The organism is Gorillibacterium massiliense, from assembly GCF_000455485.1.
Lineage (GTDB): Bacteria > Bacillota > Bacilli > Paenibacillales > NBRC-103111 > Gorillibacterium > Gorillibacterium massiliense.
The window spans coordinates 1-107,280 of the sequence record NZ_CBQR020000063.1 but is presented as its reverse complement, the minus strand read 5'-3'; the positions used below and the strand labels follow the sequence as shown (position 1 = coordinate 107,280).

Annotated in this window: 112 protein-coding genes and 1 pseudogene; 31 read left to right on the top strand and 82 right to left on the bottom strand. The window is 52.0% G+C overall.

The window, feature by feature from the left end; genetic code table 11:
* On the top strand, positions 1-275 hold a 275-nt coding region (locus tag TJ79_RS07350), incomplete at its 5' end, for a topoisomerase C-terminal repeat-containing protein (protein ID WP_040949628.1).
* Positions 276-388: 113 nt separating this feature from the next.
* On the opposite strand, the gene TJ79_RS28650 is transcribed toward TJ79_RS07350, so the two are convergent.
* The 21 genes and pseudogenes from TJ79_RS28650 to TJ79_RS07245 all read right to left on the bottom strand — a co-directional run bounded on the left by TJ79_RS28650 (position 389) and on the right by TJ79_RS07245 (position 17,987).
* Positions 389-655 carry a YcxB family protein gene (locus TJ79_RS28650; protein WP_420319377.1) on the bottom strand — a complete coding sequence of 89 codons (267 nt, stop codon included), beginning with the start codon at positions 653-655 and terminating at the stop codon, positions 389-391.
* A 507-nt stretch (positions 656-1,162) separates the two neighbouring features.
* Positions 1,163-1,513 carry a hypothetical protein gene (locus TJ79_RS07340; protein ID WP_040949626.1) on the bottom strand — a complete coding sequence of 117 codons (351 nt, stop codon included), beginning with the start codon at positions 1,511-1,513 and terminating at the stop codon, positions 1,163-1,165.
* 42 nt (positions 1,514-1,555) lie between these two features.
* Positions 1,556-2,533, bottom strand: a complete 978-nt coding sequence (locus tag TJ79_RS07335) for a hypothetical protein (RefSeq protein ID WP_040949625.1) — start codon at positions 2,531-2,533, stop codon at positions 1,556-1,558.
* A gap of 118 nt (positions 2,534-2,651) precedes the next feature.
* Positions 2,652-2,972 (bottom strand): DUF7716 domain-containing protein, encoded by a 321-nt coding sequence (locus TJ79_RS07330; protein WP_052339367.1) that lies wholly within the window; start codon positions 2,970-2,972, stop codon positions 2,652-2,654.
* 90 nt (positions 2,973-3,062) lie between these two features.
* Positions 3,063-3,554 (bottom strand): SMI1/KNR4 family protein, encoded by a 492-nt coding sequence (locus TJ79_RS07325; protein ID WP_238322866.1) that lies wholly within the window; start codon positions 3,552-3,554, stop codon positions 3,063-3,065.
* A complete protein-coding gene (locus TJ79_RS07320) occupies positions 3,532-4,092 on the bottom strand; it encodes an SMI1/KNR4 family protein (RefSeq protein ID WP_420319376.1) in 561 nt (186 codons plus the stop codon). Before TJ79_RS07320 ends, TJ79_RS07325 begins: the two co-directional genes overlap by 23 nt.
* A gap of 97 nt (positions 4,093-4,189) precedes the next feature.
* Positions 4,190-4,651, bottom strand: a complete 462-nt coding sequence (locus tag TJ79_RS07315; RefSeq protein ID WP_040949622.1) for a DUF6630 family protein — start codon at positions 4,649-4,651, stop codon at positions 4,190-4,192.
* Positions 4,652-4,672: 21 nt separating this feature from the next.
* A complete protein-coding gene (locus TJ79_RS07310) occupies positions 4,673-5,650 on the bottom strand; it encodes a hypothetical protein (RefSeq protein ID WP_040949621.1) in 978 nt (325 codons plus the stop codon).
* A 118-nt stretch (positions 5,651-5,768) separates the two neighbouring features.
* Positions 5,769-5,990, bottom strand: a complete 222-nt coding sequence (locus TJ79_RS07305) for a hypothetical protein (protein WP_040949620.1) — start codon at positions 5,988-5,990, stop codon at positions 5,769-5,771.
* A complete protein-coding gene (locus TJ79_RS07300) occupies positions 5,987-6,340 on the bottom strand; it encodes an SMI1/KNR4 family protein (RefSeq protein ID WP_052339366.1) in 354 nt (117 codons plus the stop codon). Before TJ79_RS07300 ends, TJ79_RS07305 begins: the two co-directional genes overlap by 4 nt.
* 53 nt (positions 6,341-6,393) lie before the next feature.
* On the bottom strand, positions 6,394-6,846 hold the full coding sequence (locus TJ79_RS07295; protein WP_040949619.1) for a hypothetical protein: 453 nt from the start codon (positions 6,844-6,846) through the stop codon (positions 6,394-6,396).
* A gap of 57 nt (positions 6,847-6,903) precedes the next feature.
* Complete coding sequence (locus TJ79_RS07290) at positions 6,904-7,440, bottom strand: cupin domain-containing protein (RefSeq protein WP_052339365.1); 537 nt, start codon at positions 7,438-7,440, stop codon at positions 6,904-6,906.
* Positions 7,441-7,602: 162 nt separating this feature from the next.
* Entirely contained in the window at positions 7,603-8,748 is a 1,146-nt protein-coding gene (locus tag TJ79_RS07285; RefSeq protein WP_040949618.1) for a metallophosphoesterase, read from the bottom strand.
* Positions 8,749-8,925: 177 nt separating this feature from the next.
* A complete protein-coding gene (locus TJ79_RS07280) occupies positions 8,926-9,378 on the bottom strand; it encodes a chemotaxis protein CheX (RefSeq protein WP_040949617.1) in 453 nt (150 codons plus the stop codon).
* Between the two features lie 192 nt (positions 9,379-9,570).
* The gene (locus tag TJ79_RS07275; protein ID WP_040949616.1) at positions 9,571-11,217 is read right to left on the bottom strand and encodes a glycoside hydrolase family 3 protein; all 1,647 of its coding nucleotides are present in this window, start codon (positions 11,215-11,217) and stop codon (positions 9,571-9,573) included.
* On the bottom strand, positions 11,210-12,895 hold the full coding sequence (locus TJ79_RS07270; RefSeq protein ID WP_052339364.1) for a response regulator: 1,686 nt from the start codon (positions 12,893-12,895) through the stop codon (positions 11,210-11,212). The genes TJ79_RS07275 and TJ79_RS07270 overlap by 8 nt, the downstream gene beginning before the upstream one ends.
* 238 nt (positions 12,896-13,133) lie before the next feature.
* Entirely contained in the window at positions 13,134-14,015 is an 882-nt protein-coding gene (locus tag TJ79_RS07265) for an inositol monophosphatase family protein (RefSeq protein ID WP_238322864.1), read from the bottom strand.
* A 98-nt stretch (positions 14,016-14,113) separates the two neighbouring features.
* Positions 14,114-15,078, bottom strand: a pseudogene (gene uvsE / locus TJ79_RS07260) (UV DNA damage repair endonuclease UvsE).
* A gap of 166 nt (positions 15,079-15,244) precedes the next feature.
* Complete coding sequence (locus tag TJ79_RS07255; RefSeq protein ID WP_040949614.1) at positions 15,245-15,565, bottom strand: hypothetical protein; 321 nt, start codon at positions 15,563-15,565, stop codon at positions 15,245-15,247.
* Between the two features lie 116 nt (positions 15,566-15,681).
* A complete protein-coding gene (locus tag TJ79_RS07250) occupies positions 15,682-16,860 on the bottom strand; it encodes a D-alanine--D-alanine ligase (protein ID WP_040949613.1) in 1,179 nt (392 codons plus the stop codon).
* A gap of 74 nt (positions 16,861-16,934) precedes the next feature.
* A complete protein-coding gene (locus tag TJ79_RS07245) occupies positions 16,935-17,987 on the bottom strand; it encodes an amidase domain-containing protein (protein WP_040949612.1) in 1,053 nt (350 codons plus the stop codon).
* Positions 17,988-18,257: 270 nt separating this feature from the next.
* On the opposite strand from TJ79_RS07245, the gene acnA reads away from it, so the two are divergent.
* From acnA to TJ79_RS07225, 5 genes are all read left to right on the top strand, one after another.
* Positions 18,258-20,969, top strand: a complete 2,712-nt coding sequence (acnA, locus tag TJ79_RS07240; RefSeq protein WP_040949611.1) for an aconitate hydratase AcnA — start codon at positions 18,258-18,260, stop codon at positions 20,967-20,969.
* 178 nt (positions 20,970-21,147) lie between these two features.
* Positions 21,148-21,807: a response regulator transcription factor gene (locus TJ79_RS07235; protein ID WP_040949610.1), complete on the top strand. Its 660-nt coding sequence runs from the start codon at positions 21,148-21,150 to the stop codon at positions 21,805-21,807.
* Positions 21,804-22,616 carry a HAMP domain-containing protein gene (locus TJ79_RS28015; protein ID WP_238322862.1) on the top strand — a complete coding sequence of 271 codons (813 nt, stop codon included), beginning with the start codon at positions 21,804-21,806 and terminating at the stop codon, positions 22,614-22,616. Before TJ79_RS07235 ends, TJ79_RS28015 begins: the two co-directional genes overlap by 4 nt.
* 1 nt (position 22,617) lies before the next feature.
* Positions 22,618-23,214, top strand: a complete 597-nt coding sequence (locus TJ79_RS28010; RefSeq protein ID WP_238322860.1) for a sensor histidine kinase — start codon at positions 22,618-22,620, stop codon at positions 23,212-23,214.
* A 78-nt stretch (positions 23,215-23,292) separates the two neighbouring features.
* Positions 23,293-24,213 (top strand): hypothetical protein, encoded by a 921-nt coding sequence (locus tag TJ79_RS07225; RefSeq protein WP_052339363.1) that lies wholly within the window; start codon positions 23,293-23,295, stop codon positions 24,211-24,213.
* A gap of 92 nt (positions 24,214-24,305) precedes the next feature.
* Here the strand turns inward: TJ79_RS07225 and TJ79_RS07220 are convergent, their stop codons facing one another.
* On the bottom strand, positions 24,306-25,049 hold the full coding sequence (locus tag TJ79_RS07220; protein WP_040949609.1) for an IclR family transcriptional regulator: 744 nt from the start codon (positions 25,047-25,049) through the stop codon (positions 24,306-24,308).
* A gap of 203 nt (positions 25,050-25,252) precedes the next feature.
* On the opposite strand from TJ79_RS07220, the gene TJ79_RS07215 reads away from it, so the two are divergent.
* The gene (locus TJ79_RS07215) at positions 25,253-26,455 is read left to right on the top strand and encodes a Fe-Mn family superoxide dismutase (RefSeq protein ID WP_040949608.1); all 1,203 of its coding nucleotides are present in this window, start codon (positions 25,253-25,255) and stop codon (positions 26,453-26,455) included.
* 85 nt (positions 26,456-26,540) lie between these two features.
* Here TJ79_RS07215 and TJ79_RS07210 read toward each other — a convergent pair whose 3' ends face one another.
* Both TJ79_RS07210 and TJ79_RS07205 read right to left on the bottom strand, forming a co-directional pair.
* Positions 26,541-27,296 carry a hypothetical protein gene (locus tag TJ79_RS07210; protein WP_052339362.1) on the bottom strand — a complete coding sequence of 252 codons (756 nt, stop codon included), beginning with the start codon at positions 27,294-27,296 and terminating at the stop codon, positions 26,541-26,543.
* A complete protein-coding gene (locus tag TJ79_RS07205; protein WP_040949607.1) occupies positions 27,289-27,636 on the bottom strand; it encodes a PadR family transcriptional regulator in 348 nt (115 codons plus the stop codon). The genes TJ79_RS07210 and TJ79_RS07205 overlap by 8 nt, the downstream gene beginning before the upstream one ends.
* 178 nt (positions 27,637-27,814) lie before the next feature.
* Here TJ79_RS07205 and TJ79_RS07200 point away from each other — a divergent pair, with 178 nt between their 5' ends.
* Complete coding sequence (locus tag TJ79_RS07200; RefSeq protein ID WP_040949606.1) at positions 27,815-29,263, top strand: MFS transporter; 1,449 nt, start codon at positions 27,815-27,817, stop codon at positions 29,261-29,263.
* A gap of 103 nt (positions 29,264-29,366) precedes the next feature.
* On the opposite strand, the gene folE is transcribed toward TJ79_RS07200, so the two are convergent.
* The 9 genes from folE to TJ79_RS07155 all read right to left on the bottom strand — a co-directional run bounded on the left by folE (position 29,367) and on the right by TJ79_RS07155 (position 36,243).
* Complete coding sequence (gene folE / locus TJ79_RS07195; protein ID WP_040949605.1) at positions 29,367-29,957, bottom strand: GTP cyclohydrolase I FolE; 591 nt, start codon at positions 29,955-29,957, stop codon at positions 29,367-29,369.
* Positions 29,958-29,999: 42 nt separating this feature from the next.
* Positions 30,000-30,278, bottom strand: coding sequence for a YneF family protein (locus tag TJ79_RS07190; RefSeq protein WP_040949644.1), 279 nt, complete (start codon positions 30,276-30,278; stop codon positions 30,000-30,002).
* A gap of 151 nt (positions 30,279-30,429) precedes the next feature.
* Positions 30,430-31,701: an MFS transporter gene (locus TJ79_RS07185; protein WP_040949604.1), complete on the bottom strand. Its 1,272-nt coding sequence runs from the start codon at positions 31,699-31,701 to the stop codon at positions 30,430-30,432.
* A gap of 234 nt (positions 31,702-31,935) precedes the next feature.
* The gene (locus TJ79_RS07180) at positions 31,936-32,970 is read right to left on the bottom strand and encodes an HD-GYP domain-containing protein (protein ID WP_040949603.1); all 1,035 of its coding nucleotides are present in this window, start codon (positions 32,968-32,970) and stop codon (positions 31,936-31,938) included.
* A 4-nt stretch (positions 32,971-32,974) separates the two neighbouring features.
* Positions 32,975-33,496: a methylated-DNA--[protein]-cysteine S-methyltransferase gene (locus tag TJ79_RS07175; RefSeq protein WP_040949602.1), complete on the bottom strand. Its 522-nt coding sequence runs from the start codon at positions 33,494-33,496 to the stop codon at positions 32,975-32,977.
* Positions 33,497-33,501: 5 nt separating this feature from the next.
* Positions 33,502-34,689 (bottom strand): tRNA epoxyqueuosine(34) reductase QueG, encoded by a 1,188-nt coding sequence (queG, locus tag TJ79_RS07170; RefSeq protein ID WP_081756762.1) that lies wholly within the window; start codon positions 34,687-34,689, stop codon positions 33,502-33,504.
* 42 nt (positions 34,690-34,731) lie between these two features.
* Positions 34,732-35,178, bottom strand: a complete 447-nt coding sequence (gene rnhA, locus TJ79_RS07165) for a ribonuclease HI (protein WP_040949601.1) — start codon at positions 35,176-35,178, stop codon at positions 34,732-34,734.
* Entirely contained in the window at positions 35,175-35,729 is a 555-nt protein-coding gene (locus tag TJ79_RS07160) for a DUF402 domain-containing protein (protein ID WP_040949642.1), read from the bottom strand. The genes rnhA and TJ79_RS07160 overlap by 4 nt, the downstream gene beginning before the upstream one ends.
* 94 nt (positions 35,730-35,823) lie before the next feature.
* Positions 35,824-36,243, bottom strand: a complete 420-nt coding sequence (locus TJ79_RS07155; protein WP_040949600.1) for a GNAT family N-acetyltransferase — start codon at positions 36,241-36,243, stop codon at positions 35,824-35,826.
* A gap of 256 nt (positions 36,244-36,499) precedes the next feature.
* Between TJ79_RS07155 and TJ79_RS07150 the strand changes: the two genes are divergently transcribed.
* Together TJ79_RS07150 and TJ79_RS07145 are read left to right on the top strand one after the other, a co-directional pair.
* On the top strand, positions 36,500-37,303 hold the full coding sequence (locus tag TJ79_RS07150) for an alpha/beta fold hydrolase (RefSeq protein ID WP_040949599.1): 804 nt from the start codon (positions 36,500-36,502) through the stop codon (positions 37,301-37,303).
* 129 nt (positions 37,304-37,432) lie between these two features.
* Complete coding sequence (locus TJ79_RS07145) at positions 37,433-38,041, top strand: superoxide dismutase (RefSeq protein ID WP_040949598.1); 609 nt, start codon at positions 37,433-37,435, stop codon at positions 38,039-38,041.
* A gap of 109 nt (positions 38,042-38,150) precedes the next feature.
* On the opposite strand, the gene TJ79_RS07140 is transcribed toward TJ79_RS07145, so the two are convergent.
* The gene (locus TJ79_RS07140; RefSeq protein WP_052339361.1) at positions 38,151-38,864 is read right to left on the bottom strand and encodes a hypothetical protein; all 714 of its coding nucleotides are present in this window, start codon (positions 38,862-38,864) and stop codon (positions 38,151-38,153) included.
* A 111-nt stretch (positions 38,865-38,975) separates the two neighbouring features.
* Positions 38,976-40,103, bottom strand: a complete 1,128-nt coding sequence (gene mutY / locus TJ79_RS07135) for an A/G-specific adenine glycosylase (RefSeq protein ID WP_040949597.1) — start codon at positions 40,101-40,103, stop codon at positions 38,976-38,978.
* Between the two features lie 310 nt (positions 40,104-40,413).
* Between mutY and TJ79_RS07130 the strand changes: the two genes are divergently transcribed.
* Positions 40,414-40,872, top strand: a complete 459-nt coding sequence (locus TJ79_RS07130; protein WP_155987800.1) for a hypothetical protein — start codon at positions 40,414-40,416, stop codon at positions 40,870-40,872.
* 157 nt (positions 40,873-41,029) lie between these two features.
* Here the strand turns inward: TJ79_RS07130 and glpK are convergent, their stop codons facing one another.
* The 5 genes from glpK to TJ79_RS07105 all read right to left on the bottom strand — a co-directional run bounded on the left by glpK (position 41,030) and on the right by TJ79_RS07105 (position 44,813).
* Entirely contained in the window at positions 41,030-42,508 is a 1,479-nt protein-coding gene (glpK, locus tag TJ79_RS07125) for a glycerol kinase GlpK (RefSeq protein WP_040949595.1), read from the bottom strand.
* Positions 42,509-42,688: 180 nt separating this feature from the next.
* Positions 42,689-43,075 (bottom strand): holo-ACP synthase, encoded by a 387-nt coding sequence (gene acpS / locus TJ79_RS07120; protein WP_040949594.1) that lies wholly within the window; start codon positions 43,073-43,075, stop codon positions 42,689-42,691.
* A gap of 17 nt (positions 43,076-43,092) precedes the next feature.
* On the bottom strand, positions 43,093-43,347 hold the full coding sequence (locus TJ79_RS07115; protein ID WP_040949593.1) for a hypothetical protein: 255 nt from the start codon (positions 43,345-43,347) through the stop codon (positions 43,093-43,095).
* Between the two features lie 35 nt (positions 43,348-43,382).
* Positions 43,383-44,192 carry an ammonia-dependent NAD(+) synthetase gene (nadE, locus tag TJ79_RS07110; protein ID WP_040949592.1) on the bottom strand — a complete coding sequence of 270 codons (810 nt, stop codon included), beginning with the start codon at positions 44,190-44,192 and terminating at the stop codon, positions 43,383-43,385.
* 180 nt (positions 44,193-44,372) lie between these two features.
* The gene (locus TJ79_RS07105) at positions 44,373-44,813 is read right to left on the bottom strand and encodes a BrxA/BrxB family bacilliredoxin (protein WP_040949591.1); all 441 of its coding nucleotides are present in this window, start codon (positions 44,811-44,813) and stop codon (positions 44,373-44,375) included.
* Positions 44,814-45,002: 189 nt separating this feature from the next.
* Here TJ79_RS07105 and TJ79_RS25775 point away from each other — a divergent pair, with 189 nt between their 5' ends.
* The 3 genes from TJ79_RS25775 (at position 45,003) to TJ79_RS07095 (ending at position 47,583) form a co-directional block, all read left to right on the top strand.
* On the top strand, positions 45,003-45,440 hold the full coding sequence (locus tag TJ79_RS25775; RefSeq protein ID WP_052339360.1) for a diacylglycerol/lipid kinase family protein: 438 nt from the start codon (positions 45,003-45,005) through the stop codon (positions 45,438-45,440).
* Entirely contained in the window at positions 45,343-45,972 is a 630-nt protein-coding gene (locus TJ79_RS25770; RefSeq protein WP_238322859.1) for a diacylglycerol/lipid kinase family protein, read from the top strand. Before TJ79_RS25775 ends, TJ79_RS25770 begins: the two co-directional genes overlap by 98 nt.
* A 351-nt stretch (positions 45,973-46,323) precedes the next feature.
* Positions 46,324-47,583, top strand: coding sequence for a BaiN/RdsA family NAD(P)/FAD-dependent oxidoreductase (locus tag TJ79_RS07095; RefSeq protein WP_040949590.1), 1,260 nt, complete (start codon positions 46,324-46,326; stop codon positions 47,581-47,583).
* 82 nt (positions 47,584-47,665) lie between these two features.
* Here TJ79_RS07095 and TJ79_RS07090 read toward each other — a convergent pair whose 3' ends face one another.
* From TJ79_RS07090 to TJ79_RS07060, 7 genes are all read right to left on the bottom strand, one after another.
* Positions 47,666-48,010 (bottom strand): hypothetical protein, encoded by a 345-nt coding sequence (locus TJ79_RS07090; protein ID WP_040949589.1) that lies wholly within the window; start codon positions 48,008-48,010, stop codon positions 47,666-47,668.
* 108 nt (positions 48,011-48,118) lie between these two features.
* Entirely contained in the window at positions 48,119-48,553 is a 435-nt protein-coding gene (locus tag TJ79_RS07085) for an HIT family protein (RefSeq protein WP_040949588.1), read from the bottom strand.
* A 109-nt stretch (positions 48,554-48,662) separates the two neighbouring features.
* Positions 48,663-49,877, bottom strand: a complete 1,215-nt coding sequence (locus TJ79_RS07080; protein WP_040949587.1) for an ABC transporter permease — start codon at positions 49,875-49,877, stop codon at positions 48,663-48,665.
* Positions 49,874-50,602 carry an ABC transporter ATP-binding protein gene (locus TJ79_RS07075; RefSeq protein ID WP_040949586.1) on the bottom strand — a complete coding sequence of 243 codons (729 nt, stop codon included), beginning with the start codon at positions 50,600-50,602 and terminating at the stop codon, positions 49,874-49,876. The genes TJ79_RS07080 and TJ79_RS07075 overlap by 4 nt, the downstream gene beginning before the upstream one ends.
* 162 nt (positions 50,603-50,764) lie before the next feature.
* On the bottom strand, positions 50,765-51,439 hold the full coding sequence (locus tag TJ79_RS07070; RefSeq protein ID WP_052339358.1) for an HD-GYP domain-containing protein: 675 nt from the start codon (positions 51,437-51,439) through the stop codon (positions 50,765-50,767).
* A 142-nt stretch (positions 51,440-51,581) separates the two neighbouring features.
* A complete protein-coding gene (locus tag TJ79_RS25765; RefSeq protein WP_052339357.1) occupies positions 51,582-53,723 on the bottom strand; it encodes a LuxR C-terminal-related transcriptional regulator in 2,142 nt (713 codons plus the stop codon).
* Positions 53,724-53,859: 136 nt separating this feature from the next.
* On the bottom strand, positions 53,860-54,858 hold the full coding sequence (locus TJ79_RS07060) for an inorganic phosphate transporter (protein WP_238322858.1): 999 nt from the start codon (positions 54,856-54,858) through the stop codon (positions 53,860-53,862).
* A gap of 264 nt (positions 54,859-55,122) precedes the next feature.
* Here TJ79_RS07060 and TJ79_RS07055 point away from each other — a divergent pair, with 264 nt between their 5' ends.
* Both TJ79_RS07055 and TJ79_RS07050 read left to right on the top strand, forming a co-directional pair.
* Complete coding sequence (locus TJ79_RS07055; RefSeq protein WP_040949584.1) at positions 55,123-56,244, top strand: NAD(P)H-dependent flavin oxidoreductase; 1,122 nt, start codon at positions 55,123-55,125, stop codon at positions 56,242-56,244.
* A 161-nt stretch (positions 56,245-56,405) separates the two neighbouring features.
* The gene (locus TJ79_RS07050) at positions 56,406-57,005 is read left to right on the top strand and encodes a YueI family protein (protein ID WP_040949583.1); all 600 of its coding nucleotides are present in this window, start codon (positions 56,406-56,408) and stop codon (positions 57,003-57,005) included.
* 91 nt (positions 57,006-57,096) lie between these two features.
* Here TJ79_RS07050 and TJ79_RS07045 read toward each other — a convergent pair whose 3' ends face one another.
* From TJ79_RS07045 to TJ79_RS07020, 6 genes are all read right to left on the bottom strand, one after another.
* Entirely contained in the window at positions 57,097-57,708 is a 612-nt protein-coding gene (locus tag TJ79_RS07045; protein ID WP_052339356.1) for a thymidine kinase, read from the bottom strand.
* Positions 57,709-57,799: 91 nt separating this feature from the next.
* Positions 57,800-58,171 carry a spore germination protein GerPE gene (locus tag TJ79_RS07040; protein WP_040949582.1) on the bottom strand — a complete coding sequence of 124 codons (372 nt, stop codon included), beginning with the start codon at positions 58,169-58,171 and terminating at the stop codon, positions 57,800-57,802.
* Positions 58,172-58,176: 5 nt separating this feature from the next.
* Positions 58,177-58,353: a hypothetical protein gene (locus TJ79_RS07035; RefSeq protein WP_040949581.1), complete on the bottom strand. Its 177-nt coding sequence runs from the start codon at positions 58,351-58,353 to the stop codon at positions 58,177-58,179.
* Positions 58,354-58,377: 24 nt separating this feature from the next.
* Positions 58,378-59,055, bottom strand: coding sequence for a spore germination protein GerPC (gene gerPC, locus TJ79_RS07030; protein ID WP_040949580.1), 678 nt, complete (start codon positions 59,053-59,055; stop codon positions 58,378-58,380).
* A 109-nt stretch (positions 59,056-59,164) separates the two neighbouring features.
* Entirely contained in the window at positions 59,165-59,404 is a 240-nt protein-coding gene (locus TJ79_RS07025) for a spore germination protein GerPB (RefSeq protein ID WP_040949579.1), read from the bottom strand.
* Positions 59,401-59,628: a spore germination protein gene (locus TJ79_RS07020; protein ID WP_040949578.1), complete on the bottom strand. Its 228-nt coding sequence runs from the start codon at positions 59,626-59,628 to the stop codon at positions 59,401-59,403. Before TJ79_RS07020 ends, TJ79_RS07025 begins: the two co-directional genes overlap by 4 nt.
* 183 nt (positions 59,629-59,811) lie before the next feature.
* Between TJ79_RS07020 and TJ79_RS07015 the strand changes: the two genes are divergently transcribed.
* Positions 59,812-60,768, top strand: a complete 957-nt coding sequence (locus tag TJ79_RS07015; protein ID WP_052339369.1) for a cation diffusion facilitator family transporter — start codon at positions 59,812-59,814, stop codon at positions 60,766-60,768.
* Positions 60,769-61,099: 331 nt separating this feature from the next.
* On the opposite strand, the gene helD is transcribed toward TJ79_RS07015, so the two are convergent.
* From helD to TJ79_RS06990, 5 genes are all read right to left on the bottom strand, one after another.
* Positions 61,100-63,385, bottom strand: a complete 2,286-nt coding sequence (gene helD / locus TJ79_RS07010) for an RNA polymerase recycling motor HelD (RefSeq protein ID WP_040949577.1) — start codon at positions 63,383-63,385, stop codon at positions 61,100-61,102.
* Between the two features lie 71 nt (positions 63,386-63,456).
* Complete coding sequence (locus TJ79_RS07005; RefSeq protein WP_040949576.1) at positions 63,457-64,470, bottom strand: ABC transporter ATP-binding protein; 1,014 nt, start codon at positions 64,468-64,470, stop codon at positions 63,457-63,459.
* Positions 64,471-64,489: 19 nt separating this feature from the next.
* The gene (locus TJ79_RS07000) at positions 64,490-65,281 is read right to left on the bottom strand and encodes an ABC transporter permease (protein ID WP_040949575.1); all 792 of its coding nucleotides are present in this window, start codon (positions 65,279-65,281) and stop codon (positions 64,490-64,492) included.
* The gene (locus TJ79_RS06995; protein WP_040949574.1) at positions 65,278-66,054 is read right to left on the bottom strand and encodes an ABC transporter permease; all 777 of its coding nucleotides are present in this window, start codon (positions 66,052-66,054) and stop codon (positions 65,278-65,280) included. The genes TJ79_RS07000 and TJ79_RS06995 overlap by 4 nt, the downstream gene beginning before the upstream one ends.
* A gap of 299 nt (positions 66,055-66,353) precedes the next feature.
* The gene (locus tag TJ79_RS06990) at positions 66,354-67,262 is read right to left on the bottom strand and encodes an ArsR/SmtB family transcription factor (RefSeq protein ID WP_040949573.1); all 909 of its coding nucleotides are present in this window, start codon (positions 67,260-67,262) and stop codon (positions 66,354-66,356) included.
* A 163-nt stretch (positions 67,263-67,425) separates the two neighbouring features.
* On the opposite strand from TJ79_RS06990, the gene arfA reads away from it, so the two are divergent.
* Together arfA and TJ79_RS06980 are read left to right on the top strand one after the other, a co-directional pair.
* Entirely contained in the window at positions 67,426-68,937 is a 1,512-nt protein-coding gene (gene arfA, locus TJ79_RS06985; protein ID WP_420319375.1) for an arabinosylfuranosidase ArfA, read from the top strand.
* A 149-nt stretch (positions 68,938-69,086) separates the two neighbouring features.
* Positions 69,087-71,444, top strand: a complete 2,358-nt coding sequence (locus TJ79_RS06980; protein WP_040949571.1) for a PQQ-binding-like beta-propeller repeat protein — start codon at positions 69,087-69,089, stop codon at positions 71,442-71,444.
* Between the two features lie 53 nt (positions 71,445-71,497).
* Here the strand turns inward: TJ79_RS06980 and TJ79_RS25760 are convergent, their stop codons facing one another.
* On the bottom strand, positions 71,498-72,130 hold the full coding sequence (locus tag TJ79_RS25760; RefSeq protein ID WP_052339355.1) for a TetR/AcrR family transcriptional regulator: 633 nt from the start codon (positions 72,128-72,130) through the stop codon (positions 71,498-71,500).
* A gap of 30 nt (positions 72,131-72,160) precedes the next feature.
* Positions 72,161-73,276 carry an aminopeptidase gene (locus TJ79_RS06970; protein WP_040949570.1) on the bottom strand — a complete coding sequence of 372 codons (1,116 nt, stop codon included), beginning with the start codon at positions 73,274-73,276 and terminating at the stop codon, positions 72,161-72,163.
* 148 nt (positions 73,277-73,424) lie between these two features.
* Here TJ79_RS06970 and TJ79_RS06965 point away from each other — a divergent pair, with 148 nt between their 5' ends.
* Positions 73,425-73,754, top strand: coding sequence for a winged helix-turn-helix transcriptional regulator (locus tag TJ79_RS06965; RefSeq protein WP_040949635.1), 330 nt, complete (start codon positions 73,425-73,427; stop codon positions 73,752-73,754).
* Positions 73,755-73,849: 95 nt separating this feature from the next.
* On the opposite strand, the gene TJ79_RS06960 is transcribed toward TJ79_RS06965, so the two are convergent.
* The 13 genes from TJ79_RS06960 to TJ79_RS06905 form a co-directional block, all read right to left on the bottom strand.
* Complete coding sequence (locus tag TJ79_RS06960; protein WP_040949569.1) at positions 73,850-74,587, bottom strand: polymer-forming cytoskeletal protein; 738 nt, start codon at positions 74,585-74,587, stop codon at positions 73,850-73,852.
* 12 nt (positions 74,588-74,599) lie between these two features.
* Entirely contained in the window at positions 74,600-75,226 is a 627-nt protein-coding gene (locus TJ79_RS06955; RefSeq protein ID WP_040949568.1) for a YhbD family protein, read from the bottom strand.
* A gap of 277 nt (positions 75,227-75,503) precedes the next feature.
* On the bottom strand, positions 75,504-76,091 hold the full coding sequence (locus TJ79_RS06950; RefSeq protein WP_040949567.1) for a P-loop nucleotide/nucleoside kinase family protein: 588 nt from the start codon (positions 76,089-76,091) through the stop codon (positions 75,504-75,506).
* 223 nt (positions 76,092-76,314) lie between these two features.
* Positions 76,315-76,476, bottom strand: a complete 162-nt coding sequence (locus TJ79_RS26575; protein WP_081756761.1) for an anti-repressor SinI family protein — start codon at positions 76,474-76,476, stop codon at positions 76,315-76,317.
* 132 nt (positions 76,477-76,608) lie between these two features.
* Positions 76,609-77,073 (bottom strand): DUF420 domain-containing protein, encoded by a 465-nt coding sequence (locus TJ79_RS06945; protein ID WP_040949566.1) that lies wholly within the window; start codon positions 77,071-77,073, stop codon positions 76,609-76,611.
* 24 nt (positions 77,074-77,097) lie between these two features.
* Entirely contained in the window at positions 77,098-77,976 is an 879-nt protein-coding gene (locus TJ79_RS06940) for a cytochrome c oxidase assembly protein (protein ID WP_040949565.1), read from the bottom strand.
* A gap of 166 nt (positions 77,977-78,142) precedes the next feature.
* Positions 78,143-78,454: a cytochrome C oxidase subunit IV family protein gene (locus TJ79_RS06935; RefSeq protein ID WP_040949564.1), complete on the bottom strand. Its 312-nt coding sequence runs from the start codon at positions 78,452-78,454 to the stop codon at positions 78,143-78,145.
* A 3-nt stretch (positions 78,455-78,457) separates the two neighbouring features.
* A complete protein-coding gene (locus TJ79_RS06930; RefSeq protein WP_040949563.1) occupies positions 78,458-79,087 on the bottom strand; it encodes a cytochrome (ubi)quinol oxidase subunit III in 630 nt (209 codons plus the stop codon).
* Entirely contained in the window at positions 79,080-80,996 is a 1,917-nt protein-coding gene (ctaD, locus tag TJ79_RS06925; protein WP_040949562.1) for a cytochrome c oxidase subunit I, read from the bottom strand. Before ctaD ends, TJ79_RS06930 begins: the two co-directional genes overlap by 8 nt.
* Positions 80,997-81,029: 33 nt before the next feature.
* A complete protein-coding gene (coxB, locus tag TJ79_RS06920) occupies positions 81,030-82,049 on the bottom strand; it encodes a cytochrome c oxidase subunit II (protein ID WP_040949561.1) in 1,020 nt (339 codons plus the stop codon).
* Positions 82,050-82,334: 285 nt separating this feature from the next.
* The gene (locus TJ79_RS06915; RefSeq protein ID WP_040949560.1) at positions 82,335-83,777 is read right to left on the bottom strand and encodes a nicotinate phosphoribosyltransferase; all 1,443 of its coding nucleotides are present in this window, start codon (positions 83,775-83,777) and stop codon (positions 82,335-82,337) included.
* Positions 83,778-83,925: 148 nt separating this feature from the next.
* Positions 83,926-84,465, bottom strand: a complete 540-nt coding sequence (locus TJ79_RS06910; protein WP_040949559.1) for a cysteine hydrolase family protein — start codon at positions 84,463-84,465, stop codon at positions 83,926-83,928.
* Positions 84,462-85,274 carry an alpha/beta hydrolase gene (locus TJ79_RS06905; protein ID WP_040949558.1) on the bottom strand — a complete coding sequence of 271 codons (813 nt, stop codon included), beginning with the start codon at positions 85,272-85,274 and terminating at the stop codon, positions 84,462-84,464. The genes TJ79_RS06910 and TJ79_RS06905 overlap by 4 nt, the downstream gene beginning before the upstream one ends.
* A 389-nt stretch (positions 85,275-85,663) precedes the next feature.
* Here TJ79_RS06905 and TJ79_RS25755 point away from each other — a divergent pair, with 389 nt between their 5' ends.
* On the top strand, positions 85,664-86,323 hold the full coding sequence (locus TJ79_RS25755) for a TetR/AcrR family transcriptional regulator (protein WP_052339354.1): 660 nt from the start codon (positions 85,664-85,666) through the stop codon (positions 86,321-86,323).
* A 67-nt stretch (positions 86,324-86,390) separates the two neighbouring features.
* Here TJ79_RS25755 and TJ79_RS27530 read toward each other — a convergent pair whose 3' ends face one another.
* The 4 genes from TJ79_RS27530 to TJ79_RS06885 form a co-directional block, all read right to left on the bottom strand.
* Positions 86,391-86,510 carry a TetR-like C-terminal domain-containing protein gene (locus TJ79_RS27530; RefSeq protein WP_272944738.1) on the bottom strand — a complete coding sequence of 40 codons (120 nt, stop codon included), beginning with the start codon at positions 86,508-86,510 and terminating at the stop codon, positions 86,391-86,393.
* 87 nt (positions 86,511-86,597) lie between these two features.
* The gene (locus TJ79_RS06895; protein WP_040949557.1) at positions 86,598-86,786 is read right to left on the bottom strand and encodes a hypothetical protein; all 189 of its coding nucleotides are present in this window, start codon (positions 86,784-86,786) and stop codon (positions 86,598-86,600) included.
* 37 nt (positions 86,787-86,823) lie between these two features.
* On the bottom strand, positions 86,824-89,661 hold the full coding sequence (locus tag TJ79_RS06890) for a response regulator (protein WP_040949556.1): 2,838 nt from the start codon (positions 89,659-89,661) through the stop codon (positions 86,824-86,826).
* A gap of 171 nt (positions 89,662-89,832) precedes the next feature.
* Positions 89,833-90,942: a lactonase family protein gene (locus TJ79_RS06885; protein ID WP_040949555.1), complete on the bottom strand. Its 1,110-nt coding sequence runs from the start codon at positions 90,940-90,942 to the stop codon at positions 89,833-89,835.
* Between the two features lie 102 nt (positions 90,943-91,044).
* On the opposite strand from TJ79_RS06885, the gene TJ79_RS06880 reads away from it, so the two are divergent.
* Both TJ79_RS06880 and TJ79_RS06875 read left to right on the top strand, forming a co-directional pair.
* Positions 91,045-92,193, top strand: coding sequence for a conserved virulence factor C family protein (locus TJ79_RS06880; RefSeq protein WP_040949554.1), 1,149 nt, complete (start codon positions 91,045-91,047; stop codon positions 92,191-92,193).
* A 431-nt stretch (positions 92,194-92,624) separates the two neighbouring features.
* A complete protein-coding gene (locus TJ79_RS06875) occupies positions 92,625-92,810 on the top strand; it encodes a hypothetical protein (protein WP_040949553.1) in 186 nt (61 codons plus the stop codon).
* A gap of 1 nt (position 92,811) precedes the next feature.
* Here the strand turns inward: TJ79_RS06875 and TJ79_RS06870 are convergent, their stop codons facing one another.
* Positions 92,812-94,962, bottom strand: coding sequence for an alpha-galactosidase (locus tag TJ79_RS06870; RefSeq protein WP_040949552.1), 2,151 nt, complete (start codon positions 94,960-94,962; stop codon positions 92,812-92,814).
* A 336-nt stretch (positions 94,963-95,298) separates the two neighbouring features.
* Between TJ79_RS06870 and TJ79_RS25750 the strand changes: the two genes are divergently transcribed.
* Entirely contained in the window at positions 95,299-95,871 is a 573-nt protein-coding gene (locus TJ79_RS25750) for a copper resistance CopC family protein (RefSeq protein WP_052339353.1), read from the top strand.
* Entirely contained in the window at positions 95,868-96,962 is a 1,095-nt protein-coding gene (locus TJ79_RS06860; protein WP_052339352.1) for a copper resistance D family protein, read from the top strand. Before TJ79_RS25750 ends, TJ79_RS06860 begins: the two co-directional genes overlap by 4 nt.
* A gap of 38 nt (positions 96,963-97,000) precedes the next feature.
* Here the strand turns inward: TJ79_RS06860 and TJ79_RS06855 are convergent, their stop codons facing one another.
* Positions 97,001-97,612 carry a TetR/AcrR family transcriptional regulator gene (locus TJ79_RS06855; RefSeq protein ID WP_040949551.1) on the bottom strand — a complete coding sequence of 204 codons (612 nt, stop codon included), beginning with the start codon at positions 97,610-97,612 and terminating at the stop codon, positions 97,001-97,003.
* A 196-nt stretch (positions 97,613-97,808) separates the two neighbouring features.
* On the opposite strand from TJ79_RS06855, the gene TJ79_RS06850 reads away from it, so the two are divergent.
* Complete coding sequence (locus TJ79_RS06850; protein WP_052339351.1) at positions 97,809-98,978, top strand: YhgE/Pip domain-containing protein; 1,170 nt, start codon at positions 97,809-97,811, stop codon at positions 98,976-98,978.
* Between the two features lie 99 nt (positions 98,979-99,077).
* Here the strand turns inward: TJ79_RS06850 and TJ79_RS06845 are convergent, their stop codons facing one another.
* Positions 99,078-99,560 (bottom strand): DinB family protein, encoded by a 483-nt coding sequence (locus tag TJ79_RS06845; protein WP_040949550.1) that lies wholly within the window; start codon positions 99,558-99,560, stop codon positions 99,078-99,080.
* A 165-nt stretch (positions 99,561-99,725) separates the two neighbouring features.
* On the opposite strand from TJ79_RS06845, the gene TJ79_RS06840 reads away from it, so the two are divergent.
* Positions 99,726-100,277, top strand: a complete 552-nt coding sequence (locus tag TJ79_RS06840; protein ID WP_040949630.1) for a CGNR zinc finger domain-containing protein — start codon at positions 99,726-99,728, stop codon at positions 100,275-100,277.
* A 79-nt stretch (positions 100,278-100,356) separates the two neighbouring features.
* On the opposite strand, the gene TJ79_RS06835 is transcribed toward TJ79_RS06840, so the two are convergent.
* Positions 100,357-100,857: a DinB family protein gene (locus TJ79_RS06835; RefSeq protein ID WP_040949549.1), complete on the bottom strand. Its 501-nt coding sequence runs from the start codon at positions 100,855-100,857 to the stop codon at positions 100,357-100,359.
* A 294-nt stretch (positions 100,858-101,151) separates the two neighbouring features.
* Here TJ79_RS06835 and TJ79_RS06830 point away from each other — a divergent pair, with 294 nt between their 5' ends.
* The 3 genes from TJ79_RS06830 (at position 101,152) to TJ79_RS06820 (ending at position 105,060) form a co-directional block, all read left to right on the top strand.
* The gene (locus tag TJ79_RS06830) at positions 101,152-101,595 is read left to right on the top strand and encodes a MarR family winged helix-turn-helix transcriptional regulator (protein ID WP_040949548.1); all 444 of its coding nucleotides are present in this window, start codon (positions 101,152-101,154) and stop codon (positions 101,593-101,595) included.
* Positions 101,596-101,632: 37 nt separating this feature from the next.
* Complete coding sequence (locus tag TJ79_RS06825) at positions 101,633-103,069, top strand: DHA2 family efflux MFS transporter permease subunit (RefSeq protein WP_238322870.1); 1,437 nt, start codon at positions 101,633-101,635, stop codon at positions 103,067-103,069.
* 131 nt (positions 103,070-103,200) lie between these two features.
* Positions 103,201-105,060: a hypothetical protein gene (locus tag TJ79_RS06820; RefSeq protein ID WP_052339349.1), complete on the top strand. Its 1,860-nt coding sequence runs from the start codon at positions 103,201-103,203 to the stop codon at positions 105,058-105,060.
* Between the two features lie 10 nt (positions 105,061-105,070).
* On the opposite strand, the gene TJ79_RS06815 is transcribed toward TJ79_RS06820, so the two are convergent.
* Entirely contained in the window at positions 105,071-106,072 is a 1,002-nt protein-coding gene (locus tag TJ79_RS06815; protein WP_040949546.1) for an HD-GYP domain-containing protein, read from the bottom strand.
* Between the two features lie 445 nt (positions 106,073-106,517).
* Here TJ79_RS06815 and TJ79_RS06810 point away from each other — a divergent pair.
* Positions 106,518-107,280 (top strand): hypothetical protein (locus TJ79_RS06810; protein ID WP_040949545.1); only part of this gene is annotated, 763 nt, incomplete at its 3' end.

Below are 107,280 nucleotides of genomic sequence, written 5' to 3'. Positions count from 1 at the left end.
CAGCCGGCGTCGGCGCCTGCCCGCGCCCGGGCTGCGGCGGCCGCATCTTCATGGGCCGCAAGGGCTACGGCTGCAGCAACTACAAGACCGGCTGCGGCTTCGTGATTTGGAAAGAAAGCTTCGGTAAGGAGCTATCCGACAGCATGATCAAAGCCTTAATCGAAAAAGGCAAAACCGGCAAGTTGAAGTTCAAAAGCCAAACAGATGAACCTTTCGAGGCGAGGCTCGTGCTGAAAAACACCGTCACCGGCGCATTGGAGCTGGAACGAAACTAACCTTTCCCCAACTGTCCCCCTCTTCGCTTACACCAATAACGGCCCAACAGATAGCCGCAAAGGCTCCCTGCCGGGCCGTTTTATATTCCGGAAACCCTATTCCATTGTCTCTCTCATTTCGACATAAATTGAATGATCCCGATTACCACCAAAAAGATCAACAGATAGAAAAAAATAGAAGGCAGGACGTTCCTCTTTTGCTGTGGAACTTTCGAGACAACCAACCGGATCAAGGTGTCCCTATCTGCATTCGACATGGATGCCAGTGGAATCAAATGCGCGGAATTGGCCGATACGAACAGGGAGAGTCCGTTTTTTGTAATGACGTACTTTTTAATATCAGCCCAGTTTATTTTTTGATTGGTCGACGCGGACTCCATTCGAAAATCATCGTCGGTGAACCGGTAGGTCTTCTCTTCACTCACAAATTTATTGTTGCTTGTCTTCTTGGAATTAAGCAGCAAAGCGATTATGAAAAGCAAATAAAACAACACCAAAGCCCACGCCATAGGCGGAATCTCGGAAACATTGCCGATAGTGATACTGTATCCGACAAAGCAGAACGAGAGGAGAAACAGCAGAGTGAATATTCCAAAAACTCCTCTCTTATACAAAAAAGAGAACTGGTAATTCCTGATGTCCTTACTTGTTAATCGTACGACAACCGCTAGTTCATTGCTGCTCATCATACTTTCCCTCATCATTTCCTCGATATTTTTTTACAATAAGCCTTTCCACTTCTCGGCCACAGTAGCTTCGCCATAATAATAGTCAACACGATCCCTGGCTTGATACCTGGGATATAATGTTATCAGTTTATGGTGAACCTCCAAACCTATCCGACCATAATCGGCTTTGCCCATCATCACTACCTTAAATGCAGAAATTCAGTTCTCATCTTCACCGTACATCAAATCATCTAACCTTTTATTTTGTTTCTGTATTTCGCTAAACCTATTGAATCTATTCAGTAGATAGTCCATTGGAACCTCGCTATTCTTATCTACTTGGTCTTCAAAAAGCTTTAGTCGCGCTCCTAATTTATCTAGCTCGTCAATTAGCAGCTTCAACTTTTTATCCTCCGCTTCATCTCTGAATAAAATACACTTCATTATTGGAGTGCCAGCGTTAATGCTGCTTCTTATTTCAGAAAAGCTTTGGTTCGTATTTTTCTTTATTATGGGAAGGTATTTTATCAAATTATCGTCTTGCTCTACCAATACTAGTATTGTTGACATCCCATCACCATCCTTAAAACCTGTTTTCACAACTCGTACATATTATTGAAATAGCTCATCTTCATACTTATTCGGAGCATAGTCCGGATAATTTTTGCGATAAAAATTAACGATCTGCTCAAGATTAGGATCACTAACCGGATAAGGTTCGGGATCTTCAAACACCACATTCGCCTCCGGTGTATTCATCAATAACTCGTTAAATTGATTGGGAACTGGCAACCCTTGCTTTTTCCTAACATGAAGAAGGAACAATATTTCATAAGGATAAAATCCATACCTGTAATCGCCGAATTCAATAGATTTCCCTAGCTCCGAGGCCCGCTCAGAATGATAAATGATCATCTTGCTTATCAATGCTGCTATCTCTTCCTCATCCGGTGTTGTCCATCGTTCAAGGACTTCCCCATAAATATCAAGATCCTCAGGAATCAGATCGTTTTCGACTTCGCATTCCATAAATTCCTCACTGACAGTAACATAAACATCCTCATTGATTCCCAGAATGGTTTTATTTCTAAATCGCAGGTAGAGCTCCAGCAGGAACCAGGTATGCTTATTCCAATCATTCGCCGAAATAGAGGCCTCATCCAAATGATCAGCAATAAAGTCAAATAATACTCTTTCCTCCTTCTCCCACCCGTACATCGTGAAATGGATTAAGGTTGCGATGATCTCTTTAAATGTATAATCTACCATCATATCGGGATAACGAACCTTGTAAAGCTCCTGAGACACGCACTGATAAAACAAGGTGATTTGCATCTGTTTTAATCCGTCAATCCCCTGCCCTCCGTTGACCAACACATCTTCTTTCCATTTCGACAGGTAATAGGAGAAAATCGCTCCCAAATCTAGCAACAAGATATGATCCTTATCCACGTTATTCGATTCAACAATATCAATAATTTCACTTTTAATCTCTTCATATTCCATTTTGCTCTGTGCGAATATGGCTCCGTCGGCAAAGTTTTTATTGTATTTTTTATACGCCGTCGTTAGTTTATTGCGATTCAGCATTATTACCTCCATAAAAAATTAGTTTATTCCTTTGCTCCAATCCTTCTGCCCAAACTTCAAATGTGAAATTATTCACTATCATAAGCATTGTTTACACCAAAGTACAAAGACGATTCATTTATTTCATTACGATAAAAGCGTCATGATCATAGTAATATAAAAAGGCTTCCATTAATTCTTCATCTGTACATTTAACCTTTTGCAAAAAGGCATTTTTAACTATTCCTTTTATCGTTTGAATGTCTAACGCATACATTAAATTATTTTTCCTTGCAAATTCGGGTACTTCATCACTGTCATCCTCTACATCATCGGGATCAAGTATAGAACCTCTTGTATCTAAATCCCACGTCTCATCTTCAGGAAGAAATAATGCATCTGACCACTCGAATTGTTCAATATTATTCAGTATTTTTCTCAACGTAATAAGATTCTCCACTTTTTCTCCCCTCAGCCATAACGCACTCCCCTTTAGGAGAATGCTAAATTATGGTCTTAAAAGTCGTTTATTACAAATTTTTAGAAAATATTACTCCGCTTTATACAGTGATTGCAAGAATTCTGTAAAGCTAGCCGCTGTTAATCTAATTAGCTCCTTGATTAAGCCTTTGTCTTCTTCCAAATGGCTTAAATCACAAAAATACACCCTTCCTGTTTCTTCTCCGCTAACAGCTAAACAAATAATGTTATTTCTCGGGTCTCTACCTATAGGTAAAAAATTTGGTGGAACTACATTATTATGAGTGTATTTTTGATACGAACCTTCAAGATTATGCTCTTCTTTTTTGTTGAGTGGAAAAAAAAGCATGATCGAAGAAATTACCACCTTATCCAAAGTTTTAAATCTTCTCAAAACGCTTTTACCACCATTGCTAAATTTCAAAAAATCCTTATAGTCCTTGGGTAAGGCAAGGTGATTTTTTGTTTCAAAGGCGACTAATTCCTGTTCTGTAACCGGTTCAAATGAAAATTCAAATTCAGGATTCATATATTCACCACTATTCTGTAGAATATAACCCATCTAATAATTCTGTAAATGTACGACAAACAGGAATTATTGCCTCATCCCCAGTTTCCTCATGATCATAAAATATGATTTCAGGCGATAGGTTACTAGAGCGATAATCAAAGCATAATAAATTCCCAAAGGGATCCCTAGCAATAGGAACAAGTCCTTCAATTGAAGATTCCTCTGCAAAATCATAGAACATCATGATATTTAAATTCTTATTCGTAAAGCTTAATAAATTATTAAATACTCCCTGTTCGCCATCAACCATGTTGAAGCAATTTGGTTCTGGATAACCCCCATTATTCAACTTAACACACCTTTTGTAATCATCTGGAAATTTTATCCCGAAATTATTCTCAACTACGGTTATTATCGTTTCGTCATGTAGTTCCTCAGAAAAAGACCAACCTTTTATCCCCATATTGTCACCTCCAATATCTTCCCTTTTTTTATTGCCAGAGTCCTGATGATTTGTAACTAAATCCCACGTCTCATCTTCAGGAAGAAATAATGCATCTGACCACTCAAACTGTTCAATATTATTCAGTATTTTCTCTGGGTTCTATATCCTTCCTATCTTTTGTAAGATACCTTCATCCCTCAATAAAAGTCCACGATGGACCATACCCCAACAAAGTCTAATCTTACACCTCAGAATAGTACTTTATGCATCTTTCTCCGGGTGGTATTAACTCGTTATCAAGCAGTTCAGTTTCGAGTAATTTCGCTTTGTTCTCTAATTTGGAGATGAACAGTATGTAATAATCACCTACCGATGGGCAAGCGAATAAACCGTATCCCTTATGTGTTAATAGTTTGTTAGTTTCTCGGATCTTATCCGGTAGGAATTCATATTCATATTCCCCCAATCCTTCCAGTTCATCTTGTGATGCTAGTTCAATTTGACGCGCAAACTCATAATCTAAAATAAAGTTCACTATCTCATTGTCTTCCTCACCCTTGTAGTCCAGGGACAGAAATCTTCCGGTAGACAATCCATACTTCAGCAGACACTCATAAAGGTTTGGATTGTCACAATCCTCTAAAATGGCTTCTACATCGTCTCTGTCTTCAAATAGAACATCCACGATTCCTTCATTCAACATGCAAATGTCCTCCGTTATACGTTATTGAAAAAGTTCATCTCCGTACTGATTTGGGACATATTCAGGATAATTCTTGCGATAGAATTGATCGATGATCTCCATCAACGGGTCTCTCTCAGGATAAGATTCCGGATCCTCATGCACCATCCTGGCTTCCGGTGTATTCATCAGCAGTTCCTTAAAATGTTCTGGAACCGGCAACCCTTGCTTTTTCCTTACATGGATCAGAAACAATATTTCATACGGATAAAATCCATACCTGTAATCACCAAATTCAACGGAGTTTCCTAGTTCTAAAACCCGTTCAGAATGATAAATTATCATTTTATCTATCAATGCTGTGATCTCTTCCTCCTCTGAAGTTGACCAACGGTCCAGCACTTCTTCATAGATGTCCAGATCATCAGGTATTAGGTCGTTTTCGACCTCTCGTTCCATAAGCTCTTCACCTACAGCAATATACACGTCTTGGTTAGTTCCCAGAATCTTTTTATTTCGATATCGCAGATAGAGCTCCATGAGGAACCAAGTGTGCCTATTCGAATTATTGGCTGATATGGAATTCTCCCCTATGTGATCTGCAATAAAGTTATATAGAATACTCTCCTCTTTTTCCCATCCGTACATTGTGAAATGTACTAAGCTTGAGACTATGTCCTTAAAGGTATAGCTCACCATCATACGCGGATAACGAATTTTATAAAGATCTTGCGACATACACTGATAAAATAAGGAGATTTGCAGTTGCTTTAAACCGTCTATTGAATTGTTACCATTGATCAATACATCCTTTTTCCATATTAAATGGTAATGTGCGAAAATCGATCCTATCCTTATTAATAAGATGTGATCTTTCTCTTTTTCATTTGCTTCTATGATGTTTTCTATTACATTCTTCAATCCTTCGTATTTCGTTATACTATTTTCAAACATGCTCTCATCTTGAAAATTCTTGATATACTTTTTATAAGCCAGATCGATTTTTTTTTGATTTATCATGATTTCCTCTCCAACTGTTTGTTCCAACCTTTTAATTTCAATTCATCCTTTTAACTGACGGGTTAAAAGTGAGAAAAACATAACTGATTTGGATAAAGACCATCTGCAAGGTTAAATCTCATTCCTTGTCCTTCTTCTTACTTCTTCTTACTTTTTCTTTCTTTTTCTTTCTTTTTCTTTCTTTTTCTTTAGCTTCTAACTCTGCTCTTGCGGCTAACATATTAGCTATGAAGTCAGCATTCATTCTTTCTCTTACAATTTTCAATTCTACTTTTTGTTCTTCTTCTACCTGTTCAGCTTCAAAACTAATTATAAAATCAAGGAAACTCTCTGAAATCAAAAAAACATTATCCCAATAATCATCCAAACTAACATTTCTATATTTTTTTCATTTAACATTGCTCTAGCAGTCAATTCATTTTCATGATACCAAAAATAGATTTTCTCATTACGGCCATCCTTGACACCAATACAAATCAGATTTCCTTTACCATCATCCGCAATGGGTATTAAAGAACTAGGAATCCTGTCATAGTACTGTTTAATTTTATTTCCAATATCATCCATGCTCCCATCAAAACCAAAAAAAGAATCAAAAACATTAAAACCATTCTTATCTGTATAAGGCGATGCTTCTATTGATTTATAAATGATATCTTGTTCAAATTTTGAATCCCCATATTTAAGCACAAATTGTAGATCGCTGGAAATAAAATATTAGAAGCCAATGGCGGTAAAATTGATTATGATAAAGCTTTAAACTCATGTTTAAAATCCCCGTAAATTAATAACGCCTCTGCAAGTATTTCTCTTAATTCATTATAATTTCGAAAGATTGGTTTCTTTATTTTGTCATTCTCTTGAGCGTCCAACTGTTCTTTTATTATTCCCCACGTACCACCAATTAGAAGATTCGTATTCTTCCATGCTGACCAAATAAACTCCAATGCACCATATTTCAAGGAAATAGTAAATTGAAACTTATCTTCCGATACGATTTCAATCAATCTGAAAAATTTTTCTTTTTTATCGAAACGAAATGAATATCCTAATTGATTTAAAATTCCTAATACGAGATTAGCATCATAATTTTCAAAACTATCCTTGTAGTCAAATTGATATTTTTCAGATAAACCTTTATATCTTTTAATAAAATCGATATTCTTAAATACTTCTTTCACATTTGGCTCAAGCACAGTATCCCCCCAAAAAACTTAACTCTACTCCATGTCTTTGGCACGACAACCGTTAGTTCATTGCTGCTCATTCTTCTTCTCCCCGTCATGGCCCCGCGATAGTTTCAAAGCTTCCCATTTCTCGGCTACGGAAGCTTCGCCGTCATAATAGTCAACCCGATCGCCGCCCTGAAAAACATCATCCTGCGACGGCAAAATTTTGATCTTTCCGGAATCCGGATATTCGGCGACATCAAGTTCAGGAAGACTGGCCAAATCCAGATATACACACGGTTGATCCGTGTGATTGAACAGCTGGTGAGCGCCGGTCTGGCCCATCTCAAAAAAGACGACGTCTCCTTTCGCGATCTCCTTGACTCCTTCCGGTGTCCGCAGGAGGGAGCTGCCTTCCAGTATGACGAACATCTCCTCTGCGTTGCGGTGAAAATGATAAGGGTAAGAGTACTTGCCTGGATCCAAGGAGCGGATTTGAAATTGCATGTGCTTCGCGTTCACTTGCTCCGCCAAATTTTCGCTGGTGTGCCATGAAAATTCTGGAATCGGAGATTGCCTTAGCTTGTACGATACGGACTCTGCATTGAAAATCGTTGCCATTTTATCCACTCCATTGTCGGTTTAAAATTTTCAAAATTATACCACACATTCAAAGTATCATCTGTAAAATGCAACCAAAAAAGCTGACGGCGGAGTTCCTCCCCAACCGTCAGCTTTTCCTTTATCTTCTACAGGCCGCCTCAATCGCAGTGGCCCTACTGCTTACCCCTCAAAACGAATATTCAACTGGATGATTTCCGAACGGCTGGCAAGACGGATGGGCGGTCCCCATGTGCCGTAGCCGGAGGAGACGATGACATGCATCTTGTCCTTTAGCAAATACCCCCAGTCCAACTCAAACAATCGGCGGGTTACCCAATGGTTCGGGGCAAACTGCCCCCTGTGGGTATGCCCGCACAAGAGAATATCAGCCCCTGCAGCGGCAGCCTTGTCGAATTCATACGGCTGGTGATCCATCAGGATAATGGGAACCCGTTTATCCAGTCCCGCCAGCAGCTCCTCTACGCTGACTCTGCCTGTGGAATCTGCCGTTTCCGCCGTCTTGTCCTTTCTTCCCGCAACATAAAAGACATCCTCCACCAGCACCGTTTCGTCCATCAAAACCGGAATGCCGATCTCGGCCATCTTTTCTACGTACTCTTCCAGACTTCCACCGTAGTACTCATGGTTGCCCAGCACCGCGTACACTCCCAAAGGGGACTGCAAACCCTGCAGCACCTCAGACATCCGGTTGCGGACAAACGGTTCGATATCATCATCAATTACATCGCCGGCGAAAAGAATGAGGTCCGGTTCCATGGCGTTCATCTCCCGCACCAATCGCCCCAAATAGCGCCTTCCTACCAGATTCCCAAGGTGAAGGTCCGATGCCACGGCGACGCGCAGTTCCTTCCGGCCTCCCGCCCATTTGTCCAGCTTGATTTCATGGGTACGGACAATGGGCGACCATGCATTGCGGGAACCCCAAGCCATAAGCAGCACAAGCAGGATGAATACCGTCCAACCGACGCTGAGCAATAAAGAATCTCCATGGTAACCGGCCAGCTTGGCGATCCAAACAACAAGATCCGCGATCACCAGCAAAATGAGGGCGAACTCAATCAATCCGAAATAAACGGCCCCAACAACCTTCAGCAGCCTCCGCAAAGGTCCCGGAATCAATTTGACTCGTCCCAATAGATAGGCAACTGCAATAATGGCAAATACAATCCAATACCCGATCCCCGGATGGAACCATCCCGCATTGTCCAACAGCCAGGCTCCATGCCAGCCGATATAAGCATTAAGGCCAACATAGAGTAGCAATACAACAGCAGTGATTGCAATAAATCGCGGTTTTAGTTTCAAGAATGACGCGTCTCCTTATGAACCGTATTTTATTAGTGCAAATTATACCGCAGCTGACAGAGCGCCAAAACTTAAGCCGCCCCTTTGCCAATCCCCTCCCTAATGTAAAATGAAAGAGAGCCTCTCGGCTCTCTTTATGTCTTGTTCTGATTCGTTAAACTATGCTGCTGAAGCGGATCAAGCGACTACGTAAATATCGAAATCGCCATAACTATGCAAGGTCAAAGGGATCGTTAACGCTTTGAACGGATTGCCCTGCATGCCCGCCCGTTCCATAAAAGCCGGAGGCGTTATATCTACGGCAATTCCATCATTATAAAGCAGTGTGCTTGCATTTCCGCTGATCATATTTGCGAGCTCGGAAATAGCGCTGCGGCTCAACTCGTCAAACTCCGTGAGGGTAAAGCCCCCCATCATTGCCGATGCAATTTTCAATGCGACTCCTTCGGGAAAACCAAACACGATGTCTCCCGTCAGCCCGCCAACGATGCCAATCTTCAGCCACACGTAATCGTTTCGGAGATCGATATTCTTGATCTTCAACTCGCCTAAAATCGGCTTGACCTGAATCAAAGATTCAATCACGCTGCAGGAAGAAGTAAGAAAAGGGTTAATATAGGCTGCCTGCATGAGCCACACGCCTCTCTACCGTACGCATTATACCGTTTCTGGATAGTTCCCCAGTCCCGTTATAACCTAAAGTATAAAGGAGGGTTAGGCAATTAGCAATGAACAATTAGATGATTTTGCCAAAATCCAGCACAAAACGTCTATTTACGTGGCACCCGACTAAGGCCAAGCCGGAACTTAATAACCAGACGGTTAAGATAAACTCCAACCGAAGGGGTAGTCCGGTGACAAGGTGACCGGCAACTTTCCCTTGGCTTGAATACGGCCGGTCAACACTTCCGCCAGCGCCTTCATAACCACGGGGCGGTTTTCATAGGCGGCTATATAGGTTTTGACTTGCGGGAATCCGGTCAGATCAAAGGGATTACGTCCTGCACATACTGTCAGTTTCAAGCCCGGAAGCTCTCCCAGCCTGTACACAAGCTCCCTTTGTCCTGGGTAAAAAGCTTCATTGTAAGTGACAACGATGGCCTGATGATACCCGGAAGCGAGTCTGCAAGCCATTTCGATCTCCTCACGCGACATGTTGATGTCCATGTAGATTTCTTCGACTTGCAATCCGCAGCCCTTTAGTGCATCTCCCAATGTTCCCGCACGTTCTTCCTGTTCGTCAACTTCCGTTCCGGTCCGTACCTCGGTCCAAACCACAAGAACCGGTTCATCGGCACACAGAGGCAGCTGTCCCTCATCTTTGACCAATGTAACGCTTTCCCGGCTTAATCGTTCTGCCAGCTGTCGATGTTCCTCATGACAAAACGGCAGGCCTGTTCCGCTTCCAACCGATACGGCTGTGCCGCTAGCAGCGGCAACCTCATCCTCCTCTAGAGCCAAAATCCCTCTCCGCTTCTTCAGTTCCAAAATCCGCGCAACCGAGGCATCGATCCGCGCTTCCGTCAACCGGCCGCTTTCCACCGCCTTCAGCACCGCATTCACGGCAGCCGTTTGCCGGTCCAGGCGATGGCTGACCATAACCAAATCGGCTCCCGCCTCAATCGCCCGGATTGCGCCTTCCTCCACCCCAATGGATGCGGCAATGGCATCCATCTCCAGACAATCGGTGATGATGAGTCCGTCGTATCCGAGGCGTTCCCGCAACAGTCCGGTTAATATTTTTCGGGAAATGGTAGCGGTATGCCCATCCGGTTCGAAAGCCGGGAACAGCACATGGGACGTCATGATGACATCCGTCCCCGCTGCGATCGCCTTTATGAAAGGAAACAGTTCTACGTCAAAGAGTCGCTTTTCTCCATAGGGAACAACGGGAATGGAATGATGGGAATCATCGGCTGTATCTCCGTGACCGGGAAAATGCTTGACAGTAGCGGATATGCCCGCTTCTTGGTATCCCCGCACGGCCGCGCAGCCCATTTCAGCTACAAGCTCAGGGCTTTCTCCATAGGAACGGACGCCAATGACTGGATTTAACGGATTGTTGTTCACATCGAGGCAAGGAGCGAAGTTCATATTGACCCCGATGCTGCGCAGCTCGTCACCGGAGGCTTTTGCCGCCGCATATACCCCTTCCGCATTCCGGGTCGCGCCAAGCGCCATGCTGCCGGGGAAAGCCGTCATCCCCTTATCAATCCGCGCCACCATGCCCCCTTCCTGGTCGACCCCGATAAACAGCGGTATCGTTCCGGCGTCCCGCGCCGTTTGCTGCAAAGCGGCGGAAAGCCGGCCGACCTGCTCCGCATTTTCTACATTTCGCCGGAAATAAATGATGCCCCCCACCTGCAAATCCTTCACCAAACGCTCCGATTCCGGTCCTTCTACGCGATCCGGGAAGCCGCAAATAAACAGCTGCCCGACTTTTTCACGCAAGGTCATGGAACTAAACATTCCCCTTCTCCTCCTCCGCGCACTCCGCCGCCACGTACCGTTCTCTGAATTCCGTGGGCGACACCCCCGCATACTTGGCAAATACTTTCGTAAAATACCTTCGTTCCAGATACCCGGTCATCTTCCCGATCTGGGTGACGCTGTTGTCTGTTTTTAGCAGCAGGGATTTGGCCAACTCCATCCGTTCCCGGGTCAAATATTCGATAAAGGTCTCACCAAAATGGTTTTTAAACAGCATGCTGAAATAGCTGTAGCTAATCCCCAGCCGGTCGGCGATCTCGTCGATGCTGAGGTCGTTCGCCAAATTGCGGCGGATATAATCCTCGGCCGACAGCATGAGCATTTCCGTGGACTTCCGGCTCAAAGCCCGCTGCATCCCGTCATCCGACAAGGTGTTGATCAGGTTCATCAGCCCGACGATGCCGCCGCTTTTCTCCAGGCGCTCCCAATAGCTCTGTTCATTCTCCACCGCTAGCATGCCGCTTTCCCGCATCTCTCGCAGCAAGTGCAGTACCAGATAATGCAGGATCTGCTCCGCGCGCACCAGAGACTGCTCCGACAGCGCCAACATATCGCGGTTCAAATGATCCAAAGAGTCTTTCATTAGCGTCTGGTTCCGCTGCTTTAAGCCGGAAACGATTTCTTCCACCCAGCCCCACCAGCGGGCTTCCGCACCGCTTCGTTCCATTTGCCCGGCGGGAACGATCATGAGGGAATCCCGGTTGTGCCGGGTCATGGTCAAATGCCGCTGAATCCGGCCGTAAGCATCCGGCAAGCTATGATACGCCACTTTATCCGGCAGCAATGCGCAGCGCAGCTCCAGCTTGACCCATTGGCGGACTTTGATCTGCATTTCCTCCAGCCACCGTTTGTCCCTTTCCAGCGTCATGGAAGCGGCCGTCCCGTCATCATGACCTGCCACGGGTCCGCTTTCTTCCACCAGGATGCAAAACTCCCCTTCCCGGGGTTGCAGAACCGCGTGGCGTACTCCCTTTTCCTCCATCACTTCCTGCAAAACATTGCGCACCGCAAAATTCCACAGCTTTCGTTCCTTCTCGTTCCAGGACCTGATCTTACTGGAGTAATCGTCCATATCCAGGAGCATGACGGTAAAAGACAGCTCCGACAGCTCCACTCCGCCATCCTCAAGGAAAGCTCCCTGAGGCGTAGGCGATCCCAAAAGCACATCCAGCAGCGCCTTCTCGTAGGCCATGCGGACCACTTGGCTCCACATGCGTTCCTCCGACTCCTGGAGAATCCGCCTCTCGCGGATTTCCAGAGCAACGCGGGACACGGTCTTTTCCAGTTCCTCGTAATTGATCGGTTTCAGCAAATAATCCTTCACCGCATACTGAATGCCGGAGCGCATGTATTCGAAGTCCTGATAGCCGGTTAGCATAATAATTTCGCATGGAATTGCCCTTGCTCGAAGCTCCTCCAGCAGAGCCACGCCGTCCATAACAGGCATGCGGATATCCGTGAGGACAAGGTCAGGAAGCTTTAGCTCCGCCATCTCCAGTGCTTGCTTGCCGTTACGCGCCAAGCCGACGATGTCGATGCCCATCTGTTCCCACGGGATGATCTGGCTGAGATTATGCAAAATATGCGGTTCATCGTCCACTAACAGCGCTTTCAGCTTTTGGCCGGAACATGTGCCGGGATTGTGTACCAACGTCAACGGGAATCATCCCTTTCTTTCCCCATCAAGTTCTACCCTTATTATAAAAGAGCGGAAGTCGGGCATCAGGTGCTCATTTATCCAGATGAGGGGTAAAATTCTCTAAAATTCACCCATCGTTCTGTATGCATTATACTCGAACTCAGCGCCTCAGCAGTATCCTTTTGGAAAACAAAAAAACCAACCGTCCGGTTCGCAAAAAGGCGAAACATAACGATTGGCTTCTTTTTGTTTTGTACTAGAGACCGGTGGCGTCCGCTTGCTGCAGTGTGTCCACCAGTTCGCCATGAATTTTGCCATTAGTCGCAAGCACATTGCGCACTTTCAAAGTGTAAGGATTCCCAGCGGTATCGGTAACGGAGCCGCCTGATTCCTGGATTAGCAGCGTGCCTGCTGCCAAGTCCCAAGAGTTGAGGCCGATTTCCCAAAAACCGCTCAGCCGTCCGGCTGCAATATAGGCCATATGCAGCGCTGCGGAGCCGCCGTTGCGCACATTGCGCACTTTTGGCACGACTGCTGCCAGTCCCCGCATGTTGATGGGGAGGGCCTTTTCCCGATCCGCGGGAAAACCGGTGGCCAGCAGGCTTTCGGACAGCTTCGCGTCTGCCGAAACGCTCATCCGCTTGCCGTGGAGATAGGCGCCTTTGCCTTTTTCAGCAACGAACAGCTCATCCCGGTTAGGATCATACACCACCCCGATAACCGGCTCTCCCTTGTAGGCCAAAGCTATTGATATCGAAAAGAACGGAAATTGATGAACAAAATTGGTCGTCCCGTCAATGGGATCGACAATCCACAAATACTCGGCGCCGCTTGCATCCTCCAGCGCCTTGGCGGAAGCCAGCGGGCCTGGCTCCACACCTTCCTCCCCTAAAAAAGAATGGGTCGGGAAGTGCGTGAGGATCAGACTGCGAATCAGCTTCTCCGAGCCTTTATCGATCTCCGTAACGAGATCCGATTCGGAATATTTCAGGTCCAACTTGGTATAAGCGCCTATTTTCGTTTTAATCCATTCGCCTGCTTTAGCCGCTGTGTTGACGGCGACTGCCGTGAAGCTTTTGCCGCTGGGCGAAAACGGAACATTCGGTTCTTCTGCCAAAGCAATCACTCTTTTCAGCACTTTTAGGTCAAGTATAGTTCAATCCAGCCAGCGAAACTACAGATGTTTCCCCAAAAATCATCGTCACTTCGTACAAAGGGATTTTTTACAACGGCCTTTCATACCTCGATGGACGCTTGATTGACTGGTTTCACACCCGGTTTGCCCGAAAGATCCTTCATCAGTTGAAACAAAGCTTTGTCCTTTCGCTTTTCGCTTCAATCATCACATCAAGTGCCGGTGTTTCCGGCGCGATAATCTTCAGAATCGTAAGTAGCGGCTCCGGGTCCACATAATCCGCATGGGCCTTCGGCATGCTCGCGCTCTTCGGGCTGGACGCGTGAATCTTCGGCGGAATCCCCGCCGCATCCCATGTTTCGCGAATTCGCAGCCATAACTCGGGAATTTGCTCTCCGTTTCCCGGGTTAACCTGATGATGATGGATATCCAAAACCATCGGAACGCCGACTTTTTCGCAGGTTTCCAAAGTTTCCAGTGCGGTATAAGTTTTATCATCGTTTTCTAACGTCAGACGGCTGAGGATCGCCGGGTCCAACTTCCCGCAGCGCTCGCAGAATCGGTGAAGCGCCGTCATTTTATCCCCGTAAGTACCTCCGATATGAATGTTGCATTTCGCCCGCTCATCTAGTCCCATAGCCGCCAGCATCCCCGATTGATGTCGTAAATCCCGCAGCGAGTATTGGTATACCTCGTCCCGCGGCGACGTCAACACCGTGAAATGATCCGGATGCAGGCTTGTCCGCATTCCATGCTGCTGCACATAGTCGCCTACTTCGGCAAAAGCCGGCGCAAGAACCGCCATCGGGTTCCAACCGGCGGTGATCTCGTGAGTCGCGAGCGGTATAAGCCGGGAAGAAAAGCGAAACACCTGGATATCGTGAGCACTATTGTGCCGGAGCAGCCTCATGCAATTATGTAAGTTTTCCTCTGCCAACCGCTCAAGTCTTCGCAAAGCCGCCTCGCGGTCCGCCAGTTGACTAAAGCGGGTAGCGGTCATCGTTTTCGAGGGCGAAGCGTTGGGGAGCAGAGCGGACATGGCCACATAGCCGAACCGGACGATCAAAGGAGTTCCTCCCGCGGGCCATTCCTCACTGGCTGCGGCTGAATGCCGCCCCGGAGATCAGGCTCATCTTAGGTGAAAAACAGGTTGGGCAACGAAGCCCATTTTACCTGTATTCCCCGGGTGGGATGGAACTATTCTCGATCCGAGTGCGGCTAACCTGTAAACTTTAGCCTTGATGATCCCGGAAAAACATTTCGTAGGCGAGAGCCGTTTGCACAGCGGATTCCTCTTCCGTTAAAGGACGGACCAGGTCCATCTCCACCGAAGTAATTTCCTTGCCTTGAAAATTGATTTCGGCTACGGAAGCCGAAATATGAACGATCGCCACCGCCTTGTTATCAGGGGTATAAGCGATCACCTTCTGTCCGGTGGGATAGATGCGAAATCCGGACTTGACCATTTTCCCTTTTCCATACTCCATCAGATCATCCAGTTCCCGTTGGGACTTGAACTTGCATACCGAATTGAATTCCGTCGCAAAACCCATACTATCGCTCCTTCGCTTATTATAAACCCCGCCATATAAAGCCGACGCCGTTAAATGCTGGCAACATCCGGGGTTATACGCGGGGTCCGTTTTACGTTTTCACAAATCCCTATGGTTCAGTTCGGTTCAAAAGAAAACTGCAGCTTCATCTTCTCCTTATGCCGTTCCAGAGCCAACTCAATCAGCTCGTCAAGCAGTTGGGCATAGGGCTTGCCCGTTTCCCTCCATAAGAGCGGATACATGCTGTATGGGGTGAAGCCAGGCATCGTATTGACTTCATTGATGTAGATCGCCCCATCTTTGCGGTCAAGGAAAAAATCGACCCGGGACAAACCGGACCCATCTATGGCGATAAAAGCACGAACGGCCATTTCGCGGATTTTCTCTGCCGTTTCCGCAGGCAGATCAGCCGGGATGACCATCGTCGATTTGCCATCCACATACTTGGAGGAATAATCATAGAAATTGCCTGTTGTCACGATTTCGCCAGGGACGGATGCTTGGGGATCGTCGTTGCCCAATACCGCCACCTCAATCTCGCGGCCATCCACGCCCTCTTCGACGATAATTTTGCGGTCATAACGGAATGCCAGTTTGACGGCTTCAATCAGCTCTTCCCGATTTTCCGCCTTGGAAATGCCGACGCTGGACCCCAGGTTGGCTGGTTTCACAAAGCATGGATAGCCGAGGGAAATCTCGATTTCCATCAAGAAGAAGGCTTGATCCCGCTCCCACTGGCTTCTCGTAAAGTGGCGGAACAGACATTGCGGTAAGCCCTCCTGGGCAAAAATCTTCTTCATCATGACCTTGTCCATGCCTACCGCCGAAGCGAGAACGCCGCAGCCCACATAAGGGATGCCGGCCATTTCAAACAGGCCTTGAATCGTTCCGTCTTCGCCGAATGTACCGTGCAAGAGAGGCAGCATGACGTCAAGCGTCCGCTCGTCCGAGCCGGCTCCGGCAAACACGGAGGCGATGGGAAGCTCTTTTCCCGCAGGCTCCAGTTGTGTCACTTTGATTTCCGTTCCCATTCCGACTGCTTCCGCCAGCGTCTCCGTTTTAGCGTTGCCCTCTTCAATATAAGAAGACTGGAAAGTCAGCTCCTTAACGCTGCTTACCGGCCCGAGAAGCACCGGTCCCGAACTCCAAATCCCTTGTCTGTCGATGTAGAATGGGTGAATTTCGTATTTTTTGTGATCGAACGCTTTAATGACGGCCAGCGCCGTCTGCAGAGAAACGTCGTGTTCTCCCGACCTTCCTCCGTACACAAGACCAACCCGTATTTTCCTCGTCATGGAAACCTCCTGGTAAGGACTAAGTACTTGAAATGCTCATCTGGCTGAATGAAGGAAATTATCATTTCATTTCTTTAGAAGGAATCATGAATATGAAAAAAAGCATACTTCGTATTTGGGGTCCATGCGTATGAATCCCGATAGTCCCAGTATCTGTGCTTGCTGCTGACGGTATGGGCATTGACCAGCGGCATGCCGTCAGCCGTACGGTCCGTTACGAACGTACTGTGCCCGTAGCGCCCGCCATCCCAACTGTACGCGATGACATCTCCCGGAGCCAGATCTTTAGGGGACTCGACTCGGTCCGCACGAAGGCCGCCTTTCAACTCGCTTCCGGACAGAAACCGCCGTAAACTGTCGGCAACCGCCCAACTGAAGCTCCAAAGCTCCTCTTTGCTGTTTTGACCATGATACCACCAGCCCGATTCTCTTTTACCAGTATAGTTCATCGGCGCTCCGCCTGCAAAGATACATTGAGATACATAGTTGGTGCAATCGACTTCAAAGTGGAGAAACGCCGGGTTGAACGTTTCCCACCAGCGGTCGGCATATTGAGCAGCCTTCTGCCGGTCGTACACGATAGCCCGTTGTTCCAATCCGTACCCAGGGGTAATAACTTGCCCATTCAGGTAGGGTGTACCTACAGGGGTCAGAGGTGATACTGAAGGAGAGAGGCCCGCAGGGATGTATTCAGATGGTTTTCCCCTGCCATTCGCAGATGAATGACCTGTACCAGCCGGAACCAAGCCGGACTCGGAGATATCGGGTGAGATGCTTTCAACGCGCCAGCCGCCTTTTTTACGGGACAAAACGAGCTGTTCGCTTTCGATACGTTCCTCCGTATGCGTCCGACCCGCGGCCCGATATACCCATCGCTGCGATAAGCGGATGTCGGCCACTACTTCATCCTCCAACGCCCGGTTGCGTGCAATGGCAAGACGAGATTCCCGGCGCAGCGTCTCCACTCCCCGTTCTCTGCGATGGGCGCCGATCCGCCTTAGCCTGTCATTTTGGACATCCAAGTAACCTTCATCAAATACTAGTGCCGCCAGCGGCTGGAGATCCCCATCCGCCTCCATCCGATTCCGATTGTAGGCGTACTCATAGAGAAGCGTTTTCCAATCCATTGCCACACCCTCCATTCATCCTTTATACCGCTGATAGCCATCAAGATAGATATATGACTCGGATGCCCGGGAATGAACGGCTTTCTCTTCTTATAGATACACAATGGCTTTTCGGGCCGGAATTGTGTATTTTGCAGTTTACGGATGGAGGAAAAGCCGCTATACTAAAAACAAGGAAAAATATGAAATCAAGTTTCACACAATGAAACCTTTTGAAGAATGAGGATCATTTCTTTGGAAGGGGTTAATTCGTAAGAGGAGGCCGGATAGATGGCAAGAAAAGATCATTTCAATGTCAAAAGCTCCCTGCAGGTCGGCAATCAGGACTACGTCTATTACAGTCTGCAAAAGCTGGAGGAGCGGGGTCTCGGACAAATCGAGCGGCTGCCCTTCTCCATCAAGGTGCTGCTGGAAGCGGCCGTGCGCCAGTTTGACGGCAGAGCCATCACCAATGAACACGTGAAGCAAATCGCTTCATGGGCCGAGGACCGGGATGCCAACAAGGAAATCCCCTTCATTCCAGCCCGGATCGTGCTGCAGGATTTCACCGGCGTACCCGTCGTCGTGGACTTGGCCGCTATGCGCGCCACGATGAAGCGGATGGGCGGTGATCCGAAGCGGATCAACCCCCTCGTCCCCGTCGATCTGGTCATCGACCATTCGGTCATGGTTGACCAATTCGGCACGAAGGAAGCTCTCGCCTACAACGAAGCCATTGAGTTTGAGCGCAACGAGGAACGCTACCGCTTCCTGCGCTGGGCGCAAACCGCTTTCGATAACTTCCGTGCCGTTCCGCCGGATACGGGTATTGTCCACCAAGTGAATCTGGAATACTTGGCAAGTGTCGCGGCAACGAAGAAGGTCGACGGCGAAATCGAAGTCTATCCCGATTCCCTCGTAGGCACGGACTCCCATACCACCATGATCAACGGTCTCGGCATCGTCGGCTGGGGCGTAGGCGGCATTGAGGCGGAAGCCGGCATGTTGGGCCAGCCGCTCTATTTCGTAACCCCGGACGTCATCGGCTTCAAACTCACCGGCAGCTTGGCGGAAGGCTCCACCGCCACCGACCTGGCGCTGACCATCACGCAAATCCTACGTAAAAAAGGCGTCGTCGGCAAATTCGTCGAATTCTACGGCCCCGGCCTCGACAACATCAGCCTGGCCGACCGGACGACCGTCGCCAACATGGCGCCAGAGTATGGCGCGACCATCGGCTTTTTCCCGGTGGACGACACCACCCTCAAATACTTGCACACCACGGGCCGCAGCGACGAGCAAGTGGCTCTTGTGGAAGCCTACTATAAAGCCCAGGGAATGTTCCGCACGGCGGAAACGCCAGACCCGGTATTCACCGATAAGCTCGAACTGGATCTCTCCACCGTCGTTCCCAGCCTGGCCGGTCCGAAGCGTCCCCAAGACCGCATCGAACTGACCAACATGAAGGAAGCCTTCGGGTCCATCGTCCGCACCCCTGTAGACAAAGGCGGATATGGCCTGACGGAAGAGAAAATCGAAGAAGAAGTGACGGTTAATCATCCTCATGGCGTCGCTAGCATTATGAAAGCCGGCGCTGTCGTTATCGCCGCCATCACCAGCTGTACCAACACCTCCAACCCCAGCGTTATGTTGGGCGCCGGACTGGTCGCGAAGAAAGCCGTGGAAAAAGGGCTGGTTAAGCCCCACTATGTAAAGAGCAGCCTGACTCCCGGCTCCCTGGTCGTTACCGAGTATCTGAAGAAAGCCGGTCTTCTGCCCTATCTCGAAGAGCTTGGCTTCAACGTTGCCGGTTACGGTTGCGCCACCTGTATCGGCAATAGTGGACCGCTGCCGGATGAAGTCGGTGCCGCCATCGCCGAGAACGACATGACCGTTGCTGCCGTACTCAGCGGAAACCGCAACTTTGAGGGCCGTATCCATGCCCAAATCAAAGCCAATTACCTGGCGTCTCCGCCGCTGGTCGTCGCTTACGCCTTGGCCGGCACGGTGAACATCGACCTGATCAACGAACCTATCGGCTACGGGAAGGACAACGAGCCGGTTTACCTGAAGGATATCTGGCCTTCCAGCCAGGAAATCGCCGAAACAATCCGCACCTCGGTCAGCTCGGCCATGTATCATGAAAAATACAAAGACGTGTTCAATGCCAACAAGCGCTGGAACGAGCTGGAGGTTCCTACAGGTGACCTGTACGAATGGGATGAAACCTCTACCTACATCCAGGAGCCGCCTTTCTTCAAGGATCTTGCACCGGAAGCCGGCGACATCACCTCTTTCTCTGGCGCCAAGATTTTGGCTCAACTTGGCGACTCCGTCACCACAGACCATATCTCCCCTGCCGGCAATATCAAAGCTGACAGCCCGGCCGGTCTGTACTTGCAAGAGCACGGCGTCGAGCGCAAGGACTTCAACTCCTACGGCTCTCGCCGCGGCAACCATGAAGTCATGATGCGCGGTACCTTCGCCAACATCCGTATCCGTAACGCGGTGGCACCCGGCACCGAAGGCGGTGTGACCACTTACCTGCCGACGGACACGGTGATGTCGATTTACGACGCATCCATGAAGTATCAGGAGCACGGCACCCCGCTCCTCGTTCTCGCCGGCAAGGAATACGGCACCGGCAGCTCCCGTGACTGGGCCGCTAAAGGTACCTTCCTCTTGGGCGTCAAAGCCGTCATCGCCGAGAGCTACGAGCGGATTCACCGCTCGAATTTGGTGGGCATGGGCGTACTGCCCCTGCAGTTCCCCGAAGGCTTCGGCTGGAAGACCCTGGGCTTAACCGGCACGGAAACCTATGAAATTTCCGGCGTCGACAATGCTATCCAGCCAGGACAAAAAGTGCGCGTCACCGCCACCCGCGCCGACGGCACCAGCTTCGACTTCGAAGCCATCGTCCGTCTGGACAGCATGGTGGAAGTGGACTACTACCGCAACGGCGGCATTTTGCAGACCGTGCTGCGGCAGATCCTCGAAGGCTGATTCCATCAGGCGCACAGTGCGCAAGTGAAATCAGGCTTTTCCAAAGATCAGAAATGCCATACAAGCAAAACAGGAGAAGTTCCGCAATCGGGAACCCTCCTGTTTTTTTACTGTCCGCTTCTTTTTTACAACTCTATAATAAAAAAGTGGTTTCCTGTGAAAAAGGAGTGAAGTTAAAGTGGCCGCCATTTTAATAGTCGAGGACGAAGCGTCCATCAACGAGTTGGTGAAGCGGAACCTGCAGCTGGTGGGACATGCGTGCATATCCGTTTTTGACGGAGATGCCGCTCTTGCCGAGATCCGCACTCGACCTTACGATCTGATTCTTTTGGATATCATGCTTCCCGGGGAAGATGGGTTTGAGGTGTTCCGTGCGCTCCAAGCGGTCCGCGAAACGCCCGTAATCTTCTTGACAGCGCGGAGCGGCTTGCCCGACCGCATAAAAGGATTCTCCATGGGGGCCGACGATTATTTGACCAAGCCCTTCGAAATGCTGGAGCTGTTGGCCCGGGTGGAAGCCGTACTCAGGCGGACGATAAAGAAAAGCAGCTTTGCAGTCGGGGACGTGCGGATTGATTTTGACAGCCGGCAAGTGTTCTGCCATGAACAACCAATAGAGTGTACCCCAAAGGAGTACGAGCTGTTGGAGGTGCTGGTCAAAAACCGCAACATCGCGCTGTCTCGGGAGAGACTTTTGGAATTGGCCTGGGGCTACGATTACGAAGGGGACACTCGGACCATTGACGTCCACATCCAAAAGCTGCGCCGGAAGCTTGGCTGGGAGGACGCCATCAAAACCGTCTACAAGCTTGGCTACCGCCTGGAGCTAGGCCTATGAAATTCCGCACGTTCATCATGACATTGACGCTGTTTCTAGTCTTTTTCTATCTTGGGATTTCCGTCATTTCGGTGGCGACGTTCAAGGATACGGTCAAGCATGCAAAAGAGAGCGGCCTCGGGGAGCATTATTTTATCACCTCATCGGTGGCGAAGGATTTTCAGGCGGTGGAAAGCCGCGGAGGCGATTTGGCCGGCTCCCTCGATTCCTTGCTCCAGCCTTACGGCTACTTGTCCGGGGATAAGACTACCAATCTGGTGCTCTATAAAGACGGGCGAATCGTCTACAACAATCGCCAAGACCTTCCCCTGTCGAGCCGATTTGCCGAACCTCCCAGGGACGGCAGCCGCCTCGTTTCCATGGAAAAAGCAGATGGGCGCACCTATGTCGCGGTCTCGGGAAAGCTTCCCTCCCCCTACGCTTCTTATACATTGGTCTATCGCAGCAACGCCACAGACTCCATCGCCTCATGGAAAAAGACAAAAAATACGCTGTTTTTGGCGGGTTCTCTTCTGTCCGTTCTGCTCTCCGCCAGCTTGCTGCTGTTGCTTAACCGTTTGTTCAAGCCCCTCTCGCTAATCTCCCAAACCTCCCGCAGAATCGCCTCCGGTGCCTATGATACCCGCCTACCCGTCAATGGGCATGATGAACTGGCGGAAATGGCACAGAGCTTCAATCATATGGCCGAGGAAATTCAGCATCAAATGGGTGAGCTTACGGCCGCCGCTGAAAAAAAGCAGCAGTTCATCGACAATTTCGCTCACGAGCTGCGCACGCCTCTGACCGCCATTTACGGATATGCGGAGTAATTTGGAAAAAGCGGTTCTAACGGAAGATGACCGTCTGTCGGCAATCCATTTCCTGATGGATGAAAGCCGCCGTTTGCAGACGGTATCGCATCAATTACTGGAACTAGCCCAACTGCGGAACGACCGGATTGCGCTTGAAGCGCAAAGCGTCCCCCGGCTTTTTCAAGCCGTCAGACAGACCCTGCACAACAAAATTGCCGATACGGGGATTCAAATCGATTTCCTTTGTGAAACGGATGAGCTATGGGGAGACGCCGCCCTGCTGCAAAGCCTCTTCGTCAATCTCATCGACAATGCGCTCAAGGCATGCGCGGCCAAGGGAAAGAACGGGCGCATCTTCGTACGCGCCGCTAGGGATGACGGAAAGATTTCCGTCAGCATCCGCGATAACGGAAAGGGTATGCCTCCCGAAGTGCTCCGCCATATTACGGAACCCTTCTACCGCGGTGAGAAATCCCGCAACCGCAAGGATGGCGGGGCTGGGCTGGGCCTTGCTATCTGCAAGCAAATCGTGGAGCTTCACAGAGCAGAGCTTATCTTCACAAGCTCCCCGGAGGAAGGGACTTTAGCCGAAGTAAACTTTACAACTCTATCATAACTTCGTAACGGGTTCATGATCCGAGCCTTTTATACTGTTTCTTGTGATCACGCCAAAACAAAAAAAGGAGAGATTTGAATGAATGAAACGAGACGGTTCAGCTTGATCAAGCCTCTACTGGCAGCGGCGGTTGCCATCGGAGGCGGCACCCTGCTGTTCCAGGGCTTCACCCAGGCGGCAACAGGAGCGGAGCTTCGGAAAACGGAGAAGGTCCCGACGATCTATGCCGCTTCCGCGGCGCCCTCTTCCGCAGCCCCTTCCTCCTCGGCACCTTCTACCCACCCCGCGCAAACCGGGTTGCCGGCAGGCTATCAAAAAGCGGATTATGCCGTGGGGAATATCGATCTGGAGTTCTACCGTGACAAAGTTCCATCCAGCAAGGACATGACCAAGCAAGACGCGGCGGAAATCGGCGCACAGGCTCTTTGGACCCTGTTCGGGCTGAACCTGGAAGGCCAGAGGATCGAGATGGGCTACCAGCCGGCAAATGAAAATCTGCCCCGTTCCAGCTGGTATGGCGATGTGCTCATCGACAATAAGCGCAGCTATTCCTTTTCTGTGGACTCGGTCACGGGAGAATTGTTGACCGTGAACCACACCAGAACGCTGACGGAGAAGATTTCCGTCGCCTTCGATTCCACATTAGATGATAACCCACAGGAATATGTGGAGCTGGCAAAGAATCTGGCGGAGAAGCTTAACGTGTTGCAAGGCGCCATCAAATCGGCCCAATATAACGGACAAGGATACAGCGACAACGACCCGACCCTCTCCATCGATATCGCCGATGAAAATGGAGAAATCGCCTTGATGACTTTCTCACGCTACGACAAAACACTGTTGGGTATCATTTACAACACGGAATACAAGAATGCGCTGGAAAGAGCCGCGAAACTGGGTAATGAGGCGCAAGAGAGACTGAAAGAAATCCTCAAATCCACCTCCGACGCAACCCAAGACAAGGGAACTGGGGATTCCTTTTTCCAATTGGTTAATTAGCGCAAGCAAGGGCTGCAATACCCTTTATCATGCAGAAAACACGCCGGTTTCGGCGTGTTTTTGCGTCGGTTATATTCGTTTTTGGGGCCGACTTACTTGATCATCCGACCCATGCGGGCGGCGGCTTCCAGCAGCACCGGGGCGTCCGCCACCATCCTCTCCGGCGTTAGCCGGTTGGTAGGGCCGGAGATAGCCAGCGCCGCCACCAAGCGGTGGGAGCGGTCGAAGATCGGAGCGGATACGGCCGCCGCTCCCTCTTCACGCTCTTCCAGGCTGGTGGCATATCCCTTTTTCCGGGTATCCGTGAGCTCGTCCAAGAACGCCGCTTTCTGATCCTCCGATGTCCATACGTCGGAAGCAAGCACCCGGTCCAGCACCTCCGGCTCGGAAAAGGCGACAAGGACTTTGCTCGACGCCCCCAGATGCAGTGGCAACCGCGCGCCAACAGGCGCTACCCGGCGGATCGCCTGGCTGCTTTGCACAGCCTGTACGCGGATGCGTTCCAAATCGTCGAGAATATATAAACTTACCGTCTCTTCCACCGCATCCTTCAAGCGTTCCATTTCCGGAAGGACGATAACGGCTGGATCGCCATCCTGAATGAGATTGGCCGACAGCTCCCACATCCGGTAGCCCAAGCGGTAGCGCTCGGTGTCCGCGTTCCTTCTCACAAACCCCTTCACTTCCAGCGATGCCAACAGGCGGTGCACGGTGCTTTTATGCAGCCCAATACGGGAAGCGATCTCCGTCAGGCTCAAATCGCTGTCCTCGGCGAAACAGAGCAAAATATCAAGTGCTCTCTCCACGGCGCGAACCGTCAGCTTGGAATCATCCATGCTGCTCACCCTCTTATCGTTTCATTTGATGAAACCTAGTTACACCTAGTATACCAAGATCCTCCTTTAGGGTAAAGATCACAGTCTGTGTTTTCATATGCTTTCAATCACACGGGCTCCCTCATCTATCGCTATTCCAAACATAGAACGTACGTCTGGAGAATATTTTTGTAGAGTGGAAGGATTTTGGAGGAGGAATCGCCATGCTAGAGGTGTACGGGGCCAATATGCCCCTCCGGGTACTGGAGGAAATACGGTTTTGGAAAATGCAGGAGAAAGAGCACACGGAAGTCATCCGTGCGTTGACGCCGAATCTGGAGAGCGCGTATGTGAAGCTGCTTCAGGAATGGGAGGTTGTGCTGGCACAGACGGAGGTTGCCGCCCAGCAATTGATCGAAGCCGTCGTCCGAACGCCCGGACCCATAAGCGGGCAGCTGGCAAAGCAGGTACTTTTCCTCCTGCAGAGTTCCCTCCAGCAATCGAAGGAGTTTATCCGGCAGTTGGAGATCATGTCGTTTCAAAGTGCAGCCATTCGGAGCAATCCCACCGCTCAGGTGGTCATGCAGCATATCATCCGGGAGTCGGCTTATTTTGTCGGCGTTTTGCAGCCCTATTTGAACCGAGTCCAATCGTCTCCCGGAGGCACAAGCGGCTGGCCCGCGCCTGAACAGTCTTTCCGCAGTACGCCAGGTGCGTCTGTGGCAGAATTTCGCTCTGTCGAAACGAGGAGTGCAACGGGCGAAGGCATCTGGTCCCATCCCCCAATTCCGGATCAAACGGCGGTTCCTATCGGGGGACATACGCTGCCTCCCTTGCCCTATCCCTACAACGCCTTGGAACCCTATATCGATGAGCAAACGATGCATCTGCACCACGATATCCACCATAAATCCTATGTGGACGGATTGAATACCGCCGAAAAGAAGCTGCAAAGCGCAAGAGAAACCGGAGACTATTCCCTCGTCAAACATTGGGAACGGGAGCTTGCTTTTAATGGAGCAGGCCATTATCTGCACACCCTCTTCTGGACCAATATGAGCCCGAAAGGAGGAGGGAAGCCCTCGGGGCCACTAGCCCAGCAAATCGACAACGATTTCGGCGGCTTTGATGCGTTTAAAGCCCAATTTTCCAATGCCGCTGAAAAAGTGGAAGGCGGAGGTTGGGCCATACTCGTGTGGAGCCCCCGCAGCCACCGCCTGCAAATTTTGACGGCGGAGAAGCACCAAAACCTGTCTCAGTGGGACGTTATCCCCCTGCTCGCTCTTGACGTTTGGGAACACGCCTACTACCTCAAATACCAGAACAAACGAAAAGACTACATTAACGCCTGGTGGAATATCGTGAACTGGCCGCAAGTGTCCGAAAGGTTCCAGACTGCTCGGCAGTTGAAATGGCAGCCGTATTAAGACATGCCCCTGCCTCGACCAAAAAAGGAGGCTGTCTGCATCGCGCAGATTGCCTCCTTGCTTTTATAGGGATGACACAAATGAATCAGATCAGCCATTTATCCAGCCAATTGACTAGCCGTGGAAACCCTTGACGGAACAGTTCTTTGCTTTCCGCCCAGTTTAGCGAACCTTTTTCCGCAGTGGAATGGGCGATCTCCCCGACTGCCTTATCTCCTATGGCCACATGGCCGACGGCATAACCGCCGATCGCCCCCATTCCGACAGCAAGACCGCCGATGGCAAAGATCCCGCAGGCAATCCCCCCCACCGCTACCGCTCCAACGGCAACTCCGCCGCAAGCAGCAGCTAGACCGACCACAATGCCTCCCAAGGATAACAAGCCTGCTGTTATCCCCCCAGCCGTCACCCCTCCGATTGCAACGCCGCCTATCGCCACATACCCGATGGCTATATCCCCGATGGCAACTATTCCTTTCGCTACAGCGGGCTTACCAGGTCGAACAAATCCCCGGTTCCGGCGGTGCTTGATATGCACCAGAGGAATTCCTTTTACCGTCGTTCTGGAACGAAACTCGTAATAGCGCGAACGTTCAGCCTCCTCATCTCTCTCCGAATGGCCTCCGCGCATTTCTCCCATTCCGGAATAGAGACCCGCCATGAACTCTTCCGCCATTTCCGCAGGGCTTCCCATACCGGCCAACACCCGTTCCTCAGATTCACCGCCTGCCGTCCGTTCGGCTATGGATGCATAAAGATCGCTGCGAATACGGGACAGGGTAACGGGGTCGGCATGAAGTAGTCTGATGACTTCCTCTACATAAACGTCGGTTTTACTCATGAATATCCTCCTCCAGAACATGACTCATGGATTCCAGAAGCAAGGCAAGATCCGCTCGCATGTCATTCAATCGATGTAGTCCCTCTTCCGTAATCCGGTAATACTTCCGGGGAACTCCCCGTTTTACGCCTTCCTGCTCCCAATAGCTGCGGATGTTTCCTGCATCCTCCAACCGGTAAAGGACAGGATACAAGGTTCCTTCCTTCAACTTGAAGTACCCCCGGCTCCGCTGGTCCAACTCCGTAATTAACTGATAGCCGTACAGATCCGTGCGCTTCAGTAGGTGCAGCACCATGATTTCCAGGAAACCTTTTTTCAATTGGCTTGCCATATCGCCCATGATCGTCCACCCCAGTGACGCCAACTATTTTGTATTGCTAAATATATAGTTGCACAAAATAAAACGGATTGTCAATATATTCCTCCCCTAACAAGTGCTTATGTATCATCTTCCTCCCTTGTTGACGTGATCCTGGAAAATGTGTGTATAATAAACGGCAGACAGGAGAGCGATCCTATTGAATTCATCCCAATCCCTACCCGCATCTTCAAAATCCGCCCGCAGCGTCAACCGTTGGCTGGTTCTTGCCAATGTATCGCTGGGCACTTTTATGTCCACCCTTGACGGAAGCATCGCCAATGTGGCTCTGCCGACTCTTTCCACCCATTTGCACACTTCCCTCAGCATTATTCAATGGGTACTGACCGCCTATCTACTGACCATCTGCGCCACCTTGCCCATTATGGGCAAGCTTTCCGATATGTTCGGCCGGGGAAGAATCTTCAATTATGGATTTCTGATTTTTGCCGGAGGCTCCGCCTTGTGCGCCTTATCCGGCAGCTTAGCCATGCTGATTGTCTCCCGCATCATTCAAGCCCTTGGCGCCTCATGCCTGATGAGCAACAGTCAAGCCATCGTCGCTGAAACCTTCCCTCCCACAGAGCGCGGCCGGGCCATGGGGATCGTCGGCACCATGGTGTCTCTCGGATCGTTGACCGGCCCCGGTATCGGCGGCATACTGGTCGCCAACCTTGGCTGGCCCTCTATCTTCTGGATCAACGTACCCATCGGGGTCATCGGTTATATCGCCGGGCTTTACCTGCTGCGAAGCAACAAGGAATCTTCCGTTGCTCAGCCCTTTGATTATACCGGCTCCGCCCTCTTCATGGTCGGCATTGTCGCCTTGCTGTACACCGTGTCCAGCGCTCAAGATTGGGGCTGGTCGTCCGCAGCCGTTTTGATCGGTGTGATCGGCTCCGTCGCCGTTCTCGCCGGCTTTTATCTCTGGGAGCGCCGCACCCGCTTTCCCATGTTCGATTTCAGCCTGTACCGTAATCGAACCTTTGCCATCGGCAATATTACGGCATTCCTATCTTTCGTCGCCCTGTTTTTCATCAACATCATGCTGCCTTTTTACATGGAAGGGGTGCTGGGTTTCTCTATAGATCGGACAGGCTATGTCATGATGGTGAATCCGCTGTGCATGGCCGTTGTCGCTCCTCTTTCCGGTTGGCTTTCCGACAAAATCGGGCCTAACCTGCTGACGACAGCCGGACTCGCCATCAACGCAACAGCTTTCGCATTACTGACTAATCTCGGTTCGCATGATACCGCGGGTATCGTCGCCTTGCATCTAGCTCTATTCGGCATCGGCAGCGGTCTGTTCCAATCCCCCAACAACTCCAGCGTCATGGGGGCGGTCCCCCGCACGCAGTTGGGGTCAGCAGGCGGCCTAAACGCACTTGTCCGAAACGTTGGCATGGTCGTGGGAATCTCCGCATCTGTCTCCCTCTATACCACCCGCCTGCATCACTTGGGCGGATCTGCTGCAGGTTCCGCCTTTGGCGCCTCTACACCGGCCATCCTGGGCTCTTTGCACATGGTCTTCTGGACGGCGGCGGGAGTGTGCATCGTTGCTCTCTTATTCTCTTCGCAACGGCTGTTTGTTAGGAACCGCGCTTCATAGCGCGGCTCACGGCATGAGCTGCTGCCTTCAATATCTCCATCAGAGCCGCAGCACAAAAATAGGCAGAGCGCTCCATGCGCTCTGCCTGTTTTTCTACTGACCGCTATTCTTTTATCAAACTCATAAACTCGGTGCGCAGTGCCACATCGCGGCGGAATACTCCGCGTACGCCGGACGTAACCGTCTTGCTGCCGTACTTTTTGACGCCCCGGGCGCACATGCACAGATGCTCCGCCTCTACCACCACCATGACGCCGTGGGGTTTCAAGGTTTCCATCAGCACATCGGCAAGCTCCGAAGTGATCCTTTCCTGTACCTGCAGCCGCTTCGTAACAGCGTCAACTAGTCGGGCAAACTTGCTGAGCCCGGCGATTTTGCCGCTGGGGATGTAGCCCACGTGCACCTTGCCGAAAAACGGCGCCATATGGTGCTCGCACTGGCTGTAAAACACGATGTCTTTCACGACGACAAGCTCTTCATGCTTCTCGTCGAAGGTTACGCCAAGAATCTCCTTGTAGTCTTTGCCGTATCCCGCAAAAATCTCCTCGTACATCCGTGTGACCCGCGCCGGAGTCTCCTGCAGTCCTTCCCGGTCCGGATCTTCGCCGATAAGTTTAAGGATTTCGCGAATATGCTCCTCGATTTTTCCCCGATTGTCGGCGACCTGCTCGTTTCTCAATTCGTTGGACAGCATAATCTCTCACCCTTGCTTCCTTTAGGCCTGCTGACGCAACCTTTATTTTTTGGTGTTCGTTTTCGCGTTTTTATTGGGCTTTCCGGCTCCGCCGCCTGGCAGACCGCCTTTGCCAGCTTGAGTTTTCATCATCTGCTGGATTTTGCCCATCTGCTGCCGGTTCACGTTATACCCCATCTGTTTGGCCATTTTTTGGATCGTTTCCGGATCGTTCTGCATCTTCGTCATCTGTCTGCGCAAATAAAAGACGCCTCCGGCAAAGCCCCCGATCGCGCCAACAATAAGCGTTACAATCGGAATGACGTAATCCCACACTGACATGTTCTCTCCACCTTTACAGGAAGTGCCTGCAAGAAATGATCCCGAAGCCATCTTCCTAATCATAAAAAATTCGTTCTTTCCCATGATACCATGTCCGCCTGCAAAAAAAAATCGCGCCGGCCATTCCTCCGACGCGAGTGATTCACGATCTTCAAGCTTCCTGAGCAGGGGGGCTGTCTTCACTGCGAATAGACCGATTAAAGGCGAGCATGACTACAAGCAAAATGCCGGACAAGCTCAGCACCAAAAACATTTGCCGCACACTTAAGACGGAGAGCAACCCTCCGGCGATGAGAAGAGAAAGCGGCTTGGCGGATTGCAACAGCACCCGCAGCATGCTGGAGGCGGTACCCAGAACGTCTTGGGGCACTTTTACGATGAACAAGGCCTCCAGTGTCACATTGACGATCGCCACGCCGACACCAGCCATCGGAAGGCAGAATAAAGCAAGATAAAACGAATGGATAAAGGCAAGGGAACTGAAACCCGCAACGATCAAAACAATGCCGCCGACGACAACCAGCCAGCGTTTGACCTTGCCGAGAAACCCGGAAGCCGCAGCCACAGCGCCCAGCAATATGCCGGCCATGAAAAAAATCTGACCGAGAGAAAGTTTGTAGGCATCGTCCACATAAAGAGGGAACAGCAAGGAAAAAGGAGCCAAAATCGCATTCAGGATCACCAAATAAACGATCAGATTGCGCAGCAGCGCAACCGACGCGATGGTGCGCAATCCCTGCGCCAATCCCTGCCGGATGCTTGCTGTGTTGATTTTCCCGGTCTGACTCGTCCGCATATCCGGATTGCCGATTCGCCAGATCAGGATAAAGGAAAAGGCGAAGGTGGCGGCATCGAACAAAAAAGCAGCCGGGATCCCCAACAGGATAAGTCCCGCCGCCAAAGCCGGAGCGGAAAAACCGGTAACAACCTCCAGGGTTTGGGCCAGGCTCGTCGCCTTTATCATCAGTTCCTCGGGTACGATGGATTTAACGGCAACCGTTCGACATGGATTAAAGAAAGCGCTGAAGGAAGACAAAACAATGCCGCTTGCAATCAACATCCACGGCTGCGCGACGTCTAGCCATACGGCGACGGATAGCCCGGCAATCAGAAAAAAGCGGGCTCCATCTGACAGAAGCATAATCCTCCGCTTGCTGCGCATATCGACCACGACACCGGAGAATAACCCGACGATGATGACGGGCACGCTTTCCGCCGCAAGCATGAGGGACATGTAGAGTCCGCTGCCCGTCAGTATTTTCATGAGCCAGACCAGAGCGAGATAGTAGACTCCATCACCGATGTCCGATACCAACTGTGCCACGATGAGCCGCACATAATCCCGGATGGCGAAAAGCTCCCGATACCCTCTCCCCGCGCCCGGTTCCTGCAAACTTTCTTCGACTACAGCTGCCGTTTCCAAACCACGCCACCTCCACCTTATCTCTTTTCGTCAGGGGCGCAAAGCAGAAACAACTGGTGACAGGCACGGCATCCGCTGCGTTTTTACTTTTTTACGTTTATTGGTAAAAATGGATTCATTTTATTTTGCTCTGACTTACAAAATCCGTCAAGAGTCATAAGAAATGCCGTCCTCCCTGCTAACAGGAAGAACGGCATATGAATTTTTGAATGATAGCTATTGATCAGTAAGCCTTTATGACAAAACAGCCTCAATAAATACCGTCGGTTGCTTGGCCAGATCGACCTCTTTAACTTCGAATTCCTCATCTTCGCTATGGGCTTTCTTCACGACCCGCACGATCGGGCGTCCAGGCAGCCCACGATGTTGGCCGACGATGACGCCGGATTCCTTCGTCGACAAGCGAACCGAAGTGCCTGTAGGGTAGATGGAAACAATCCTTAAAAATTGAATCAGCACTTCCCTATCCAGCTTCGTACCAGCCAAAGCCATCATCCGCTCCGTTGCATTGTGGGGAAGAACCCGTTTACCATCCTCGCCGAAAAGCAGGTTGTCGAAGGTGTTGGCGACGGCGACGATTTTGGCATATTCATGAATCTGTTCGTCTGCCAGTTGGCGCGGTACTCCGAGTCCATCCGGTGTTTCATGATGCTGAAAAGCGATATGGGCGATAAGCAGGCTGAACTCCCGCTTTGTCTTCAACAATTCAAAGCCGCGCCAAGCGTGATGCAGCTTAGGGTCAGTCATGGAATCTTCGGTAATCCGCTCCGCCTTGCCGATATCATGCAGCAGTGCGCCAATGGTCAATTCCTTTAATTGAGCCTGATTATAGCCCATATTGATGCCCACAAGGGCGGACATTGTCGCAACGTTCAGGGCATGTACAAACATTTCATTATCCTTGGAACGGATGTCCGAGAGCTGTAGCAGAACTTCCTTATTGGACGAAATATCCTCCAACAGACGATCCACGCTAACGCTGACGGCCTTGGATCCGAAATCCTTGCCGGAGCGGATCGCTTCCATCGTTTCGTTCATTAAGACTAAAACCACCCGCTTGTTTTCTTCCGATACCGTCTCCTCGATCACCACATCTTCAAACAATGGGTCTTTAATGTAGAGCATCGTGACTCCGATGCGCCGCAGCGTATTGATCATGAACACGGTTAGCTGTACGCCTTCAGCCAACAGTACGGTGCCATTACCGGCAAAAACAGTTTTGCCCAGATATTGTCCAGGCTCGACGGATTCGATCCCAACGAATTTCACGATTTTACCCCCTCAAGATGTCTGTTTCCAACTGCAATAACCGCTCTTTAAGAGGGAGGCCGCCTGCGTACCCGACCAGCGCTCCGCTTGCTCCCACCACTCGATGGCACGGTAAAATGAACGGAAGCGGATTGCGGTTGTTGGCGCCGCCGACAGCCCGCACTGCCTTGGGTGCACCGATGGACTCCGCGATCTGCTTGTAGGAGCGGGTTTCGCCGTAGGGGATCCGTTCAAGCTCCTGCCAAACTTTGATTTGAAAAGGCGTTCCATGTAAATCCAGCGGTAGATCAAACACCTTTCTGCTTCCTGCAAAATATTCCGCAAGCTGCGCGGCGTATGACTCGAGCCGAGCCGGGTCGTGCTGCGGCTCCGCTTTGGCGCCGGTTATGCGCAGCGCCCAACTGGATAGCCCCGGCCAAGCATCGGCAAAACAGCTAAACCCGATCCGACACAAGCCTTTATCCGTTGCGTACAAAGTCAATGTGCCATGAGGGGCCTGCATTTCTTCATAGTACAAGACAGACATGGGGGTCAACTCCTTCTAGCCTTGCTGATCTCCGCAAGAACGGCCGCATCTTTCTCGCGAACGGCGGCTTCCTCCAAAGCGGCTTGCGCTTCTTCTCCGCCAATGCGGTTAAGCGCCCATACCGCAGTCTCCCGAATGTCCGGGCGCGGGTCGCCCCGCAACAGTTCCGTAAGAAGCGGCACCGCGGACTTGTCCTTCAGCCTGCCGAGGGCGATGATCGCGTTGCGCTGCAACGGTTTTTTGCCTCTCCAGGCAGCGGAGGTGGAACCGAATTTTTCTTTGAATTCCCGGTTGCCGACAGTTAGAAGCTCGCTTAAGAGCGGCTTTGCCGTTTCCGGCTCCGGCTGCAGTTCGGGATGATGGGTCCAGTTGTAGCCCTTGTTCTTTGGGCATACCACCTGGCACGTATCGCAGCCGTAGATGCGGTTTCCCATCTTCTCTTTCAGTTCGTCGGGAATGGGATCTTTGGTTTGAGTAAGATAGGAGATACAGCGCTTGGCATCAAGCTCGCCGGGGCCGATGAATGCCCCGGTAGGACACGAATCCAGACACAAGGTGCAGTCGCCGCAATCCTCCGTCACGGGAGTGTCCGGGGGAAACGGGAGATTGGTGAGCAACTCCCCCAAATACACCCAGGACCCAAACTCCGGCGTGATGACGGAGCAGTTTTTGCCGCTGAAGCCGATGCCGGCACGGACGGCAACGGCTCGGTCGACGAGGGCTCCCGTGTCGACCATGCTCTCCAGGCGGGCATCCGGGACCCGTTCCAGGATGAACGCGGACAGTGCCGCGAGGCGCCGGCGCAGCGCCGTGTGGTAATCCTCGCCCCAGGCGGAGCGGGCGAGGATGCCGCGGGTAGCGCCGGGAGCGGCCCGGGGCGGGTCCGGCAGCTTCGCCGGATACGCCACGGCGATGGCGATGATCGACCGCGCGCCCTCGAGACTCCGCGCCGGATCAATGCGCTTGTCCGCATCCGGCTCCTCGAAGCCGGAATCCAAATCTTTGGCGCGACGGCGGACTAACGTTTCTTTCAGCTCAAAAAACGGATCAGCGGAGGCGAAGCCGATTTTGTCGATGCCGAGCCCGGGAGCTGCGGAGATCATTTCTTTTTTCAGAGCCAACCAGTAATCCGGTGGCGCCGTTTCCGCTTGAACCTGCCCGTTCCCTGCACCCGTTTCTTCTTTTATCGGCATTATACCTTCGCCTCCTTACTCTCGATGTTTATGCCGATCCGGTTACGTCATCTTTTGCAATTGCTTGATCGCGCCACGGGCCAATTCATCGCAGCGGTTGTTGAACTCGTTGTCACTATGCCCTTTGACTTTTATATACTCCACCTGATGACGCTTCATCTGCTCCAGCAAACCGACCCACAGGTCTTTGTTCTCCACCGGTTGCTTTTTGCTGTTCACCCAACCGTTCTTTTGCCAGCCCCGGTACCAACCCTGCTGAAAGCAGTTGACTACGTAGGCGGAATCGCTGTAAACCTTCACCTGGCACGGCTCTTTCAGCCGTTTCAACCCTTCCGACACTGCCAATATTTCCATCCGGTTATTGGTCGTATGCGGTTCGCCGCCGGACATTTCCAAACGGTGATCACCGTAAAACAAAATCGCGCCCCATCCCCCGGGTCCCGGGTTGCCGGAGCACGCGCCGTCGGTATAGAGGGTAACGTCCTTCATTTGCTGTCCCCCCACTCTTTTTTCCACCAGTGATAATAATTCATTACCCATTCTTCCTCAAACGGAGCGAGCCGCTTGTCGATTCGATCGGTAAGCTTCTGCAGTCCGTCCTGCACCTTCTTTTCCACCGCAGGCGAATAGTGAAAGCTTGTCTTGTGGCGCTCGTATTCCTCCTGATCCACCAGATGCTTGTCTCCGCCGGGAGTTAAGATCATATCCAGATCATAATCGATATAAGTCAAAACATTGCCGTACACATAGGGCGGAGAAGCCGCATTGCAGTAATAGCGAATGCCCGCAGGCTCCACAAGCGCGACGATATTGTACCACTCGCCCGGCAAAAAGAAGGACACGCCGGGACTCCGACTGAACCAGACGCTGCCGTCCGCTTCCACAATCTTGGTACGGCTGTTAACCGTCACAATCAGATCCATTTCGGCATGTGCGGGAGCCAGTACGCTTCGGGGCACGCGGCGGTTTTCCATCCAAATCCGGTGGAGCCGGCCGTTGTGCTTGAAGCTTTTGATTATAAAATTATCGGGATGATCCATAAAAATGGCCCCTTTGCTCTCTCTTTCCTCCAAGTATACAAGAAAAGCACACCGGTTCGCCATCGACCCGGCATGCTTTTTAATAATACGCTCTTTATCCTACAATACTTAGAGCCCTACGGCCTGCGGAAAGCCAGCGTTCCACCACGCCCACTGCGTCAAAAAAAGGCAGAAGCGACTGGTTATGCTCGTCTACCGCGACCATAATCTTGGTGACGTCCCGCTGTTTGAATTTGTGCTCCAAGGAGTGGATAAGGCTTTTACCGATTCCTTTGCGCTGATAGTCGGGATCGACTGCCAGGCGGTAGTAAAACCCGCTGTCGTTATCGATAGTGCCGATGATCAAGCCGACGATTTCGTCTTGTTCTTCAGCTACAAGCACCAACTCGCTGTCCCAGGACAGCTGTCTGGCGAGAGCCGTTTTTGTCTCGGTGTAACACTTTTGCGGCAGAACTTCTTCTAACAGATGATTGACTGTTACATGATCCGACAACCTAAACGAACGAATTGTCATAGAAGGTCTCTCTCTCCTTAGTGCTTGTACTCTCTATATTTTGGGCGGTCTTTTTATTTTACGATATCTTAACCTAAATTTCCTCAATTTTTACGCAAATTCATGAAGAAATAAGTAACAATATCAGGAAATCTCTTGAAAGCGCTTAATTGCAAGCGTTTTCTTGTGCGAATGGATTCTTGGTCCCAGGAAATACTGAATCGGATAGGGAAAAAAGTTCTACCCTAATGAAGTCGTTCATGAAAGGGGCCGGTTCATGCCCATCCACGAAATCAACGGCTGCCCGATGCATTATCACATCAGCGGTGACGGAATTCCCTTGCTTTTTATCCATCCGCCGCTTTTAACGAAAGCGATCTTTGCCGCGCAAACAGCCGATTTGTCAACCGACTATCAGGTCATTACCTACGATATCCGGGGCCATGGTCATAGCGGTTATTCTTCCCAAGCCCTCACCTATTCGCTCCTAGCGGAGGATATTCTGCGGCTGATGGACTACTTGGAGCTGGACAGCGCCTATCTGTGCGGCTATTCCACCGGCGGCTCCGTCGCGCTTCACGCCATGCTGTCTTATCCGGACCGGTTCCGCGGAGCCGTTCTGATCAGTTCCATGCCGGAAATGACAGACTGGTACAACCGGTTCCGTCTTCGACTCGCCACTGCCCTATCTTTTGCCGGCGCCGGCCGCCTGCTCGCTGCTCCCTTCGCCCTCCGCAATTCTCCAAGCCGGCACTATTTCAGCCGGCTTTATAAAGAAGCCGTCCGGGGATACCCGCGCAATTGGCGTGACTATTTTCGCTGCAGTTTATCCTTCACCTGTTCAGACCGTCTCGGAGAAATCAAGCATCCCGTCATGCTGTTGTATGGCAGCAAGGATCGGCCCTATCACCGATACGCCAGAGTGCTGCGGGAAAATCTGCCCGCGGCGAGGCTGTTCACCTTGGCGGAGAAGCATCCGATTCCTTCAAAGGCGAGCCGGTCTATGAACGGCCTGATCCGCCGTTGGACGGACCAACTGGAGAACGGGAAAGCCGTGCCGCTCGCACATGGTAAAACTTGACCGGGACTCTGCTGGATGAATATCAGGCTCAGGTGCCGTTTTTGCATCAGCCTGTTTCATTTATTATAATATTCCATGGGTGCTCGCAAGATGATCAGCCTATTAAACCAATTCAGGAGGGATTTCAAAATGGCGCACACACTTCCTGCCCTACCTTATTCGAAGGATGCTTTGGAACCGCACATCGACGCGCTGACCATGGAGATTCACCATGACCGTCATCACGCCACCTATGTGAACAACCTGAATGCCGCTTTGGAGAGCGCACCGGAGCTGCAAAACAAAAGCGTTGAATCGCTCATCGCCGACTTGAACAGCGTGCCGGAAGGTATCCGTACCGCAGTCCGCAACAACGGCGGCGGCCACGCCAATCACAGCCTGTTCTGGGAAGTCATCGGCCCGAATGGTGGTGGCGAGCCTAAAGGAGCTTTGGCATCTGCCATCGACAGTGAACTGGGCGGCTTCGCCAAGTTCAAAGAAGACTTCGCCAAGGCCGCAACGACCCGCTTTGGCAGCGGCTGGGCATGGCTCTCCGTAAAAGACGGCAAGCTCTCCGTTACCAGCACGCCCAACCAGGACAGCCCACTGATGGAAGGCGCTACGCCGATCCTCGGCCTGGACGTTTGGGAACACGCCTATTACCTGAAATACCAAAACAAACGCCCCGATTACATCGCCGCCTTCTGGAACGTTGTAAACTGGGATGAAGTTGGCAAACGATACGAAGCAGCGAAATAATCCAAAAGCAAGGATAAACGGCTTCAGTGGCAAACTTATAAATCCTGATGTAAAAAAAGCTTGCCCCGATCCACTCCGATCGGCAGCAAGCTTTTTTGGTGTGCGTTTTTTAGCTTCGTCCCTTTTCGGGCTGCTTGTCCGTCCGTTTATGGTCGACAAACTTTTCCAAATCGGAAGTCATGCCATCTTTCAGCTTCTCAATGAGCTTGTCTCGGCTTACCCCGTGGGCTTGGGCGATTTCAGCAACGGATTTCCCTGCTTTGAGTTGGTGCGCCAGCTCCTCCTCGGAGATTCCGATGATGGTTGCGACGCGGCTCCAGCGCTTGGCCATCCACTCATGATGTTTTCCGAAATTCTGCAGCCCTTTTTGCCCGACGGCAGCCTGCAGCTTTCCGCTCAGTTGTTTCTTGATCTCCGCCGCTTTTTCCTGGGAGATATGGCCGGACTTAACCCCTTGATCGATGCGGGAATTGGCTTTATCCGTCAACTTGGCAACGAGGTCCTTCTCGCTTATTCCTTTCGTTTTCGCCACGTCCGCCAAACTCTTGCCCTGCTCTAGCTCAGCCCGCAGCTCATCCGTCCGCATACCCAGGATTTCGGCGGCGTCATGGAAGAGCCCGCCTCCGTGCATCCGTCCCGCATCATGGTCTCCATGCGCGGAATGCGGACTTAATCCTTCGCCGCCAGGGGCACTCCACACGGTCCCGCTGTCACCGTTAACCGCCGCCTTCGACTCTGCACAAACTGCGGAAGCCACCGCAAGGGATGCCACAAATAGGGCAAGGCTAGTTGCAATCCAAAACTTGTTCCCAGATCTTTTCATAGGGGTCTTCATTCCTCTCATGCGAGTCTATGGCCATATCCATGGCCGGCCCCTATAGGTTATCCAAATTTGCATATCCTATGAAAAATAATCCAGTCATGCGCGGAAGCTTTATACACTTGAAGCGAATTCGTCGATGATGCGCACAAACAGATTCGGGAAGGCGTAGCGCTCCCGCTCCTCCGGCGCCATCCAGCGGTAATGAGGCGGCAGCGCCGCTCCGGCAGCGAGGCGGCAGCGGAACACCTGCATCTCCCAGCGAATGTGGCTGAAGATATGCTCCGCATCCGTCAGCCACGCTTCTGGAAAGATGCCGATGCCATCCGCTGCCGCGAGCCCTGCGGCCAAGGCGCCAGCCGCCTCGCCGCGAGCCGCTGCGGCATCCACCGCCGGCGCTGGCGCGTCCGGGAGCTGCACGTGCGGCAGCTCCCACATGCCCGCCAGTAAGCCCTTGGCCGGGCGCTGGCGGATGAGCAGCCGCCCCGCCTCATCCGCCACAATGGCGGCGGCGCGGGTTTCCAGCCGAGGCGGCTTCGCTTTAGCTTTCACCGGCAGCTCCTCCACCCGCCCTTCGAGGCGAGCACCGCAGCGCTCCATCACCGGGCAGGTCAAGCAGTGGGGCGACTTCGGCGTACACACCGTCGCCCCGAGCTCCATCAGGCCCTGGTTGAAATCCCCGGCAGCTCCATCCGGGATCAAGAAGCGGGCCAACTTTTCGATTTTCACCCGGGTGGAAGGCTTGGCGATATCGTCCACGAGCAAGAAAAACCGCGAAAGCACTCGCATGACGTTTCCATCCACCGCCGGTTCCGGCAAATTGTAGGCGATGCTCATGATCGCCCCCGCCGTGTAAGGACCGACTCCTTTCAAAGAGGATACCTGCTCGGGATCGTCCGGGACGACACCCCCGTATTCCTCTTTGACCTCTCTGACGGCTGATTGCAAATTTCGCGCCCGGGAATAATAGCCGAGCCCTTCCCAAGCCTTCAGCACGTCGTCTTCCGGCGCATCCGCCAAGGCGTCGACTGTCGGGAATTTTTCCATAAAACGATGGTAATAAGGGATGACCGTATCCACCCGGGTCTGTTGCAGCATGATTTCCGACACCCAAATGCGGTAAGGGTCCTTGCTGCGCCTCCAAGGCAGATCTCTTTTATTGCGTCTATACCATTCCAATAGCCTATCGGCATAGTAATCTGTGGCTTCTTTATCGACTGTGTAGTCCGATTTTGCGTTCATCTATTCTCCCTCTGTTCTGCTATAATGAAAAGAAGATCGCTTTTCTCCGGTTTCATTATACGGAAGTTTATCCCGAGAGGAAATGTCGGGAATTGTTTCCAGCCCGGCTGCGCCTCGGTTTTGCCAGCGGGCTATGACCAAAATCCGATTCAGGGAGGGCATCCCCTTGTCTTTATCATCAACCCGTCAATCCTTGCAAATGGCCTTTGCAAGCCATAAGGAAACTGCGCGGCCCTACATCTTTCTAACTCCGGTCTGGGGAATTCAGTGGATGCTGTCTGCGATATTTAAACAAAGAGAGGGATACGGCATGCCTGCCTGGCTTCTGCCGGCATCTTTTTGGGTCGCTCTCGTACTAAGCGCAGCCATCCTCCTTGCATTCCGCCGCCGCCAAAAGAACGGCGTCGATCATCACGGCGCTGACGAAAAAATGGGGCGCTCCCCATCTGCCGGATCGAGCCGGATTCCCGCCATCATCGTTGCAGCGGTTAGCATTCTTCTGCTGCTGCCGCCCGTAATCTCGTACCTGAGCAACCGGGCTTCATTATTCGAAGCGGATATCTATCAAGGTCTCTTTCTCTCCATCGTCTATTTGCTTCTTGGGATCGGGCTCCACCGGCGTTATTTGGCGCTGGCCATCTGGATGCTGCTGCTCACCGCCGTAATCGGACTTTTTTACTCCGGCTTCGCTCCCTTCGCCATCGGTATGTTGGGCGGCTTCAGCCTGTTAATTTGCGGCCATCTGCTCAAGGGGGAGCTGCCGCGCTAAACCGATCCAATGAAATATTTCATCTTGTAATCAAATTGAAATCTTTTTTTCAGGTTCAATTAAGCTAAAAGGGGTAAGTTATAAACAGCCCCCCTAATGATATAGATAACAAAGCCCCGTCGTTAACATCGGCGGGGCTTTGTTCTATCCTATCCGTTCAATCCGTTTGGTACCCGATCGCCCGTTTCCAGCCTTGATACAGAGCCTCGCGCCTCGTGTCCTCCATGTCCGGCACAAATCGGCCCGCTTCTTTGCGCAAGCGGCAGATCTCATCTTCGCTTTGCCAGAAGCCAACGGTCAACCCCGCAAGATAGGCCGCTCCGAGAGATGTGGTTTCCGACTCTTCGGGCACGGTAACCGCTACATTCAACAGGTCCGCCTGGAACTGCATCAGAAACCGATTGCGCACCATCCCGCCGTCCACCCGCAATTCGCTGACGCGAGTGCCGGATTCCGCCTCCATCACGCGGATGACATCCGCCGTCTGGTAGGCAACAGCCTCTAAAGCGGCGCGGATGATGTGTTCCCGCCGAGTGCCTCGAGTCAGCCCGGAGATCATTCCTCTCGCTTCAGGATTCCAATAAGGAGTTCCAAGGCCGTTAAACGCCGGAACAAAATAGACGCCGCCGGTATCCGCCGCCGACATGGCTGCCGCTTCCGTTTCCTCAGCCCGGCTGATCAGGCCGAGGCCGTCCCGAAGCCACTGAATGACGGCTCCTGCTGTGAATACGCTGCCCTCAAGGGCATACTGCGGCTTTTCCCCCTGCAGCTGCCAAGCGATAGTCGTCAACAAACCGTTCCGGGAGGACACCTGTTCATTCCCGGTATTCATCAGCATGAAGCAGCCTGTGCCATATGTGTTCTTGACATGGCTCTTGTCGAGGCAAGCGTGGCCGAATAAAGCTGCCTGCTGATCCCCGGCGGCGCCGGCTACCGGAATCGGATCGCCGCCAAGCTCCGTCGTCTCCCCGAAAAAAGCCCCCGACGGACGCACGTCTGGCAGCATAGCTTGCGGAATGCCCCATTCTCGGCAAAGCTCTTCGTCCCAAGCCATTTCCCGAATATTGAACAGCATCGTCCGTGAGGCATTGCTTACGTCAGTGGCATGCACCCGTCCGCCGGTCAAGTTCCAGATCAGCCAAGTGTCCATCGTCCCGAAGAGAACTTCCCCCGTCTCGGCTCGCCCCCGCAACCCGGGAATCGCATCCAGAAGCCACATCAATTTGGTGGCAGAAAAATAAGGGTCAATCACCAGGCCCGTTTTCTCCCGGACCTTGTCCTCCCAGCCTTCCTTGCGCAGCCGGGTGCAAATATCCGTCGTGCGGCGACACTGCCAAACGATGGCAGGAGCGATGGGCTTTCCAGTCGCCCGCTCCCATACCACCGCGGTTTCCCGTTGATTGGTGATGCCGATGGCGGCAATTTCCTCGGAAGCAAAACCGGCAACCGCCTCCTTCATCACTTCCCGCTGCACCCGCCAAATTTCTTCTGCGTCATGCTCGACCCAGCCGCTTTTCGGAAAAAACTGCGTGAACTCCCGCTGCGCTTTAATCGCCACCCGCCCCTTGTGGTCGAACAGAATGGCCCGGCAGCTTGTGGTGCCTTGATCCAAAGCCAAAATGTAGTTCTTCTCCATAAATCCTCCACGCTTTATGATAGAGCCGGCATAATCGGCAAACCAGGTAAAACGCTTTCACTAATTTTGCCAGCGAATAGGCTTGTTTAACATAATCTTATTATACACAAACAGCGCCGGGCAGGCTCGTCCGGTAAGCCGGTTCGAACCTCCCGCCGCCGTTTTTGGCAATCCTCTCAGTCACACCTCTGCAACGGCAAATGCGCTTGCCATCGAGGAGCTATGGGTAATGCTGACGTGCAGAATCGCCGCTTCTTCCAGGTTTAGCCTGCGGCGCGCCGCAGGAGACAGGGTGCACACCGGGCGGCCCGCCGGATCGGCCAGCACCTCAATATCCTGAAAGCCGACAGCCTGACCGATTCCACAGCCAAGGGCTTTGACAACCGCTTCCTTGGCGGCGAAGCGTCCGGCTACAAATTCCGCCAACCGCTGGCTCTTGACCTCCGCCGCCTGCCGTTCGCTAACCGTCAAGACCCGGCATAAAAACCGTTCCCCGACTTTGGGGCGCGCAAGCAGGCTCCGCACTCTGTCAATCTCCGTCAAATCCGTTCCGATTCCAATAATCAAGGTGGCTTACGCTCCGTTTATTTTTTGAAAAGATCGATGTAGGCAAAGGTTCCTTCCGATGATTCCTCCAACCCGATACTGCGGATAGAGCTAAGGGGTACGAAATGACGTGCTCCATCCGGCTCCGTATCCTGATAAGTCAACACCCGTGCTTCCGTATCATAAGCTAGAATCACACCATGAAGTTCATTTCCGCTAGCCCCGATGGTGACTATCGTCTCCGTTTCAATCAGGTTGCGCATTAGCTCTGTAAAAGTCAGATTACCCCACATAGATAAACCCTCCCCCTATTATTGAATGCGGCGGCTTATACTCCCGGTACTCCGTCGCGCTTATGACTCGTCCGTTTATAGATGCCTTCCAGCTTTTCCTGCACCTCAGGGGCAATCTTCTTCCCCTCCAGATAATCGCTGTTGTCATCATAACTGATCCCAAGCTCGCCCTCGTCCGTTTGGCCTTCCCATAACCCGGCAGTCGGTGCTTTAGCCAAGATGCTCTGGGGAACGCCGAGCTTTTGAGCCACTTGGCGGATCTGGCGTTTGTTCAGCGTCTTCAGCGGCTCGATATCGACGGCGCCGTCGCCCCATTTGGTAAAGAAGCCGGTGATCCCTTCGGAGCCATGGTCGGTTCCGACAACCAACAGTTTGAGTTCAAAAGCCAGAGCATATTGAGTCACCATGCGGGTGCGCGCCTTGATGTTGCCCAGACCGCCCTTGGTCAGCTCCGTTTTACCGTCGATGGAACTTAACGCAACGCTTGCGATGGACGCGATTTGGTTCACAGCGCTTTGAATGTTCGTCTCCACTTTGTGCGTGAGGTTGAAAGCTTCCGCAACCGCATAGCTATCGGATATATCGGCCTGCTCGCCATAAGGCTGAAAAACGCCGAGGGTTATGTATTCCTCTCCCGTTTCCTCCGTCAGTTCGTCCGTCGCTTTCTTACACAAACCTGCGGCAACCGCGCTGTCGATGCCGCCGCTGATGGCGATCAACAGGCCTTTGACCCCGGCCTTTTTCACGTAATCTTTAAGAAAGTCAACCCGTTTGCGAATCTCAGCATTCACATCGATGGTCGGCTTGACACCCAGCGTTTTGATGATTTCCTCCTGTAAACTCATCTCTCTCATCCTCCCTGCACGAATTCGCAACTTTACCCCTTATTATACCAAAAAAATTGTCAAAGAAGCTTACACGAGCGTATCCTTCCCAAAATTCATCATATCAAGCCCCAAAAGTGAAAAAGCATCCCTACCCGTTTGAGCGGGGCGGAATGCTTTTCCTTCCATCAGACTTATGATTTACTTCGTGCAGTAGGTATTGAAAGCCGTTGTCAAATCGCCGGCGATCATCTCAGCAGAACGATCTTCAATCTGATAGCGCTGTATGAAATGAACCAGCTTTCCGTCTTTGTAGAGGGCAATGGAAGGGGAAGACGGTGGGTACTCTGAGAGAAAATCCTCACGGGCTTTAGCCGTAGCATCTTTATCCTGTCCGGCAAAAACGGTATACAACCGGTCTGGTTTAACGTCGTTTTCCAACGCCTTCGCGACGCCTGGACGGCACTGTCCGGCAGCGCAGCCGCAGACGGAGTTGATCACAAGAAGTGCGGTCCCTTCGGTATTTCCCAGGTTTTCCACGACTTCCTCCGGCGTGCGCAGTTCCTTCACACCGATACGAGTCAGATCATCACGCATAGGCTGGACATAATCGCGCATATAGGAATCATAAGACATCAGCATAATGAACACTCCCCTCAAAAAAGCTTTTGTGCAAATTACTGTGATTTATTATACACTTAAAAGGGAGCAAGTTGCAAAATAGTTCGCGCATAAGGCGCAGCAGGAGAATGTCGTTTTCTGGCGAAAATCATCTAAGAAAACCCTTTCATTTTCAATCCCTACCATTTTTATTTTGAAAGCAGGAAAGCCATGATCGGATTTATTGTCAACCCTGTTTCCGGCAGCGGACGCGGGGCGAAAATATGGAAAGTTATCGACGAGGAACTGCGTAACCGAGACATCCCCTTCCGCGTCCGCTTTACCGCCGGACCGGGCGATGCCGTGCGCATGGCAAAGGAAATGGCGACGGATGCCAAGATTACCGCCGTCGTTGCCGTAAGCGGCGATGGAACGGTTAACGAGGTGATTCAGGGGCTGTGGGAAACGTCTTTGACGAATCCCACCGTATTCGGCCATATCCCGGCCGGCTCAGGCAACGACTTTGCTCGAGGACACGGCATACCTGCGGATACCGGNAAGCTTGAGCTGTTTGCAGCTGCATGCCGCGGGCCGCGATGGCGTAGAGGATATCGACCTGCTGGAATTGAAAAGCCGCATCGCCGCCAATTCCATCGGCTGCGGGTTTGACGGCGAGGTGTGTCTTGCGACGAATAAGTCCCGCTATAAGGCGTGGCTGAACCGGTTCCATCTCGGACGAATTGCCTATATAGTCACCGTCGTCCGCCTTCTGCTCACATATCGTCCCAGCTCAATGACGCTGCGGGTTGATGGCCGGGAAACCCGGCTCGACCGCACCTGGCTCGTTGCCATTTGCAATACTCCCTTTTTCGGCGGGGGCATGAAGATTTGCCCGGGCGCATTGCCGAGCGACGGGAACGCCTCCATCTGCGCCGTCACCGGCATCGGGCGTTGGGAACTGCTACGGGCATTTCCCCTCGTTTTCTCAGGCAAGCATCTGTCACATCCGGCCGTCCGCATGTTTTCCGGCAGCAGCATCGAGATCATACCGAACCGTCGGCTTGCCGCCCAAGCCGACGGGGAGCCCATCATGGATGATCCTTTGACTGTGCGGGTTCTGCCAGGTGCATTATCCGTGCTCAAGCCGAAAACCGCAGCCGCAAGCGGTGTACTGAACGAACAGGCAGCTGCCAACCAATAAAGAATATTTGCAGCGCTTGGCATTTTAAACCGGCTTAACATTCTGTAACGTTAACAAAACGCATCCCAACCGAATGGCTTCGGAAGGGATGCTTTTTTTGTCCGCTCCGTTTTACAGCTGTTCCTGGTTTTTATCAATTACATCTCCATAGGTTTTCTTTGGCTTTTTGACTTTGTTCTGTTTTTCTTTCTTATTATTGCCTTTACCCACACTTCCACTCCTTTCTTGTTTTCCTTATTATGCCTATACGTAGTAAGTTGTATCCCGCTCCCCCCTTATTTTCTGAAGAAAATTAGGATAAACTCGGTAATAGTAAACGTTAGGCCATCATCAAGAAAATGGAGAAAGATTATGGATTATGATGTGATTGTCATCGGCGGCGGTCCCGCCGGTCTTATGGCTGCTATCGCGGCAAGCGAGCACGGGGCGCGGACGCTGCTCCTTGATAAAGGGAACAAGCCCGGACGTAAGCTGGGCATCTCCGGGGGAGGCAGATGCAATGTGACCAACGCCGGGGAAACCGAGGACATCGTCCGGCACATCCCCGGCAACGGCCGCTTTTTGTACAGCGCCTTCTCCCGGTTCGGTAACCGGGATATCATTGCTTTCTTTGAAGGATTAGGGATTGCCCTGAAAGAAGAGGATCGGGGACGGATGTTCCCCGTCACGGACAAGGCAAAGAGCGTCGTGGATGCCCTTGTCAACCAAGTGCGCCGGCAAGGAGTGGATATGCGTCTGAACGCTCCGGCTGCCCGCGTACTCTATGAAGATGGCTCTGTTGCGGGAGTATGCCTTGCAGGCGGCGAAACGCTGAAAAGCCGAGCCGTGGTCATCGCCACTGGCGGCCGTTCGGTGCCCCATACCGGCTCAACGGGCGACGGCTACCCATGGGCGGAGGAAGCCGGTCATACCATCACGGAGCTATACCCGACAGAGGTGCCGCTCACTTCGAACGAGTCTTTCATCAAAAGCCGCGAGCTCCAGGGTTTGTCGCTTCGGGACGTCGAGCTGACAGTCTGGAATACCAAGGGAAAAAGGATTATCTCCCATGAGGGGGATATGATCTTCACCCATTTCGGCATTTCCGGACCGGCCGCTCTCCGCTGCAGCCAATTCGTTATAAAAGAATTGAAAAAGTCGGGCGCAGCATCCGTGCGGATTACGATCGACCTCTTCCCTGCGACGAACAAGGAGGAGCTGCTAGAGGAGTTGGTACAGCTTGCCGAGACGGAAGCTCGCAAGGCAGCCCGAAACGGACTCAAAAGCTTGCTGCCGGAGCGCCTCATTCCCATTGCATTATTGAAAGTTGATATCGCCCCCGACATCCCGTGCAGCCAAATTGGGAAGATGAGCTGGGTGGAGCTTGCCGCCATATTGAAAGCTTTTCCCGTTGACGTGAACGGCACGCTCTCTCTGGAAGAGGCTTTCGTCACTGGAGGCGGAGTCAGCTTGAAAGAGATCGATCCCGGCACTATGGGCTCCAAGATGATGCCAGGGCTTTATTTTTGCGGCGAAATTCTAGATATTCACGGCTACACCGGCGGCTACAACATTACGGCAGCTTTCTCCACCGGCTACAGCGCGGGGCGAAGCGCGGCTTTGTCACTTTAACCTCGACTGTTGGCAGTCTGACAAGCTATATAAATTGAATTTATGGAGTTGTCTGATCATGGAATCAGGTCGTAACAGTTGATCAAATCTGCACCGACGGTTCCCCACTCTCTCCTATCGAGCCTGCAGCGGGATGCATATAATCTTCCGAAAAATCTTCCGTAACGGTGTGAGCCGGAACCTGAATCCCGCCCAGGTTGTAGGCGGATTGCAGCATCGCGGACTCCGCCAAAGCGAAATGCAGAGGCTCCGTCACTTCCGCCAATCGGCCGCCGCAGGCTTGGGAGATGTCCAGCGCAGCGCTGAGGTTGGCCGTTTCAATGGGTACCTGCAGCAGGAATTGCACCGGATAGCCGAGCTCGCTTAACGTACCGGCAGCCGAACGAATGGCCTGGATATCGTCGAATTGAAAAAAAATGGAGGACATGCCGACCTTCCCCTCTCGCGAATAGTGGGTCTAGCGTTCCTCATTCCAGCTCAAAACATACAAAAACCGGAGGCAGAGGTGACTGCTTCCGGTTTTTGTTTTTCGGGTTCAGCTAACTGGAGTGAACTCCATGTACTTCATTAGTTTTTCGATCATGCCCATATACTGCTCATCGTTCAAAAAGATTTGTTTCCCATTTAACTCGAAGGGAAAACCCCAAGCTTCTCCATCCTTGTACTTCGGAACGACGTGGAAATGAAGGTGGGGCATATAGTCTCCGTAGCAGCCGTAATTGATCCTGTCGGGCTGGAACGCTTTCTCAATGGCTCCTGCGACAAGAACGATATCATTCATAAATTTCGTGCGGGTTTCCTCCGATAATTGAAACAGCTCCCGCTGATGATCCTTCAACACAACGACGCAGCGTCCAAAATACGTTTGTTCTTTATTCAAGTACAAGGTAGAAACGCTCAAGTCGCATATTTCGATCATCATCTGGTCCAGCCGCTCATCCCGGCCGCAAAAAACACACTCGCGATACATCAAAGGGCCCCCTTGCGATACTGTCTTGCAATCTTTGTTGTCTTTTTATACTAGCGAATTCATACCCGTCTGTCCATCCGGCTAATGCCCGAAATTGGGCAGCTTCCCGCTAAAAAAAACGGGTAATATGTCGTAAAAGGTAGATTCCCAGCCCCCCTAAAACCAGCGCCATGACGAGCGGGAGCGTAAACAGAAGCGCAGCAGCTCCCACGACGAGGAACCCCGGCATAACCACGCCAAAAAGGTACATCCGCTTCGCCCTATACGGGTCCGATTCCCGAGCGAAAAGGCTTAAGTAAGGGTGCTGCATAAATTCCAGCCAGTGATTCCGGCAATAATGCAGCATCAGCCAACCTCCGGCCAGCCAGATTAAAAAATTGGCAAAACCGATTCCGGTGAATAAGGTGCCAAGGGAAAGAACAGCAACCATCGTTACGTAAATCCGGACTTTCGATTTGCTGCGGAAAAATGATTTTATGCCCGCTTCCGCCATGGCGTGATGCACGGTTTTATTCTTTTGGCGATAGATACTGCCGGAGGAACGCCATAAGAGCGGCCGTTGCCGCGGACTCACGGGTCTGCGCTTGATATGATCCCGGTACACCAAGGAAGCGAACCGCCATTTGGCTTCATAGTCCTGCCCCGCCTCTTCCAGCAGAACGCCCTTCATACGGAAGCGAAGTGTGATCGTCGCAGGCAAAAACAGCAGCGTAACCGCAATAATGAGCCAGCCATATAAAGGACTATCCTGCAAAACGCCCAATGCGGCGGTAAACAGAATACCGGCGGCAGTATAGCCCAACATGCGGCGCACAACCATGCGCCAGCCGGTTTTTCGCAAGGTCAGCAGTTGAAAGATATAGGCCAAATGCAAACGGAACAAAGAAACAAAGGCAAAGACCCGGATTAAAACCGGAATGGAAATGTCTAGTTGATAAAGAAACAACGGGGCAACGGCAAAGAATGCGAACACCATGACGACCAAGCCGACAATCGTCGAATAGATCGCCCCCATCCGCCGAAAGAAGCCCTCCCACTTTTCCCCTTGAAAAAAATGCAGTTGATCCGCCGCCTCCAAAAAATAGCGCGTCCTCCCGCTAATACAAAGCAAAAACAATACCGGCCGGAGAATCTGGGGCGGTATTCCGTCAAACCAGCCCGGCACCTGATGCCACCAGCCCACGTAATCGTAAACCGCAAAAGCAATGCCAGGGATGACAATATAAATCGCCACCGACCAGTCCACGACGGAGCGGATCACTTGCCACTGAAACCGCCAGTTGCTTTTTACCCGGCGTAAAAAGACACTTAATGCGCTGTTCATGGGCGGCGTTCCCCATTCGGTTGAGTCGCCAGCAGCTTGTGGAAGGCGTCAAACAGCGTAGCTCCCGGCAAGCCGCTTTCCCGCCTGATCTCCTCCAGGTTCCCCTTGGCTACAATCGTCCCTTCCGACAGCAGGATGAAAGAGTCGCATACCCGCTCCGCCGTGTCCAGCATATGCGTGCACATGAGCACGCCCGCTCCTCGTCGCAGCTCCTCATTCAGCATCTCCAGAAAATCCTTGATCGCCATAGGGTCCAAACCGATAAACGGCTCATCTACGATGTAGATGTCCGGCTGGTGCAAGAAGCCGATCACGAGCATAATCTTTTGCTGCATCCCTTTGGAAAAGCTGGCAGGCAAATGATGGCGAACATCATAGAGGCGATACTTGCGCAGCAACCGCTCCGCCGTCAGTACGAAGCTTTGCCGTTCTAGTCCCATAGCGGCGGCGGCCAGTTCGAGATGTTCCCACAGGGTCAGTTCATCGTACAACAGCGGCTGTTCCGGTATGTATGAATAATGCGGGGTATTCTCATTGAACTCAATACTGCCTTTGATCTCAGGCAGCAGCCCGAGCAATGCTTTTATCGTCGTGCTTTTGCCGGCTCCATTGGGACCGATCAGCCCCACCAGCTCCCCCGGCTGCACTTCAAACCGAATGTTCCGGATGACTTCCTTTCGGTCTTTATACCCAGCCGATTCAATGTCGGCCTGCAGCATTGACATGCCTTACACCCTCACTTTACTTGCGACTATTTTTTCATACAGTATGTACGACGATTTTTCATAGAAGTTTCCAATGCCAGCATCACCTTCTCGTTGAAACCAACAAAAAAGCGCTCCGCGCTGCCCTGCATCAGCCTGCGAAACGCTCGTATTTGCCAGCCGCTAGGGAGTAATCTTCCTTACCACGCCAGTTTCGCCAGCGGCATCGGTCCCGCCCTTATCTTTCATTTTATTAGGCAAGAGGTTGTCAAAACAATAACAGAGCAGCATGACCAAATCGCTGTCGTACAGGACATCGCTCCACCGGTACAGTTCATTCAGCGCCTCCTCCACACCCGCCACAGATCCGGTTTTGCGGTCAACGGAGGTCATGGCGGCAAAACTGTCCGCTACCCGAAGAATTCTCGCCGTCAGGCTAATATCCTCCCAGATGGCGCCAAAGGGATAACCCGTTCCGTCGAGATTTTCGTGGTGATGCAAAATGCCGTCCCCGTCCACCAGCCCTTGTTCGCTCATTGGACGCAGCAATTCCGCACTGTAGACAGGATGGTGGAGAATGGACAATCGCGGCTCCTGGGCGTCATCCGCTCCTAAAGACGTTTGCAGCTTTCCGATGTCCGCCAATAAGGCAGATCGGTATACCACTTCCTGCTCCTTGCCGGATAATCCGAGCCCCCGAGCCAGCAGCAGGCTGTAATAGGCGGATCGCAGCGATTGTTCATATATGAATTTGTCATGAGCTTTCAGGCGTTTCAACAAAAAATAGGTCTGCCCGTTCTCTTTGCAAAAGTGAGCGGCGACGGTTGAATAGGGTTCTGCGTTTCGCTTAGTTGCCATCAGGAGTCTCCTTTCTTCGGATCATGCCTTTGCCCTCGCTATGCATTTGATAATTACTTAGCCAGAAAAAGCATTTCCGACACGCGCAGAACGACAAAATCATCCAATTTTTATTGCAGCATGATGGACCGCCCGATTTATGCTAATTCTGAGGCGGCGAGAATCCCATTTGATAAACGGTTGCGATGAGCTGCGCCCGGTCGCTTACCCCCAGTTTATGAAGAATGCTGGTCATATGATTTTTCACGGTATGCTCGGAAATATATAATTTTTCGGCGATTTCCCGGTTGCTGGCTCCCGTCACAACAAGCTCCAGAACTTCTTCCTCGCGACCGGAGAGCACATGTAAATCCTTTACAGCCTGGATCGGAGCCCTCAACTCCTCCTGCTCCGCTGTTTCGTTAAGGATCAATTTGGCGGCAAGCTGATTTTTCTTCTCCATAAAAGCCATGAATTGGTCGCGCAAAGCTGATCTCACCCGGGACATGCGGCGGGTATGACCACTTTGGCCATAAGCGCTCTCCAGGGCGAGAGCTGCGATTTGACTCGCTTCCCGCCAGGAGAATCCTTCCGTTTCTGCTTGATCTTTTTCTTCTTCGCGGCAATCCTGCACCTCCAGAGCAATAGAAGCAAGCTCCTCCCCCACCGCATCCCGCAAAACTGCCGCATCATAACTGGCGATCAGGCAGGCTTCCCCAGCCAATCTAACATCACCTTCGGGCAACCCGAACTCCCGGGCGAATTCCCGGGCCGTTTTCGCGGCGCTCTCCTCCAGCCGGCCATCCTCCCCGCTCCAGCGGCGGGTCGCCAGAGCCAAGAGCTGGACGGCGTCCCGATCATCCGACTCTCCCTCCGCTTCAAGGCGGTGAACGGCAGTGCTTGCCGTCGCGCACAAGGCTTGCATATATCCGCGAAGCTGATCAAAATCGCTGCGCCGCACTAGACCTGAGCTCAGCACGCCGATCAATCGAGAGTGGTAAACCAGCGGACATTCCAGTACCGGAATGCCGTTATATTCCGTCAAGCGGGCTTCCCCGAAAAAAGAATGACCCGCAATAAAGTCATCATAGCGCCCGGCAAGCTCTTGCATGTACGACTCCGCTGTGCCCTGAGCCAGCCCCCGGGACAATAGCTTCGCCTTACGCTCCGTCCCCGGCATCAGCACGGCGGAAAAATCGCCCTGAGTCAGTTGCAGGCTCATATCGATCAGCATGAGCAAGACCATCTTGACTTCCCGAGCCTCGGCGAGCGCGCGGGAAAGCTCCACCAGCATGGACAGCCGCAGGTATAGCCGGTCCCGTTCCTCCTGCAAAGCCTGGAAAATGAACCGCGAGCTTAGCATCGCCGCCAATGTCCGCCCAAAATCGTAAATCTCCTCGGAAAGATTGGCCTTCACCGCACTGCCGCCGAATAAAACGCCGACAGACGCCCCCTCCTGCATGATGGGGAAACAAAAAAGAGACTCCGGGTATAGGTTGTTCTGCGTGAAAAACTGCACTCGCGGATCACGCCGGACCCCGCCCCATAATCCCGGCTGCCCGGTACTGACCGTCTGGCCGAGAAAGCCTTCCCCCGATGAGAAAGCGGCGCCTCTGAGGCGGTAGCTAGCGTCTCCCAGCGTTTCTTGAACCTGATAATGCGTATCGTCCCGTTTTATGGCAATCCCGATAAAGTCAATTTCCTGCTGCTGATCAAAATACGGCGCAACCGTCTCCCGCAGATTGCCGCCCTTTCTGTCGAAGGAGAAGGCCATGTCACGCAATGCGGACAACTGACCTTTGCCCTGATTTTGCTGCCTGTCGGCGCTCAAGAGCACGGAGGCGATTTCGGCCATACCGGACAAAGTATCCAGCGCCTGCCGTTTCTTTTCTCCATTCCACTCGGGCATGACGTTCCGCAGTTCCCGGTAAAGGAAAGCCGCGTCTACGTCTTGCTCATAATAGCTCCGTAAAGATCGCCTAGCCCGAGCTTCCGTGAAAAAACAAGCCCATAACACAGCGGCTTCGGAGTCGTCTGCAGGGATTTCCACTACCAGAGCTTTGATCCCGGGCTTGTATTCCGTTTCCAAGGGCCATCCCGGCTCCCGCTTGTGATGAGCCAGTTGCCGCAAATCCATACGCAGCATCCCCGGATGCCCGGGGTCTTCCAGCCACTTGATTATTTTCGCCTCACCGGAGGCTCTCGTCATGAATCGACCGTTTTTCCCTGTCAGCACAAGACACAAGCCCAACTGACTGGCGTAGGTGTCCTGTAATTTTTGCATCGCATGAAGGTGTTGTCCCATGCCGAATCTCCCGCTGTCATAGGATAGGATTAGGCGATATAAAAACCGCCTATACCCTCTATTACCCGTTGCCGGGTTAGGAGTATCGGCGGCAGCCTGTTCATATCATGGCGGTTTAATCCGTAAAATATTGCAGTTAAGCGAACAAACCGAAAATCAATTGATAAATCACATATCCGATGACCATAGAGATCGGAATCGTAATCACCCAAGTCAGCACCATTTGTCTGACAATTCCCCAATTGATTGAGCGTGGGCGAAGGGCCGTTCCGGTACCGACGATGGAAGAGGTGATAACGTGGGTCGTCGACAGCGGCATGCCGAAATGGGTAGCCACGGTGAGCACCGTCGATGCCGTCAAGTCGGAAGCAAAGCCGTTCATCGGCTCCACTTTGACGATTTTCTGGCCGACGGTCTTGATGATCTTCCAGCCGCCTACCGAGGTACCAAGGGCCATAGAGGAGGCCGCGGCCAGCTTGACCCATATCGGAACATGCATCTCCGTCAAATAGCCTTGGGAAACGAGGGCGAACACGATGATCCCCATTGCTTTTTGCGCGTCGTTGGTGCCGTGGGAGAACGCCTGCCAACCGGCTGAAAAGATTTGCAGAAAGCGGAAGCCGCGATTGATTTTCCCAGGCGACGTTTTGCCGACCAATTTTAAAATAAAACGGATGAGATGAAGGACGATGTAACCTGCGATAAAGGCAATGACAGGAGACAGCACCAGAACCAGCAGAATCTTGGTAAAACCGTGCCAGGTAACGGCGTCGAAGCCTGCGCCCGCTACTACCGTGCCAACCAACGAGCCGATAAGGGTGTGGGACGAGGATGACGGAATGCCGAAATACCAGGTGAGCAAATTCCAAAGGATCATGGAAATTAGCGCTGCAATGATGATATGTGTCCCATGGGGGATTTTAAAGGGGTCGGCAATGTTGCCGCCGATATTCTTCGCAACCCCCTCAAAAAGCAGTGCTCCAAGGAAGTTAAGCACCGCCGCGTAAAAGATGGCGAACCGGGGACGCAGCGCTTTCGTGGACACCGACGTCGCGATGGCGTTGGCTGTGTCGTGGAACCCATTAATAAAGTCGAAGGCGAGCGCCAAAAATACAATGATGATGATAGCAGTCACGTTGACCCTCCCAGTGATTTTTTTATGTGGTATGCATCGATTGAACTAAATTGTTAAGGGTTTATGTAAGCACAAAAAAAAATATATCACATTTCCCGACAAATGTTGAGGAAATGTGTAAATGGAATCAAAGAAACCGCTTTATTCCGTGAAATTTTGTTGTTGTGTAAAAGTTAACAGCACATCTGGCAGGAAAACGTCCCCTTCCCCCTTAAGTTTGATTCAGAACCCTCAAATTCATGCGGTTGGGAGTTGCTTCTTAGAATGTGGAACGTCAATGCGTTTACTTCGCGGCTTCGCATCACCTATCCGATTATTCAAGCCGGCATGAACGGGGGGATCGCCGGCAGCGCTCTTGCCGCCGCCGTTTCCCGCGCAGGAGGCCTCGGCACACTGAGCGCTTCCGGAATGGACCCCGAAGCGATCATCCGGGCCATCCGCGAAATCCGGCGTGGCACCGACCGGCCTTTTGCCGTCAACGTTCATGTGCCCCAGCCCTTCGTATTGGATCCAAGCCGGATTGCAAAGATGCAGGAGCGGCTTGAACCATACCGGAAGGAGCTGGGGCTCGGGCTGGTGACGGCAGCGCCAGGCGGCAGCGGTCCGGAGGCGCTCATCGCCGCTGCCGAAGAGCGCCTCCGCGAGCAGTTGGCCGCCATCGCCGCCGAGAAGGTGCCGGCCGTCAGCTTCACCGCCGGTGTCCTGCCCCCGGAATGGATCGATGCCTTGAAAAGCGCCGGCACGGTGCTGATCGGCACCGCCACCACCGTGGCGGAAGCCGTCCACCTGGAGGAGCAGGGCATCGATCTCGTCGTCGGGCAGGGCAGCGAAGCTGGCGGCGAACGGGCCACCTTCCTCGGCACCGGCGACCAAGGGATGATCGGCGCCATGGCGCTCATCCCGAGCCTCGCGGATGAGCTCAGCGTGCCGGTCATCGCTTCCGGCGGCATCTCCTGCGGTCGCAGCATCGCAGCGGCGCTGGCTTTAGGCGCAGCCGGGGTGCAGCTGGGCAGTGTCTTCCTGCCCACTGCCGAAAGCGGCGCCAGCCCTCGCTACAAAGATGCCGTCGTCGCCAGCATGGAAGAGAGTACAATCGTTTCCTCCCTGTACACCGGGCGTTCCGCCCGCCTGATTCGCAATCAATATGTCGTTGAGCTGTCGGATTATGCCGCTGCTGATCTTCCTCCCCATCCGCTTCAAGCCGAACTTACGTCAGACATCCGCCAGGCGGCGGAGGAGCAGGAACGAGCGGAATACATGGCCCTGTGGGCGGGTCAAGCAACCCGGCTGATCAAAGAGGAAAAACCAGCGGCTCAGGTGATGGAGCAACTGATTCGCGAGACGGAACAGGCGCTTTCCCGTCTGAGCTGGTTAGGCGCCGTTTAAAACTGTGATATTCTGAAAAATTAGCGCGAATCCATCGATTTCGCCATGGTTTTGTCATAATCGCCAAATCCCCAGCTATTGAAGACTTTCCCGTCTCCAGTGATACTAAGAGGATAGGCTGTTCCATACGCCAATCCACCATCCATTGGAGGAGATTCCATATGCCGGACAAGCCGGATATCAACAAACTTGAAAACGAGATTGCCCTGAGCGGTGCATCTTCCCGCAGCGAATTGGAAAACTTGATTCAATCCGGTCTGCATGGCCCCCCTGAACTGCACCGGGAGGAAAAAAATCAGTTTCTCGGAGAATTCCGGGAGCGCGTGTTGAAATGCCTGACCAAGCAGCAGATTGCCGAGACCCGGCTGTATCCGGAAATTGAGCAAGCGCTGCGGCACCCTCTGGCAGACAAAATCATACTGGCGGGCCACTTGTCGGAGACCCATACGAGCAAGTACCAAGAGCTGGCACGGCGCCTGAACAAACTGGCCACGTTCCGCAACGACCCCGAATTTCAAGGCGATATCGCTTTGGTGGTGGTAGGACGCTCAGCGGTAGACGTCGATGATGTATACGTTTTGAGTTATCACGAACAGCTCTTGCAAAGAGGCCTGAGCGAAAAGCTGATCAGCGCTGCCGGCAGCAAAGTATGCCGCAGTTGCTACGATAAAGTCTGCACGCTGGCGCCGGAGGAAAAAGCCAGCTATCGCCCTTTTTCCACGATGGACCGGCTGCTGGGAACGAAGTGTCCCGGCCACTAACAAACCGCCGCTTGCATAAACAAAAATGAGGCTTGTCCATTTGCATCCTGACGTTGCAGAATGACCCACGGATAAGCCTCACTGTTTTATTTTATTTGGAGCCGGCCGGTTGCTCTTCCTTCTTGCTTTTCGCTTCCGCTTCGGAACGCTCTTGCTCTTTCATGTAGCATTTTCGGCAGAGCGGCAAATATTTATCGTTGCCCCCCAGCTCGATTTGCTCTCCTTTAAAGACAGCTCGTCCATTGCTGAACCGGGTGTTGAAACGGGCTTTGCTGTCGCAATACCAACAGATGGTCTTCACTTCCTCGATGCGGTCTGCAAGTTCCAACAAGCGCTTGCTGCCGCTAAAGAGCTTCCCTTGAAAATCCGTCATCAGCCCAAAGGCCATCACCGGAATGCTCATATTGTCGACAATGAAAGCCAGCTTGTCCACTTGATCTTCCGAGAGAAATTGAGCCTCGTCGACAATGACGCAGTTCGGTTTTTGTTCCGATACGACATCGAGAAGGTCATCTCCCAGAAGAAGCGCTTCCCGTTGGAAGCCTACCCGGGACGTTACTTTGCCGATCCCGTGGCGGGTATCAAAAGATGAAGTGAAGATCAACACCTTCTTACCCTGCTCCTCATAATTGTTAGCGATTTTTAAAATGTCCATCGATTTGCCGCTGTTCATCGTTCCGTAACGGTAATACAATTTTGCCATGTCCGATTGTCCTTTCCTCAAGAACGTTTGTCTCTTGAGTAATTGTACAGCTTGTGTCGAATCTTTTACTAGTGCCAATATTAACAGATTTTTAAACCGGCGGCTTCCAATTGGCCAACTGCCGGAAATGCTTAATCCAGACGACAGAATCAATCGCGTTCGTTGAACCCACTTGAAAAACCGACGAAGTGGATACACTTACTACCCTTACGAGGCCCACGCGAATGGGGCAATCGTCCCGCTTAACCATATCCGGCTCTCCTCCGGGAGCTTGATGGGGAGCGATTCTCCGGAAGAAGGGATACGCCGCAATGCTGCCCTCCGTACCGCCGAAGGTGGGGATATCCCTACGCAAAGCCCAAACCCTCGCTCGTGGGGTAATGACCAGATTATCGCCGAAAAAAACGACAGACGCATTGAGCACAGCGTTTATTTTTACACCGCCGATTATGGAGGACCGCATGTATTTTACTCTTCTTCAGTTGGCAGGGGAGCAACAGGACCGACGGATTCTGGAGGCGTATCGATTGTCGATGAAAGGTTGATGCTGTGCGTATCGCCCACGAGAAAGAGAGAACTACTGGCAACGGCCAGTGTCCGTATGGAGCCGATACAAATTTCCTTATTCACCACTTGAAAAATCATCATGTCCGCCTCCCATGAAATGGATTACTCTGGAGTTTCCTTATGCGTTTCCCTAGGCGCCAACTCCGCCAGATGGCGAAGCACCGCATCCTCCAGATCGCGTTTCACCTTATCCGTTACGACCGGCACAACCTGAGCAGGACCGGCCTCGGGGCTTCTTGCGGCTTCACTCTGCATATAATGGCGGATACGCGCATCCACTTGTTTGCGCAGATCGCTAGCCATCCATCCGCGATACTGATCGCCAAGAAGCAACCCCCGAGAGCCTTCCAACTCCGCTATCTTCCCAGGCAGTTCATCATCGATATAGCGATAAACCATGGCAAAAGGGTCAAGAGAAGGATCATCCGCCGGCTGAGCGCCTGTAGATGTCCTATAGTCCATGCCATCTGCAGGACCCTGAGGAGGTTCTTGCGGATAGACATGGACGTCAAAGCCTTCTTTCCCGTTCACGCTAAGTTCATCCAGCAATCCCGTTGATCCCGGAGATATGCCGATATGCAGCTCGCCTTCCAGCTTTTCTACCTTTAGTTGGTCGAAATGATAATCGATGTGTCCGATTCGCGGCTGTCCGCAGGCGGCTTCGATCCGGTCCAGTTGCGCCTTCATGGCCAGTAGTTGACTTTCCAATTCCAGCAGCTTTTTGTTCTGCCAGGCTGTCTGGTCATAAAAGAATCGAAGCCAGGTTTGCCAATCTTTCATCCTTCACTCCTCCTCACCTATCCTTATGGGGAAAGGGGAGAAAGCATGAGCGAGTTTGATGTAGGGGTTGACTAACGGGGCTCAGGAAGAGGAATCTCATAAATCGTCTCTACCAGCAATTCCGGCCGGCTAGCCCCTCCACCGCCACCGCCACCTCCAGATGGAGCTTCAAGAGGAACGACGATAGGCGGCAGCGGCGTTGCAGCCCTCCCATAAAATGGCCGGTATCGCTGGTGCTGGCTAACGACTTAATCGAACCCGCCGCGCCAATTTGAAAAACAGAAGCACTGGTAACATCACCGACCCTCAACTGATGAATGACGATGCTTTGATGAACCGTCAGATTCACAATCCACCTACTTTAGCCGCATTTTGATCCTTTATGTCGTTATCGTTCGTGTTAGTAGAGCTAATCGCATTATTTGTTACGGGAAGATCGCCAGTATTGAACGAACCGGATCCGGCATAGGTTTTTGAGGTGCTGATTGGATTCAAAACAAGTGAGTCGCCAATGTGAACGATAGAACTCGGCCCCACACTTAGAATCTTGATGTTACCCACAATCGAAGGCATAGGCAGACATCCTTTGCAGGGTTCTTACCCCTAGTGTATGTGAGGGGCGCCCATTGGTTCCAGTTTCGGCACTCGGCACGCCTGGCGGTTTAATGAGTTTATCAGTATACTTATCCCTGGCAAGGGATAAATTAACACCAGAGCTAGGAGGTCGCGTCCTTGAATTCAAGCAAAGCTTCACCGATGATAGCGGCGTGGATCAGTCTCATCAGCAATGTTTTACTTACGGTAATGAAGCTTGCCGTCGGCTGGCTATTTGGCAGCCAGGTGCTGATTGCAGACGGCGTCCACAACGCAGGAGATGTGATTGCATCGGGAGCCGCCGTAAGTTCCATGCAGATCGCAAACCGCCCGGCTGACGAAAACCATCCCTACGGCCACGGCAAAGCCGAAGTGCTGGGGGCGGCGGTCATCGCACTGATTTTGGCCATTGCCGCCGTTTACATGGGATATCACGCCGTCGTGGCGATGATCGAGCCGCCTGGAACCCCGCATATCCTTGCTTTAATCGCTGCTGCCATCTCTCTTATTTGGAAAATGTGGCTGTACATATACACCATGCGGGTGGGCCGTTCGATCAACAGCAAAGGACTAATCGCCACCGCCCAAGATCATTTAGCCGACGTATATGCCTCCCTCGCTGCGGTTATCGGCATTTTCCTCGCCCTGATCGGAAAATGGAATGGAATCCACTTGCTAACCTATGGCGACCCTGTTGCCGGCCTGATCGTGTCTATCCTTGTCATGAAGCTGGCTTATGAGATGGGCAAAGAATCCCTCGATATCCTGATGGATCACAGCATTAAGCCGGAGATGCTTCAAGCCATTACGGAGCTGGTGCATGCAGCCCCCGAAGTGAGGCGCATCGATAAGATTCGCGGCCGGGAACACGGCCAGTACATTACCGTCGATTTGCGTCTCTCGGTTTCCGGAAGCCTGACTATCCAAGAAGGCCACGATATAGGCCGTTCCATCAAATACGCCATCATTGACGCCTTTCCTCTTGTAGATGAAGTCCTTGTCCACTTGAATCCCTGGTACCCGGAAGATTCGGAAGCGGAAGGCGGTAGTCTTCCGTCCAGCGGCCGAAGGAAACCGGTCCAGCCTGTTAAGCCTACAGGAGCCGGAAAGCAGCCATAGGCTCTTGTTCATAGGCCCCTGCGGAAAACGTACCCATTGGTGCAGATGACCATACGCAAATCCCCCCCTAGCATATGCTGTATTATCTTCGTGCGAAAGGGGAGTTCACATATGGGATTTGCAGGTGGTGTCGGTTGTTGCACACCGGTAGGCGCAGGTTTTGGTAGTATGACCGCCTTCGTTCTGGTGCTCTTCATCCTGTTGGTTATCATCCTCCGTGTCTCTTTTATTTAATTAAAGCATTGTAATCAAGCAACGAATACCGATCGCACCCGCAACATCGGGCTGCTAGAAAATCCCTAATTTAGAAAAAGCAGAGCGTGTAGTTTCCTCAACGCTCTGCTTTTTGGGTTGATTTTTGAATAAACCTCGACCACCTGCCGCTGCTGTAAAGGAGCAAGAGGTGCATCGCCCGAGTACACACGGTGTACAGCAATTTGCGGTCCTCTTCCCGATGGTAGCTTTCCGGCCCGGCATCCGGAACGAGAACGGCATCGAATTCCAGACCCTTTGCCAAATACGAGGGCAAGACGGTAATACCCGGAGTGAAGGTGCGGGTTTCCTTTGTGATCAGTCGCACCGTATCTTCCGGAAAGCTTCCGACAAGTCGGCCAAAAACCTCCGCCGCTACCGCCGCCGTCCGGGCGATGACCGCGATGGACTTCATCCCATCCGTCTGCAAGGCGGTGATATCAGCAGCCATCGCTTCAGCCATTCGGCCATCCGACACGACAGTCAACCGGGGCTCCTCCCCTTCCCTGCTAAAGGCCTCCACTGGCTCCCCTTCCGGCAAAACCCCTTTGGAAAAGTCAACGATTTGCCGGGTGGAACGGTAGCTCTTGAACAGACGGAACGTCTTTACTTTATCCGCGCCAAATAACTCCTCTACCCCGCTGTAACTGGACAGGCCCGCCCCTCCGTTGATTCCCTGGTTCAAATCCCCAAGCAGAGTCAAACCTGCCCGGGGAAACAAATCCTTGATAAATTCCATTTGAAAAGCGGAATAATCCTGTACTTCGTCCACCAGTACATGGCGCATGTCGAGAAAGCGCCGGAGTCCCGTTGCAGCCGCCTTCAAATAAAGCAGCGGAGCAGCGTCCTCGTTTGGCACATCGCTGCTTTCCGGCCCCAACTGCTTCATGGACAGCTGCCGAATCTCCTGCCACTGAGGAGGGATGTCCGTCCCCTCCGCCGCTGCATGATACCGCTCCGGATCGGCAAACAGCTCCCGGTAGACGGCACGGATATCGACATAATCAAGCCGTTTCGCCATGGCCTTGAGCGGGGCAAAAACAGCTTTGGCCCGTTTTCGGCTGAGTGCCCTTAATTCCTCGTCCGTTCCCAAATATTTCGGGTGGTTTTGCATCCTGCGGAAGGTCGACTTGGCAAAATGCTCCTCCCTCTGGGTCAATTGCTCCAAAAGCTGCTCGTTTAGAATCTCCAGGCGGTTTTCTATGGACCAAGACAACTCCATGCCATAAAATCGTGCAGCGATATCCGCGCCGGAAATCAGCACCTTTTCTTTGACGGTAAAATCCCGGAAGACAAGACCGCTCTTCTTCAGCAGCTCCCGATAATTCTTGATGACTTTGACAAACGCGGCAGATGCTTTGTACGTCATAGCGGCAACCCGCGCATCCCGTTCGGGACCGTCTTCCGCCGTCAACAGCTCCTCCAGACGATCGTAAGGATGCTCCACGCTAAAGTCTGACCCAAGAGCCTGATCCATATATTCATGAAAAGTCGCCTGCCGCATATTCGCTTCTCCCAAATCGGGCAGAACGGTCGAAACATAATCGTTGAACAGAGGATTGGGGGAAAAGAGCAAAATATTATCCGAATCCATATATTCGCGATATTTGTAGAGCAGGTAAGCCACCCGCTGCAGGGCAACGGAGGTTTTTCCACTGCCGGCAGAGCCCTGTACGATCAGGACGCCGTGCCGGACGCTGCGGATGATTTCATTTTGCTCCCGTTGGATGGTGGTAACGATGCTCTTCATCTTGTCATCGGCTTTTTGTCCGAGCAGCTCCCGCAGCAACTCGTCGCCGATAGGCATGCCGGTGTCGAACATCTGCAGCAGCTTGCCGCCGCGAATGACATACTGCCGTTTAAGCTCCAAATTCCCGGCAATGGTGCCGATCGGAGTCTCATACTGCGCCGGACCCAAGGAGTAGTCGTAGAACATTCCGGCAATTGGAGCCCGCCAGTCGTAGACATAGATTTCCCCGGTTTTCTCGTTCGCTAGAGAGCCAATGCCGACATAGATCGATTCCTCTCCCTCTTCCCCCTCTTCCCTGAAATCGATACGCCCGAACCAAGGGGTGCCTTGAAGCCGGAACAGCCGGTCCAGATCCCGCCGGGCCATCCGGTAGCTTCTTTCCTGCTGGGCGATGATGTGGCGCTGTTGGGTAATGGAAGCCGCTGTCTCGATTTGTTCGTCCTCATTTTCCACGTTGACGGTTATATCGTCCCAAAAATGCTGGCGCTCGCGGATGACAGTGCCCTTGCGGTCCTCTACAATCGTGCGCAGCTCGCCCATCTGGCCGCCGATAAAATCAACGACCTTCGACAGCCGCTCTTTTTCCAGATCCCACTCTGTATCCTCTATTGCCATGTGCGGTCACCCTCCTTATTTATGCAGCTTTTCCTAGCACCTTCAGGCGCCTGCCTCCAGAACCGGGCCTCTTACATCGATGACGCGGTTGGATAGGCTCCGTATACTTTTCCAATATAATCTTCCAGAACCGGCTCCACCATGTGCACATCCTCGATCTCGCCCCAAGCATGGAGCGCATGTAGCACCTCCATGGCTTTGACCGTAAGACGGTTAAACTCCACAGTGAGAGAGCAGCCCGACCGGCCTGTTACCCGGAAAAGCCCGCCATCCTCAGGGACCGGACTCTCCTTTGCCGCAAGATTGCCATCATCGCGAAACGTGACCTTCATGACGGAAGGCAATCCGATGCGGTCGCGCATTTGCGGAATCGTTCCGTCAAAGCTCAGCTCCCCGTTCTGTATCACCATGACCCGGCTGCACAGACGCTCGATATCGTCCATGTCATGGGTGGTCAGCAAAATTGTCTTGCCAAAATCCTGATTGAGCGTCTGCAAAAACCCGCGAATCCGGTTTTTCGCCGTTACATCAAGCCCGATCGTCGGTTCATCAAGAAACAGAATATCCGGATCATGAATGAGCGCCGCAGCCAGTTCCGCCCTCATCCGCTGGCCGAGGGACAGCTTGCGCACCGGCGTTTCGAGAAAATCGTCCAGTTCCAGCAACTCGCGGAACTCCGCCATTCTCTTGGTTTTTTCCGCCGGCTCCACCTTGTACATGGCGGCAAGGATGTCGTACGAATCACGCACCGGCAAATCCCACCACAACTGGCTGCGCTGACCGAAGACGACGCCGATGCGGGCCACCGCTTTTTTCCGTTCCCGATGTGGGTCCAGCCCAAGAATACGCACCTGTCCCGCACTGGGACGGAGGATGCCGGTCAGCATTTTGATCGTAGTGGATTTTCCTGCGCCGTTTGGCCCGATATAGCCAGTAAACTCCCCCGGTTCAACGGTGAAGCTGATATTCCGAACGGCTTCCTTCATCAGATAATCCCGGGAAACGAGAGCCCTGAGTCCTGAAAAGTGTCCTTCCTTCACTCTCGGAGTCTTGAAGGTTTTGCAAATGCCATGCACTTCTATCATAACCGTTTCTCCCCCTCTTTTACGTCCCCGTACTCTGATATTTAGATAAGCCGAATCGCCAGAATACCAGCGCCAGTCCAAAGAAGCCGCAGGCCAGAACGAATACCGCCGGCAATATCCAAAGACCGTACTCGCCGCGCAAAATATACAGGCTAGGCACATAGCTGGCGAAGCCGACGGGAAGAACCGTGAAAAAAATGCCCTGCAGCCATGCGGGATACAGAGACAGCGGATATTGAACGGCGTTTCGCGCCGCGTCCTCCGTCAGATTTTGCAGCTCGTTCAGCCGGGTGATCCAGAACCCGACCGTTGCGGTCGCCAGCCCAACAGCAAACAGAATGATCGCCCCGGTACCGATAGCGGCCAGCGTTTCCGGGACAGCGATCCAGCCGATCTGTCCATCTTTACCCAGCCGATACATGCAAAAAACGAGGACTGCCGCCCCCTGCAGCGTTTCCCCCAGCATGATGCGGAAATTTTGCGTCATCAACGCCAGCAGAACCGGGAGAGGCCGCAGCAGAATTTGATCCAGATTGCCGCTGACCAAGTATTTTTCCAGATTGTGCACGTCGTTGGCGAAGCTGCGGTAGATGCATTTTGCCAAGATGATGACGGCATACAGATAGCCGACCTCGTAGACGGACCAGCCTTTGACCCCGCCGAATTTGGCCACGACCACGGCCACCATGAGAAATTCCGCGACGTTATAAAGGGCCGCCACCGCCGTTCCAAGCCAAAAATTGAACCGGTACTGCATCCGGCAGCGGATACTTGCCCGGCATAACAGAATGTAGGTTCGAAGCAGATTCATCCTCCCTGCACCTCCACTCTTCTTCTGGCAAGCACGGTAACAGCCAGACAGATTAGAGTCAGCAGGAAGCACCACAGCACGGAGCCCGCCAGCACTGAATAGGAATCACGTTCCAGATAGATCCTCACCGGATAGTATAACTGATATTGATAGGGAGTTGCCGCGCAGATCCCCTGCAGCCAGCGGGGCAGCCACTCAATGGGGATAAAGAAGCCCGAAAGCAGCATGTAAAAGGAGTAATTCAGCCCATGCAGCCACCCCGACTCCGTCGTCCAGAGCGCGGAGATGCCAATTAAAAAGTTGATGCAGATGTTGATGTAGGAGGCGAAGAGCAAAGCCGCTAAAGTCCACAGCCAGGTGGAAAAGTGGTGAGGTGTTTCTAGGGAGAAAACGATGAGATAGAGGAGAAAAATCGGTAAGCTTTTGTAGATAAACTGATAGATGACGCTTCCGTACTCCCGGCTCATCAACTGATAGAACAGGTGAACGGGCCGGAGCAGATCGAAGGCGATCTGGCCGGTGCGGACGGTTTCTGGGAGACCCAAGCCCATGTTTACAAACATGGCGACCCACAACGCCGCCTGATTGAAGGCGATGTAGCTGATCATTCCCGACGTCCCGTATTCCCCCAGTTGCCGCCCTTCGCCGATCCCCACCCAAATAGAGATATAGACGAAGCCGAATATGCTGCTGGCGATATTTTGCACGAGATGGGAGCCGCGGTACTGCAATTTGCTACGGTAAGATTTTTGCATGAGAACAGAAAAAAGCATTAAACACCTCCAGAGGGTTTGAGTTACACGCATACATCCTGGAGCCCGATGCAAAGGGAGCGGGACAGGAGCCTCCGGGCGCTCTGCAGATTGGCGATTACGCCATTCCGAGAGCCGATTTTCCCGAAAAGGAAACCGGACAACCTATTGCGGCGTCCGGCTACAAACGTGCGTACACTTTCAAACATGCCTGATGCGTAAAAATGCGTGCTGTATGTGCATATGAATCCCGCCTGCATCCGTGTGCAGAACAGGAATATCAATATACCAAAAAGTGGATCGGTCTGGCAAGGACTTTTCTATTCCTCATAGTAGACCCGGAACATAATATCCTGATTGTAGTTGCCGAACCCTTTGCCGAAAAGCGTCAAACCGCCGACATGCAGCGCATCTTCATCAACGGACAGCCGCAGCGTCCAGTGATTTCGGTCCAGCTCCAGGTTGGCAAGCCCCGTCTGCGACAGCAGCTGGCCGTCCATGTACGTACCCTGCTCCTGAATGGAGAGAACTTTGAGCAGGCCATATTGGTTGACTCTACGATGCCACCAATCCGGAGTGAATTTTCCCCGTACCTCGCCAAAATCGCCGGGACTTGTCCATGTACAAAGGTCTGTACCGTTCAGCGAAAACCGGATGTCCGACGGGTAGTTCTCATTGATCTCCGGCGCTTCCGAACCGATTTCCAACGCTATCTCCACCTTCACCGGTTTTTGTCCCGGCAGCAGGTAGTTAGGGATGGTGTACTCAACAAAGCCTTGGCTAAACCAGAGAATGTCCGCGTGCATTCGTTCCGGCTCCATAAAATAACGGGGGTCGTCATATTGGCCGATGACTTTGGTCCGGGTTGCCAGACCGCAAGTTGGCTTCGCCTCGATACGAGTGTAGTGCCCGATTGGAATGGACATCTCATGCACATTCTCCTCTGCGTCATCAGCCTGCGGCATTTGGATCTCGATCTGGTCGACGGCCAGAGCGCAGATTTTATGGGTGCCTTTATCCTTGCGGACCATTCGGGTAGATACAAGTCCCGCCTTCTCCAGCTTGCGGATGTGCATAGTGATAATGGCGCTGCTTAAACCCAGCTCTCCCGCGAGCTCTTTGCCGCTCATGGGGCGCTTGGCCAAAAGATTGATCATGCGGAGCCGCACGTCGCTGGCCAGCGCTTCGAAGAGCGGCAGCCAGTTGGAATCGGTGCTTGCCTTTAACATAGGCTCTTCCTCCTTATTCACTTAGGATTAATATATACATAAATCCATAATGAATCAATTTATATTTTCATATTGCCACTATATTTTTTCTATGGTTAAATGAAGATGAGCTAATACTTTTATTATTAATTTAATATATTCATTAATCGAAAGGAAGATCATGATGGAGCATCAGGCAAAAATGATCGTAGACAAAGACTTTACCATTGGCGAAGTAGACAAGCGGATTTTCGGGTCGTTTATCGAGCATTTGGGCCGCGCCGTTTATGGCGGCATCTATGAGCCAGGGCATCCCTCCGCGGACGAACAAGGCTTCCGCACCGATGTACTGGGTCTGGTCAAAGGCTTGAACGTTCCGATCGTCCGCTATCCTGGAGGAAACTTTGTATCCGGTTACAATTGGGAGGATGGCGTTGGCCCGGTATCGGAGCGCCCGAGAAGACTGGAGCTGGCTTGGCGGACCATTGAACCGAATCTTTTCGGTCTGAACGAATTCATGGATTGGTGCAAAAAAGCCGGGACCGAAGCGATGATGGCGGTCAATCTGGGCACCCGTGGACCGGATGAAGCCCGCGCTCTCGTAGAATATGCCAACCATCCTTCCGGTTCGTATTTAAGCGATCTGCGGGCAGCCCACGGCTACAAACAGCCCCACGGCATCAGAACCTGGTGCCTCGGCAATGAAATGGATGGTCCTTGGCAGATCGGAGCCAAAACCGCAGCGGAATACGGACGCATTGCCACCGAAACGGCTAAAGTGATGAAATGGGTCGATCCAACTCTTGAACTGGTCGCCTGCGGCAGCTCCGCTCTCGGCATGCCCACCTTCCCTGAATGGGAAGCGACGGTGCTCGATCACACCTACGACCATGTGGACTATATTTCGCTGCACCAATATTACGGCAATAAAAACGGTGACTCCGCCAATTTCCTCGCTCAATCCATGGGCATGGACAGCTTCATCAACACGGTCGTCGCCACCGCCGATTACGTTCAGGCGAAGAAACGCGGTAAGAAAAAAATCAACCTGAGCTTCGACGAATGGAACGTCTGGTTCCACTCCAACGACGCCGACAACAAACTTGATCCATGGCAGATCGCTCCTCCTCAATTGGAAGACGTCTACAATCACGAAGACGCCCTCGTGGTAGGATGCATGCTCATCAGCTTGCTGAAACGGGCGGATCGGGTGAAAATGGCCTGCATTGCCCAGTTGGTCAACGTGATCGCCCCGATCATGACCGAGAATGGCGGCGCTGCCTGGAAGCAAACGATTTATTATCCGTACCTGCATGCCAGCTTGTTCGGCAGAGGAACCGCCCTCGTTCCGCTCATTACGTCGCCTAAATATGACTCGATCGACTATACCGACGTGCCGTATCTGGAGGCAGTCGCTGTGCATAACGAAGAGCTGCAGGAAGTGACGATATTCGCCGTCAACCGCGATCTGAATAATCCTCTACCTCTGCATGTTGACCTGCGCAGCTTCGGCGGCTGCAGTCTGATCGAGCACATCGTATTGGAAAGCGACGACTTGAAGGCCGCAAACACCGCCGCACAACCGGATCGGGTTGCGCCGCACAACAAAGGCAACGCCACGGTTTCGGGCAATGAAGTTTCCGCCAAGTTGGCGAAAGCATCCTGGAACGTCATTCGCCTGAAGATCAATAAATAGGATTCGCCATGCTGAATCACACAACAACAAGCCGCCGGCTCCTGCCGGCGGCTTGTTTACATCTGAGACAGTAACGATTTTAAGCGCAACCAAATGTTTCCTCCCCTCGTCTAATAGGGATAGAAGACGGAACAGGAAGTGGGACAGGTATGAGCATGCTCATGGGATGCGTCGGACTCATTAATCGGGTGCAAAAATCGAAGTTTTCAAAAATGGCGGGGATCGTTGGGATCGCCGCTGTTTTGATTTTGTCAGGCTGCGATAAATCGCCATCCGGCTCGAAGACCACGGCATCGGCGACGGCATCCCTTGAAGCGCAGACGCCCTCGCCCAGCGCCTCCCCATCCTCCTTGCCGGCAACCGCAAGCGCTTCCGATGAGAAGAAGGAAATCTTCACCCTGCGGTCCTTCGCTCCATTTTTCGAGGAACCTCTCGTGAATGGCAAGTTGGACAATTCGGCATCGGCCCTTTATTATGCCGCGGGACTCCGTAATGAGGGGGATCAGCCCCTTAAGGTTATAGATAAGCAGCAAGAATGGGCAGAGATTGACGGCATAGACGGAGGCTGGACGCCCGACTGGTACGGGTCGGATGCCGCTGCGAAAATCGAGTATACCAAGCCGATGCGGATCAAGCCGAAATCGTTGACCGAGCTGTACTTGTTCCCGGACAGCGACACCCGTTTCAAGGTCAGCAGCCTCCCGGCCTTCATGCAGAAAGCGATAAGTTCGGGACAATTGATTACCATCGCCCGCTGGAACGAATGGCAGGCTGTTCTTTTGCCTCCCCGGGAGTGGGTGAACGCGGAAAAGAGCCAATTGAATCGTCCGATCCTGCTATGGCTGGCGGATTACGACATTCAACCGGTGGAGTCTCTGGATCGCGGCTTGTTCGCCTATACATCCGAGATTTCCATCGATACCATCCGTCAGATTACGGAAGCCGCTATCTATAAAGGTATGCCCGAGGAATCGGCGCGTCTCTTACTGGGGACACCTACCAGTACGGAAGCTTCCCGCGCCTTGAATTCGACGGATGAGCCTCTACGGGTAGGTGTGAACTGGCGTTACGACTTCCCCCAAGCTCAGTTTTACATTGCGATTGAGAACGGGACCGTACAGGAATGGCATTGGTCGTTGCCTTTGGACAATCCACAGCTGCTTCATGTCCCTTCTGTCTCGTATCCCTATGAACTAACGTACTCGCTCACTCCCCTTCCTCTGGTCCCTTCCCTCCCGGCAAAATGGGAGTGGCGCAATAAGGGAACCTTGGCCTACACCACGCTGATCGCCGCGACATCCGACACCTTGCTACTGCGGGGAGACGACGGGGGCTACAGCGGCATGCATGAAAACAGCAGTGTTTACGCCGTGGACAAAGCGACCGGCAACACGCTGTGGCAGATTAATGCCGGCTTCGGCTGGGCTAACGTTTCCTTATCAGAAGACGGAAAATATGCAAATATTATGACAGCCTATAACCCGGAACTGCACCAGTATGAAAGCAAAGTGCGCCGAATCGGAATCCGCGATGGCAAACCGGTATGGCAATATACCCTGCCGGAACAGCTAGCAGTGGCTAGTATGTCGGCCGCCAAAGGCACGCTGCTTATCGCCTTGGGGGCATATGACCCAAACAAAGGCATTCTCAGAGCTTTGGACGAAGCAACCGGTACCGTGCTATGGGAAAAGGAATTCGACCATGAGCTTACGGTCTTGAGCAATAACCAACTAGAGGAAACCGTAATCGTCAGATACAAAAATGAACTCGGTTGGGAAACGCTGACCGCCCTCTCTCCCGCTACCGGCCAAACATTATGGAGCAAAGAAGAGGCTATGGCCCGGGGGGATACGAATTACCTGGATGTCGCCGAGCCAGTGGGGAATCCCCTTCAGCCAATAACCGGTACCGTTCAGTGGATTCGATTGGGAGGAGAATATGTATACGTTGATTTAGCTTCGGGAGAGATCAAAAGCCGCTACATGCCGATGCCAAAAGACCGCCTCTTCATAATCGACGACAAGCACTGGCTGATCGAACGGCCGAAAGATCAAACCCTTATCCCTGAAGACGAGAAAAGGGAAACAGCTTTAGTTGACCCACAAACGGGAAAAGAGCTGTGGAAGCTGGAAGGCACCGCTCAAGTAGGAAGGATTGAAGGCAGCCGCCTCTATCTCATTCTGAACCAGATTCCCACCGCCGCTCGGCTAAGCGACGGATTCATCCTCTGGCGCACGTCCACCACGGGACTCGCGGATCCCACTCGCGTATATTTCTCATCTTACGAATCCGGAGCCATTAACGTCTTTGGTCAAAATCTGATTATCGGCTCTTACGTCCTGAACAAAAACAATGGGACGATCCTGTACCGCATCGGCGACTACCTTCCTGGTTATCCCGACGGCAGAGGACAGCAAATCCCCCATCTCCTCGACCAGGATCCGGACGGTTTCTTCTACGCAGGATCAACCAACGGATACTTCTCCAAATTCAAATTGCCCAACTAATGCAAAAAAGCTGTTGTCGCCGCGAACATCTCGCGCATCGACAACAGCTTTTTTTAATGCAGATAGCGGAATATCATCGTTTCCATTTCGGTCATCAGCTTGCGGTAATCCTCCGGGTCGCCGCCGCTTAAGAATTGCAGGGCGATGCCGTCCCGGGCTGCCCAAAACAAGGACGCCGCCACGCCGGCATCGGCATCCGGGCGAAAACATCCCTCCGCCTTCCCATCATCCACGATTCGGCGGATAAACGTGATTGCCGTTTCCGTCTGGCGGTCCATCACCCGCTTCAGTTCCTCCCGGCGGGTGGATTCCAGCCAGAAATCCAGATGAAAGGCAAGCAGCCGGTGCAACTCATCAAGCTCCTGCCTGCGGAAATCAGCGAAGACCATACGCAGCTTATCCACCGCGGATGCTTCCGCCGATCCGTCAGCCGAGTCTGCGGTATGAGCGAAGCGCCCCGTCAACTCCTCCACCATCGTCTCGGTGCGCTCTTTCATCAATGCCTTATAGATCTCGTCCTTGCTTGAAAAATACAAATACACCGAGCCCTTGCTCATCCCGAGCCGCCGGGCGATTTCATCCAGCGTTGCCAGAACATACCCTTTCTCGGCGAAACAAGCGAGGGCCGTCTCCATAATGGCGGCCCTACGCTCCTTTTTATAAGCTTCCGTAACTTTCGGCGACATGCGTTCCCCTCATCTTCCGGCAGTGCGAGTCTATTTCAGATTTTCCGGATTGAGCCCTTCCAGTTCCGGCACGACAAAACGTCCATCTTTGCGGATCAGACGGTCATCGAACCAGATTTCACCTCCGCCGTACTCCGGCCGTTGGATGCAGACAATATCCCAGTGGACAGCAGATACGTTGCCGTTATATGCCCGGTCATAGCATTGCCCCGGCGTAAAGTGGAAGCTGCCAGCGATTTTTTCATCGAATAAGGTTTCCTTCATCGGTTCGAGAATGCCGGGATGGAAGCCCAGGGAGAATTCCCCGATATAACGCGCGCCTTCATCCGTGTCGAGAATTTCGTTCATCCGGTCCGTATCATTAGAAGTAGCTTTGACGATTTTGCCGTTCTCAAAGGTAAAGACTACATTTTCAAAGGTGGTTCCTTGATAAGGAGTCGGCGTGTTATAGCTAAGCGTTCCGTTGACGGAATCCCGTATCGGAGCGGAATATACTTCACCGTCGGGGATGTTGCGCTTGCCGCAGCACTTGACGGCTCCGATACCTTTGATGGAGAAGCTGAGATCGGTTCCGGGTCCGACGATGCGCACCTTGTCCGTCTTGCTCATCAATTCCTCCAAGGGATCCATTGCCAACTCCATTTTCCGGTAGTCCAGGGTACAGACATCGAAATAGAAGTCCTCGAAAGCTTCCGTGCTCTTTCCGGCTAGTTGAGCCATAGATCCATTGGGGTAGCGGAGCACGACCCATTTGGTGTTTTTCACCCGGGTATTGCTGTGTACCTTATGGCTGTACAGGGATTGATAAGCATTCATCCGGTCGGTAGGCACATCGGACAGCTCATAAATGTTATCGCGGCTGGATATGCCGATAAACGCCTGCATTTGGTCCATCGTGTTTTTATCAAAATCAGCCCAAATCTTGAGTTGCTCGTCCGTAGCGTTCATCAGTAACTGACGGGTTACGCTGGTGTCTCGCAAGGTCACGAAAGGGTGGCCTCCTGCTTTATGTACGGCTTTTACTATTTCGTTTACCAGTGCTTTCTCGACGTTCGTCGCTTCCACCAATACATTTTCGCCCGGCTGCACCTCTGTCGAGTAATTGACAAGCAGGTCCGCCAGCTTTGCATAACGTATATCCGCCATGCTCCACACTTCCCTTTTATCAGAATTAGGCCGATCTTCCGTTAAAAATGACCGACCGGTCATTTATATAGTGTCGCATAACCACCGCCGCAATTCAACGTCCTTACTTTTTTTCAGGAGATGTGGTAAACTGTTAATGGTGATAATCATGAATAAAGTAGAACAACATCCGCATACCCTTTGTCCCAAATTCGAGGCCGCCTTCGAGCTGTTCGGTAAACGCTGGACCGGCTTGATCATTCAGGTGCTCCTTTCCGGAACCCGGCGTTTCGGAGAAATCGTGCAAAGCATCCCGAACATGAGCGACCGCATGCTGGCTGAACGGCTGAAGCAATTAGAGGAAGAAGGCATTGTCGTCCGCACCGTCTATCCGGAAACCCCAGTCCGCATCGAATATACGTTAACCGATAAAGGCCGCGCCCTGGAACCCGTCATGCGCGAGGTACAAGGCTGGGCGGAAAGCTGGATCATCAAGTAACGCCACAATCAAACAGTTTGCCGCAAAGTCAAAAAATGCAGCTTGCCTTATAGGCTTGCTGCATTTCGCTTTTTCTATCCCGTTCGCCGCTATCCCTACACTTGCACATGCTCCCGGACGACCCCGTTCTCTTCTACGCGGAAAACGCCTTTGTATTCCACGGTGCCGATCTGACAGCCCCGGCCAATAACGACGTTGGTTCCGCGTATGATGCGCGCCGTCGTGAATTCCAGATAGATATCGTCGCCTTCGATGCTATCAACCATCAGTTCGTCATCCTGGTTGAACAGGGATTTGATGAAACGCTCGATGGTGCCGGCGAATCCCTTCTTGCTTATGTTGATTTTTCCTCCGCCGATTTCCCGCGCCTCGCACTTGCCGCTCAGATTCACTTCGATGGTTCCCGCGTTTAGCAGTCCCCCGATTTTGAACGTGCCTCTGGAGTCAAACATCTCCGATTGACAATCGCCGCCAACCGTTAGAGCGCCGCGGATTTTGATTTCTTCGGCATGAAGAGAACCGCCAAAGTGCATGTGTCCATCTACGGCTAAAGCGCCAGCGTCGCCGTCACCCTTGAAGTCAACGGAACCGCTTGTTTTAAAACGCTCCGCGACCATACTGCCGGAAAATGTCGCCGAGCCTTTGACTTCCCCGGACAGCGTTTTTAAATCCCCTTCCCCTTTGCAGGAGCCGTTGATCTCAAAGGATCGGCATTCCAAATCGCCGGTAAGCTTGCCGCTGCCATTAATCTTCACTTCGTTAAACAATCCCCCCGACGCGCTGCCGGACCCGTTGATTTTCAAATTTCCCAACTGCTGTTTCGTCTCTTCCACCGTAACCTCTCCTTACGATCCCAGTTTTATCTTTAATTCTTCCCGTTTATCGCCGATGCGCACTTTACTTGCGATACGATACTGTTCATCCAAAAATACAGCATCCGGTTGGCTAGTTAAAATAGCGCCGGAAATCCCCATTTTACGCAACACCCACAGCTCGCCGTTCCCGTCCTTTAGCTTGAACGTATGATCTTGCAGTACCTGCACGATCATCCGCCCCTCCTCCCGGTTGATATCGCCGGATCGAAGCAAGCCGTCAAGGATATAGAGAATCAGCATTTGCTCAAACGTATAGGAGTCGCTTTGTCCGGCAAGCTCCGCAAAAAACTCCGCCCCTGACTGCGATACCAAATTGCGCCGCACCAAATCATCCTTGCCGAGAACAAGCTCCGCCGAATTCGGCGAGAAAACGTCGGCCAGTTCATCCAGGGACAAATCGTCTTTCATATTCACAATCCTATCTAACCGGGCTAGTATTTTCCGCTTGGGAAAAAAGGTCTCCTGACCCGTGAACGTGGATTTGCGGATGAACCATTCCTCGGGGATCAGGTTTTTGCGTTTCCAGCGGTAAAGCTGCCCGTACGAGATGCCGGTTAGCTCCAGCAGGTCTTTCTTCGAGATGATGTCTTCCTCCAATGTGAATCCCTCCTGATGAAGTCAGTGTAACATAACACTGTTACGTTGTAAAGGCAGACAGCTGCCCTTATGCACTGACGGAGTCGATATCGATGCCTGATATAATGGATGAAGCTACCACGGCGTCCTCCCCTTTTTCGCATAAAATAAAGCTACCCCAACGAATCAGCGGACTCGCGGGGCAGCTTATTTAACAGCACTAAAACTTTGCGAAGCTAAGATTCACCATGAAACGAACGAGATGTATTTTCTATGCCGCTACACCTTCCGCGTGCGGTTAAAGCCCGATAAACGCGGCGATCCGGTCTACCTTCTCTTCCGTCAAGTCGCCACTGTTGTCGAAGATGAGTACATTCTCTTCCGGAATGTCCCACTTGATCTCCGGCACGAACTGAATGCGCTTGGCATATTCGTCCCAATGCTCCAGTTTCCATTCATCCCGGTCCGTATTGCGCTCGATGATCCGCTCCCGCTGTTTATCAGCGTTAGCCAAAGTGACGGCAACCACCTTGACGTCCACTTCGCTTTGGGTCAGACCGGCGGCAGCCAGCATTTCCGTCAGCCATGCCGCAGATTTCAGTTCCGCCGTAAAGGGAGAGATCATGAAGACATTCTGCCGCAGTCCCAGATTCTCAATGCAAATGTCTTTGGCTGTATCGTATTCCAAATCCCGCAGCTTCTCTTTATAGTAGCTGGAATCCCGGTCATCCTTGTCCAGTCCGGCATTCTCCAGCATTGCTTCCACAAAACGTCCCCCCACGGTATCGCGGTCGATAAAACAAACCGGCATCCGCTCTACCAGTTTCCGGGCTACCGTCGTCTTCCCCGTTCCTGCCACGCCAACAAAAAACACCAGCTTGACCATATCCCATTCCCCTCTCCTTCAACTCTCAGTCGCCTATTTTCCGGATTCCGACAACGAACCCTGTATCATCTTAAGTTAACTTCTCTATTGTAACCAAATTACCGGAATCAGCCAAAGGATTTTCCTTAAAATACGAACAAAACCCCCGGCCCCGATATCGCCGAAGCGACACATCAAAGGGCGGCGGGGGTTAATAGTCATCGTAGCTTTCTATCGGATCCAATCAAGTTTGGATATCCCAATTATTCTCTCTTTCCGTTGGCAGAAAAAACTGTCTGAAAAAATGACGCACCTGCTCCACAGACAATCCGATTTCTTTTGCCGCGTTGATCAGCTGAACCCATTCATCATCAAACTTTTCCATATCCGCATGATAGCCATTCATCCTAATACCCCCATCACGGCAAGAGTCAGCTGCTCTATGTTAGCAGTATAACCCGAAGATTATCCGCATGGGTGTCGATATATGGTGTCAGAAAAAGTTTTTTATAGTTATTCTAACTATTCTTTCAAACCCTTAACCGCCGAGCAAAACATCCAGCATCGGCTTGGTCGTGCCACCTGGGTACATAACGTACAGCAGCAGATAGACCATGACCCCCGTAGGTGCCGTTAACAGCCACAGCGTAGCAGTCCAGCGGCCTAGCTTGCGGTGCTTGCCAAACTCCTTGCGATAAGCAAGAAACAAGGTGATGAGCCCGAACACGCCGGCGATTGTAGCTAGCGTAATATGGAAGATCAAGAATACAAAATACGAGTCCTTGATCCAGGTAGGCGCCGCATCGGAAAAGGATGTATTTCCTTCAAACAAAGTGCGGGACATGTAGATGAGAAAAAACATCAGGGCGAAAACCGCGCCCGTCACCATGAATTTTTGGTGGGTCTCTTGCTTCCCTTTGCGGATATAGTACCAGCCGAACCCGACCAATGTAGCGCTAATGACAATAAAAGTCGTGCTTATTGTTGGCAAAACATGAACCATGAGCGGATCCCTTCCATTTCTCAATTAGTGATGCGATAACCGGACGGACGGCTGCGGAGCGTCGTAAGCAGCCGCTTCCTCCGAATCCTTCATCTTTTCTTTACGATACCATGCGAAGAAAACATATGCCAGCACTACGCCGTAGACAATCTCCTGCATGATCTTCATGATCGTTCCCCCCAGCTGTTGGTCGTTGTAATGGGACAACGAATCGAAGACTAACGGCATATCGTAATAAACCTTGTACAGCAGCGTATCGGAAAAAATAATAAGCGCGCAAGCCGGCGTGAGCAAAATACCGTTCACGACGATGTAGGCGATTTTCTGCAGGTCAGATAAACGGCTTGTGGCGTGATCTGGACAAAAGATAGGAAACCACATGTGAAAAGCCGCCAGAATCAATACCAGGTGATAGCCGTAATGTAGCGCCACGTTCTCATAAGCGGCATCAAAAATTTGCGGCACATGATAGATGGAAAACAAGGCGTTGAAAATGAACACGGTCAAAAGTGGATGAGTCAGCGGCTTGAGCCTTTTTTGGACCCAGCTCTTGGCCAGAAACGCCTTCCACCCCCCTTCTGGAATCGCCAGATAGACAAGGGGCGGCATCACCAGATACAGAAGCGACTGCTGCAGCATGTGTGCGCTGAACAGCCGATGGCTGTAATAGGCAAGGGGACTGCCTTGGCCGATGTAGAAGATGACCAGCGCCGAGACCATATAGAATTTCCCCAGTATATTCGAGGGATCGCCGACAGCAGCCGCTGCGGTCTTGTCCCGCCCGGAAAACCGGAAAAACAAATAGCCGATAAGAATGGCCAAAAGCAAGAAATCCGGCCTCCACATATCAAAAAAGTATGCGAAGCCGCTTCCGCTTCCCGCTTCATGCATCATATGCCCCATACGCGGCTCATCTCCTTCCCCGAAGAAGCAAGGATAAACGGATAACGCTGATCATTCAGAGCTAGCGGCGTTTACCAAAGCGAAATAAGGCTTATTATAGTGCCAAGCTTATAAATTCTTATGAAGTTAGAAGACGGCTTCTCTCAAGAAGCCGCCTTCCCCAGCGTTAATTCCACCACATCCAGTAGATGGCGGAGAGTACTCCCCCAAGTACAACAAAAGCTCCGAACGCCAGCCCGATAATCGGGTAAATATGGCCTCTTTCCTTCATATGCATCCAATAGCTCAATTGAAAGATCACTTGGACGATAGCCAGAAGAATGAGGAACATATACAAGAACTGCTTGCTCATGCCGCCGTTGATCGTAATCGCAAACGCCAGCATGGTAAGCAAGATGGAAACCATGAAAGACAGGTAGTGATTTTTCGCTCCATCCGTCCGTTTCCGGCCGGATCTTGCGGATGGTTCGATGCTCATGGGCTAAACCGCCTTTCCCATCAAATAAACTACCGTGAAGATGAACACCCAGACAACATCGATAAAGTGCCAATAGAGACTAGCGACATAGTATTTCGGCGCCGTTACGACGGTGAGCCCTTTCTTCAAGCCCTGCAGGGTAAGGAGGCCGATCCAGAGCACCCCGAAGGTGACGTGGGCTCCATGAAACCCGACCAGTGTATAAAAGGATGTGCTGAAGGCGCTAGTGTTGAATTTATGGCCTTCATTCACATATTCGGTAAACTCGTAAATTTCCAGCCCTAGAAAGGCAAGTCCAAGCGCGATAGTGACGGTGAACCAACTCAGCATTTTTTTCAGCTCGTGCCGGTGCATCGCCAGTATGGCGAAAACGCTGGTCAAGGAACTGGTTAGCAGAATGATGGTCGACCAGCCGACTGTGGTGAGATTGAACAGCTCAGCCCCGGTAGCATGGTCATTGGTTTGGTTGCGCAAGGCAAGGAAGGTCGCAAACAGCGTGCCGAACAAAACCACTTCGCCGCCAAGAAAAAGCCAGAAGCCAAGCACTTTGTTCTTCCCATCCAGCGTCGCCTTTTCCGGTTCTGCCGGAATCGGCGCTTCAAGCTCAAGGGCTTGAACGTGGGCATTAGCCATGGATCCCGCCTCCTTTCCCTTCCGCTTCATCCGGATGGATATGCCAACCGGCATCATCATTTAAGGAACGAACCAACATACAGGCTAAGGTGATGCCGACGCCTATGATCGATACCGCATAGGAATGGAACAACCCGTTCAAGAAACTGTTGTCAAACTCATACTTGCCGTACATGAAGCCGAACCCGGCGATAAACAAACCTACTGCCATGAAAAAAGGCAAAATCGTTGGAGACGGCATATGAATGGACCCAACCGGCTCCGCGGGAGTAACCGTTGTGTTGCCCGCCATCTTCTCCTGCCAAAGAGGATCGAGCGCGCGAACAAGAGGAGTTTGTTTAAAATTGTACTCGGGAGCAGGCGACGGGATCGTCCATTCCAGTGTACGGCCGTCCCAAGGATCGCTTTCGTTTTCCGCCTGCTTCAAGGATGTCAAGATGATGTTGAGCAAGAAGATAATGCCGCCAACGCCCATCATAAACGCTCCGATAGAGCTTAACAGATTGCCGAGAGCCAGATCGTCGCCGCTTTGATAAGTGAAAATCCGCCGCTGCATACCCATGAGACCGAGAATGTTTTGCGGGAAGAAGGTCAAGTGGAAGCCGGGGAAGAAGATCCAGAACTGCCAGTGACCCAGTTTCTCGCTGAGCCGGCGGCCAAACATCTTCGGCCACCAGTAGAAGAAACCCGAGAACAATCCGGCAACGATGCCACCGACGATAACATAATGGAAATGGCCGACGACAAAATAGGAATCGTGATACTGGAAGTCGGCATCCGGCACCGCCAGCATGACGCCGCTCATCCCCCCGATGACGAAGCTCGGAATGAAGCTGAGCGCCCAAATCATCGCCACCGTAAAGCGGATCTGTCCCCCCCATAAAGTCAGGAGCCAGTTGAAAATTTTCACCCCGGTGGGAACGGCGATAGCCATGGTGGCAATGGCAAAAATGGAATTGGCTACTGGGCCAAGGCCCGATGCAAACATGTGGTGAACCCATACCATGAAGCCGAGGAAGCCGATGAGCATGGTGGCGAACACCATGGAGCTGTAGCCGAACAACCGCTTCCGCGAAAAGGTAGGAATGACTTCGGAAATAATGCCGAACGCAGGCAAAATCAGAATATATACTTCAGGATGCCCGAAGATCCAGAAGATGTGCTGCCAGAGGATGACATTGCCGCCCTTGCCGACCTCGAAAAAGTTGCCTTCGAAAAGCCGGTCGAACATCAACTCCACCAAGCCCACGGTGATGGCCGGGAAAGCAAACAGGATCAAGGCGGAGGTCACGAAGGACGTCCAGGTGAACAGCGGCATCCGCATGAAGCTCATGCCCGGCGCCCGCATGTTGATGATGGTGACCAGGAAGTTGATCCCCCCGATCAACGTACCAAGACCGGCAATTTGCAAGCCGAGGACGTAGAAGTCCACTCCATGACCAACGCTGTAAGCCGACGTCGAGAGTGGCGCATATGCCGTCCAGCCCGCATCCGGAGCTCCTCCCATGATCCAGCTCACGTTCAGAAGGATGCCGCCAAAGAAGAACAACCAGAAGCCGAGGGCGTTAACGAAGGGAAAAGCAACGTCTCGCGCGCCGATCTGCAGAGGGATCACGGCGTTCATAAAACCGAACAGAAGCGGCATCGCCGCAAGGAAGATCATCGTGGTGCCGTGCATCGTAATGAGCTGGTTAAAGGTCCCGCCCACAAAAATGCTCAGTCCCGGAGAAATCAACTGGATCCGAATAAGCATTGCCTCCAACCCGCCGGCAAGGAAGAATAACCCTCCTGCAAGGAAATAGAGGACTGCGATCTTTTTGTGGTCGACGGTTGTTAACCAATCCATCAGCCCGGTACGCCTCTTGGCCGTATGGGCATGTGCGTGCGCCGGTGCGTGCGCGTAAGCCATGCGGAAACCTCCTTATTGGTCATAAGCCGGATTCTATTTCAAGGTTTGCAAGTACTTGACCAGATCGCCCATTTGGTTGTCGTCCAGTTGATCTTGAAACGCCGGCATTTTCACGCCCGGTTTCTTGGCCGAAGGGTTGGCGATCCATTCCTTCAGGCTCTCCTCATTGTTATCCAGCACACCCGCCAGCTTTTCCCGGTCGGCTATATTATTCAGGTTTGGACCGAAACCTTGACCGGTAGCATCAGTGGCATGGCAGGCCATGCAATTATCCTTAAAGATTTCCTGACCGCTCTGCACATCGGCTGCAACCGTTTTCGGAGTTGTCATCTTAGAATACCAGGCGTCGTAATCAGCCTGTTCCATTGCTTTCACTTTAAAGTCCATCAACGCGTGAGACGGACCGCAAAGCTCGGCGCACCTTCCTTTATACGTTCCCGGTTCCTCCGCAACGATATACATCGTATTTTTGTTACTTCCGGCATTAGTATCGATTTTCCCAGCCAGGGACGGCACCCAGAAGCTGTGGTTTACGTCGACGGAGGAAAGCTCAAACACGACTCTCTTATTGACGGGAATGACCAAATCTTCCGCCGTATTGATCACGACTTTCTTGTCTTTATCCAAATACTCGAATTGCCACCAGAATTGATGGCTGGTTACGTTGATATGTATGGCTTCGGGATCATCTCGATAATCCTTGGAATGCTTGAACGTATAAAAAATCGTCGGGACCGCGATGACCAAAAGCAGAAAAATTGGAATGATGGTCCATATAATTTCCAACAGATGATTGCCTTCTACCTGTTTCGGGATGCTGGTATCCCCTGGACGTTTGCGATAGCGGAATAGGACATAGATGTAGATGGCCATGACGACGAGAAAAACAAAAATCATGACTCCCAAACTAATTGTAATCAGTGATAATTGTTCTTTGGCAACCGTACCTTTTGGTTTCAACGCAGAGAGATGGTCATCTCCGCATCCCGCTAAGATGAGTGCCATGATCCCTGTGAGTGGCAGAAGACGCCACAGAGATTTGTTACGACCCATCAGGTATCAACCCCTATTCAGCTATGGTAGTCCGTTAACATAATTAAATATTTCTTGTCAACAAACAAAATCACTAAAATAACGATACAATCGTTAAATCTTTTTGTCAACGAACGAAACTCTTTGGAAATGATGTTCACAAATTGTTCTTATTTTATAATATTTATTAAATAAAACGCTTTATAATTTTTGCGCAAACACAAAAAAAACGCCCAAAAAGGAATCGGAATGATCCTTTTGGACGGTTATCTCTACCTATCAGCAAAAAGCTCTACGGCTATTTATTTATTCCATATACTTCTGGATCAGCTCCATCTTCATATCCCAAGTGCGGCGGCTTAAATCAACGGGGTACGGCTCTGGATTGAGTCCGCGCAAATATTGCGGCCAAAACGTTTCAAGCTGTTCCAAGTACCTCTTTCGGCTCTCCGCAAGGGGAGGCACCGTATAGACAAGCTCCCCGTCCAGAAAAATCGGCTTCAGAAGCTGGGACGCTTCGTAATCCGATACTTTTTTCTGAATGTACGTGTGCGTGGGGTTAAACAATCGGATCGTCTCCCCGTTAGGCACATCCCCCTCCGCCAGGGTGATCAGATCCCCCTCCGCCTTGCCGGTTTTCCGGCTGATGATGCGATAGACGTCCTTGATGCCGGGCGTGGTGATTTTCTCCGGGTTAGCGGATATTTTGATAGCCGGCTCAAACTCGCCGTTCTCCATTTCCCGGGCAACCAGCTTATAGACTCCTCCTAGAGCGGGCTGATCATAACCGGTGATCAGGTGAGTCCCTACTCCCCAAACATCGATGCGCGCCCCCTGGGACTTGATCTCGGAAATCGTTTTCTCATCCAAATCGTTGGATGCGGTGATGGAGACATAGGGAAGCCCGGCGTCATCCAGCATTTTGCGGGCTTGAATCGACAAATAAGCCAAGTCGCCGCTATCCAGGCGGATGCTTTGCAGCCGTTTGCCCTTGGCTTCCAGCTGTTTGGCGATTTTGATTGCATTAGGGACGCCGCTTCCCAACACGTCATACGTATCCACCAGAAGCGAGGTATGATCCGGCAGCGCCTCCGCGAATTTGGCGAAGGCTGTCTCTTCGTCGTCATGATCCTGCACCCAGGAATGGGCATGTGTGCCTTTGGTCGGAATACCGAATTTCATCCCGGCCAGCATGTTGGATGTGGCGTCGAATCCCGCCAAGTACGCGGCTCTCGCCCCCCAGATCGCAGCATCCTGTTCCTGGGCGCGGCGCGAGCCGAATTCCAGCAGCGTGTCGCTGCCGGCCACCCGTCTCACCCGGGCTGCCTTGGTGGCAATCAGCGTCTGGAAGTTGACGAAATTCAGCAGCGCCGTTTCGATCAACTGTGCTTCGAATACACGGGCTTTGATGCGAAGGAGTGGTTCGTTGGGGAAAACGATGGTCCCCTCCTCCATAGCATACAGATCTCCCCCGAAACGGAAATTCCGCAGCTCATCAAAAAAGTCCGGATCATAGTTCTCTTCCTGCTCCGCCAGATAGCGAATCGCTTCCTCGTCGAATCGAAGGTTTTTCAAATAATCGATCACCCGTTCCAACCCGGCGAAAACGGCAAAACCGTTGCCAAAGGGCAGCTTGCGGAAGTACATATCGAATACCGCACTGCGGTTCAATGTGCCATGAAACCAATGGGCGTACATCATATTGATCTGATATTTATCGGTGTGCAATGCGAAGTTTCCGCAGCTCATATAGAATCCCTTCTTCATCAAAACTTCTTGCATGCAAGGATAAACGACTAACGCAGTCCCTTTCAGGACGAGCGACGTTTTCCATAGCGGACAAATTATAGTGGCAAGCTTATATTCTTATGGAGAAGTATATCCGCACGCAAGTTGATTATTCTTCTATAACTTCCGCACCTAGGGTTCCCCGGAAGTGATCCAGCGCCCAATCGTGACCCGCCGCATTAAAGCTGGCCACCGCCGGCTGGTGAACGACGATGTGGTAGCCTTTATTATAGGCATCTACCGCCGTATGCAAAATGCAGATGTCGGTACAGACGCCGACCAGATGAAGCTCCCGAATCCCCCGTTCCGTAAGCCACGCATCAAGACCCGTCCCGTGAAAAGCGCTGTAACGGGTTTTGTCCATCCACATGATGGACGCCTTGCGGCTCTCATAAAGCTCATCCAGCTTGCCATACAAACGCCGGCCTTCCGTCCCTCGAATGTTATGAGGCGGAAATAATTTGGACTCCGGATGGTCGGGATCGTTTTCCTCATGGAGGTCTACGGCCATCACCACGGCGTCTCCGTTATTCAGGAATTGCTTCACAAGCTTGACGATGGCATCCTCAATGGCAATCGCAGGTTCCCCTACCGGCAGCTTGCCGGTGACAAAGTCCACGGTGTAATCAATGACAATCAGCGCCTTCATTCAGCCGCCGCTCCTTTCGAGAGGTTTTCTTCCAAAAATAAGAGAGCGTCTTGAAGATGAAGAGAAGCGTAAGGCCAACCATGCTCTCCCGGGAACTCCTCATAACGGTGAGAATAGCCGATTTTCTCCAGATGGCTGCGATAATAACGATTCATGTCCAAAAGATAATCTTCTGTGCCGCAGTTGAAATAGAAAGCCGGAGCGGTTCCCTCTCCAAGCCTGCGAACGGCCAGCAAGTACAAATCCCGCTCCTTGGCGTATGGACCATTAGCCGGACCCGTTATACGGGGAAAATCTGATCTTGCGAACTCCTTGCTGCTCATGCCGAGCACGGAGCCAAGAGCGCCGGAAAGGCTGGCGGCAGCGCCGAACAGATCCGATCGGTGAAGAGCTAAACTTAAAGCTCCGAAGCCGCCCATAGAGAAGCCGGTGATTCCACGGGTTTCCCTCGTGGCTATGGTCCGGTATTCCTTGTCAATGAAAGGAACCAGATCATCGGTTATGTACTGCTCAAAGTTTCCCGACCCATCATACCAATCCATATAAAACGTGCCCTGCCCATAGCCTCCGTCTCCCGGAATCACAGCGATGCACTCCTGGAGCCGCTTTTCGGCGATCAAACGGTTCAAGGTATCTTCCGCACCCCCGCGCTCCAGCCAATCCGGCTCTCCGCCGTAGAGCCCATGGAGCAAATAAACTACCGGATAACGCCGATCCGTTTCCTCATTATAGCTTGGCGGGGTATAGACAAAACACATTTTGCGAGCATTTAGCGCGCCGGAAAAAAACAATATGGGTTTGACTCCCATCGTCGCTCGCCTCCTCTATGCTCATATATATCACAATGGCAGTCCGGCTACAACGAGTAGCCGGTCTGCGCATATTCACAGAAGGAATCTTCGTAACCTTCGTAACGAAAGAAGCTGGGATCATGTCATTGAAATAACTGCGTAAAATCATCGTAAAATTGAGCTCCCAAACCAGACGGATATTTCCAGTAAACTTGTGGTAAAAATGAGGTTTTTACGGGTGATCTAATATTTTTATCGCGTTAAAGAGTTAAATCGCTAAATTTATGATTGACACCGCTTTTAGGGAACCGCTATGATAGTACGAAATAACGTGAACGCAGCCTTTGCGAACGGACAGCAAGCGGCCAGCCGGCGATTTCCAATAACATGGAATAGAAGGTGATCAGGTGAAGCAGGTGCGAACCTCCAAAGGTATCGTAACAAAGAGAAATATTGAAGAGGCCGCAGGAAAGCTGTTCGGACTCTACGGTTATCAAGGGGTGACGATGCGGGAGATCGCCAAGGAAGCCGGATGTTCCCACACCTTGATCTACATGTACTACAAGGACAAGGAAGAACTGCTCCGACAGATGGCTTCTCCGCTTCTGGAAAAACTTCTCTATCGAATCCGTCAAACCCAGAAGGATCCAGCCCTTCCCCCTGTAGCTTGTTTGCAGTCGATCAGCCACGACTTGGTCCATTTTTGCCTTTCCCAGCGCTCAATGGTCTCCATTCTCTTCGCGAATCCCCCCGCTACTTCCCAAGGGGGATTGGTGATCGCGCAAGAGTCCTTCGATCACGGCCCCTGTATCGAAACCTTGCGCAATGAATTGTACGCATGCATCCGATCCGCTGTAGGCTGCTGCCTCCCCCGTTCGGAGCCGGACACGGAGCGAACCTTTCACCGTCTGTATCTGTTCATGCTCCACGGTCTGGTCATGAGCTATACCGAACGAAATGAAACAGCCCCGGAGCTATTGGAACGCGCTTACCCCCTGATCGATCAAGGGATCAAGGTGTTGTTTGGCGGCATCGCCCCTATTGGGGCACGGGAATCCGTTGGATGACGCTGCTTGCTGAATGCCATTGCCGCCTGTTAACGGACATCCGTTAATAGGCGGCTATTTTTTTGCCTCAACCGTCGGTGAAAAAGAAATGGGTAGCGCCCAAATAATGAAGCCGAATCAGCTGCAGCGACATGTACTCGGGCGTGTACGGCATGCCGTTTTCCAACCAGTACATGATGATCCCCATATGGGCGGGCGAACCCGCAGGCGCTTCTGGATGCGCCGACTCGCGCCTCCTTACCCGCTGATGTCCTAGCGGAATTGCGCCATGTGTTCAGTACATCCGTGGACCATTTGTACCTTGCGCATTCATCTTTGTCTGCATCGGTCTGGCCGCCAGCCTGTTCATGGGAAGCGCACGCTTGGTGGAAAAGAAGCTGCCGTCGCCTAAACCAGGGGAAAGCGAGCCGCTTTCCTCCTGAAAAAGCTGAATGGAAGGATGAATAAAAAGGGGAGCCGTCAAGGCCTCCCCTTTTTGTACCTTCCGAATCTATGCCGTTTTATGAGGACAGCCATACCTTCATCAGCGAGATGAGCTGATCCAGATTGATCGGTTTGCTGATATAATCCGAGGCGCCCGCCTCCAGGCATTTTTCCCGGTCGTTCTTCATCGCCTTTGCCGTGATGGCAATGATGGGCAAACCCTCAAACACGGCTTCCTTGCGAATCGCCCTCATCGTCTTGTAGCCGTCCAATTCCGGCATCATGATATCCATCAGCACAAGATCGATGTTCGACTGCTCTCCATGGAGAATAGTCAGAGCCTCGCATCCGCTATTTGCCGAGACGACCTTCATTCCCAGCTTTTCCAGCGCGGCCGTCAAGGCGAATACGTTGCGTACGTCATCGTCAGCAATCAGGACGCGTTTTCCAAGGAAAGGCGCATTTTCCGTCTTTACCTCGTCCCGGTTAGCGGCTGCATTAAACGATTCTTCTTTCACCCCGGCAGGATTGGCGAATGTTCCTGTTCCGTTTATCGGCATGCCGATTGCCCCCCGATTACTCTCCTTGGCGGCAGCCGCCTCTCCATCCGAACTCTGGTTTTCTAAACGACCGGCAGTTACCGGATGCTCAGGCAGGTAGAGAATAAACCGGCTTCCTTTACCCGTCTCGCTTTCCATGCCGATCCAGCCGCCCAAAAGCGCTGCCAGCTCGCGGCTGATCGACAAACCCAGCCCGGTGCCGCCGTACTTGCGGCTCGTGGTGCTGTCCGCCTGCTGGAACGCCTGGAAGATGAGATCCTGCTTATTGTCAGGGACGCCAATACCCGTGTCGGCGACAGCGATAGCCAGCCAATCGCCCTCCCGCTCGTCGTTTCTGCCATCCTCACCTTCCGAAAATGAGCCAAGCTCATCTTCCGATGGCCGATAAATGCATAGGGCGACCGATCCGTTTTCCGTAAATTTTATCGCGTTGGAAAGCAAGTTTTTAATGATTTGATGCAGCTTCTGTTCATCCGACTGAATGACAGTCGGCAAATCACCCTCTAGTTCAATGCGGAATGCCAAGCCCTTCTGATCCGCCTGATGGCGGAAATTAATCTCCATGGCCTCAGTTAGGGTTGCGAGATGGACATCTTCCAAATGGATCTCGATTTTGCCGGCTTCGATTTTGGACAAATCGAGGATATCATTGATTAAACTCAGCAAATCGCTGCCTGAGCGGTTAATCACTTTTGAATATTCCTGTTCCTCTTCACTCAGGCTCCCCTCCTGGTTCTCCATCAGCATTTGAGACAAAATCAATATGCTATTCAGGGGAGTTCGCAGTTCATGGGACATGTTCGCAAGGAAATCCGTTTTGTACTGGGAACTTTGCTCCAACTGTTCCGCTTTCGCCTCCAGTTCCTCGCTGAGCTGTTCCAATTCCTTCGTTTTGTGCTCTGCGTAGCGATTGCGGATTTCCAACTGCTCATTGGTGACGCGCAGCTCCTCGGACTGCATCTGCAGTTCCTCCGCCTGCTGCTGCAATTCTTCGGCCTGCGTCTGCAATTCCTCGGTTTGTGCCTGGGACTCGGCCAGAAGACGGACGATTTCCATCCTTCCTTTTATGTTGTCAATGGTGATGCCCAGATTGCCGAACAGCGCCTTCAGCAGCCTTTCTTCCTTCTTCCCGAACGAACAAAGGGAAGCCAGTTCGACAACCGCCACCACCTCGCCCTCGTATTCCACCGGAGCGATAAGAACGTTTTGCGCCGGTGCGCTGCCCAGACCTGAGCCGATGCGAATATAGTCGCTCGGGACGCCATAAAGCCGGAAAATTCTCCGCTCCTGGGCGCTTTGCCCGACCAACCCCTGACCCATACGGATCGACTCGGCGCCGACCGATTCCGCATGGGCGGCATAAGATCCCCGCCGCATCAGGCGCTGCTCTCCCTTTTTCCCGATGACCATATAAAAAACGCCGTACTCAGCGCCGACCATAGGAGCGACATGACGGATAAATCCGTCAGCTAACTGCCCAAGCTCGGACAAACCCTGATACATGGTAGCCATATCGGCAATGCGCGATTGTACCCAGTTCTCTTCCTCGATGCTCCGGTTGGTTTCCTTTTCCATCCTGCGGTAATTCTCCAACATCTCTGCCATACCGTTAAAAGCGAGTGAAATGTCGCCGATCTCATCCTTCGTTTCAATGGCGAGACGGGGCAGCGTCTCCTGGTTGCGAACGTCCATTCTATTCATGACCAAAGAGATTTTCCGCAAACTGCCTGCGGTGCTGCGGATCACCCAAACGGCGATGGCGATGGCAAAGATCAACGCGACAATGCTGGTGGTGACAATAATCGCAAGCGTTAAATAATAAGTTCGCATGGACGATTCGGCGGACTCTATCATCAACTCTTTTTGATAATCGCTGAAGGTGGTTACCTGACTGATCAGCGCGCTATAGCCATCCCACTCCGCACCATCGGAAAGCGCCTTCGCATTGCTCCAATCTCCCGCTTTTACGGATTCGAGGATTTCATCCTGGATGCGATTATACGATTCAAAGCTTAAGCGGGTTACGGTATAAGTAGCTCTCCCTTGCTCCGAACTGACCAGATCTCCCACCTGCTCCAGCACGGTAGCTGCCTCTTTTCGGCTGTCAGCCAGACTAACGAGCCTCTTGTCCATGCCAGCTCCATTATCCTTAATCAAACCGAGAACGTCATTATGCATGGAGTGAATATCTTTGGCGAAGGTCGTGACCAGATCCACCTTTTTGAAGCGGTCGTCCATGATTTCGGTCAAATCGGATTTAATCGCATTAAGCTGAACTTTAACCACAATAAATAATAGAAACATCAACGCCAAAATAACGCCGAAGCCGAGAAATTGCTTTTTTCGAAAAGCCAAATATCCCATCCCCCTAGCCTACAAGCTTACTTCTGTTTCCTGCCGAATATGTGGATATGTTCAATATCCTATCTATTAGATTATACTAATAATAAATAATAGAATACTAAGAGATCTATTGGACAAAAAAAGACAGAGTGTCCTGCTTTCCGGACCTCTGCCAAAAATCGATTAATTCGCGGGGTTTTGCCAAAAACGCAGGCACACCGGCTCGCTGACGGAAAGAGAAACTCCCGCATCCTGCAAAGCGCCTGTATCGGGATCGACGCGGAAAACGGTGATATTGCCTGTAAACTGATTGGCTACAAGCAAACCGCTTCCATCCGGAGTGAGTGTAAAATGCCGGGGCCAGCTTCCGCCCGTAGAATAGTGCCCCGCCGGTTCGATGCGGCGTCCCGCCTCCTGTACCGCAAACACAGCGATGCTGTCATGGCCGCGGTTGGACGTATAAAGAAACCGTCCATCGGCAGATATTGCGATTTCCGCCACGGTATTGTTCCATCGATCCGGCGCAGGCAGCGTCGATACGCTGGCAAGAGGCGTAAGGCTGCCTTTCGCCCGGTCAAATGCCAGCACCGTCACGGTAGAATTCAATTCATTGGCTACATAAGCATAGGGCTCCGTCGGATGGAAAACCATATGGCGGGGACCGTCTCCAGGCGGAAGCTCCGTTTCTCCGTGGCGAACGAGCCGAGGCTTTTCACCTTCTGTTGTCTTTTCCACCCGGTAGATGATCAAGCGATCAATGCCCAAATCAGCGTTAACGGCAAAACGTCCGGAAGGGTCCGGGGTAACCGAATGAGGATGAGGTTCTCCCTGACGCTCTTGGTTCGGTCCGCTGCCTTCATGCTTATCGATATCGCATACCGGCGACAGCCGTCCGTCTTGTTCAACGGAAAAAAGCGACACCGCCTCGCCGACATAATTGGCAACATAGGCATACTCGCCGTTCGGGGCAAGACTGATATGGCAAGGCCCCGCCGCCCCCGTGTTTTCCCGGTTCAGCAGGGTCAGTTTCCCACTAGCGGGGTCGATGGCGAAAGCGCAGGCTGAACCTCCCGGCACACCGTCACTCTCTTCCGTTTCCAACACCGCATACAGTCTTTTTCCATCGGCGCTGAAGGTTAGAAAACTCGGATTCGGCAAATCCTCTACGCTTTGAATCTTTTGAAAAGTCCGTTCAGACGGATTAAACCGGTATACCTGAATTCCCTCCCGGGACTCATGAGTATAACAACCGACATACAAAATCAAATCCTGCTTCCGTACCGCTTCGCTCATTGTCGAGCCTCCTCTATGGGCAGCTGATCTTATGGCTTTAACCGCAAATATGATACCATAAATGGAAGATGAAATCTTTTCGGCCGCAAAGGAGGGCTTTGTTTGAAGCTAATTTCGGTAGAACCCACACCCAGTCCCAATACGATGAAGCTGAATTTGGACGAAACGCTGCCCGCAGGCATTCGCAGAACGTATACGCGCGATTATCCGGGTAGCATTCCGGACAAGGTGCGAAAAATATTGCAGGTTCAGGGCGTCACAAGCGTCTATCATGCTGCGGACTTTCTCGCCGTTGACCGGCACCCCAAGGGAGATTGGAAGGCGATTCTCTCGGAGGTGCGGGATATTTTGGGGGATGCGTCCGGTGCAGAGGGGGCCGGTTCGGTCAACGTAGCAGAAGAAGGTGCGAATGCAGACGCCGCATTCGGCGAGGTGAGAGTCGCCGTGCAATATTTCCGCGGCATCCCGATGCAAGTACGGGTGTATGCGGAAACGGAGGAGCAGCGGATTGCGCTGCCCGAACGTTTTTCCGCCGCCGCCATTGAGGCCGGCCTCGCTTCCCCCAATTTGATCAAGGAGCGGCGGCTAGAGGAACACGGCGTCCGCTATGGAGAGCTGCCGGAGGTGCTGGCCGACGTAGCCCGGGAGCTGGATGCGGCTTATCCCGATGAACGGTTGACCGAACTGCTCCAGTCGGCGGCGCAGCTTCAGCCCGGCGAAGCTCCCATAAGGAAGACGACTTCGCCCGGCTCTCTAGAGGAAGCATGGAAGAGTGAAGATTGGCGGGTACGGTACGCCGCTTTAGAGCGGGTGAAGCCCGAGCCCGAGCTGCTTCCCCAATTGGAACGGGCGCTGAAGGACCCGCAGGTGTCCATCCGCCGATTAGCCGCCGTTTACTTGGGGGATTTGAAAAACGACGCAGCCATTGATCTGCTTGCCGGCGCGCTGAAAGACCCCTCCCCCATTGTCCGCCGCACGGCAGGCGATACGTTGTCCGATATCGGCGACCCGGCGGCAACACCAGCCATGGCGGAAGCTCTGGCGGATAAAAACAAGCTGGTACGCTGGCGGGCTGCTCGCTTCCTCTATGAAATCGGCGACGAGCGGGCGTTGTCCGCGCTGCGCAGCGCCTTGGATGAGCCGGAGTTCGAGGTGCGCATGCAAGTGCAGATGGCGCTAACCCGCATCGAAGGCGGAGAAGCTGCTGTCGGCTCGGTCTGGCAGCAGATGACCAACCGGGAGCGGGGCTGAAAAGATCAGTCATAACCACCGGCTTAACCAGTGGGTTCCATCAGCCCTATAAGGGCATAGTACAAGGCATCGCCTCAAAGGTGCACTGAAAGAAAATCTGCCAACCGCGACGGACTTCCACAGGCTAGCCCCTTAAGAGGCCACGTTACCTGCCCTTTTTGGCTGACTCCACCGTAAACAGATCAATGAGCTCGTTCTACTCTCGAGCACCTACCAATATGTGTACGTGATTCTGCGTGGGCTTGGGACATCGTTGTGGCGAATACCTGCAAAAGTGCAGGTATTATCCGTAAAATTGATCCATTCGCGGAAATCACTGCGATTGTACAGGTATTTTTGACTAATGATTCCGAATAAAGAGTTTGGGCTCGAAATACCTGCAGCTTTGCAGGTATTACAAATATCCCCTTCATGAGAAGAGCAATAACGGTATGTTTGCAGGTATTCTTCCACTCACTCCCCGCTTCCTGCTCGTTTCAATGGTTCAACCGATTTCAGAGGATTTTCTGCTCATTGCTTTAAGCTTTCCTGAACCCCAGTTAAACGTCAGACTGGGGTTATCTTATACAAAAAGACCCATGGAAAAATCCATGGGTCTTTTTTCGCAGCAGATCTGAGCTACCGTACCGCCTTAATCTGGAATACACGGCTCGCATAGTCTCCGGTAAGTGCCGGGAACGAAATGCCAGCATTCATCAAACGGTCGCCGCCGAAGACGCCTATTCCTTCCACTTCGTATTCCAGGTCCGGGTCCAGCCCTTTCAGCCGCAGCAATTGAGTAGGCTTGAACGGCTCCGCCAAGACTTTAAAGTAGAAAGCCAAAGCTTCTTCGCGATCCTGCGACACGAACATCCATGAGGCTTCTTGAGTTTCGAAGGGGCTGATCAAGCGGTACAGCTCCCCTTGCTGAACAAGGCTTCTCACTTCTTTGTACAATTCGATTTGTTTTTTAACTTCTTCCCGCTCTTCCTCCGAGAATTTGGTTAAATCCAGCTCATAGCCAAAATTGCCGGACATAGCCACGTTGCCGCGCATAGACAACGGAGTAAATCTCCCCACCTGATGGTTGGGAACCGCCGATACGTGCGCGCCCATAGCGCTCACCGGGTAGACAAGGCTGGTACCGTATTGGATTTTCAACCGTTCAACGCTGTCCGTGTCGTCGCTGGTCCACGTCTGAGGCATGTAATAAAGCATGCCGGGGTCAAAGCGACCCCCGCCGCTTGCGCAGCTTTCAAAGAGGATATCGGGATGCGCCGCGGTCAGCCGCTCCATCAGCTCATAAACGCCTAGCATATAGCGGTGGGCGATTTCTCCCTGGTGTTCTGCCGACCAAGCAGCTGAACCGATTTCCGTCAAACTGCGGTTCATGTCCCATTTGACGTAAGCGATGGGAACGGAACTGAAGATCCCGCTTAATGTTGCGAACAGATACTCCCGGACGTCCGAGCGGGACATATCCAGAACGGATTGGGTGCGGGCCAATGTACGGCGGCGTCCCGGAACATGCAAGCACCAGTCCGGATGGCTGCGGTACAAATCGCTGTCCGGCGAGATCATCTCCGGCTCGAACCACAGGCCAAACTTCAAGCCTAGCCTGTTGACCCTCTCCGCCACGTCGCGGAGACCGCCCGGCAGTTTGTTTTTATCTACCACCCAGTCTCCAAGAGACGTAGTATCGTCGTTGCGCTTGCCGAACCAACCGTCGTCCAGCACGAACAGTTCAATCCCCAGCTCGGCTCCGGTTTTGGCGATGGCTTCGATTTTATCCGCATTAAAGTTGAAATATGTTGCTTCCCAGTTGTTCACCAAAATCGGCCGTTCCTTGTCCCGGTGCATGCCCCGAGCCAAACGGGTGCGGTACAGCTTGTGGTACGTCCGGGACATGCCGCCTAAGCCCGCCGCGGAATAAACCATTACCGCCTCCGGCGTTTGGAAACTATCCCCGGCATCTAGCTGCCAGTCGAAGTCGAATGGGTTGAGTCCCATCAACACCCGCACCTTGCCCATGGGGTCCACTTCTGCCTCAGCCAGGAAATTGCCGCTGTAAACGAGGCTGAAGCCGAATACCTCTCCCTGATCTTCGCCTGCTTGAGGACTAACGAGAGCAAAGAAGGGATTCAATTGATGGCCGCTCATCCCCCGTTTGCTACCGATGGCAGTCGTCCCGGGACCGAGGGGGCGCCGCTGCAAATGGGCTTCCCTGGACCAAGCGCCGGCAAGATACAGCGCGTCGTAATTCGGAATATCCATATCGAGGCTGGCGCTCAAGGCACGCAAAAGCCGCAAGGAACCGCTGCCGTTATTGATCAGTCTGGCGGAACGGGCAATGGCGTCATGCTCCGCGAACACTGTATAGCTCAGCTCTACCGTAAGGCCGGAGTAATCATCTCCCAAGATGATGACCAGCGTTTCCGCATCTTCCTCTGACTCCGCATAGACGGCGGGCAGACCTTCCAGCTTAGGCTTGCCTGGGACCACGCGGTAACCCTTATACTTAAGCTCGGAAATCCGGCTTCCGTCAGCCAGCTTGATTTGATAGGCAGGCTCGCGGAAGTCGCCGTTACCGTATTGAGGATACTCCTGTGAAATCTGGTCCAGGTTATCGTGGTTCGGCACGTTCGGCAACCCCTCCAAATTGCGGTCATCCCGCAGCTTGGCCCCCCAATAGAGATGAACCAGATAGCCGCCCGCAACCTGCATCATATAACTGGTATGCGGTCCTTGCAGATGAAAAATCATAGTTTGCTCATGTACATGAACGCTCATTGCGACACTCCTTTATCCAAATGTTCGATCTGGACCGATTGAAAAAGTCCATCCCTTATCTTCGACATACGCCCCCGTCTCTCCTACCTCGGGTATCCTGCCATTTCCGATACGCCAACAAGCGCACCGACTTTTCAGATGATCCATTCTCCGACAGGTTAAAAGAAAGCGGAATTGCCAATAGATAAATAAGACTCAACTCAAGCTTCCATCTATGACATATGTCACAAAATTGATGGAATCAGTCGTCTAAATTGGAAACTTTTTTTGTTATAATCCACTTACCAGCCTTACCCAAAAAAAATAATCCCATTCACTGAAAGAAGGTACGTATCGTTGAAAAAGTGGCTGTTCACCCTCATTCTCCTTGTCACCATGCTCCCATCCGTCGCTTCAGCCCACACCGGTCTGGAAAAGTCGACTCCGGCAGCCGGTGAAACCGTTACCTCAACTGTCAGCGAAATCACTCTTGAATTTGAAGGCAAGCTTGAACCTTTAAGTACCTTCATCGTAAAAAATCAAAACGGAACCGTCAAACCGGCTCAAGTAAACGTAGATGGAGCCATCCTCAGAGGCAGCTTTGCCACACCGTTAACCGATGGGGATTATGAGGTGCAATACAAGATCGTCGGCGCAGATGGGCACACCATAGAGAAATCATATACCTTCAGCATCAAAACTTCCGGTTCCGCACCCAGCCCAAGCACTGTTGTCAGCACAGCTCCTGACGCAAACGTCCTGCCTACAGATAGCCCTGTCGTATCCCAAGCTCCAACAGCTGTACCTGGACCTGCACCGGAGCCTGCATTAAAAGAAAATAACAACCGGGTCACCACCATCGTAACCCTAATCGTAATCGTCGTCATCTTGATCCTGATCACCCTCTGGCTGCGGAGACGTCGAAAATGATCGGCTATTACCTGTCGGAATTTTTCCTCTATTGCTGCTTTGCTATCCTTACGGGCGGCCTGATCCTACGTACCGTTCCTGAGGAACGCAAGCCGGAGGTGCGCATCCCGAGCTTCCTGTTGATACTGTGTACAGCGGGCATTGCCATCCTGTCCTTTTTCCCGGTCTATAAAATCACCCGGTTTTACCAACCGTCCTTCGAAATGGCTTTCTGGCCCATGCTAAAAAGTGTCCTCACCCAAATCGACACAGGAAAAACGTGGATTTGGACGCTGGTGTTTGCCATCATGCTGCTGGTATCCTTAGCTGCAAAGCCGCTGCAGAAAGAAAAAGCGGCCCCCTACATCAGCCTCATCTTCCTCTTTCTTCTAATGCTGGAGTTCGGTTGGGGCAGCCATACGTCCGCTTTTTACGGCTGGAAGGGATTCTTTACCCACACGCTGCATTTTATCGCCGCCATGGTCTGGATCGGCTTGCTGCTTCTGGTCGGCTGGTTCTCTGTGAAACGAACCAACTGGGCCGCCTTTCTGAAGTGGTTCAGCCCGTTATCCATCGTCTGCGTCGTCTTGATGATTGCCGCAGGGATCGGCCTGATGCTGTTCATGGATCCTGATTACGCCGATTCGTGGATGCTTCCCTACGGACAGACATTGCTCATCAAGCACCTGCTGATCATCCCGCTCCTTACCTTCGCCATGATCAACGGCCTGCTGATGAAACGCAGGCTAGCCGCTAATCCTGATTACGACTTCTCACCATGGATTAAGGGAGAGGGCATTCTCGCTCTTGTCGTCTTTGCCGCCACCGCCGTTATGGGACAGCAAAATCCGCCGCACGACGTAGCCTTATACCTGCAATCGGCACCGCCTTCGCGGCTTTTCACTTCCGTTTATAGCGGAACGTTCACACCGGATATGAAGGTGTCGCTGCAATTCGCTCCATCAAGCTTACTGCTGGGAATTACCGCCATCCTCTGTCTGATAGCTATTATCGCCATTTTCCGAAAAAAATGGCCGGTATCCGCTGCGATGATTGCCGGACTCGGCTTTGCGGTATCCGCCTACTTTTCCTTCATGCTTGCCATTGCCTGATTCGAAAAATGAGCCGGAGTCTCATTTGCTTATAGTAGTCACGGCCGCAAACCGACAATGGTGCCCGGTCCATTTAGGTTGATCATCTGCATGATCTGTGCCATTTCTGTGGGGGAGATCTTCATGTCGCTATTTAACCAGTGCTGGATCACCCCCAGATTCGCAGATGCGATATACGCAATTAGAATATCAGAGGGGACCGGCAGGTCCTCTTTTTTTCGATTGCCGAGAAACTTTAGCATAAAGTTTTCCTTGATGACCTCTTTGATTTTTTCCTGAAACGAGGGGTCACCTTTAGGACCCAGCAGTACCTTCATAAACGCTGCGTTATCTCGGAAGTTTTCCAGCAGTTTGAGTACAAACGGCAACATTTTTTTCGTGGACAGTTCCGATTGCAGTTCCGATAGTGGGATGCTTCGGGATCTCATCCCTAGGTCATTCAAGATGGCCAGCACTTCATCTTCGCACTTCTCCAGCAAATCGTACTTATCGCGATAGTGCAGATAAAACGTCCCCCGGTTAATATTCGCTCTTTCCGTCAAGTCTCTTACCGTTAAGGAGTCAATCCCCTTTTCCTCCATCAATTGGGCAAGGGCAACCCGTATCGCTTGCTTCGTCTTAACCATCCGTCTGTCTTCTTTCGGCTCCATCATTTACCCCCCATATTCCTCCAGATATGAACGTAATGAACACTAGCATTCACTGTGTTGAATAATGATCATAATCCGCTGTAATGATTATTGTTTTTCAATAAATACTGATTATAATACACATTATGGCCATTAAACAACGCGTCGTCCATTATTTTAATCATTCCTATCATTCATTTGTAAGGGGGAGAGTTTCATGTTTGGGATCAACAAAAAAAGTCTGCTGTTGCCTCCGATCGTAGCTTTGGTTATTGCGTTCATTTTCTCGCTTGTCTTAATCCCTTCTGCCAAACAAACGCCGAAGCAGCTGCCCCTTGCCATCGTCAACGAGGATCAAGGCGCCATCGGCAAAACGATGGTTGAAACGATTGAAAAAACGTCCCAAGCCACAACCGGCGACAGCAAACCTGTCGTCAAGTGGATTGCGGTTTCCACAACGGAAGAAGCCATAGCTGGGATGAACAATCAGAAATATTACGGTGCTTTAGTCTTGCCCAAGGATTTCAGCGAAAAACAAGCTTCCCTGAAAACGGCGTCGCCTTCCCAGCCGGAAATCGTCATCTATGTCAATCAAGGGAAGAATGCCCTTGCCGCCAATACGGTGACGCAGATGCTGAACGGAATGGTTGACGGCATGAATAAGACGGTAAGCCAGCAGCTGCTGGCGGGATTGAAGCAGCAAGGCGCAACACTGACCGCCGATCAAGCAGCCTTATTGGCGTCACCTATTCTCAAGACCGTGAACCCCGTCAATCAGACTGGCAAGCTGGCTAACGCTCCGGCTTCGCTGTTTCAACCGCTTTGGATGGCAAGTTTGGTGGCTGCTGCAATCATGTGGATGAACGTGCGCAAGACCGAAGCCTCCACTAAGAAAAAGTCGCTTAATCATAAAGGGATTCAGATTCTCGCAGGTGCTGTTGCTGCCCTTGTGACTGGCTTTGGTTTGACCTGGTTTGCCGAGGGTATTCTGGGATTTGATTTCCCTTCCTTTTCGGACACGGCGATCTTCCTGTCCATCGCCAGCTTCAGCTTCTTCTCGATTATTCGGGCGGTACTGGAATGGCTTGGCTTTGCCGCATTGCCCGTCTTTGCTCTCGTGCTGTTCTTTGGCGGACCACTGCTCGCGATGGCACCTGAGATTATGCCCGCCTTCTACAAAGATTGGATTTACGGCTGGCTGCCGATGCGGTTCATGGTGGACGGACTACGTGAGCTATTCTTCTTCGGCAAGGGGCTAAGCTGGAGCCAACCGACTGCCGTCCTCGTCTGGATCGCAATCGGAAGCATCGCGGTGTTCGCCCTTTCCGTTTTCAAGCCGAAGGCCAAGGCCGCTGCCGACAAACCGGTTGCCGTAAGCGCGGAATAACTTTGTTAGCGGAAATTAACTCTGCAGTAGCAAAAAAGATCGAGCATGGAGGCATCCGCCCCTGTTCGATCTTTTTCATTATATCACTATCCGTTTGGTTTATCGGCGCGCCGGCCACGATCCTTGCAGCTTGCGCAGCAGCACGATTTGCCCGGTATGATAGGCGTCGTGCAAGACGAGACTCGTCGCCCATGAGCCTACTTGACCGCTGCCTAGCGGCTTTTCATAATCAGCCTCCATAAGCTTGGCCAGTTCATCCCTCAGTTTGCGGTGAACGGCGAACAGCTTTTCGGCAAGCTCTCCCCAACTCAATTCTCCCCCATGATCTTTAAAAAACGTATCCTCGTTGGTGATGCCGGAAGGATATTCCGTTTCCTCACCGGTCAACCGGTAAAGTAAACGCTCCTTGTAAAACAACAAGTGGCGAACTGTCTCCCGAATCGTGTTGGCGGCAGCCCCAGCTGGCTTCCAATCCGCCTGCTCTTCCGTCACTCCTTTCAATACTTCCCCAAGAGGCGGATACCAATCTTCCTTATCCAAATTAAAATCCCATTGGTTAAGCAACTGCTCCATTTTCTCCATTTCGGCATCTCCCTTTAATCATGTAACTAGCATAAATGTTTTAAGTGGTTACACCCATACCTTACCAGAATCCTACAACCAGCACAAGTAACTAGCAAAACAAAATTTAACCTGTTACAATCAAAACCGATACAAGATGATGGCAAGTGAATCGAGGGTATGGTTATGCTTTGGGATGATTTTTTGAATAGCGAGTGGCGGGAATGGCGGGCAAATGGTGCTGTTCATGATTCGTTAACCGATCCGGAATGGGTGAAAAAATGGTTGTCTGACCATCGTCTTTCCGTTTACCGGCCCCCGAACGAAGATGAATTGGCGGAGTTGAAGAAGCTGCGCTCCGTGCTTCTCCAAATGGTATACATCCTGACGGCGGGAAGCCGCCTTTCCAGTGATGCCATGAATGAATTGAATACCGCCATGGCACAGGGATCCATGGTCCGCCGCTTGACGGAAACGGATGAGGGCTATCGATTAGAGAGCGCCCCGCTAAAGCACGATTGGCATCAAGTGCTGGCCGATATCGCCGCATCCTTCGCCCAGACTTTGGTTGAAGGAGAGATATCCCGAATTCGGGTATGCGACAATCCTAACTGCTTGTGGGTGTATTACGACAGTACCCGCAATCGTTCTAAGCGCTATTGCTCCGACGCAGCTTGCGGGAACCTCATGAAAGTCCGCCGTTTTCGCGCCCGGCAAAAGGAAAATAAATCCGAGTAAGTGCTCAAGCCTCATATAATATAAAAGCCCGCGAAGCGCAACCATGCGCACGCGGGCCTTTTTCAGCCAAATCCTTCGATTAATTAAAAAATATGTAGTCCGTATTCACACCACTGTAACCCAACTGATGCAGCATGGCACAAATCATCCCACGGTGATAGGTGCCGTGATTCACCACATGTCGCACCAGCTCCGATATCGGCGTTTCCAACGGTCCGAACCGAGGGTGTTTCGAAATCACGATTCGTTCCAGATTGTCTTCTGCCGCCAGATATGAGGAATACCTCCCCGCCATATCCGCGAATACCATCTCCAACTCAGGCAGTGTCAAATATTTCAACTCGATCATCTCAGCTTCCGTTTCCGCCAAAATGTGCTCGTATGTTTTCCCTTCCAGGACGCCAAACCAGATCCTATCGATATAGCAAATATGCGCAAGCCCTTGCTGCAAGGTAGGAAATGCGCTTTTTATCTCGCGGGTAAAGATTTCATCCGGCAGTTTCTTCATGTGGTCAATAACCCGGTGATTCGCCCATATATGATATTGATATAAGTGTACCACTTGCTGCGGATCCTTCATTATTTTCCCTCTTTACGATTTAATGGGTTCCATACTTTTCCTATTATAAGTGTATTTTTTTCGGGTGCAACTATACATATTTGTCTTATTAAAGCGCTTACTTCCAACTAATTTTAATCGCAATCGTTTTCAAATTTTGCTTGAAGAATGAGGGTTTGATCAGTAGGGAAAATTGTAAACGTTATCTTTAATGAAATGTTTTTTTACCTCCCTTTTTAAGTTGACAACACAATTGATTTGAAAGATAATAGTTCGCATGCGAAACTTTGAGTGCTAACGGAATGAGGGGAGCATTTGGATAGGGAGCAGCGCATTACGAACATTTTTCAGTCGTATCGGGAGGTCAATAAAGTCTTTTACCACCTCATGTTGAATGTGGCTCAAGAGCACGGGATCACGCCGATCCAACTCATGACACTGCGCATTTTAAAAGAACAGCCGCAGGCCGGGCTGTCTTTTTTGGCGGCAAAACTCAATCTAAACAACAGTACGACATGCGGCATTATCGACCGGATGGTGAAAGCCGATCTGGTCACCAGAGAACGCAGCGGCACTGACCGGAGAGCCGTCAACCTTTCCCTCACGGATAGAGGAAAAGCGCTATGGAACGAGACTGAAGCGACTCGAATGAAAATGTTCCTGCCTCTGCTTCAACTGTCCGTGGAAGAAGAGAACGAATTTCACCGCATTCAACAAAAAATATTAAGCATCCTAAGAGATGCTCGGGAGGAAGTGTAGAGTGAATACAGTCGGAAACATCCGCAAGGGCCCCATTATGGCATCCTTGCTCATCGCCGCATTCGTATCATTATTGTGTCAAACCTTACTGAATGTCGCTTTCCCCTCAATGATGAAGGACCTGAACGTGGGCGAAAGTACCATCCAATGGCTGTCCAACGGCTACATGCTGGTAAACGGCGTACTGGTGCCGATTAGTGCCTACCTCTTCAACAAATTTTCAACACGCAAATTGTTTAACATCGCCGTCATTCTCTTTGCCATCGGCACAGCGGTTTGTGCCTTTTCGCCAAACTTCGGCTGGCTCTTGGCTGGGCGCCTCATTCAGGCAGCCGGCGGGGGCATCCTGATGCCTCTGATGTCCGTCGTAGTTCTGACGATTTTCCCCGTGGCCGAACGCGGCAAAGCGATGGGCCTTATGGGGATCGCCATGATCTTTGCTCCTGCCGTCGGCCCTACGCTTTCCGGCTGGATCGTCGAGCATTATGACTGGCGGGTGCTATTCTACATTATCCTGCCCCTTGCGATCTTCGCAGCCATCTTTGGCGCCATCTTCATGCGGGACGTGATGAAGAACACCGATCCAAAGCTGGACTTCTTCGGTACCGTTCTTTCTACAATCGGCTTTGGCGGGATTTTGTACGGATTCAGCGAAGCCGGATCTAGGGGTTGGGACGACTCCGTCGTCGTTACCTTCCTCATTGTCAGCGTCATCGCCATCGCGCTTTTCATCTGGCGCAGCCTAGTGACGAAGACGCCGCTTTTGGAACTGAAAGTCTTTAAATACCCGATGTATTCGTTAACGACGCTGATCAACATCATCATAACCATGGCCATGTACTCCGGCATGATTCTGCTTCCGGTTTTCCTGCAAAACATCCGCGGCTTTTCGCCTTTGGAATCGGGCCTGCTCATGCTTCCCGGTGCGATCATTATGGGCATTATGTCGCCGATAACCGGTGCGATTTTCGATAAAGTCGGCGCCCGTTGGCTGGCTGTAACCGGTTTGATCATTACGACGATCTGCACCTATGAACTAAGCCAACTGACGGCAACCACCACGTATAACCATATGATGCTGATCTATACCTCCCGGAGTTTCGGGATGTCCATGCTCATGATGACGATCCAAACCGCCGGGATGAACCAACTGCCTCGCAAACTCAACGCCCACGGTTCGGCTGTCAGCCAGACCTTACGGAGCATCTCAGGCGCATTGGGTACCGCCCTCTTGGTCACCCTCATGACCAACAAAGCGGCCTCCCACGCGAAAGAACTTATTATTGCGGGCCATGTGGATGTAACGGATAAAGCGAAAATGGCTGACATCAGCGCACAAGCTACCATTTTCGGCATCAACCACAGCTTCGTCGTCGCCACTTGGTTGACGGTGGCAGCCCTTGTCCTGGCTTTCTTTATCAAGAGGGTCGTTCCTCATGAAGAGCCAGTCGTTACGCCGGTAAAAGAAGCTTAAGATTTGCAAAAATACACGGGATGGACGAGGTTAACACCTCCGCTCCATCCCGTTTTTGTTAAGATATAAGAGAGTAGATATAGAGTGGAAAATGATGCAACACACCCCTTTTATCCGGAGGCTTCCTCATCATGCTCAATTCATCTAATCTGAATGCGGCGTTTTTGCATCCGACGCCGCCTCATCCCCTGGACCAATATCCCTTTGACCTCGGCAGGTCCGTCATCCGACGGCTAAGTGAGCAGAAGAATGGCCGGGAGTTCACTCAACAACTGCTTGCCGAAGCGGCCCGCTATGACCGGGAACCGCTCCCCCCAATCACCTATTCCTTGTTCCAACTCTTTGAAGAAACCGGCGCTCGCGATCAATACGAACTTGCCTATTTCTCCAGACGGGGGAGATTGGCCGCCTATACCATCCGCTGTCTGCTGGCGGAAGCCGCCGATCCCGCTGCATTCAGACCGCTGGAAGAAGCTATCTGGGATATGTGCGGCGAATATACCTGGTGCCTCCCAGCCCATCTTTCTCCAAACAACGGCCTTGCGGCCGCCGAACAGGTCGATCTGTTTGCAGCGGAAACGGCCCATAGTCTGGCGGAGGTGCTTTACCTGCTGGAGGACCGGCTTTCACCGAGAATCAAGCAACTCATCCGAAGGGAGATCGAAAGACGGGTCTTCCGCCCGATCTTCACTCTATCTCATAGCTTTGGCTGGGAAACCGCCACTCACAATTGGTCAGCGGTATGCGCAGGCAGCGTTGGCATGGCCGCTATTCTGCTCGTCGATGACCGGCAGCAGCTCACTTCCATGTTGGACCGACTTCTCCCCGCCCTCGACTGCTTCTTGTCCGGGTACGGCGACGATGGCGGCTGTGCCGAAGGCGTCGGCTACTGGGAATACGGCTTCGGCTATTACGTATATTTTGCCGAGATGCTGTACGCTTTTACCGGCGGCACTATTAATCTGCTGGGAACGGAAAAAGCTCGCGCCATCAGCGGGTTTCCCGCTAAAGTCAATCTGTCCGCCGATTGCTACGCCAACTATTCCGACTCGCCGGAAAAAGCCCGGCTGCACCCCGGCCTGCTCACCCGTCTTTTGGAACGGACAGGATCCGGCATTGCGGCGGGCGGATTGCCCGGCTTCCACGACGACCATTGCTACCGCTGGGCGCCTTTCATCCGTAATCTGGCTTGGAGCCGGATGGACGATGCCGCGATGCTAACAGCTGCCTTGGGAGCTAACGATACTGCGGGAAAAACCATATATTTCACCGACCTGCATTGGCTGGTGGACAAGAGGATTGTGAGTGGCAAACCCGTCGCTTTTTCTGCCAAGGGAGGCCATAACGAAGAGCCCCATAACCATAACGATCTGGGGCACTTCATTCTTCATGCTGTGGGCATCAATCTGCTGAACGATTTGGGCCACGGCCTCTATACGAAAGATTACTTCGGATCGGGGCGCTATCAAATCCTGAACAATTCCTCAGCCGGACACTCCGTGCCGGTTATTAACGGGCTGCACCAGGGAGACGGGCCGCAATATAAAGCGGGCGTTCTCGGATGGCAAGAATTGTCGGACGGAGCTGCCATGCAATTGGACTTAACTGAAGCCTATCCGAAAGCAGCCGGTCTAGAGGGTTTCATCCGCAGCTTCCGCTGGCAAAGCAGCGGCCCCGCGGCAAATATCTGCAACCTGATCTTGACGGACGAACTGCAGTTTCGTGATCTTGCAGCGGCAGGCAATGTGGAAGAACGGTTTATTAGCAGTATCTCTCCCTATTCTGACGCCTCTTCCGTCACCTGGAGCGCTCCCGGGGCAGCTCACCTGACCGTCGAGTTCGACCCCGAAGTTTTGGCGGTGGAAATTGAGCATCAAACTATAGCCGGTCATGCCGGGGAGCCGATTGACGTTTTCATAACCAAACTGAGGCTCCTTCATCCCACCAAATCATGCAAGCTGGAACTGCCCTTCACACTGAATCTGATCTAGATATGTACACTTAAACAATAACTTCCTGGATATGAATATCCCGATCTCGGTTCAAATCGAGGAAGGTTTCGCCGATTTTGATCAGCGGATGCGTATCGTCATGCGGGTTGAGGAAAACGACTTCACCCCAGCGGCCATCGGTAAGCATCACCCGCTGCCCGATAAGATGCCGGTTCATATTATCCAGGAACACTTTTAGAATCACCGGGTCCAGTTCGCCAAACATCCCGTCACGCATGGACGTAACGACTTCATGATAGGGCAGCGCTTCATGATACGGCCGCCTTGAGGTCATGGCATGAAAGACATCTGCAATGGCCACAATCCGACTCAAAATATCCAATTTGCGTTCCTTCAATTTCAGGGGATAACCCCCTCCGCTTGACCGTTCATGGTGCTGCAGGGCAACGAGGGCGACCCGCGGCGAGATGCCTACCGTGTTTCTTAATATCTCGTAACCATACAGCGTGTGCCGCTTCATCTCTTCATATTCAGATTTGGTCAGCTTGTCTGGTTTCAACAAAATATCGTCGGGGATCATCAACTTGCCCACATCATGCATTACGGCAGCCAGTGAAATAAGGCTGATCTCCCCTTCGTTAAGCTTCATCCATTTGCCGATCAGGGTAGCGAGTACCCCCACTCCAATGCTGTGCTTGTGGAGATATTCATCTTTAGCTTTTACGGTTTCAAACAACTGATAGACATCCGGATTCTCCGACGTCTGTTGTACGATGGGAATCAGCTCATTTTTGATTTCGAGCAGTGGAACCTTCTTCGTCGTCTTGATCTGGTTGAACAACTCTTTCGTCCGTTCTGTCGCCACTTCCACAAGGGACTGGTAAACGGTAGGCTCCTGGTCCGACATCAGGGCAATCCCCGAATAATCGATACCATGTTGCTCCAGCAGCCTTAAATGATCTCGGTCCAGCACAAAGCGAGCAGGTACAATCACGAGTCCTCTGTCGTTCACAATATCGAATTTAACTTTTCTTCCTAAAAGATTCTTCATGGACAAGAATCGTCACCTCGATCGACAGCATCCTGAGTTATGAATAAATAATATTCCAATTTATAGTATATCAAGGAAATGGATATTTTTGTACAAAATAATCTGATTTTGTCGAATGTTCAACTGTTCCTGCACCTCCGATCAATGGTCTTCTCTTGAGTTGATTTAATCCGAGTTATTCGCTATACTACTAAAAAACAAACCGCCATTTGCCTATGATGAGTATCCAACTCGGAGGCGTTATCGCCAAGGCCTTCTCTCTCCTCTTTATCGGCAGAACGATCGCCTAAGTTAACCGGACCGCCCGTTAACGCGGAACCAAAGTGGATCGGACCCTATTTAAGGATCGGTCAAGTTGGGTGGCACCGCGAGCGAAGCGCTCCTCGTCCCATACGGATGAGGGCGCTTTTTGTATTTTTAACGAGCGAAAGGGAGTGCGGCAGCTATGTTGGACATCAAATGGATTCGGAATAATACGGAAAGAGTGCAGAAAGCGGCGGAGGGAAAAAAGATCCCCCTCTCCGTCAAGGAGCTGCTGGCCGCGGATGAGCGGAAAAGGCAGTTGCAGCAGGAAGCGGAGGCGTTGCGGAACCGCCGGAACACCCAGACCCAGGAAATTGCGGCGCTGGCGACTTCGGGGGATAAAGCCGGAGCGGAACGGATGAAAGAGGAGGTCCGGGAGCTCAATCGGCACTTGCATGGGGTAGATGGAGATTTGGCCGAGGCGGAAAAACAGTTTGCGGAGCTGATGGAGCTCGTGCCTAACGTCGTCTCGCTGGATACGCCGGAGGGTGAATCGGACGCCGACAACGTCGAAGTGCGCAAATACGGCGAACCACCGGTGTTTGATTTTACGGCGCGGGACCATGTGGAATTAGGCGAGCTGCACGGCCTCCTCGACATTCCACGGGGCGTCAAGACGGCAGGCAGCCGCAACTATTATTTGAAAGGCGCAGGCGCGCTGCTGCACCGGGCCGTTCAGCAGTTGGCCGTCGACCTGCTGCTGGCAAAAAGCTTCACGCTGCTGGAGGTGCCGGTTATGGTTCGCCCGGAGGCGCTGGCGAACACCGGGTTTTTCCCGCTTGGGCGCGACCAGGTGTATGAAGTCGCCGGAGAAAATAAAATGCTGGCCGGCACGTCCGAGGTGCCGCTGGTCTCGTACTACGCCGGCGATATCATCGACGTCGGGACGCCGCTGCGCCTAGCCG

Excerpts from the sequence above, each read along its gene's own strand:
- TJ79_RS28015 (WP_238322862.1), top strand. The coding sequence starts at position 21,804 with ATGAAATTCCGCACGTTCATCATGACATTGACGCTGTTTCTAGTCTTT.
- TJ79_RS07095 (WP_040949590.1), top strand. The coding sequence starts at position 46,324 with ATGGATTATGATGTGATTGTCATCGGCGGCGGTCCCGCCGGTCTTATG.
- mutY (WP_040949597.1), bottom strand. The coding sequence starts at position 40,103 with ATGAACGCAAAATCGGACTACACAGTCGATAAAGAAGCCACAGATTAC.
- TJ79_RS07105 (WP_040949591.1), bottom strand. The coding sequence starts at position 44,813 with ATGCTGATGTCTTATGATTCCTATATGCGCGATTATGTCCAGCCTATG.
- TJ79_RS07015 (WP_052339369.1), top strand. The coding sequence starts at position 59,812 with ATGATAGCGGCGTGGATCAGTCTCATCAGCAATGTTTTACTTACGGTA.
- arfA (WP_420319375.1), top strand. The coding sequence starts at position 67,426 with ATGGAGCATCAGGCAAAAATGATCGTAGACAAAGACTTTACCATTGGC.
- TJ79_RS07075 (WP_040949586.1), bottom strand. The coding sequence starts at position 50,602 with ATGTCAATGCTGCAGGCCGACATTGAATCGGCTGGGTATAAAGACCGA.
- TJ79_RS07035 (WP_040949581.1), bottom strand. The coding sequence starts at position 58,353 with ATGATTTTTCAAGTGGTGAATAAGGAAATTTGTATCGGCTCCATACGG.
- TJ79_RS06930 (WP_040949563.1), bottom strand. The coding sequence starts at position 79,087 with ATGGCTAATGCCCACGTTCAAGCCCTTGAGCTTGAAGCGCCGATTCCG.
- TJ79_RS06870 (WP_040949552.1), bottom strand. The coding sequence starts at position 94,962 with ATGAGCGTTCATGTACATGAGCAAACTATGATTTTTCATCTGCAAGGA.
- TJ79_RS07130 (WP_155987800.1), top strand. The coding sequence starts at position 40,414 with ATGCCTGCCTGGCTTCTGCCGGCATCTTTTTGGGTCGCTCTCGTACTA.
- TJ79_RS07315 (WP_040949622.1), bottom strand. The coding sequence starts at position 4,651 with ATGTTGAATGAAGGAATCGTGGATGTTCTATTTGAAGACAGAGACGAT.
- TJ79_RS06840 (WP_040949630.1), top strand. The coding sequence starts at position 99,726 with ATGCTTTGGGATGATTTTTTGAATAGCGAGTGGCGGGAATGGCGGGCA.
- TJ79_RS06910 (WP_040949559.1), bottom strand. The coding sequence starts at position 84,465 with ATGAAGGCGCTGATTGTCATTGATTACACCGTGGACTTTGTCACCGGC.
- TJ79_RS06860 (WP_052339352.1), top strand. The coding sequence starts at position 95,868 with ATGATCGGCTATTACCTGTCGGAATTTTTCCTCTATTGCTGCTTTGCT.
- TJ79_RS07190 (WP_040949644.1), bottom strand. The coding sequence starts at position 30,278 with ATGTCAGTGTGGGATTACGTCATTCCGATTGTAACGCTTATTGTTGGC.
- TJ79_RS07280 (WP_040949617.1), bottom strand. The coding sequence starts at position 9,378 with ATGCAGGCAGCCTATATTAACCCTTTTCTTACTTCTTCCTGCAGCGTG.
- TJ79_RS06995 (WP_040949574.1), bottom strand. The coding sequence starts at position 66,054 with ATGCTTTTTTCTGTTCTCATGCAAAAATCTTACCGTAGCAAATTGCAG.
- TJ79_RS25760 (WP_052339355.1), bottom strand. The coding sequence starts at position 72,130 with ATGTCGCCGAAAGTTACGGAAGCTTATAAAAAGGAGCGTAGGGCCGCC.
- TJ79_RS07085 (WP_040949588.1), bottom strand. The coding sequence starts at position 48,553 with ATGTATCGCGAGTGTGTTTTTTGCGGCCGGGATGAGCGGCTGGACCAG.
- TJ79_RS07020 (WP_040949578.1), bottom strand. The coding sequence starts at position 59,628 with ATGCCTTCGATTGTGGGTAACATCAAGATTCTAAGTGTGGGGCCGAGT.
- TJ79_RS07220 (WP_040949609.1), bottom strand. The coding sequence starts at position 25,049 with ATGGATGATTCCAAGCTGACGGTTCGCGCCGTGGAGAGAGCACTTGAT.
- TJ79_RS07245 (WP_040949612.1), bottom strand. The coding sequence starts at position 17,987 with ATGGATTGGAAAACGCTTCTCTATGAGTACGCCTACAATCGGAATCGG.
- TJ79_RS26575 (WP_081756761.1), bottom strand. The coding sequence starts at position 76,476 with ATGAATGGCTATCATGCGGATATGGAAAAGTTTGATGATGAATGGGTT.
- TJ79_RS06980 (WP_040949571.1), top strand. The coding sequence starts at position 69,087 with ATGAGCATGCTCATGGGATGCGTCGGACTCATTAATCGGGTGCAAAAA.
- TJ79_RS07050 (WP_040949583.1), top strand. The coding sequence starts at position 56,406 with ATGCCGGACAAGCCGGATATCAACAAACTTGAAAACGAGATTGCCCTG.
- TJ79_RS07275 (WP_040949616.1), bottom strand. The coding sequence starts at position 11,217 with ATGTTTAGTTCCATGACCTTGCGTGAAAAAGTCGGGCAGCTGTTTATT.
- TJ79_RS07335 (WP_040949625.1), bottom strand. The coding sequence starts at position 2,533 with ATGCTGAATCGCAATAAACTAACGACGGCGTATAAAAAATACAATAAA.
- TJ79_RS06825 (WP_238322870.1), top strand. The coding sequence starts at position 101,633 with ATGGCATCCTTGCTCATCGCCGCATTCGTATCATTATTGTGTCAAACC.
- TJ79_RS07160 (WP_040949642.1), bottom strand. The coding sequence starts at position 35,729 with ATGGATCATCCCGATAATTTTATAATCAAAAGCTTCAAGCACAACGGC.
- folE (WP_040949605.1), bottom strand. The coding sequence starts at position 29,957 with ATGCTGTCCAACGAATTGAGAAACGAGCAGGTCGCCGACAATCGGGGA.
- TJ79_RS06875 (WP_040949553.1), top strand. The coding sequence starts at position 92,625 with ATGTTTGCAGGTATTCTTCCACTCACTCCCCGCTTCCTGCTCGTTTCA.
- TJ79_RS06990 (WP_040949573.1), bottom strand. The coding sequence starts at position 67,262 with ATGTTAAAGGCAAGCACCGATTCCAACTGGCTGCCGCTCTTCGAAGCG.
- TJ79_RS06845 (WP_040949550.1), bottom strand. The coding sequence starts at position 99,560 with ATGGAGAAAATGGAGCAGTTGCTTAACCAATGGGATTTTAATTTGGAT.
- TJ79_RS25765 (WP_052339357.1), bottom strand. The coding sequence starts at position 53,723 with ATGGGACAACACCTTCATGCGATGCAAAAATTACAGGACACCTACGCC.
- TJ79_RS07325 (WP_238322866.1), bottom strand. The coding sequence starts at position 3,554 with ATGGGTTATATTCTACAGAATAGTGGTGAATATATGAATCCTGAATTT.
- TJ79_RS07310 (WP_040949621.1), bottom strand. The coding sequence starts at position 5,650 with ATGATAAATCAAAAAAAAATCGATCTGGCTTATAAAAAGTATATCAAG.
- TJ79_RS07115 (WP_040949593.1), bottom strand. The coding sequence starts at position 43,347 with ATGTGGGGTAATCTGACTTTTACAGAGCTAATGCGCAACCTGATTGAA.
- TJ79_RS06940 (WP_040949565.1), bottom strand. The coding sequence starts at position 77,976 with ATGGGGCATATGATGCATGAAGCGGGAAGCGGAAGCGGCTTCGCATAC.
- TJ79_RS07155 (WP_040949600.1), bottom strand. The coding sequence starts at position 36,243 with ATGACAATTCGTTCGTTTAGGTTGTCGGATCATGTAACAGTCAATCAT.
- TJ79_RS07150 (WP_040949599.1), top strand. The coding sequence starts at position 36,500 with ATGCCCATCCACGAAATCAACGGCTGCCCGATGCATTATCACATCAGC.
- rnhA (WP_040949601.1), bottom strand. The coding sequence starts at position 35,178 with ATGAAGGACGTTACCCTCTATACCGACGGCGCGTGCTCCGGCAACCCG.
- TJ79_RS06935 (WP_040949564.1), bottom strand. The coding sequence starts at position 78,454 with ATGAGCATCGAACCATCCGCAAGATCCGGCCGGAAACGGACGGATGGA.
- TJ79_RS06915 (WP_040949560.1), bottom strand. The coding sequence starts at position 83,777 with ATGAGCTGCGGAAACTTCGCATTGCACACCGATAAATATCAGATCAAT.
- TJ79_RS07045 (WP_052339356.1), bottom strand. The coding sequence starts at position 57,708 with ATGGCAAAATTGTATTACCGTTACGGAACGATGAACAGCGGCAAATCG.
- ctaD (WP_040949562.1), bottom strand. The coding sequence starts at position 80,996 with ATGGCTTACGCGCACGCACCGGCGCACGCACATGCCCATACGGCCAAG.
- TJ79_RS06815 (WP_040949546.1), bottom strand. The coding sequence starts at position 106,072 with ATGAAGAATCTTTTAGGAAGAAAAGTTAAATTCGATATTGTGAACGAC.
- TJ79_RS07205 (WP_040949607.1), bottom strand. The coding sequence starts at position 27,636 with ATGGGCGATATGGCAAGCCAATTGAAAAAAGGTTTCCTGGAAATCATG.
- TJ79_RS07210 (WP_052339362.1), bottom strand. The coding sequence starts at position 27,296 with ATGAGTAAAACCGACGTTTATGTAGAGGAAGTCATCAGACTACTTCAT.
- TJ79_RS07040 (WP_040949582.1), bottom strand. The coding sequence starts at position 58,171 with ATGCGGTCCTCCATAATCGGCGGTGTAAAAATAAACGCTGTGCTCAAT.
- TJ79_RS07145 (WP_040949598.1), top strand. The coding sequence starts at position 37,433 with ATGGCGCACACACTTCCTGCCCTACCTTATTCGAAGGATGCTTTGGAA.
- TJ79_RS07215 (WP_040949608.1), top strand. The coding sequence starts at position 25,253 with ATGCTAGAGGTGTACGGGGCCAATATGCCCCTCCGGGTACTGGAGGAA.
- TJ79_RS07340 (WP_040949626.1), bottom strand. The coding sequence starts at position 1,513 with ATGTCAACAATACTAGTATTGGTAGAGCAAGACGATAATTTGATAAAA.
- TJ79_RS07140 (WP_052339361.1), bottom strand. The coding sequence starts at position 38,864 with ATGAAAAGATCTGGGAACAAGTTTTGGATTGCAACTAGCCTTGCCCTA.
- acnA (WP_040949611.1), top strand. The coding sequence starts at position 18,258 with ATGGCAAGAAAAGATCATTTCAATGTCAAAAGCTCCCTGCAGGTCGGC.
- TJ79_RS06945 (WP_040949566.1), bottom strand. The coding sequence starts at position 77,073 with ATGGTTCATGTTTTGCCAACAATAAGCACGACTTTTATTGTCATTAGC.
- TJ79_RS07250 (WP_040949613.1), bottom strand. The coding sequence starts at position 16,860 with ATGACGAGGAAAATACGGGTTGGTCTTGTGTACGGAGGAAGGTCGGGA.
- gerPC (WP_040949580.1), bottom strand. The coding sequence starts at position 59,055 with ATGAAAGATTGGCAAACCTGGCTTCGATTCTTTTATGACCAGACAGCC.
- nadE (WP_040949592.1), bottom strand. The coding sequence starts at position 44,192 with ATGAGTTTACAGGAGGAAATCATCAAAACGCTGGGTGTCAAGCCGACC.
- TJ79_RS07175 (WP_040949602.1), bottom strand. The coding sequence starts at position 33,496 with ATGTCTGTCTTGTACTATGAAGAAATGCAGGCCCCTCATGGCACATTG.
- TJ79_RS06855 (WP_040949551.1), bottom strand. The coding sequence starts at position 97,612 with ATGGAGCCGAAAGAAGACAGACGGATGGTTAAGACGAAGCAAGCGATA.
- TJ79_RS06850 (WP_052339351.1), top strand. The coding sequence starts at position 97,809 with ATGTTTGGGATCAACAAAAAAAGTCTGCTGTTGCCTCCGATCGTAGCT.
- TJ79_RS27530 (WP_272944738.1), bottom strand. The coding sequence starts at position 86,510 with ATGGGGATCATCATGTACTGGTTGGAAAACGGCATGCCGTACACGCCC.
- TJ79_RS07005 (WP_040949576.1), bottom strand. The coding sequence starts at position 64,470 with ATGATAGAAGTGCATGGCATTTGCAAAACCTTCAAGACTCCGAGAGTG.
- TJ79_RS07055 (WP_040949584.1), top strand. The coding sequence starts at position 55,123 with ATGTGGAACGTCAATGCGTTTACTTCGCGGCTTCGCATCACCTATCCG.
- TJ79_RS07070 (WP_052339358.1), bottom strand. The coding sequence starts at position 51,439 with ATGGCAACTAAGCGAAACGCAGAACCCTATTCAACCGTCGCCGCTCAC.
- TJ79_RS06950 (WP_040949567.1), bottom strand. The coding sequence starts at position 76,091 with ATGGTCAAGCTGGTGTTTTTTGTTGGCGTGGCAGGAACGGGGAAGACG.
- glpK (WP_040949595.1), bottom strand. The coding sequence starts at position 42,508 with ATGGAGAAGAACTACATTTTGGCTTTGGATCAAGGCACCACAAGCTGC.
- TJ79_RS06820 (WP_052339349.1), top strand. The coding sequence starts at position 103,201 with ATGCTCAATTCATCTAATCTGAATGCGGCGTTTTTGCATCCGACGCCG.
- TJ79_RS06835 (WP_040949549.1), bottom strand. The coding sequence starts at position 100,857 with ATGAAGGATCCGCAGCAAGTGGTACACTTATATCAATATCATATATGG.
- TJ79_RS06905 (WP_040949558.1), bottom strand. The coding sequence starts at position 85,274 with ATGGGAGTCAAACCCATATTGTTTTTTTCCGGCGCGCTAAATGCTCGC.
- TJ79_RS07090 (WP_040949589.1), bottom strand. The coding sequence starts at position 48,010 with ATGTCCTCCATTTTTTTTCAATTCGACGATATCCAGGCCATTCGTTCG.
- TJ79_RS06970 (WP_040949570.1), bottom strand. The coding sequence starts at position 73,276 with ATGGCGGATATACGTTATGCAAAGCTGGCGGACCTGCTTGTCAATTAC.
- TJ79_RS28650 (WP_420319377.1), bottom strand. The coding sequence starts at position 655 with ATGGAGTCCGCGTCGACCAATCAAAAAATAAACTGGGCTGATATTAAA.
- queG (WP_081756762.1), bottom strand. The coding sequence starts at position 34,689 with ATGCCGATAAAAGAAGAAACGGGTGCAGGGAACGGGCAGGTTCAAGCG.
- TJ79_RS06965 (WP_040949635.1), top strand. The coding sequence starts at position 73,425 with ATGAATAAAGTAGAACAACATCCGCATACCCTTTGTCCCAAATTCGAG.
- TJ79_RS07225 (WP_052339363.1), top strand. The coding sequence starts at position 23,293 with ATGAATGAAACGAGACGGTTCAGCTTGATCAAGCCTCTACTGGCAGCG.
- TJ79_RS07000 (WP_040949575.1), bottom strand. The coding sequence starts at position 65,281 with ATGAATCTGCTTCGAACCTACATTCTGTTATGCCGGGCAAGTATCCGC.
- helD (WP_040949577.1), bottom strand. The coding sequence starts at position 63,385 with ATGGCAATAGAGGATACAGAGTGGGATCTGGAAAAAGAGCGGCTGTCG.
- TJ79_RS06885 (WP_040949555.1), bottom strand. The coding sequence starts at position 90,942 with ATGAGCGAAGCGGTACGGAAGCAGGATTTGATTTTGTATGTCGGTTGT.
- TJ79_RS07255 (WP_040949614.1), bottom strand. The coding sequence starts at position 15,565 with ATGGGTTTTGCGACGGAATTCAATTCGGTATGCAAGTTCAAGTCCCAA.
- TJ79_RS07080 (WP_040949587.1), bottom strand. The coding sequence starts at position 49,877 with ATGAACAGCGCATTAAGTGTCTTTTTACGCCGGGTAAAAAGCAACTGG.
- coxB (WP_040949561.1), bottom strand. The coding sequence starts at position 82,049 with ATGGGTCGTAACAAATCTCTGTGGCGTCTTCTGCCACTCACAGGGATC.
- TJ79_RS07290 (WP_052339365.1), bottom strand. The coding sequence starts at position 7,440 with ATGGCAACGATTTTCAATGCAGAGTCCGTATCGTACAAGCTAAGGCAA.